Genomic DNA, 115,343 nt, shown 5'->3' with positions numbered 1-115,343 from the left:
GATACGTTGGGGAATCAGCGGGCTTTGGTGGACTACTTTAGCAGGAGTCTCGATTTGGTCTTTGGCTTCTTCTCCATTGGGATTAATCGTAGTCGGATCTGCAAGAGGAGGGGTCTTTCTTGTTCCCATCTTTAAGTATCAGGAATTGGGTTTGAAGAAGCTTCCTTAAAATACCAAGGATCAGCCTTTAGAAAAGTCTTTTTTAAACTTACAATATCCTTTCGAATTCTCTTGCCTCTAGTTCCTACCGAATCAATCTGACCAGAAAATGGCGTACGAGCATAAAAATATTCTAGATACGGACCAATTCTCCAAAGCGGATCTGGACTTCCTTGTAGAAAGGACCAGAGAAATGGAACGTTTAGTGGAACAGAACAAAGCGTTTGGGATCTTGGAAGGCAAACTCTTGGCCTCTTTATTCTTCGAGGCTTCCACTCGCACTAGACTTTCCTTCGAGGCCGCTATGGAAAGATTGGGGGGAAGGGTAATCTCCACAGTAGGATTCCAATTCTCTTCCATCTCTAAGGGCGAAACCTTGTACGACACTATGAAGATGATAGAAGCTTATGCTGATATCGCGGTGATCCGTCATCCTGTAGAAGGTTCTTCTCGTATTGCCGCCGGGGCAGTCAAGATCCCTGTTATCAATGCGGGTGATGGAGCAGGACAGCATCCTACCCAAGCTCTCCTCGATCTATACACGATCATTTCCGAAAAAGGAAAACTAGACGGTCTTACTCTTGCATTCATCGGTGATCTGAAGTATGGACGGACGATACACAGTTTGATCAATCTTCTTCGACATTATAAAGTGCATCTTTATCTGATTTCTCCTCCGGAACTTTCTCTTCCTGATTCCTATAAGAAAGGACTTTCAGGTTTTCCGATCACTTTCGAAGAATCTGATGATATTAAGAAAGTTTGGGAATGCGATATCGCTTACGTGACTCGTATCCAAGAAGAAAGATTTCCCGATCATAAAGAATATGAAAGATTAAAAGAATCTTTTAAGTTGAATAAGGAACTCATTCTTGCATCCAAGAAAGACACCACTGTATTGCATCCTCTTCCGAGAGTGAATGAGCTCTCTACAGATGTAGATGATCTACCGAATGCAGCCTACTTCCGTCAGGCGAAATACGGTGTGGTGAGTCGAATGACTTTGCTCTGTCTTTCTCTTGGAGTGAATTTCTAAACGGTTCTCAATGGAACGTAAGATCTGGACATACGAAGACGCTCGCAAGATCCTGCCTTATGTCAGATCGATTACCGAAGAATTTTATGAAGAGGTCGGTAAGGTCCATAAGGAATTAAAAGAAGGATTGTACCAAGAGAACGAGTTAGAAGCCAGAGAAGCAAAGGTCGAAGAGCTTCTAATGGATTGGTCTTCTAAGATCAGAGACTTGGGCATCGAGGTCAAAGGACTTTGGCTCGTGGATTTCGATAACGGCAAAGGTTATTATTGCTGGCACTTGGGAGAAGAGGATCTGCTCTTCGAACACGGTTATGACGAGGGCTTTTCCGGAAGAAAACCGATCCGGGACATAGACGACGAGGATTAAAAATAATTAATATGGCAAATATCAACGAAAATTATCTGAAATTGAAAGCGGGATACTTGTTTCCCGAGATCGCAAGAAGAGTAAAAGTTTACTCCGAGAAAAATCCTTCTGCAAAGATCATACGCTTGGGGATCGGAGACGTTACTCTTCCATTGGCTCCTTCTGTAGTGGAGGCTTTGGTTTCTTCTTCCAAAGAAATGGGAACTCTGGAGGGTTTTCATGGATATGGTCCGGAACAAGGATATTCCTTCCTTTTGAAAGCGATCGCAGAGAATGATTATGCTCCTTTGGGAGTAAAGCTGGATGAGTCAGAGATTTTCGTGTCCGATGGATCCAAATGCGATTGTGGAAATATCCAAGAGATCTTTTCCCAAGATGCTAAGATCGCGATCGGAGATCCGGTTTATCCAGTATACGTCGACACGAATGTAATGGCGGGAAGAACTGGAGAGGCTGGACCCGACGGAAGATATGCCAATCTGATCTATATGCCTTCCACCAAAGAGAATGGATTTCAACCTGATTTTCCAAAAGAAAGACCGGATCTGATTTATTTATGTTTTCCTAATAATCCAACAGGGACTGTTGCATCTAAAGAATCCTTAAAGGCTTGGGTGGATTACGCTAAGAAGAATAATAGTATTATCTTATTCGACTCCGCATACGAGGCATTTATCTCCGAGCCTGGTGTTCCACGTTCCATTTACGAGGTAGAAGGTGCAAGAGAGGTAGCGATCGAATTCAGATCCTTCTCCAAGACTGCCGGGTTTACCGGATTACGTTGTGCTTACATTGTGATACCTAAGGAATTGAAGGGAAAAACCAAAGACGGACAAGAAGTTTCCATCGGATCTCTCTGGAGCAGAAGACATACCACCAAGTTCAACGGTGTTTCCTATGTGACCCAGAAGGCGGCAGAAGCAATCTATTCTCCTCAAGGTAAAAAAGAGATCCGAGCAAGCATCGATGCTTATATGAGCAATGCAAAGGCGATCCGAGAAGGTTTGCAAAAGGCTGGTTACGATGTATTTGGCGGAGTGAACGCGCCTTATATCTGGCTCAAGACTCCGAATAATCTCAGCTCTTGGGATTTCTTTGACCAACTCTTGGACAAGGCCCAAGTGGTAGGAACTCCAGGTTCAGGTTTCGGACCTGCTGGGGAAGGATACTTTAGACTTTCCGCCTTCGGTAAGAAAGACGATGTGATTGAGGCAATCCGCAGGATCAGCGCTCTTTAAGATCAAAAGAGAAGGGGAGGCTGGCATTAGAGTCCGGTTTTCTCCTTCTCCCCAAAAAGGTTTCTCTAAGCATTTTTGCCTTAAAAAAAAGAGAAGATACAATTTCAAACCCTGCCGATAGTCTTCTAGTAGGAAAGGCCATGGGTTCGAGATATACACGCATTCTTCTTTTAGCGATCGCAGCAATTGCAGTATTCGGGACTTCGAATAAGGTTTCGGCGGTTTCTCCGGACCAGACCAACCTTGCGATCTTGATCGATGAAAACAAAATCAATCTGAAATTCATCAATATCTGCGTGAGCAATCTTGCTCCTCCTTTAGAGGAAGGCGCAGGACCTAAGCCACAAGCAGGAACTCCAACAGCTGCGGAAAATGCGCAAGCAGGTCAGAAACCCACCGGAACTGCTCCTGCAGGACAAGAAGAACTTTATAAAAAGCTAAATTCAATCGACAACTACCGTTCCTTTAAGAAGGCCAACCAAGCGGACTTCAACGGGAATATGTGGTACTTTCAAAGTAATTATAGCCTTTCTTACAAGAATCTAAAAGCCGCTCAGGGAGAGATGAAAGATATCTTCCAAGTGGTTCATGAAAATTATATCAGAACTGCAAGAGTATTGTTAGAAGCTGCTTCTCCTATGATTATACGCTCTAATGATAAGATCGCTCAGCATTTATTGAAGTTGGGTTTTAGAGACCTAAAATCCTCAGAAGACAATTTTACTACCGCTTATAATTCCTCTCCGTACCAGTTTAGAGTGAAGCTCGTACTCTTTGGAGAAGGGATCAAGATTGCGAGAAGAGCAAGAAGATTCGCGTTACTCGCGATGATCGCTGCCAAGACACCTAATGACGATAAACACGAATTCCAATTCGTGAACTTGGACGAGGTTCGTAACGCGGCAGAGAAGGAAAACATCTCCGACTACGATAGAATCCGAAACACTCTCATCGATTATATAGATAACGAACTACTCACTCCAAAGATTAGTCCTCCTGGAGAAGGGAAGGACAATCCTGTCGATCTGCTCGAAGTGCATGATGATAATTATAGTTTTATCACGAATGCTCGTGTTTCCTTTTTAGAAAAAAGTAATGAAGAGATCCGCATAGACGATATCAATCGCAAGGAATCCTTGCCTCCTGTTCCGGCCCAAACCGGCGGAGCAAGTAACTAAGTCGTATGGATCTCCCCACTCCTTCCGAAATTAATTCGTTGAGGATAGGAAACAGTAGAGGATTCTGGAAATGGGTCCTACTGTTTACAGGAGTGCTTCTGGCATTTATCGCTTGGGAAGGAATAGAATCTTCTCAGTCTTCTCAAAGTTTTAGAGAAAGAAAGAAATCTGTGGATTCCAAGGTCCGCATCCTGAGAGAGATCGGGCACTCCTTCTCTGCAACTGATCTAAAAAAAGATCTCCAAAAGATAGAGAATTATTCGGTAGAATTACATTCTGCATCCAAGGTGGGCAGTATCCAAGAGAAAACGGATGCTCTTTTGGTCTTAGAGAAGACTTTGCCGGAATCCTTAAAGCGCTGGTCCGAGTTTGCAGAAGGATCTTCCGACAGATTATTGCAACATGTGGCAAAGGAATCTCGATTTTTAAAGATGGAATCGGAAGATAGACATCCTCTTACTGCAAAGGAAGAAGAAAGAGCGAACGATTACTTTAGAATGGCAAGAGAAGAATGGCTGGCCGGAAGCAAATTCAGAAGAGACGGAAATCACCTTTACGCCTTGGTATTATATAAGAGATCTTTAAAATACTCCCTATCCAGTCTAAAAGTTTCCAAACTTCCTTATCCGGAAGAATACTCTCAAGCGGCAAGTAGATTGCTCGGCAAGTGATCTGAAATATTGTAGGAGTTCCTACAATATTGAGTGGTCGACGCCCCTCCCAAGTTCAAGTGGTGGAGGCTGGCCTTTGATTCTTCTGCTTAAAAGTCTCGAGATCTAGAAAAAAGTAGAGGAATTTTCACCGTTAGGCTTCAAAAGAAGTCATTCTGGGGGAAACTTCCTCCTCTCTTTTATGAGAATCGAAGTTTTATATAAATTCTTCCTATACACGCCTGCCAGTCATCTACCCGTTTGGGAAGAAGGAAGCGGATTATTGGGACTTCTTCCTAAGGAAAGAGTTCTAATGGAACTTGCCGACTTAAGCTCTGCAGAAAGAGAGTTTAGCAAGATCCCAGAAGATTTCCTGATCCGAGAAATTCCAGAGACTGTGCTCGGATACTTCCAGAAACAAAGAACCATTCCTGTTATTAGTTCCTCTGGAGAAAAATACGAAGACTGGGACAAACCTAGATTCTTAGCGGAACTTAGTAGATCCTCTTGGGTAGCAAAAGAAACCGAGAAGTCGGAACCTTCTCCTGAAAAGACAGAAGAAGATAAGGCAAAGCAAAGCCAATGGTTTATGGAAGTTCTTTTGCAGAACTTCCCAGATGGGCTTTTGGCCACGGATCTAGACGGACATACCGTGTTCTATAATGAAAGCTTCGAAAAAGAGATCCTAGTTCGCAAATGGTTCAGAGATAGTATTCTCCAGGCCGAAAAATTGCTGAAGGAAATGTCCAAAGACCTATTGGGCAATTATCTAAAGACCCATGAGCTCAGATTGGAAGAAGGAAGACTTTCGGTTCAAACATTCATTCCTGAATTGGATTCCTTAGTTCGAGTCTCTATACTGAAGCAAAAAGGAAAACCTCTTGGATACTTGTATCATTTCTCGCCTGCTTCTGCAAAATTAAATAGCCAGGATGGAGAAGGGATGGAGTTCCCATCCGTAACCGAGGCATTCAATCAAAAACTTCCTTTAGAAACAGTGTTGAAAGAAGTAGAAGGGAGTTATATCTATCATACTCTGAAGCGAAACCAGGAAAATGTCTCCCATGCCGCCCTGGATCTGGGAGTTCCCAGAACTACCTTGCAGAATAGAATTAAATTCTTGGACCTTACCAATAAGTTTAAACTGAACAAGGACCAACCAATCCCCAGAAAGAAGACCGGAAAACCTTCCCCACCTAAAAAACAGGCTCCCGTCCAAACCAAACCTGCGGTTATAGAAAAGCCGAAGGCTTCCCCCAAGAAAAAGCAAAGTAGTCCAAAGAAAAAATCTTCGTCTAAAAAAAGGACAAAGCAAAAATAATTCTAAATAATTGTATTGACAGAACGTATAATTTGGAAATAGTCCACCTTAAGAGCCGATCATTACTCTATCTTTGGAGTAGGTAACCCTTTAAAAATAAAAATGGTTATTACGGTCGCTTAAAAGAACCGGCATCCGGATCCCCAAAACCCGCTCTTAATCGAATAATAAGAATACTGGAAGTTCAACCCCTTCCAAATCCAATAACGGTATTCCATGGCCAATCCAAGACGAGACTCCAAGCCCAGAAACAACTACCAAAACGGTACGAACGACGTGCAAAACGATAATAACGAAGAAGAACCGAATTTACCGGAAGATGATCCGGAAACAGCGGAGATTCGCTCTCGTAAAAGGCGTCGAGGTTCCTACGAGGGACCAACCCCTGCTCCAATCGATCTAGTCGCTCTCAAGAAAACCTCCATAGCGGAACTCATAGAAGTAGCTAAGAACCTCGGAGTCGAAAACACTGGGGGACTTAAAAAACAAAACCTGATCTTCGCGATCTTACAAGCGCAAGCAGAGAGAGAAGGTCAAGTGCATGCTGCCGGGGTCATGGAAAGACTTCCGGATGGATACGGATTCTTACGTTCACCGGATTATAACTATGTTCCGGGACCGGATGATATCTATGTATCTCCTTCTCAGATCAAGTTGTTCGGGCTTCGCACAGGAGACACTGTAGAAGGTCAGATTCGTCCTCCTAAAGAATCGGAAAGATTCTTTGCGATGCTTCGGGTCGAGACAGTCAACGGATATACTCCAGACGTAGCCAGCAAACGCGCATTATTCGATAACCTGACTCCTCTCTATCCGAACGAGAGATTGAGAATGGAACATGATCCTTCTCAGTTAGATACAAGGATCGTGGATCTAATGTGTCCGATCGGAAAAGGGCAGAGAGCTTTGATCGTCGCTCCTCCTAGAACTGGTAAGACCATTCTAATGCAGAATGTGGCGAATGCGATCACTAGCAATCATCCTGAGGTCACTCTGATCGTTCTGCTCATCGATGAGCGTCCGGAAGAAGTAACCGATATGGCCCGCAATGTTCGAGGAGAAGTGGTTAGCTCTACCTTCGACGAACCAGCTACTCGCCACGTTCAAGTTGCTGAAATGGTGATCGAGAAGGCGAAACGTCTTGTGGAACACGGACGGGATGTGGTCATTCTACTCGACTCCATCACTCGTTTGGCCCGCGCTTATAACCAGGTCATTCCTACTTCCGGAAAGATACTCTCCGGTGGTGTGGACTCTAACGCACTTCACAAACCGAAACGATTCTTCGGAGCAGCTCGAAATATCGAAGAAGGCGGATCCTTAACGATTATCGCTACTGCTCTTGTAGACACCGGTTCCAAAATGGACGAGGTGATCTTCGAGGAGTTCAAAGGAACCGGTAATATGGAGATCCACTTGGATCGTAAGTTGTCCGACAAACGGATCTTCCCGGCGATAGACATCAATAAGTCAGGGACCAGAAAAGAGGAGCTCCTTCTTCCGAAAGAAACCCTCCAGAAGGTCTTTGTGCTCCGAAAAGTGCTTTCTCCCATGAGCATCACAGAAAGCATGGAATTATTACTTGAGAAGATGAGGCAGTCTAAGACTAACGAGGCCTTCTTAGGTAGTATGAACGCCCAGTAAGGCCGAGGAAAAGGGGAATTTATGAAAACAGACATCCATCCTAAATACGCTGACGCCAAAATTCGCTGCGCTTGCGGAGCAGTTTACGAGACTCGCACTACTGTAGGAGATATCCACGTAGAGATCTGCTCGAACTGCCATCCATACTTTACTGGAAAATCCAAAATTCTGGATACTACCGGTCGAGTAGACAAGTTCAAGAAAAAATACAAAATCTCCTAAGTTAGGAGATTGTATCATGGCGTCTCTCTCGCGAGAACCCATCACAGAAAGAGCCTTTGCTTACGGGGACGTAACGCAAAGGCTTTCCCATTTTCTGGGAGCGCGAGAGCCGGGCTCCTGCGAGCTACGCTTGCGCTTCGGTCGCTCCCGCGACTGCTTACGCACTCTGCGGATCCCTGACGCGGGTCGTTCAAAGAATTCCTTTCGAGCATACAAATAAAATGCTTTCAGGATTTATAAACTAGGTCTAATCTGAGGCAGAGCTATTTTAATACCCATGCAATTTTACAAATTACATCCCTCCTTAGGATTACTCCCTAAGAAAGAACTGGAGGTCTTCACATGGCTGTAATGGATTTCAATCGATACAAAGAGATCAATGACCAGAGATTGAATTACAGAGAAATGGAAGACGCAAGCGTAGTCTCCAATTATAGAAATGTTGGCTGCGGAGACGGGTATCGTATCTATCTCAAAATCGATGAGAATAGAATGGTAACGGATGCAAGCTATACTACCACCGGTTGTGGTTTTGGGATCGTGGCTCTTGCAATGGCCACAGAGATCGCCAAAGGAAAATCCATAGACGTTCTTAAGAACATTACTCCGGAAGATGTGGAGAAGCAATTCGAGTTCCCTGAGAGAAGAAAGAATTATCCAGAGTCAGCTGTGGCCGCTCTTCACCAAGCGATCCGAGACTTCGAGAATGGGGACGGAGTTCCTAAGGAAAGAAGGATCACCGCCTCTAAGGCAAAGGAGATACTTGCTGAAACAGGGAGTCTGAAAGGACAGGATCTATCTTCTATCATATTAGAAAAAGAAGATCTACATGGCGTGGATTTTTCTGGAGCAAATCTGAATAACGCATTTCTGACAAATTGCAACTTTGCGGGAGCTAATTTTGAAGGAGCTCGACTGCGTGGAGCCTTCTTGAATGGTGCCGATCTGACCGGTGCGAATTTCAAGGGAGCAGATCTGCGCTGGGCAAAACTTGCAGGTGCCAAGATAGAAGGCGCCGATTTCACCGATGCGGTTTATGATATCGGGACCAGAGTGGACCAAAGACAAATTCATATTTTCTCTTCCATGAAGAAGGAAGGAAAAGATATCTATATGGAGAAGCATGAAGCCGGGTGATAAAGCAAAACTAACCAAGAGAAGTTTTCTTTTAAAAGGTGTGATCGTACTAACCGGAGCCCAGGTGGAAATCCAGGAAATCAACGGAGACAAGGTCTCCGTTCTCTATAATGACAGAGAAGGTTATCCGCATACGATCGAAGATCTTACTCTGGCGGATCTCGCTCCTCTGGAGTAGAATAAAACGGCCCCCACCCATCTTCGGGAAGGGGGGAGTGGCCCGTGGGAAAGCTCCTGCCGCTATATCAGAAAAATGCAATTCCCGCAAGAGATAATTTTCTCCAAGGAATTTGTAGGAACTCCCATAATTCACAGTTACTTGACAGGGTGTCGATTAACAAAGATCTTCTACTCCTGCATTGGAAAAGCAGTATGAGGTTCCTTTCAGAAGGAAGTCGAGAAGAATGCTCTATATCAAATCTTACATAAAGATTCTCTTCTTCCTCAGTCCTTTCTTCCTGCAATGCGGGACCTATTCCACATTTACATATTCCCAATATGATCAGGTCCGAGCCACTCGACTCAATGCAGTCTCTTCGAAAGGATTAAGTCTAATCACCACGAGCTTTTTACGAAGCAACGACCTGTATGATAAATACTTAGAGTTGCCTAGAGTAGTGATCTATGATTTGGACAATCGATTGGTCGCGGAGAAGAGTAGGGATCTTTCTTATTACCTCGCAGAGCTATGCTACCATGTAGGAAATACTTTGGATACAGAAGATCCTATGTTTGCGAGAATGTTTGCTTCTTCTTTGGTTTATTCGTATACGTATTTATTCGATAAGAAAGCCATCCCCGGGCCTGATCCTTTCTCCATGCAGTTCCGATTTGCTCTGGAGACTTATAATCGATCCCTGGCTCAGCTTGTAAGATACGCCAAGAAAAATCGTAAACTCGCAAACCTGACTGATCTGAATCTTCCTCTAATGAGAGGAATTTTGACCATGATCGGAGCGGAGGTGGAGACCACCTGGACACCTAAAAATTTTTTAGAAGTAGAAGTCGCTTACGATTACAAGAACGAAGGCTTTTCGAATCAGATCGATAGATTCGGTATTGGCACTCCATTGATCATGATCCGAAAACATCCGGAAAGGGAATCTCCTGAAAGGAAAAAATACGAGTTCGTGGCGGGAGTGGGCCAAGCATATCCTGGAACCGCGTTTATAAGCTTAGAGGATTCTTATTTAGAAAATCGTAATCTACATCTGAAAGCGAAGATCCATTTGTTCGATCCGGTTCATAGGGACAGGATCCAATTTTCAGGTTTGGATCTTCCTATGGAAAGCGATACCACTACTCCGTTGGCTTATATGCTCTCCGGAGCCGAGAAGAGAGATGGCTTTTTTGCTAAATTTGACGGAGAGACTGCGTTGGATAGGAAGGGATTGTATCTGATCTATCCGTACAAGCGCGATAAGATCCCTGTCGTATTTGTGCATGGACTTGCTTCTTCTCCTTTTATTTGGTTTCCGATGATCAATGAGCTTTTGGGTGATCCAAGGATCAAAGAGAAGTATCAGTTTTGGGTTTATTGGTATCCTACTGGAAATCCGATTACTCTTTCTGCAGCAGATTTTCGGGATACATTGAATGATCTGAGAAGGGTATATGATCCTAAGGGAGTTGATTCTTCTTTCGATCGGATGGTTCTGGTCGGACATAGCATGGGTGGTCTTCTTTCTAAATTGATGGTAACTCGCACCAAGAAAGAAGATTGGATGCATGTCGCAAATATTCCTTTATCTCGTTACGATTCCTTGAGTCCTGAAACAAAGGAAGAGATCAAGCGTCTGTTTGATTTTAAACCTCTTCCGTTTGTGAAACGCGCCGTTTTTATTGCGACTCCTCATAGAGGTTCGAATTTGGCAGAAGGTTTTTTGGGATCGATTGCTAGGATACTATTTGTTTTGCCCAAAAGCGCGATTTCGAATATCGGAAAGGCGTATAAATTCCTGACATTAAACTCAGACAAAGATACAATCGTGCCCGAGACTTACGGTGTGGATGATCTTGTTCCTAACAGTCTTTTTACAAAAGTCACGGGCGACTTAAAGCCTGAAGTAGCATTTCATTCTATTATAGGGAACTCGAAGTTTAGAGATTTGGAATGGATCAATGACTCGATCGTTTCTTATGATAGCTCTCATTTGGAAGGAGCAAGATCCGAGTTATTGATAGATTCGGATCATTCTGTGCAGGATCACATGCCTACGATCTTGGAGATCAGAAGAGTCTTGCTGGAGCATATCGGCGCTTCCGAAAATTAGAAAAGTCCGGATCGGTTCTATTTTATTTTTAGTTTTCTCCGGATTTTGATTTTAGCTGTTTTTCATTCCTTTCCAAAGCCAGTCAAAGGATTCGGAAAGAGCTTGTTTCAAATCTCCTTCTAATAGCCAAAGATTCTTATTTCTGAATGCAGTTTGTATGGCTTCTGGAGGGTTGTGATGTTGCCAAAGCATAAGGCCTAAGAAATAAAAACGTAATATAAATTTTCTAGAGTCGACGATCGTAAGATCGTTTTCCTTGGTGAGCCACGCTCTTGCTAACTCGTCAATGCCCTCGGAAATCTTGAGTTTGAACTCGTATAGAAAATCCTGATCCACATTGCTTTCGAGGATCCCGGGGATGATCAGTCCAAGGAACATGAATACATGATTTGAGCTGAATTGATCTATAATGGTTTCTTTTAGTTTAGGAAGGGAATACTGATCTGCCACTAAGAGGCCGGAAAGTGCCTGAAAGAATGTATCGGTTTCCTGCAAATGAAGCGTAAGAAAGATCTCTTCTCTCGTTTTAAAGTAGAAGTAGATGACTCCTTTAGTGACCCCGGCAGCCTCTGCGATCTCTTGCGTGCTGGGCAAAGGATGCTTTTGTTTTAATAGAATATTCCGTAAAGCAGTCACTATGGACTGCTTACGGATCTCTTTTTCTTCAGGCTTTCTGGCTCTCTTTTTGTCCACGTAAGGAAACTATATGGAAGAAGACAGCATCCAGTCAACCGTCTCTTGTAGAGATTTTCTGATCGGCATAGGTTTCCATTGGAATTCCTTGGTGAGTCGATCCGAATTGTATTCCTGTCTTCTCTGCAGATAATCCTGGACTATTGCAGAATTGATCTGACGATCCAGTCCTGTAAGAGCATGCTTCAGAGCATCCAGGAAAGGCATAGCTCTTACCACAAAGGAAGGAAGTTCCTTGCCGGTGGTCTTTGCTTTCGGATGGATCTCTTTTACAAGTTTGCAAACTTGTGATACGGAAAGAGTCTCTCCGGTTGCGATATACCTTCCTTTAGCTTGCGGGTTCTCGTAAGCTTGCAGATGAGCCATGGCAACATCTCTTACATCCACATAAGAAAAAGTCATCTTAGGAGCGAATGGAAGTTGTCCTTTCAGAATGTCTTGTATTAGCTTCAGAGAAGAAGTCGGTTGAGCGAATTGAGGTCCTACGATCGTTCCTGGCAAGATGGTAACCAGATTTAATCCAAGCTTTTCGGCCAATTCCCAGGCTAATTTTTCGGAGAGGGTCTTGGAGATCGCATACGGCTCCTTTGCGCTATCATTCCAGGAGGACTCATTGAGAGGTGATTCTCCTTCTGCAATTGTCCCTACCGCCGCAATGCTGGAAGTATATACGATTTTTTTAATTCCTGCGTTACGCGCCTCTTCCATTATGTTTCTGGTGCCTTGTATATTGGGTTCCACGACTTCCTTTTGTGGATCCTTGGCAGTAAGGTTAAAAGCCGCGGCGACCTGGAACAATCCGTCCTGTCCTGCGAGAGCCTTTCTTAAGGATTCTCTGTCGCTTAGATCTGCAGAGACCAATTTGACTCCAAGCTTTTGCAGCGCCTTTGTCTTTCCGTTATCATTCGCATTCCGAACGGCTGCGGTGACATCGTAGCCTCTTTCCTTTAGGAGTTTTACGAGCGAATAGCCTAGATGCCCGTTCGCCCCTGTGACTAATACCTTCTTCATGAGTTTCTTCCTCTTGTTAATAATATACTATCTGACTGTAAATAAAATACCAATAGTCAATTATTTTTAATAGAAGAAAGCCGATTTCCTATAAATTTTTCAGATGGAGATGTCATATATGCCAAAAAGTCAGCAGGAGGGATGGTTATCAGACCTATGCTCAGATGCAAGATCAGAGGGGAAGATGTTAATCTGAAATGTTCTGAACGAAGAAAGGATCTCCAGAATTACGCATTTCTTTCCGAGCTCTACCCGCGAAGGATGGAGCCGTGGTTAAAAAATCGTGAATGCGATTTTTTAACCGGAGGCGAGAGCCTGACCCGAGCGAGTTATATCATGTTTTTTTAATGTATTGAGATGGAGATGCGAGGGGCGCGGCCTTGGATTTCTTTTTAATACTTGCCTCTTTGTTAAGCGACGCTTTCATGGAAGGATGCAAGATATATCAATCTATGATCTTACCATTTCTCAATTCATTAAAGTCCTCGGAAATTTAAAACGTTTCATTGAAAGGGGAGAGGCGCATGCGGAATCCAAAAAATTCGATATGGACGTTCTGCTGAATGCAAGGCTCGCGCCGGATCAATTTCATTTCATTCGACAAGTGCAGATTGCTTGCGATACTGCAAAGTTAGGAGTGTCGAGGCTGACCGGCAAACAGGCTCCGGTTCATGAGGATAAGGAAAAAACTCTGCCAGAAATCAAATCCAGGATTGATGATGTGGTCGGTTTTCTAAGGACTTTCTCGGAAGCGGATTGTAAAGAAGCGGCTGCGAAAACCATTTCTCTTCCTCGCTGGGAAGGAAAGCATCTGACAGGTGCAGAGTATACGATCCAACACATGGTTCCTAATTTCTATTTTCATATCACCACTGCTTACGATATTCTTCGTCATAATGGTGTGGATTTGGGCAAGAAGGATTATTTAGGAGATTTACCTTTAAGACAATAAGGTTTTTGTATATGCGGAAGTTTTAAAATACGAACTTCTGCATATTTCGTTTCTTATCTCTTGTTTGCGAATTCCTGGAATTTAGGAATCGCTATCATCATTGCTCTTTCCGTTTCCTCTAAGATATTCGCTCTCCATTGCGGAGAAGAAGGATAGAATAATTCCCGAAAAGATTTTTGTGAGTCTGTTTTCAGGTCTTCTGACGTGTAACCGTAATGGAAGGCTTGGTTTTCTTCCCTAACTCTTCGTAGGGATTCTAAGGAGCCGCTGATGGTTTGGCTATTGATGGTCCCGAATTCGATGACGAGAGAGACCACTGGGAGAGTAGAAGAAAGTCTCTTGGTAGTGCAGGCTGTGAGATTTCCGAAGATAGAGTAGGCTTCCTTCTTATCTCCGTGAAAATGGATTTCATCTTCCGGGAAAATAGTTTTTAGGATCTGCTTTTCGTTCTCTTCCATCTTGTTTGCAATCAAATGTAATTTTCCTCTTGCTCCAATTCCTGTGTGAAAATCTATAAAGAACAAGGAGCCGTAACCTTTTACTGTTTTGTCAATAAGATCAGCGATCAATGTATGATTGATTTCTAATGAATGCCCTCCAAAAAAGATACCTTCCGGAAATTCGTATTGGCCTTGCGCTACGGAAGAACTAAAACCGCTCATTCCATGTCTCGATATCTTTCCGAATACTTGCGCCTTGAATGCAGCTTTGGATCCTGCTCCGGCAGAGGACACTGGCTCTTTCGGGTTCAGGAAATCATTGATCTGGGAATACACTGGATTGTGTCCGGCTAATTCTTTTGGATTCGCATCGCAGTTTCGGTTCAGATCCACATTATGCTCGGATACTCTGCGGAATTTTTTGAATCCGTATGGATTCAAGGAATGCACGAACAAGAAACCTGTATCTTCGAGTGAAACCTGAGGAAGTAGTTCGGAGGCAATAAATCTTAATGCACTTGTGCCGGCAGGAGCTTCAGTTCCATGGATACCTGTCATTAGGATGATAAGACCCTTCTTCTTTTTTTGGGCGGGAATATAGAGTGAATCTATTGTGAGATCTTCGCCTTCTTTGTTTGGAACCGAGATTGCAGTTGTTTGGACTGATTTGTATTTCTTTTGAATGTCAGTGGATAGGTTACGAAATGCAGATCGACTGGATTCATAATCTTCTTGAAAATATGAAAGTCGAGAAGGTTCAATCTTCGCGTTCAGTCCGCTGTCGCTTTCCGGATTTCCGCAGTTGATCGTAAAAACTGCATTGAGTAAGTTAAGGCAAATCGCAAATCGAATGTATCTCATAACGTCCCTGAATTCTTTTTTCTATACAATGCCGGAGAGAGCCCTATGCTCTTTACAAATTGTGAATTGAATGTGGATTTAGAATTAAAACCTACGGAGAATCCTATTTCCAAGACGGATCGATCCGGATCTTGCACAAGTAATTTGCAGGCTTCTTTGACCCGATGAGTATTGATGAGCTCATAAAAATTCATCCGATGTACTTCATTCAAGTAGCGGGAAGTTTGATGTAGATTCAATCCAATCCCAGCAGCCAAGTCCGCGAGTCTCAATTCACTATCTCGATATACATGCTTTATTTCTAATAGATCTTTCAGCTTTTCTCCTGCGGATCGGATCTCTGCATCGAGTAGCGGAGTATTTTGGTATTTGGAATTTTCTATGACTTCGGTGATCTCTTGGAAGAACCCAGGATGTCTTTCTCTCACTACGAATAGAAGAATCACCATGACTCCGATGAGAGAGGTTCCGATCTCGAAGCCGAGTCGATTTTTTAGAAAGAAAGCGGATCCAATGAGTACATTCGCGAAGACCGGCAGTAGAAGTATAAACCATACCAATTTTAATTCATAGATCTCGTAAGACTTGCTGACTTTATGATACAGATAAAGACAGAGTAAGGAATAGAAGGAAACTTGCAGGCTTGCAACAAAGGTTGCCAGATGAATCAGATCAAAACGAAATTCCTTGGTTCCTGCAAGGATCTCTTTTCTTAATTCGTTCGGGCTTTGAGAGAAGAACAAAATCTCGAAGATCGCGAAAACTAGAACGATCAAAAAGTGATGCCAATACTTTCCAATAAACCCCTTTTTGAGAGGACTGTCGGCCGCATCTTCTGGTCCTTGCAAATACGAACCAATATAAGAATACAATAAAGGTCCGACTAAAACAATGCTCGTATGTAGGAACATAAATAGATAAGGAAATTCTAATAGATCTCCTTGCAGATACCAATGGTAGCGAACTAAAATTGTCCCGGTAAGTAAGAGGATGGTCACCAAGGTCCGATTTGCGGGAGCCTTTCGGGAGATTTCCAGAATGGAATAAAGAAAGGCGGTTCCAGCGCTAAATTCTAAAAAGCCAAGTAGAATCGAGTGAATCCAATCCATGTGATTTGCTTTCGGAAAATTTACTTCTCCTCCCTTCTTTGTAAATGGCAAATAGTTCCCACATCGGAAATTCGAGGATTTTTCACGTTGTAAAAGCCAGGGTTTTCTGGTAGTTGACATGGCGAGCCCACGAGCCGCTCCCCCCACCCACTAGAGGGCGGGGGCAGCGTTGCATGTAAATCCTCAGTGGTTTTACTTCACTTTGTTCAGCAACCCTATCGGGAATCTTACTCCCTACGGGTCGTTCGATTGGGCGGGGGCCGCGTCGCGTTTAAATCCTCAGTGGTTTTGCTTCACTTTGTTCAGCAACCCTGTCGGGAATCTCACTCCCTACGGGTCGTTCGATTGGGCGGGGGCCGCGTTGCATGTAAATCCGCCTGCGCTAGTCCGATCCGATAAGATTGCGCGTCCAAACCTATGGAGACGGTCGATTCTTCCGGCAGATTCCTTTAAAATGGGAATATGAATTTAGAAACCTACCCGCTCGCAGTCTTACAACTCCGCGGCAGCCATGAAGAAATGGGCCGCCAGTTCGGAGAGATCATGAATAGCATAGGCCAGTTTGAGCCGATCTTCGATTTTTATCCTGTGATGGCTCGAAACCTTCTTCTTGGAAGCTTGCCCAGAAAGAATCGCAATGCTCTTGCTAAGGGCGCCACTTCTTTGCTTGTGAATTGGATGGTAAATCGAATGAAGAAAAATCGTCCGAGCGAATTTTCTGCGAGGACCAAGGCCGCACTTTCTTCTGCGGGTCGTTCTCCTAAGATCGAGAAGGATCTATTTACTATGGATGCATTCCAAAACTCTGTTGGACTTTTGGGAATGCTCCAAGTTCTTCCTGAGCTTGCTCATATTTCTCCGCTCAAGAGTCCACAAATGGTACCTGCTTGTACGAGCGTAGCAGTTTGGGGAGATCAAAGTAAGGATGGAAAATTGTATCATGCTCGCAATTTCGATTTTCCAGGCGTGGAAGTTTGGGACAAGAGACCGATCATTGTTTTTTGCACTCCTGAGAAAGGATTACGTTATGGTTATATAGCTTGCAGAGGCGCGGATGTTCCGGGGATCACTGCTTTCAATGAAGCCGGTTTGACGATTGCATTTCATACTCGCTTTCATAAGAAGATCGGTTTTAGCGGACTCGGAGTGATCGATTTCGGGCATAAGATTATCTCAGAGGCAAGAAGTATTCAAGAAGCAGTGGAGATTGCTAAGAAGCACAAGATCAATTCTACTTGGGGAGCCATTCTTACCAATCATAAGGAGAAGGGACCGAAGGCCGCGATCCTTGAGACGAATTACGGGAATGTGGATGTGGTCTATCCGAATCTCGGCAAGGATCATATCGTAAATACGAATCATTACCAAAGCGAGAAGATGCAGGAAGGAGAACTGATGGCCGCTCCCGTTTTCTATCATCATTGCATCAGTCGTTACGATCGCGCAGAAGAATTATTGGCTTCTCAAAAACGAAAGGGAACAAGCATCGTAGATCTACAAGATATCTTGGATGATTCCATTGATTTCTCAAGTGGGGAAGTGAGGACAATGGGTTCTACGATTCGACAGATTACTTCCGTAAAGTCGGTGGTAATGAGCGTCGAGGCTCGCAAGATATTCATTTCTTTAGGAACTGCTCCTACCGGAAGCGGCCCTTATATAGAAGTTCCTATGGCTTGGGGAGAGCCTGGTTATAAGATCCTTGGTCTTTCCGACACAAAAGAAAAGAAGTCGAAGACTAAACTTTCTTCTTCTCATAAGAAGCCGAAAACAGATGTCGGCAAAGAAGAAAAGAAAGATCTCTCGATTCAATATTATAAAAAAGCGATGTTGATCAATGACGATCCTAACTTAGGAGGAGTAGAAGATATACTTTCCGAATTGGAGAAGGCTAGTCAAATTTCTCAGGCGGATCCTTCACTTTTATTCATGCAAGCGGTCTTGCATCTGGAAAGTGGAAGGTTCAAGGAAGCCTCTTATCTTTTGGAGCAAGCGGAGAATTTGGAATCTTCTTCTTTTAGAAAGCAGCAAAGTCAATTATGGCTTGCTCGGACCCAATCCGTCTTAGGAAGACCTAGAATTGCGGATCATTTCTATAACAAGATCCTGGATGCGAAACCTGAGTTTAGTAATGCAGTCTGGAAAAAGAAAGCAGCTGACGATAAGGGAAAGTATTCCGCTAAGAAGTTGAAACAAACTTCTCCGAATTTTCTGATCGTAGATGCGAACGAACTTTAGGCTAACGGGCCGATTCGACCGATTCTCTTTCGGCCCACATTCCTGAATCCTTGATGAGTTGGACCAGGCGCTCGTCCGCTTCTTCAGAGGGAACGTTTTTCAGAACGATTTCTTTTCCTCTATACAAGTGGACCTTGCCTGGGCCGGCTCCTACGTATCCGAAATCTGCATCCGCCATTTCTCCAGGACCGTTTACGATACATCCCATGACAGCGATCTTCACTCCCTTGAGGTGACCTGTCTTTTCCTTGATGCGGGCAGTCGTTGTTTGCAGATCGAATAAGGTTCTTCCACAAGAAGGACAGGAAATATATTCAGTTTTTGTAAGTCTAAGTCTGGTCGCTTGCAGTATATCGAATCCTAATTGCAGCACCGCTTCCGAATTCGAATCCACGATCTTGATACGAAGCATGTCTCCGATCCCGTCAGTCAACATTCCTCCGATCCCGATCGAAGACTCATAGAGTGCGGTTTCCATATCCGGATATTCAGCGCTCAAGAAGATTGGATAATCGAAATCGCTTAGGATCCTAGCAAGCTTTCTATAATCATGAAGTATATGAGGAGTTTTCAAGGAGAAGGCGACGGATTCTATTCCCGCTTCTTTGAATGCGTCCGGCAGACCCTTTAAACTTTCGATCTGATAGGCCTGCACATTTAACTCAGTGATTCCTTTTCCTTCTCGTTTATGCAAAAATTCTAATAGAGAATCCCTATTTTGAAAATGATGAAAAGGATCTAAGGTAACCTTAGGGAAGGGGATTAGATCTTCGAGCACATCTTCGAGGAGTAGCTCGTTTTGTTCTACGATCACTCCCATTGGAACCGAAGAAGATTTAGATGCATTCAAACATTCTTCTATTAAAAACGGATCACTCGGTAGTGGAACGGAAACAGTTTCTACTTCTAGGGATTTGGATCTTGCGAAACTTCTAAGAGAAGAAAGTTCGCTTGAGAATTGACCTTCTGTTTCAAACGGAATATAGGATTCGATCCGAACAGGCTGTGTTTCTCCTAAGGAAAGAGTGGAGATCTGGATCGGTCTGCTATAAAATCTTTGGTAAGAATAAGGATTTCTGAATTCGGAATATCCTTGGCTAGGTGCCTCGGGAAAGCGGATCTTGTTGAACTTATCCGCGAGCAATCTTGCGACAGGCACCTCATGGATTGGATCTTCTGTGAGAGAAACACGGATGGTATCTCCAAGGCCGTCTTCGAGCAAGGATCCTATTCCTATGGCGGACTTGATCCTTCCGTCTTTTCCATCTCCTGCTTCGGTTACTCCCAAGTGCAAAGGATAATCCATCTGCAGTTCTAAGAACCTACTGCAAAGAAGTCGATAGGCTTGCACCATCACCTGAGGATTGGATGCCTTCATACTTACGATAATATCTTTATAAGAAAGACTCTCTGCGATCCGAATAAACTCGATCGCGGATTCAACCATTCCTTGTGGTGTATCGCCAAAGCGATTCATGATCCGGTCGGATAGAGAGCCGTGATTGGTTCCTATCCTCATCGAGACTCCAAGCTCCTTGCAACGCAATACAAGTGGGCTAAATACTTCGGAGATCCTTTCTAATTCTTCTCTGTATTCTTGGTCGGTATAATCTCTAATCGCAAATTTCTTTTTGTCGGCGAAATTGCCCGGATTGATCCGGACCTTCTCCACCCATTCCACCGATTTCATCGCAACGCTCGGGGTAAAATGAATGTCTGCGACAAGAGGGACCTTGCTTCCCAGACGCTTTAACTCTTTTCTAATATTAGGGAGATTGTCCGCATCCGGTTGAGAAGGCACGGTCAATCGCACGATCTCACATCCTGCCTCTTCGAGTTCCAGAATCTGTCTCACCGAGTTTTCGGTATCCCTTGTATCCGCAGTGATCATGGATTGGATCCGGATTGGATTCTCTCCACCAATTCCCACATCGCCTACCTTAACCTCTCTGGTCTTGCGGCGTTTATAAGAAAAAGGAGAATGATTATAGCGGAAGTTCATGTAAGCTCTCTATTCCCATTTAGAGCCTCCCAGAGCCCCTGTCATTTAGGATTTTTGTAAAAATCATCCCCCAAGTCGGCAAAATTAGCAGTTATTTTGCCTTTGGATCTCCCATAAATTTGGGGAAGAGAGTGCAATCTAAGAAAGGAGATCCTGTTCTGGGGCACTTGGATCTCCTGGTTCCGTTTTGAATTCGGTTCTTGCCTTAGGCTGAAAATCGGGAAATGTATTTGCTCGGCATTTATGAGACCGGATTCGAAGATTTTTAGAGGTCTTAATAGAAAACTACTCAATTCAAGTATCTAACATTTGTAATTAGTCTTGGGAGCACTAAATATTATGAAAATAGAATATGGTGCTAATATTTCCATTTTAATAAAGTTTCTTTTTGTAGGATTAATCGTAGATCTTTTTCTTTCTATTATTATTGGAGTTTCTTTTTTGATTAGCGGGAGTATGAACGGGACTCAGGTAGAAGACCTTGTATATATTTCTCTGTTCTTTCCTGGTATATTAGTTTTATCCGCTTTACCTTCCGTTATTTTTAAAGTCAGAATCGAAGAAGGCAAAGTGATTCATTTGTTTTTATCTAAATTTATAGTGAGCAGTTATCCGATTTCCGAATTCCTTACCGCGAAACAGGGGGGAGTTGTTGCTTTGATCTTATACTTTAAAACGGGAAAGATTTCTGTCTTTGCGATACCGATAGAAGAAGCTAAGAGACTCGTTTCGGACCTATTCACATTGTCTGGAAAAGTTTGGTCTGAAAATTAAAGCTTATATATGATCTAATTATCTATTACTAATTTATATTATCTAACTATGATAATTTGAACATGTTTGGCAGATAGTTTGGAACTTAAATTTATTGTCCGCCTAACAGTCACTCAATCCCATTTTACTGTCGTTCATTCCTTTTTTAGATCCTTTGAATCAAAAGCATCGGAAATCCTCTTGTATGGTTTGTTAGTATTATGAGCTTTAACTCATATTCTAAAAATACAGTTCCTTAGCTATATATTCTAATAAAGAAGGATTGGATCTCATTGTGATACGTAAGAACTTTAAAATTTTGTTATATATTAGTTCTCTCTTCTTCGTTTTGACCAGTTGTTCTACGGATGGAGGCGGAATGAATCCGCTTTTTGCCCTCTTCGGTTCCAAGTCCGGGACCGGTGGAGGAGGCTCCTCCGGCGGCGGAGGTAACGGAGGCGGTGGTGGGGGAAGCGCCGGAGTCCCAAGTTGGGTTTCGGCTTCGGATGCAAGTTCAGCTAACCAAGTAGACGTACAATGGGAACCGATTTCAGGAGCACAATTTGATGTAATGAGGAAGTCTTCTATAGAATCCTCTTTCCAAAAGATCGCAACTACAACGGACACTATGTTTACGGATACTAGTTTGGATCCGGGCAAGACGTATCAGTATTCGATCCGTACGAGCGAAGGCACGAGTACCTTCGATACGGGTTGGAAAGCCTTCTCTACTGGATGCGCTACTCAGTTGAATCCTGCCGGACTTTCGGATTCTCAGTTCTCCAGATTGAAGTATGGGCTTGCAGGTACTTACTTTGCCGTAGCGAACCTAGGCAAATTTCTCTTAGTTGCGAACGGTGGAAGGGTCACTCTTTTGAACGAGAACAAGGATGTGATCGGGGTCTGGGCAAACGTGTTTCCAGTCGGAATAGTAACAGACAGTTCCGGAAATATATTCGCTACTTCTAATTTACAATTGGTTAAATTGAAACCGGATTGCAGCACTCAAACGATTGCAACCCTACCGGGCGATGCGGTTCCTACCGATCTCGTGATCGATTCTTCCGATAATCTGTACATAAGCGAGGCCAATACGAGCACTGGGACGGATCGGATCTTTAAATACGACACTTCCGGAAATCTTTTAACCACGTACGATATTCCGGGTGTTGGACATAGGCCGATGTCAATCGTGATCCAGAATTCGGACAACACTCTTCTTGTGGCGGATCAATCGAATTTCGATCTAGTGCAATACAGCTTTAACGCAGACCAATTGAATCTAGTCGTTTCTAAACCCATGCCTACGATCGGGACCGTGCTAGATCTGGATATTAGTGGAGGTCAGATCCTTCTCGTAGTTAAATCTAATAGTGGTTCGGATTTTGGTCCGAATATTACTCGATTTCATAGCGGTATCAATGGAGGATCCGTAACTTCTGCATTTAATCCGCAAGGTTTGAGTTTTAATACGGCTCAAGTACAGAATATAGCAGTGGATTCTCTGACGGGAGCGCTTTATATTTTAGAGGGGAGTGCAAGTACTGTATACTCTTGTCCTCCTACCATATTCATGAATTGCAGCCAAATTGCAGTCAGCTCCTTTCCAGTGAAAACGGTTCGCGATACAGATGGGAATTTCTATATCCTTCATGCGAGTCCGTTGAATTACATTTCTAAGTTGAATTCGAATGGGGCACATATCTCGACTTTTACCCTTCCGAAATACCAAGGCGCTTCGGTTACGGCTATAGATATGGAAATCGATCAGAATTTCCTGTATGTTTCCGCGAACAACAATTCTGGGGTTGCGCTAGCAAAGATCAAAACGGATTTCACTTCTTCATCCATTAATGCATTTAAGACGGATATTGGATTCGATCTTCCGAATATAGCGATCTCCGAAAATAAGATATACAACGATGTTCATACCTTCGGGGATACGAATGATTTTCTTTATATAGGATCCATGACACTCGATACCCAGGTAGTGCATAATTACTCAGATGCAACATATCAGAAGTCCTTTATAATGCAGATACTGGACCTGGAAACCGATTACGCAGGCAATCTGTATTCTTTGAATAATGGATTCAATGAGGACTCTTCTTCCTACACTGCGGTCTCTAAATTCGATCTGAATACATTAGGATGGGTGAATATAGCTGATTCGGCAGATCTTTCCACTGCGGCTATTTCTACGGATCGATCCGGCAATCTGTATACAGTAGATTTGAATTCTACGCATGACGGATGGAATATAGTGCAAAGAGGCTCCGATTTTACGGAGAAGAAAAGACTCTCGGTCGGACCGGATTTTACTGCATCTAGTTTGTATGTAAACGATGCAGGGGATCTTATGTTTATGACTACTCCGAATACCTTGCATAAATTTGCCTTTCCTGTCTCCTTCTTCTGGTTTAAGTAAGGATACATATTGGGATAATTTAATATTCGATACGATCTGTCGGCTCCTAGTTCTGTCTCTAAACGGGAGTTAGCGCGTCGGCAGTTTCGGATTTTTCCCAAAGCAAAAAAAATTCTAAACGACGAATTTGAGATCGGATATTGCAAAACCGATACTTTGGTTATAAGAAGGGCAGATGCCTTTCGAGAGAAGAAGTCGGTATGGAATTTCTAGAAGCTAAGGACCAAGTCGAAAATAAGACATACCGTATCCGACTCACCGTTGCGATCTATAGAAATAATATATTGTCTTATAAGAACGATATCGTAGTTCCCTCCGTATATTTTCGCAGAAATGAGGCCAGAGCGCATATCCGAAAAGAAGTCTCAGAACGCCTGGCTCATTCTTCCTTCTTTCGTTCTCCCCGTCCGGACTATGATCTGGTCCGATATTCCGAAGAGGCTACCTGCAATACATTCTTGCGTTATAGGATTATCAGCGGGAGCCCCAGCGAAGAAACTCTGCCGAAACGGGTTTAGGTTTTAGCGTAACTTAATTGTCTTGAATTCCGATCTAAGGGTGTAAAAACTTGACTCGAAATCGGGATTATGGCGGGACCAGAGAAAAAGGTCATAGAAAAAAATTCTCACGGCGAGTTTATACTAACTGCCTATGGAGAATTTCTAAGTTATTTTCATACTCATATCCAGCTTTTTAGTTCTTTGATCTCTGCAAAGAAGATCTCCGCAAAAGAACAAGAGGCTCTTAAATCTAAAATCCGTTCTTATATTGCAACGAACGTGCAAAAGACGGATCATTTCTTCGATCAACTTCCTCAATTTGCTCAATTCTTGGGAATGAGCTCTCAAGATCTTTCTTCTTACATGAACCGAAACTTTCTCGGCGCGTTGAATAAGGTGAAAACCAAGTTGATCGAGCAAGAATCGGTCTTAGAGCAAACTCCTCGTAAGAAAAAATACTCAAAGATCACAGATGAAATCCTCGAAGGACTCGGATTTACCTTCCCTCCCGGACATAGGTTTGAAGCGGAAGAAGGTATTATCTACTTGGTGGATACTGCGACCGGAGCCAAAAAAGAAGCTGCTGCCTTGGGAGAAGTCGCTCGAGAGACTGCAGCAGCAGTTGCTGCCGCAAGACCAGTTGCAGCGCCGGTACGTAAGGGACCGGAGACTCCGATCCTCTCCGAAATACTTGCTAAATACGGAGAATTATTCTCCGGTAAACCTCTCATCATGAAGGTAGAAGAATTAGAAGATGATGATTCTACCGTACAGGTGGGAGAAGATATCCTTTCGGATGTGGAAGATCTTCATTTCGACGGGGATTTAAATTTCGATTCTCCTTCCGTAAGTGAGCCTCCGGTAAGCATTCCATTTTCGAAATATATGGATCAGGTAAATAAGGTCCGCATTTTTCAGAAAGCCGGTCAATTGGATGAATACAAACGATGGGTCGCTTCCTTGCCTGTCGAAGAAAATGCTCTAGTGCAATTGCAAACTTCTCTCCTGAAAGAATCTAGAGGAGAAGTGGTCGAATGGAACGGAACCCTAGGACAACTCGGGACAAGGACCGGCCTCTCCGAATCCAGACTCAGAAAGGTCTTAGAGTTGGGAAGGGACTTCTTTAGGATTCGAAACCAACTGGAGAGTTCCTGGAACAAGGCTAAGACGGCTAGTCCTCAGGTTGCCGAACTCGTCAAGAAGGCTTGGCCTCATATTCTGAGAGTCATGGATGAATATCCGGATTTTACTTCCATCAAAGGAAAGATGGATCAATTGCTCTCCCGAATTCCGGACGCGAGCCAAAGAAAGATTCTCTCCGATCTATTTCTGAATCCTGTGCTCTCGATTCGTAGGAACTAGTTACCTTTCTCACTGCAAAGAGGCTTCTGCGGGGATTTATAAGCCGTTTATAGGCGATTCCCTTGGGAGTTCCCACAAAAAGATCGTTTTCAAAGTAAGCACTCGTAAATTTACTGGTCTAAGAATCGGACACACCGCATAAAATTCAGCCAAACAGTTGTGGGTGGGGCTTTCCCGTCCGTGGACCAAGGCCCGCGGGATGTGCCGGATTTCATTTCAACCCTAAAGAGGAACCTTTGCGGATGTTAAACCTTGACGAACAGTTGCGGATCCAAAAGTACTTGGAGGAGAACGGTCTCTACGACAGATCCTTCGAGCGCGATAACTGCGGTGTAGGCTTCGTCGCTTCTTATAAGGGCGAGTCCAACCATCGAGTCGTATCCATGGGTTTGAAGGCAGTTGCCTGCTTGACCCACCGTGGAGCCGTGGACGCCGATATGCAAACCGGAGACGGCGCGGGGATCATGATCCGTATCCCTAAGAAACTGTTCGCTAAATATATCGAAGACATGGGACACAGACGTCCCGAAGAGGATTCTATCGGAGTAGGAATGGTTTTCCTTCCGAGAGAAGATATCGATAAACAAGATGTTTGTCGAAGCCTCATCGAATCCGCTCTAATGCAATTCAACTTCAAGCTTTATGCTTGGAGATATGTTCCTGTAAATCCTGAGGTTCTTGGACCTAAGGCGAATGCTTCTCGTCCTCAGATCGAACAAGTTCTTATCGGTAAACCGGAAGGAATGTCCAACGAGGACTTCGAAACGAAATTATTCCTCATTCAAAAGAAAGTCATGAGAGATGCTCTCAAGCTTTCCATGAGCGAAGACTTCTATATTTGCTCCTTCTCTTCTGAAAGAATCACATTCAAAGGATTGTTCAACGGAAACCAGGTCTCTCAATTTTACGAAGATCTAAAAAGCGAAGAGATGGTATCTCCTTACTGTATCTTCCACCAAAGGTATTCCACCAACACATTCCCAAGTTGGGCATTAGCTCAGCCTTTCCGTGTTCTTGCTCATAACGGTGAGATCAATACTATCGTCGGGAACCGAATTTGGATGCTCGCGAGAGAAGAGGAATTGGAATGCGAGAAATGGGGAGAGTTCCAAAAGGAAATCCATCCTATCATTCGTCCTCATCTTTCCGACTCTGCAAGTTTGGATAATGCGATGGAAGCGATCGTACGTTCCGGTAAGGACGTACTTCATGCCAAAGCGATGCTTATTCCGAATGCATGGAGTAAGAACGTTCAGATGTCCGAGGGACTGAAAGCATTCTACGAATATAATAATACTCTAACAGAGCCTTGGGACGGACCGGCTGCTCTTGCTTTCGCAGAAGGCGATTGGGTCGGAGGAAGCTTGGATCGTAATGGTCTTCGTCCTGCCAGATATGTGGTTACCGAAGACGGACTCGTGGTCATGGGTTCCGAGACCGGACTCGTGCATATCGACGAAGAGATCATCACTAAGAAAGGCCGTTTAGGTCCGGGCGATATGCTCGCGATCAACCTGAAAGAAGGAAAGGTCTACTTCAACGAAGACATCAATGCTCTCTTCGAAAAGAAATACGATTATAAAGAATGGTCCAAAGAAAACGTAGAATACTTAGATCAGACGATCGACGATTCTATTGCTAAAACCGTAACTTATACTGGTGACGAGTTAAGAAGAAGACAGGTACTATTCGCATATTCTCCGTACAAGCAAAAGGCTGTGATCAAACCTCAGGCCCAACTTGGTAAAGAAGCAATCGGTTCCATGGGAGACGATACTCCTCTTTCTATCCTAATGCTTTCTCGTATCGGATTGTATACGTACTTCCGCCAGAGATTCGCGCAGGTTACCAATCCTCCGATCGATTATCTACGTGAGAAGGGAGTGACTTCTCTTTACACAAGACTCGTGAAGAAGCCCAATCTATTTGCTGATGAAAAACCTCAGAACTGTTTGGTACTTTCACATCCGTATCTTACGAACCTAGGCTTGCAAAGGATCCGGGACAAGGACGGAAAGCAATACAAGGTGCAGACATTGGATGCTACCTTCGAGGCTCATCACGAGGTTAGCGCTCAAAGAAATTATCTGGAGCTGGCATTGGATCAGTTGCTCGCGGACGCAGTCAAAGCTGCCGAATCCGGAGTGAATATCCTCATCCTTTCCGACAAGAAATTGAATAAGGAAAGAGCTCCAATTCCTATGGAATTGGCAGTGGCAGCAGTTCATAACCATTTGATCCGCAATAAGAAGAGAGCCGCTACTAATATTCTAGTAGAGACCGGATCTGCATTCGAGATCCATAATGTGGCTGTGCTTTTAGGCTACGGAGCTTCCGGAGTGAACAGCTATCTGATCTGGGACACTCTTCATGATCTATGGCAGAAGGGAGACTTTGACGCTGAAGATGGAACTCGTCCTTCTTTCGCTTCTCTTTGCTCAAACTATCGCTATGGAGTGGATGACGGACTTCTGAAAGTCATGTCCAAGATGGGAATTTCCATCATGTCTTCCTATGTAGGTGGGCAGGTATTCGAGGCGATTGGTCTTTCTAGGACTTTGATCTCCAAGTATTTCCCTGGAACTTATTCTAGGATCTCCGGGATCGGAATAGGCGGGATCGAGCAAAACATATTAAGAAATCATGATATGGCCTTCAATAAGGAGATCAATCCTGAGGATTTCATCTCCGAGAAGGACGATCAACCTCATAGATGGTCTCCTAAAGTCGTGAAGTTTATCCGCAAGGCTGCGGTGGACAACGATTACGAAGCATTCTTAGAGGCTTCTAAGATCATGGAAGAAAGCGATCCGATCAATATACGAGATCTATTCGATTTCGTAGAGCGTGCTTCTGTTCCGATCGAAGAAGTAGAAACTGTTTCCGAGATCCAAAAACGTTTCTTAACTCCTGGTATGAGCCATGGAGCTCTTTCTATCGAGGCGCATACAGACCTTGCGATCGCGATGAACCGTTTAGGCGCTAAGTCTTCTTCTGGAGAAGGCGGGGAGCATCCTTCTCGTTACGTAGTGGATGAGAAGGGAGACCTTGCAAATTCTTCCATCAAGCAGGTTGCTTCCGGAAGATTCGGTGTTACTTCCGAATATTTGAACTCTGCAAAAGAATTGGAGATCAAGATCGCGCAAGGAGCGAAACCGGGAGAAGGCGGACAGCTTCCTGGCAAGAAGAATAATGAGGAGATTGCGACAAACCGTCACACTCCTCAGGGGATCGATTTGATCTCTCCTCCTCCTCACCACGATATTTATTCTATCGAGGACTTGTCGCAGCTGATCTACGACTTGAAGCAAGCCAATCATACTGCACAAGTTTCCGTAAAACTGGTTTCTGAAGCAGGTGTAGGAACTATTGCTGCAGGTGTAGCGAAAGCGAACGCGGATGTGATCCTGATCTCAGGACATGTCGGTGGGACTGGGGCCGCTTCTTTGACTTCCATCAAACATGCGGGTTCTCCTTGGGAGCTTGGGCTTTCCGAGACGCATCAAGTTTTAGTAATGAACGGTCTAAGAGATCGAGTGGTTCTCCGTACTGACGGGGGAATTGTCTCCGGTAGGGACGTGATTATCGCGGCTTGCTTAGGCGCAGAAGAATACGGTATCGGTACTGCTTCTCTCGTAGCTCTGGGTTGTATCATGGCGAGAAAATGCCATTTGAATAACTGTCCTACCGGTATTGCTACTCAGGACATGAAGTTCAGAGCAAAATACAAAGGCTCTCCTGACCAAGTCGCCAATTTAATGACACTTCTTGCAATGGAAGTAAGAGAATACTTAGCTAAGCTAGGCTTCCGTTCTATGGACGAGATGATCGGAAGAACGGATCTTCTGAAACAGATCACTCGTTATGAGCAGGATCGTCTGGATTCCTTGGATTTGAATCCGATCCTAGTTCGTCTTCCTCTTCTTTACGATCCTAAGAAGAAGAAAGATCGATCTGTAAGAAGAGAGACTATCGGAGAAGTGCTGGATGATCGTATCATCAAGGACGCAGAGCCAGCACTCGAAGGAAAGACTTCCATGTCTCTTTCTTATTCTGTTAAGAATACGAACAGAACAGTAGGTGCTAAGATCTCCGGGATCATTGCTCGTAAATATGGTTCAAAAGGTCTTCCTGGAAAACTAGAGATTATTCTCGAAGGGACTGCGGGTCAGTCACTGGGCGCTTGGCTTGTGAAAGGAATGCAGATCACTCTGCATGGAGACGCGAACGACTATGTTGGTAAAGGACTCTGTGGAGGAACCATCGTAGTTCGTAAGCATCGCCGTTCCAAACTAAAGGCTTATGAGAATGTGATTATAGGAAACACTTGTCTCTACGGAGCGACTTCCGGAAAACTATTCAGCTCAGGAAGGGCTGGAGAAAGATTCGGAGTGAGAAACTCTGGAGCGGACGCAGTAGTCGGCGGAGCCGGAGACCATTTCTTGGAATACATGACCAGTGGGACGATCGTTTGTCTTGGCTCAGTCGGCAAGAACATGGGAGCCGGTATGACCGGAGGAAAAGCTTACTTCTTCCAAAAAGATTGGGAGCTAGAACCTTTGATCAACAAAGAATACGTGAAAATCGTGGATCTTGAAAATGAAGATTACGAAATCATAAAGTCTTTGATCACCGAGCATACCAAGTTGACCGGTTCCGAGCTTTCCGAAGAGATCTTGAAAGCTTGGGAAGACTCCAAAAAATATTTTGTGAAAGTAACTCCTAAATAAGATATATTTAAGAAAACTTCACGAAAGAAAAGGAGCAAGGTTTTTGTGTTCGGAAAATCCGGATGCAAAACGCCTTGCTCTCATTGTTTTAGGATGGTAGACTGACAATTAACGCCGGTTCAACGAAGGATACGCATTGTTACGATTGCATATAATTCTAGCGTTTGTGGCTACAGCCTTGCTTTTTGCCGTTGCCGATCGTCAGCAAAGACGAGATAGGGTAGAGGGAGACTTTTCCGACTCTTCTTCTTTTTTGAGTGTGATGGAAGGAGATTCTCAGGGTCAGACTCTTCCTCCAACTTTTAAATTCTCCTTCAATGATCTTAAGAACAAGGCTCGCAATCTTTCCAAACAAAGATACATTCCTCCTCGCGCATCCACCACGGATTTCCTAAAAGGTTTGCCCTGGAACCAATACAAGAATATCTTATTTCGCCCTGAAAGATCTGTTTGGAAGAAGGAGGGCAATCCTTTCCAACTCCAATTCTTGCATCCGGGACATTTGTACAATACCAACGTGCGGGTCTTTGAGGTAAGAGGCGATTTTGCGAGAGAGATTGTATACGATCCTTCTTCTTTCGATTTATCTAAACTAAAGGGAGTGGGAGAATTACCACCTAATCTAGGTTATTCGGGATTCAAGATCCATTTTCCGATCAATACACAGGAACATACGGACGAATTTGCAGTCTTCCAAGGTGCTAGCTATTATAGGATTATTTCCAAGAAGCAATGGTATGGCCTTTCTGCTAGGGGAATCGCGATCAATACTGGTATGCCTTACCCTGAGGATTTTCCGAGCTTTCGGGAATTTTATGTGGTCAAGCCGGATAAGACGGACTCTTCGATTACCGTTTATGCATTGTTAGATGGGAGCACCGCGACGGGCGCCTATGAATTTCAGATTACTCCGGGAAAAGTTTCCGCTGTTAGAGTGAATGCTGAGGTTACTCTGAGGACTAGGGTGGATCGCTTAGGCATTGCTCCTTTGACTAGTATGTATTGGTACAGCGAGACAAGAGGAATTCCAAAGGGTCAGGCTTATCCTGAATCTCATGATTCCGACGGACTTCTGGTGCATACAGGTAGAGGAGATTGGATATGGAGACCTTTGGATAATCCGAAGAGGAGCACAACGTATTCTTTTTCGGATGAGAACCCAAGAGGCTTCGGTCTGATCCAGAGAGATAGAGAATTCCAGAATTATCAGGATAGCGAGATGAGATACCAGCTCCGTCCGAGTGCTTGGGTGGAACCGGAGACTCCTTTCGGAAAAGGGAATGTGCAACTACTCGAAAATCCTACCTTCCGAGATTCGGATGATAATATGGGGGCCTATTGGATGCCGGATCCGATCCCTCCTCCCGGAACTCCATTCGATTTTTCTTATACAGTTCGCTGGCCGGATGTAGATCCTTTGCCCGAATCCCTTGCGAAAGTGGTGGCTACTCGAATCGGTGATTCCCAAGCGGATCCTGATCTGAAGACATTCTATGTGGATTTTAAAAATTCCACCTTAAGTTCCTTGGATCCTTTCGCATACATCCAGGCGAGAATAGATACCGGAGAAAACGCCGAACTCGCCGAATATTCCGTGCAGAAGATCGAGGAGACTGGTGTTTGGAGGCTTACTTTCGGAGTGTATCCGAAAAACAAGTTTAGGCCTACGGAATTAAAAGCGGCTCTCAGCAGGAACCAAGAAGTCATTTCTGAAATCTGGAATTTTACCCTTGAGCCGAATTAAAAAGAAAACAGATAAGGCGGATCCAGTAGGAGCTCCTGCAAGCAAGGAAGATCCTAAGGAATGGGATCGTTTAGAGCTTTATTTAAGGGGAATGGGACTGGAAGACAGTCTTGAGATCCGAGATATTCTTACGAACGTATTCGAAAAATATAAAGTAGAGAACTATTCTCTTTTTGAGATATTCAATCGAGAGATCTCTGCCAAATTAAATCGTGATCTCGAAACGAGTCTGCCTGCGATGGAGCCCGGTTCCATGGTTCCGAGGCCGATTGACTTTGGACCTCTTGCAGATTTGGCTTCTCCTTCTGCAGAAAAGCCTGAGCCGGTTGCTCTGGTATTGACCGCTCTATTTTGGGCTTCCGTTTATATTTCGCTAGCCTTCTGGTACTTCTCATGAGCACGGAAGGTTTTTCTTCCTCTCTTCCTGGTTCAGGAGCGATCTTAAAAGAAGCATTCGATTCCAGAAAATTCACGTATAGAAGATTGGGTTTCGTTGGAGTGCTCGGCCTTCTTTCTCTCTTTGGAGTTTATTTAGAATATCGTTTTCTTCTCATAAACGGTATTTCTCCTCTGGAATGGGCGACCCTTCTTCTATTTTGCATGCTTTTTCCTTTATTGGCTTTTGGTGCGACTACTGCTATCTTCGGGGCATTGCAAAGAATACGAGGAGGAGATCCTACAAGAATCTCCGGACTCATCGCAAATCAAAAAGTGGATCCTAAGCACCTTCCTCCTACTGCAGTTGTTATTCCGATCCATTGCGAGGACGTGGCAAGAGTGGTAGCAGGATTGGAAGCGATGATGAAATCTGCAGACTCAGTCGGTTTGCGGGAAAATTTGGACTTCTTCTTGTTATCAGATACGACTGAACCGGATATATGGCTGCAAGAAGAGAAGGCATTCTCCAAGCTCTCCAGAAAACCGGAGACCAAGGGAAGGGTATATTATAGAAAACGAAGGATCAACCTGAATAAGAAATCTGGAAACATTGCAGACTTCTGTAGAAGATGGGGAAGACGTTATCGATACATGATCGTATTGGATGCGGACAGTCTTCTAACCGGAGAATGCATGTTGAATTTGATCCGCTTGATGGAAGCGGTGCCTAACGCGGGGATTATTCAGACAGTTCCAAAGATCATTCGAGGAAAGAGTCTTTTTCAGAGACTGGCACAATTCGGGACCTGGCTCGGGAATCCGATTTTCGGAGCGGGATCTTATTATTGGCAGGTCTTCTCCGGTCCGTTTTGGGGGCATAATGCAATCGTGAGATTGAAACCTTTTATGGAGCATTGTGGTCTTCCAGGTTTACCGGGAGAAAGTGCCATAGGAGGAAAGATCCTATCTCACGATACGGTAGAGGCTGCCTTAATTAGAAAAGCAGGATATACCGTTTGGTTTGCTTACGATCTAGAAGGATCTTATGAAGAATGTCCCCCTAATGTTCTGGAGAGTTTAAAGAGAGACAATCGTTGGTGCCAGGGAAATCTACAGCATTTTTGGTTCTTGTTCGTTGGAGGGCTACGGATCTCTAGTCGGATCCATATTTTACTCGGGATCTTATCGTATGCGAGTTCTATTCTATGGGCTCTTATGCTCATTGCGACTAGCTTTACTGTGATGGCCGATACGGATTATTACCGCCTCGCCTCCATTCCTGAAGAATGGGTAAAGTTCCAGGAAAGCCTTTATCTTCCGGTCTTTTATGGTCTACAAGCTTACACGATTCTCATATTGTTCATGCCTAGAATATTATCTTTCTTTGATGGACTTTTCTTTAGGCGAAAAGAAAGCGGTATAGGATTCTTCGGATTTATTCTATCTTTTTTCGCAGAGTTCATTCAATCCGTGATCCTTGCACCGGCTTATATGGTCCAGTATACTCGATTCCTTTGGATGACTTTTTGGGATCGAAAGATAGAATGGGGTCCTCAGAATAGGGACCCTGCGATAGGAATCGACAAGATGGCTGCGGCAAGGGCACTTCTTCCTCAGGCATTTTATGGGACTGGCATCTCTGTTTGGCTATTCGTGTATTATCCAATTTTATTTTATTGGCTTCTTCCAATCACTGGAGGTTGGCTTCTTTCTTATTTTTGGTCTGTTTGGACCTCATCTCCTTCTCAAGGCAACGCATGGAAGAAGAAGGGATTTCTAATTACACCTGAAGAAACGCGTCCGGCTCCAATCCTTTCAGATACAGAGAGCCTTGAAAAAGAATATTCTAATTTTTTAATGGGAACCGAAAAAGGAAACGGTGTCTTTCTTTCCGTCGCGGATCCTCTCTTATTCAGATTTCATACCTCACGATTAAGAACTCGTAAGAGGGAATCTTCCGCGAGGATGAAGTATATGGACGGGTTAGCTCAGGCTTGGAAAGAAGAAGGTCCAAATGCTTTGGATCGAAAAGAGATGAGCCGTCTACTTTGGGACAAACGGACTTTAAGCGATCTTCATGTTTGGTTTTGGGAGGCAGATCTTGCCCAGGCTCACTCTTGGTGGAAGGAAAGGTTTTTGGAATACCAATCCAGGTTGAGAGAAGAGCAGGTCCATTCGTGGTTCCGTTAAGCAGGAAGCGCATGTGGGAACTATATTTTTGGGGTTGTGAAATTCAAGGATCTGTGATATAGGGACAGGGCGGCTCTCCCACTGGCGACCCACCTCCCCGCCCGAGGAGGGTGGGGGCCACACTTTTCTAAGCGATCTAAATTTTGCTTCACTTTGTTCAGCAACCCTACGGGAATCTCACTCCCTATGGGTCGTTCGATTGGGGGGCCAAGCTATTGGACCGCGATCTGCACTTTGCGTCGTTTCGTTCTTCTACCGAACTGCCTGGTAAACTTCCTCTCTTGCTCCTTTTGAGAATACAAATTGCCAAAGTTGGATTCGCCTGGATCGAAAGGCGCCTGCACAGCTTAGTAGATAGAATCTCCACATTCTATAGAATCTTTCTCCGTACTTCTTCTGGATCTTGGTCCAATTCGTTTCGAAATTATTGTACCAAGCCATCAGAGTCTTGTCGTAATCGGCGCCGAAATTGTGAAGGTCTTCCAACACGAACAAGTTCTCGCCTGCTTTAGTGACCTGCGCCGCAGAAGGAAGATGCGAATTCGGGAAAATATACTTTGAGATCCATGGATCGCACACCTTGTCAGAAGTATTCGAGCCAATCGTATGAAGGAGAACTAATCCTTTGTCTCTTAATGATTTAAAGATAGTCTCCATATATATTTTGTAATTCTTATATCCTACGTGCTCCATTTGACCGACGGAAACTACCGCGTCGAATTGATCGTTTACATCCCTATAATCTTTAAATTGATATTCGATATTTAATCCTTTGGATTTTTCGGAGGCGAGCTGCAGTTGCTCTTTTGATACGCTAATGCCGACAACTTCTGCTCCGTAATGTTTAGCGGCATGTCTCGCAAGACCTCCCCAACCGCATCCTATATCAAGGATTTTCATTCCGGGTTGTAAATCTAACTTTCTGCAAATCAAATCCATCTTATCTTCTTGAGCCTGGTCCAAGCTCTTAGCGCTTTTCCAGTAGCCACAAGAATAAACCATTTCTTTGTCTAGCATGAGCTCGAATAAATCGTTACCAAGATCATAATGTCTTTCTCCGATCACAAAGGCTCTTCTTTTAGATTGTTGGTTGATCACTATGGCTTGTAGATAGAGAAATATATTCCCCCAAGCTTTTGCAGCTTTCTCGATTCCATTGTTGAATAGCCGATGAACAGTCTCATCAAACCGCTCGCATTCGAACCAGCCATTCATATAGGCTTCTCCTAATCCGAGAGAGCCGTCGCTTAAGATCTTTCCGAAGACCCTTTCGTCCTTAACGTGAATGTCCCATTCGGAATTTCCTTCGAATTGCACGCCTGCTTTTGCAAATAGTTCCTCTACTTTGCCACGAACCTTATCCTTCCACATAATTCCCTCCGTTTGTCGAGAGCATTTGGTGAAATAAAATACACAGTTTTTGGAAGGATGAAAAGAAAAAAAAGTTTTATAGTATAACTAGACTTCATTCCAGTTACAGAGTGTCACACTGCCGTTAGTTGATGATTCGTTCATTATGTCAGGATATTGTATAAAAGAATTTCGTAATCTAAATGTATTCGAACGCTTAAGATATAAGCGTTTCTATAGAACTCAATATTTCTTGGATTGTGTTCTTTTCGAATCGAGGGTCTTGTTTAGGTTGGATCTCTCTCGCTTTTTGAGAAGAAGCATCCCAATGAAAAGAATACAGATCTTGATGAGAAATATAAGAAGATCTAAATTTCGAATCCAACTCTTTCACTAAATAAGGATACTCCGGAAAGTTACCTCTATCAGTATAAAGGATGGGTGTTCCTGCGAAATAGGCTTCGCTTAATATTCCATAGCCTGGCTTTGTCAGTACGAAATCGCAGGCTCGAAGCAGATCCGGATAATGGCATTTAGGAACGGAGATCACTCCCAGATTGTTTTTTCCGCTCCATTCCATTCCTCCGACTACAATCCTCTTTTTAGAAGGGTCCCAATTCTTCCAGTCGAGTTGGGATGCATCTATCCCGTAGGCTCCGAAAGAGAATAGATAATATTCTATTCCTTCTTCAAAGCCGTAATATCTGCGAGCCTCTTCTCGATTTAAATTCGGCTTACGCCCAAGTAGGCCGATCTCTTTTACCTTCTTTATAGAAGTCACCGGACAGGATAGGGGAAGCACTAGTCCTAAATCGCAATTTGAATATTCTTCTTTCAAGTCTTGCGCGAAGGATTGAAAAATCTTGTCCTCATACTCGGAGTAAATATAATCCCAAGTAAAGTTGCCCAAAAATAAGGAAGGTATATGCAAAGAAGATGATAAATAGAAGGGCAAAGAAGAAGAGTCCGACCAAATTAGATCCGGCTTTTGGGATTTGAGTGATTTTATTTGCCTATCTAAAAAAGAGTCTTTGTTCTTACGAAAGATTTCGATCTCTGCTTTTGTGGCATCGAGGTCCATTCCTAAAGAATCTCTTTGGATAATCCCCACATCAGATCTTTCAGACTCGAAGCTGACTCTATTCTTTATTTTTCCCCAGATCCCTTTATCATCTAAGGATCTCGCAAATTCCTCTCCTCTGGGAGAGATGATATGCACTGACCAATCTTCTCTTTGGAGAAGGATATTACTGATCGCTTCTAAAGATCTACTGATATGGCCGAAACCATGTCCGCTAATATATGCGGAAATCTTGATGTTTTGCATTAACGGTTTTGTCTATGTATTCGGCCGAAAATACATAATTGGAGTGCACAGGTTAAAGTCATCTTATAATATTACTAATTAAACTGATGTCTACTTTCCGTGTTGAATCGGCTTAAGAGCGAGAAACATCCTATCTAAGATCTCATCTAAAACTTTGTGTGCAGAAGCCTTATCAATTTTTAAGAAGTCTAGCTTGTCATTCTGCAGTAAGGAGCAAAAACCGTGGAGGCTTGTCCAAATAAACACAGACACCTTTATAGGATCTTCGCTGGCAAAGATCTCTTTCTCTTGCATGAGTTGTACCATAGTTACCAGCTCTTTAAAGGTTTCACGTGACTGCTCTTCATTTTGCATATTATTTTGAATGGAAGGATGTTTATAAGCGAACATCATTGCGTAGAAATCCGGATGATCCAAAGAAAAATCCAAATAAGCGTGACCCATCACTCTACAAGAAACCTCCATCTTTGGATTTTCGACGGATCTCCATCGAATCAAATATTCCAAAAACAATCGAAACCCTTCGTTAACTATTTCCTCTATTAATTCTTCTTTTGAAGCAAAATGCTTATAAGGAGCACCGTGAGAGACTCCGAGCTTTTTTGCGACTTCCCGTAAACTAAGGCTTTGTTCGCCTTTTTCTCGTATGATTTTAAGGGCGGCGCGAATGCAGGCCCTCTTCAAATCGCCGTGATGATACTGCTGTTTATTTTTCTTTTCTGGCATAAAAAAGTAGACAATGTCTACACCATTCAGGGACTCTTGTATTCGGAGAAGTAGACAATGTATACTTCATTTGATTTACAATGCAAACAATTAAATCGTTCCTAATTCCATTTCTCGTATCTCTTTGCATTTCTCTTCTTGCGAGCTGCAAGAAGAAAGAGTCGGAGAAGAGTCTAACCGCTCAATTTGTTAAGGTCATTGCGGTCGAATCTATAGCTCCCGAAAAAGGATATTCGGCTTTCGGTAAGATCATACCCGCCTTCGGAAGAACCAAGCATAAATTCTCTCCGGATGCATCGACCGAGTTTGATCTGAATGTGGATGTTCCTCCCGAGATATTATCTGCGGTGGCGTTACGATCGCAGGTAAAAGTCAAATTGCCTTTAACGAATTCTGCGCCTGTGCCGGGAACTATTCTCTCTAAGAGCGAAAATCACTTATTGGTAAGATTCAGATTTCAAGGGCGAAGCATTGACGAGTCAGGAGCCGAGGTCTTATTCCCCGCATATATCAAGAGTAGGTTCTTTGCACTTCCTATTAAGAGCATAATCGGTCCCGAAGGAAAGAATCCTTATGTATTCAAGATACATGATGGAAGGGCTATCAAATTAAAAATAGAACCGCAAGGGATTTATGAAAACAAGGCATTGGTCTCGGGCCCCTTACAAAAAGGGGACGAGATTGCTGTAGAGGGAATGGAAAATCTCGCGGATGGCGAAGTTGTGAGGGTATTGAAATGAAATTCTCGGAGCTTATTTTTAAATACAGAAAGATTACCTTATCATTGGTTTTCACTCTTGGTTTTCTCGGTCTCGCTTCTTGGATCACTATGCCGAGAGAAGAAGATCCTCGTTTGAGCGATTTCAGAGGGATTGTTACTGTTATCTATCCTGGTTCTACTGCTACCGAAATGCAGAGGCTTGTTGTAGAGCGGATGGAGGATGAACTTTCTGAAATAGAAGAGATTAAAGAAACTCAGGTCACTGTGCGTTCAGAATTCGCTCTACTGCGAATAGATCTAAGAGATTCCGTTACGGGAACCAAAGTGGATACTGCATGGAGAAAAGTAGAATCAGCGTTAGACGTAGCTTATTCAAGATTTCCATTAGGAACTCAAAAGCCCAAATTAGACAGGAATGTGAACCAGCAGGATGCGTTTGTTTTTGCAATTACCGGCTCGGATGATCCGCTTTTGCTTTTGGACTTTGCTGAGAAGTTAGAGGACGAGATTTCTTCTCTTCCTCTTGTCGCTAAAGTAAATATATTCGGAGATCCCGGAAAACAGATCAGCATTAATGTAGATGATTCCGTATTAGAAAAATACGGCCTGAATTATGAGCAGATCTTAAGAGCTCTAAGAGAAAGTAATCGTAATATACCTTCGGGATCAGTGAGAATTGACGCTCAAAGGGTAAACATTGAAACAAACTCTGGCTTCAAGAGTTTAGAAGAGATCAGACAATTTCCCATATTATTGAATTCTGGAAATGTTGTTTTGCTCGGAGAAATGGCCAAAGTGGTTCGTTCTCCTGATTTTCCGATCAAGGAGAAAATGTTTCTGAACGGAAAGCCAGGGATCGCGATCGGAGTCGTTCCAAAGGCGGAGATTAGTCTATTAGATTTTGGTAAACAAGTTCGTTCTAAAGTTGATTTGCAGAAAAAGAAAAATGCGAACTTTAAAATAGAAGAGATCAGTGTTCAGCCGGATTATGTAAAAAGTCGTTTGAACAATCTATCGGCAAATCTGTTCTTTGGAATTTTGATCGTGGCAGCGGTGTTAATCATCGGGATGGGATTTCGAATCGGCCTTCTTGTTGCCCTATTGGTTCCAGTCATATCTTTAATTTCTTTAGGATTGTACGGTGTTGGCGGCGGTGTCTTAAACCAAATGTCGATCTCTGCCTTCGTTATGGCTTTAGGTTTGTTGATAGACAATGTGATTGTAGTGGTAGAAGGGATTCAGGAGAAGCTGGACGAAGGGATCGATCTGGTCAAAGCTTCCATGGAAACGATTAACGAATTTATAATACCTCTCGCTTCTGCGACTGGAACGACGGTAGCTGCTTTTCTGCCGATGTTAGGAGCTTCCGGTACTGTGGCCGATTTTACTCGGAGCATTCCCTCCGTTGCTATCCTTTGCCTAGTAGTTAGTTACTTTTTTGCGATTTTCGTAACTCCTAACGTAGCGCAGGCTTTCTTGAAGAAAGGCTCGGCCAAGCAATGGAAATTTACGGAAAAGTTGGGAGACTGGGTCGCTTCCATCGTGATTAACAGGTCAAAGAGTCTTTTCCTTTTTGCAACAGTTGCTATAGCTATTGCGGGCATCGGGTTCGGACTTTTGCCTAAGAAATTCTTCCCTTATGCAGATAGAGACCAGCTGGTTGTGAGTGTCGAACTAGCCGAAGGAACGCATTTGGATGAGACGACTAAGATCGCTCTCAAGTTGGAAGAGAGAATTCGAGAATTGAAGGGTTTGAGATCGACGGCAACTTTTGTGGGAAGAAGTACACCTAGATTTTACTATAACTTGAATCGTTTGCCGAATTCACCTCATATCGCACAAATACTAATCACCGCTGACGATTTTTCTGCTGCTAGGAAAATGATTCCGTTAATAGAAAAGTTTGCGTCAGAGCTTTTCCCTTCAGTGAATATCGTAGTAAGAGAATTGCAACAAGGTCCCCCTGTAAACGCACCGATAGAGATACGTCTAGTCGGGAACAATGAGGAAGAGCTTATTCGAGGCTCCGAGAATGTTCTTTCGGTGGTCAAGAATTTAGAAGGAACTAGGAACGTTGTCCGCGATATAGGAATCGGCTCACCTAATATTCGTTTTTCGATTAATGATGCCTCTGCAGCTAGATTTGGATTAACTAGAAGAGAAGTTACCTCGGCACTATTGGGCAGGACCATTGGGCTCGATGCAGGAGAATATCGCTGGGAAAGAGAACCAATTCCGATACGACTTCGCTCAGAAGAAGGGGACGGGATTTCTCTAGAAAGGTTAAGAAAGGCCTATGTGGCTCAAACTCGAAATTCGAGTTTAGACGTTAGCCACCTTTCTTCGGAAGAACTCTTGTGGAAGCCGTCAGTATTTCATCATTACAATAGAAGGCTTTCCGTTTCCATTACTTCTGAATTATCGAATGGTGCCAGCTATACGAAGGTGATTTCTGAATTTAAGGAAAAACTGAAAGGTTTGAATTTACCTGAAGGTATAGAAGTTATCTTCGGAGGAGAGGCAAAAGCCTCGGGAGATGCAAATACAGCCATTCTCAAAGCCTTACCGCTTGCCTTGATCTTATTTTTAGGGTCTTTACTCTTTGAGTTCAATTCGTTTAAGGAAGTAGGAATCATCTTGGTTACGATTCCTTTATCTTTTATAGGAATTGTTCCGGGTCTTTTGTTTTCCGGAAATGCATTTGGATTCATGTCATTGATTGGATCATTAGCATTGGTGGGTATAGTCGTCAATAACGGTATTCTTATCATAGACTATATGAAGACCTCGATCTCTTCCGGCGCTTCTCCAGAAGAAGCAACTCGGTTGGCGATCCAAAGAAGGATTCGCCCGATTCTTCTTACAACAGCTACTACGATTGCAGGGATGCTTCCTTTAGCATTCTCGAATGCGACTCTATGGCCTCCATTCGCGTGGTCGATCGTCTCTGGGTTGATCGTATCTACGGCTCTTACTTTGTTTATCGTGCCTTCCTTGTATTTGATCGGTAAAAGGACTCGTGTGAACTTGATTGTGAAAGGAAAGACTCAGGGATTTCTAAGAACATCCTTGTTTCTTTCTATTTTTATAATTCTTCCTTCCTCCGTTTTCTCCCAAGAAAAAGGAACTAGCATGACTCTTCAGGAAGTCTTGGCTCAGTCAGGAAAGGCGGGTTTAGTTACTTCCTCAGAGGCTAGTAAGGAATCTTTGAACTATGATACTCAGACTTTATCAAGAGATGTCTATATGCCAAAGCTTAGAGCGTCCATGAATAGAGTTTTTCTAGATCAATCTTTGCCGGCTAGGGGAGTTACGCCGGGAGGAATCGGGGGTCTTGAGAAATCCTTTTACCAAGGATCCGTCGAGATCACTCAGAATCTATTCGATCCTTCTAATATGTTTTATTTAATTCCCGCAAAAGAAAGAGCTGTGGAAGCAGAGAAGAATCGGGTGATCCGCATCAGACAGGATGCGGAATGGGATGCAGCTTCTAAATTTCTAGATTCGCTTTCTGTAAGGATCAGAATAGAAACTGTTTCCAAAGTTGTTTCAGAATTGAGCGGAAGAAAATACGAGGTAGGTAGATTATACAGATTCGGCCAAGTGTTAGAAACGGATCTACTCAGAGTAGACCTTGCTTTGGATGATTCCAAACAGAAATTGCTCTACTTAAAAGGACAAAAAGAAGTCATCGATTTATCCTTAGGCCAAGCTGTCGGTTCTATGTTCCCGGTAGAACCTATCGAATTCAAATTGAACTTTGCGGATGAGCGAAGAGACTTCGAAACGATTCTTTCTGCGGTCAAGCTACAGAGAAAGGACTTACAAGCATTAAGAATCCAGATTGAAAGTATGGAGAAAGAGAAAGAGTCCATAAATAAGGAAGCACTTCCTAAGGTCTTTGCTAAGCTCGGTTATAATCACCAAGATAGCGGTCAATTTACAAAGGATGATTGGTATTCAGGTAGTGTTGGAGTATCTATCCAACCTTTCGAAGGAGGCACAAGAGCTTCGAGAGTTGATTCAGTATCCGCTAAAATTTCCGGCCTGCGCGAAAAGATGAAGGATCTGGAGAGGGGAATCGGAGTGCAGGTAAGAAAAGCCTTGAGCGATCTCTCTGTCAGACAAAAAGATTGGGACTCGAAAAAGGACGGGTATAGAAGAGCTTCCGAAAATGCAGAAAGACAAAGGAATCGCTTTTTAAATGGCAAGGCCACCTTCTTAGAAAAGTTAGAAGCCGACGTACTACGGAGAGAAAAAGAAGAAGAGACAAAGTTAGCCGAGTTAGAAAGAAACAGAAGCGTCTTTTACTTAAGGTATGTATTGGGGGAAAGCCTGATCGCTGAAGATTAAATCGAAAGATACAAACGTAGAGAGTTATATTCAACAGGCAGTATGCTTCTATAAAATAGGGAATAAAAAAAAGGCCCTGAAATAAAAAGCGAGATAAATCCCCAAAGGGAACTACGCTCTTTATTTCAGGGCTTGCAAGTTTAACTTTTGACTCTACTATGTTCAGCTAACCAGATCTGTGAATCCACCGCAAACTGCGGACGCAAAGGGCGTGAAATTTGTAGACCTTCCTCATATTTAGAAAATGGAAGGGGAACAAACGGAGTAATCATAAACTGAAATGCTTCTTTTAAATAGTTGAGCGGTGATCGATTGAAGCGAGGCTGAGCTGCGAATCGACGAGCTACAGTTTCAAATGTCTCAGGTTCTCGACCCGTTACTCGCAAGACGTGATCCGTTGGAGCTCCTACTTGAAAAGCTCCGCGACGAGCATCCTCAATGTAGTTCTTCATAACACTTACGACAGATATCGGATTGCCTTCAAGTCGAGCTGCTTTCAAAAAGATCTCCGGTGGCGTTGGTGCCAATCTAACCTTGCGTCCAAGAACCTTGCTGAGAGTTGCAGCCATATCTCGCCCGGACAATAGTTCAGGACCGGTAGGTCTATATACCTTTCCTGCATGGCGATTCGGATCCATTAAGGCTGCAGCTGCTACTCGTCCGATATCATCAACAGATGGCGGAGCGTTCAAGCCGCTGCCGAACGGCCAAGGAAAAATACCAAAGTATACCGCTGGAGCAAGTGCAGATAGATATGGTATATCTGCAAAGAAGCCAGGACTCACGATCGTAAGTCCAATATCCGGGATCATTTTGAAGATGCGATCTATCAACCAATGGTGGCGTGTTGAAAGAGAAGGGTGAGCAGGACTAGAAAGCCACTGAGTCATGAGCACTATGTGTTCAAGACGAGCTTCTCTCGCAGCCGTTGCAAACACTGTAGCTCCGTGAAGCATTGCTGGATCAACTGGCGGCAAATAATAAGCACGTTGCACGCCTTGAAGAGCGGATGCAACGGCTTCCGGATCACACATATCTGCTACCGCAATCTCTACGCCCTGGGCCCGAAGTAGGCGGGTTCGTCCATCCTCCTTCCGCACCATTGCTCGTACTGGATACCCGGCGTCTTGTAGTTCTTTAAGGACGATGGCTCCCGTTCTACCTGTTGCACCTGTTACTAAAATCTTTGGCTTACCCATATTATCTCCTCTCATTATTCTTAATACGTTTACTCAGGTTTTTTATCATCTAACAAGATTCCGAGAGGTAGAAGTGGGCCTATTGGAATATATTGTTCGTCGACGAGACTTTCAGTTGAAAATGGTAGACCTTCAATAATTCCTCTGGCTTCTTCTACTTCTTTGCAGTTCAGTATGAAAATAACTCCGCCTCCATCGGCTTGCATAAACCACTGCTGGATTTTACCTTCTAAGTATAACTTGACGGTTGCACGAATTTCTGCGGGCATAACTTTCATAATTTGCTCGGCATTAACACTCGGCTTTCTGGAAAGTATCGTTAAAATTCCGTTGGTTTTAGGCATTTTAAGATTCATAAATTATCTCCTTTTGGTGTAAGTTTACTGATTCGCATGATACTTTATAGGATTATGATCATAATCCTATAAAGTATAGAAATGCTTATAAATGAATCGCAGTTTTGTTCATATTAGATCTCGAGCCAGTTCATTAGGAAACGTTGATATTTAACTGGGGCGAATTCTTTATAAGTATATTTCACATAGTTTTGTTGCAGGTAAGGATCCTCTTTCATCAAGGTTTGTAATTCTTCTTGAGAAGAAGATTTAGCTAGGATCATACCTCCTACTCTTGGAACTTTCGGACCAGATAAGAGTAATAAACCCTTATTGTACTGAATTTGTAAGAATTCTCTGTGAGCAGGGGTGAGCTCAGCTATCTTTTCGATTGGGACAACATATTCGATTTCAATTAGAAAAAACTTCATAGGCTTAGACTTCTTTTATTGGATTATGATCATAATCCAATTGATGATAAAAAAATGATAATCAAGCAAGTGCAAATTTTGCTCGAATTTGGCGAAATCTGCAGACACTGCGCTTCTTAAGTTGCAGTTGTTTTTGATCAATTGGCTTTCTGTTTTCATCGAAGTTCTCGTATATCAATCAAGCTTTCTTTAATTTCATGAATTGATATTTATTAGATTATGATCAACATCCAAAGAATGTTAAAAAGAACTGAACCTGTCAAGTAAAAAGTTCTGGACAGAACTCAAAATCCCTTCCCTAACTTTTGGATCAGGTATAGTTCGCGCTATAATGACAGCACCGGCCATTGAAGACATAATGATAAAGAAGTTCTCCTCTTTCTCTGAGGCATTGTTCCCAGGCATGAAGGGTAAAATATCCTGACGAAATTTGATAATAGCTAAGACGCTTCGACTCTTAATACTAGATTCAGCTCGAGCAATTTCTGGAGCAAGAGCGGCGATTGGACAACCCGTATCTATTTTATCACAACGTTCCAGAGACAAATAGGCTTTCACCATGCCCCTCCAACCTTCTGGCGAATCAGACTTGGTAGCAGCTTTAAGAAAGGTATCAGTAAGTTCGCGAAAACTTTCTTCGACAGCTTCTACAATTAAATTGTTACGACTAGCAAAATGTTTATAGAAGCCGCCGTGTGTTAAGCCGGAAGCTTTCATCAAAGTAGGGATGGCTGGTCCTGCGAGACCTTTTCCTCGAATTTGACGAGATGCCATTTTTACAATTTTCTTGTGTGTTTTGGATTTATGATCTTCGTCGTATCTCATATTGATCAGGCTAGCTTGGTATTCTAAAAATTGTCAAGCCTATAGCAGAAAACATAATGTATTGTATTAACGATTCTGTCTGAGCACTTCGTACATTAATATCCCTGCGGACATGGCGAGATTTAAGCTATCCGCAACTCCTTTCATGGGAAGGGAAATATATTCGTCGCTTTGTGTTCTCGCATATTGGCTTAAACCATACTGCTCGCTTCCGAATACGAGTGCGACTTTTCCTTTCAGGTTTCCGTCCCAGTACAAAGACTTTGCCTCAGGAGTGACTGCAATGGTTCTATAGCCTGCCTCTTTGAGAAGAGGGTAGAGTTCCGAAATTTCTCCTTGTCGCACATCTAATGTGAATAGAGTTCCAGTAGAAGAGCGGATCACATTCGGATTAAATAAATCTAATCTAGGATCCGCCACGAAAACGGTTTGGAATCCGGCTCCTTCTGCCGTGCGAAGGATAGTGCCTAGATTTCCTGGTTTTTCTACTCCTTCGATGACAAGGATAGGCTCTCCGCTTAGATCTTGATTTTGAGTAAAGGAAAAATCAGGCATACTCGCAGTCGCAATTAAGCCGTCAGGCCTGTCTCTATACGAGATCTTCTCGAAGATCTGTTTAGGAACTAAGATTGTCTTTGCGTCAATAGAAGAGATGAGTTCTTCTTCGTTCTCCCCTAAATAGCAGGCAGGGCAGGTGAGAATGTATTCGAATTCAAGCTTTTCGGAAGCCTTGGCTCTTTGGATCTCGCGAAAGCCTTCTATAAAGAAAGTGTTCGATTTCTCTCGGTTCTTTTTTTCTTTTAAGCCGGAGATGTATTTTAGTTTCTCATTTGAGAAGCTTGTGATCTCTAAAGGCTTCTTCAAAGTTTCAACCTGTTAGAATAAAAGACACAATTCGATCCTGCGGGATGGGTCCTTCCGGTAGACTCGGCGATTGTGAGTTCTTCTGTGAGATACTTGCCCGGAGTTTTGATCCTTCCTTCTAATATTCTTCTGAGAGCGATCGGACTAAAACCGGTCGAATGACAGGTCAAAAATACGAATTCAGGTTTGGAATCGCAAAGCTTCATGAGAAGATCCATCATTTCTGGTAAGTCTTTCTCTATCTTAAAGACTTCTCCGCTGGCACCTCTTCCGAAAGTAGGAGGATCTAAGATGAAACCGCTGTATTTCTTATTTCGGCGGATTTCTCTATTCAGAAATTTTAATACATCCTCTACGATCCAGCGAACTTTCTTGTCCGCAAGACCGGAGACTTGTGCGTTCTCTCTGGCCCATTCGACCATTCCTTTGGAAGAATCCAAATGACAGGCATCCATTCCGCCGGCTAACACGGATAATGTGGAAAGTCCGGAATAAGCGAATAAGTTTAATACTTCTCCCTGTCCCGCTAACTGTGAGGAAACATTTCGTATTCTGTCCCAGTTTTCCAATTGTTCGGGAAAGATCCCTAAATGACCGAAGGGAGTGAATCGGATCTTGACGGTTAAAGGAGAGATTTGGATCAGAAACTCGTCTTCTGGATCCGGACGAGATGAATTATCCCTCCATTTCCAGTTACCACCGCCTTTATCACTTCTATAATATTCTCCATCCGCATCCTTCCAGAGGGAAGCTTGGGTAGGAGGCCAGGCAGCGACAGGAGATGGACGAATGACCTTATATGGTCCCACCTGCTCCAATTTCTTGAAATTCCCGGAATCAATCAGCTCGTATGTGTTTTTAGCCATTTTCAGTTTTTGTAGGAGCTCCTACAGGATTCACTCCTTTGTATATATGAACCTTGAAATATTTTCCTTCTGGAAATTCCTTTCTAGTAGGATGATCCGGCTCAGGACTTAATTTCTCCAGTTCTCTATACTTCCATCCTCGATACTCCAGGGTTTCTCGGCCAATCTTTTCAAATTCAGATTCACGGATTCTTCCCGAACAAGAAAGTAGAATGAGATCACCTCCCGGTTCCAAATGTGAAAGTGCCTTACTGATTAGACTCCTATACGCCTTTTTTCCTGCTGGAATCGAGCTTTGGTTGGGTGTAAGATTAGGAGGATCCAAAACGATCAGGGAGAATTTTCTTTCTTCCAAGAAGGACCAGTCACGAAAGAGATCGGCTCTAATCAGGCTATGCTTCCCATAGGTTTGGATCCGATTCTTTTCCTCGAAAGAAAGACCTATCTCAGAAGAAGAGATCCTAGAAGCGAATTCTTCTAGAGCTTCTTTTGCTCCATCCACGGAAAAAACAGATTTAGCTCCCGCTTCTTCCAAACAGAAAGAGGTAAGGCCAGTATGACTGAACAAGTGCAGGCATTCTTTATCTTTTACTAATTCTCTTTTTTCTAATAGATAAGAGCGAAGATTTCGAACATCCAAAAAGAATCCTCCCTTCTGTCCGGGAAGGGTTGTTTTCCATTTTACGGATTGCAAAAAGATCTCTTCGTCGTAAGGGGTCTCTCTTTTTCCCCGCAAGAAACGGATGGGACTTGCTTCTTCTGAGCCTATCCTTTGGGGAGAGATCCAGAGAATATGTTTCGGTAAGGGCTCTCCTTCTTCTTTTGCTTGGAAATAAAGAATGCGAACGACTAAACGGGAAAATTTTCTGAGAGACCTGGAATAGGTTTGAACCACCCAAGTATTTCCATAACGGTCCACGGTGACTCCAGGGAGTTTATCGTTCTCTCCATGGATCAATCTGTAAGCATTTGTTTTCTTTCTTAACGCTTTACGAAGTTTGAATGTGTTTCGAATTGTTTCCTTCAGGCGATCGAGAGAAAAATCTCCTTCCGTTTGTATGATCCGAATTCCGATCGGTCCATTGGAAGAATAGATCCCTGTTCCTAAGATCTCATTTTGTCCGGAGACGAGTCTCATCCAATCTCCTTCTTTAAATGCGGAGATCGCAGAAGACAAATTTCCGTTTAAGATCCATGGATGTCCGGATCTTAAAACGGATTCTGAAGTCTTATTGAGTTGATAACGACGAAAAGGTGCCCGTTGCAAAAAGAAACTTTTCTATCAGATGGAGGGGTCTAAAATAACGCAAAGCATTACATTAGGCTTTAATCGTTTTCGACCTTTGGTATTAAGCCGGAGCGAAAGAGGTCCTGGGTGAACCAAGTAAGCATAGGTACTCTATTAGGTCTCGAATATTTAGTGAACATAAGCGGAAACAGAAATAGCTGTATATATGAACTTACTTCAGCTGATCCAGTGATCTTTCCTAGCTCTTTGTGATTTCTATCGAAGATAGTTGCCTGATAGCTAGTTTCCTTGACACTCTGGTACGGAATCAATGTAAGCGTAAATATATCGAGATAAAGTAAGATTGAGCGAAGGGTTCCGGATTTATAGCTTGTGTCTGTTGAAATTTCTACAATGTATTCAAATCGCTCTTCTTTTGGAGGTTCTTCATTTAGATACACGTTGAAATCAACCAAACATTTGCAGGCTGCAATTTGATCTGGAAAAAGATTCTTCATTTTAACTTCTAACATTTGTCGAAGAGGGTCATTTTCTGGAAGACGAGAGCGAGTGGTTTTTTCTTTCTCCTCAGTCTTTTCTGATGGCTTAGAATTGCTACGAAGTATGAATGTAACCGGTTGCATGAGTTGCGTCGGTTCTTCCCACTTCGGTATCGATGCATCTCGAGAAAAAGAAACAAGGCATGAAAGATTAAAAAGAAAAGGGATTAGAGTAAAAAGGAGATTATTTTTATTCATGATACTTTACCATGATTCGATCTTTAATTTTGGTTAGGTCTGTTTCGGGTAAGATTTGTTTTAGTTTTTCGATGCAAAATGCTTTGTCGTCTTTTTCATTTTTCGTTACCAAGTTTCCATTTTTTCCTAGACTCAAAGTGCCAAAGTATGAAATTTCATTGTTAGTAATTTTGAAGGCTCGTTTAGTAAAAAATACCGGGTTGTAAATGCTGCAACCAGTGCCAAAACAGGTGCGCTCTGAGTAATTATCAATTCTATATTCGGCAGTATTTGCAAATAGGAAACCACAATCATCTATAAATTTTGTAATTCCCTTTTCTCCTTTTTTTGCTTCAAATACAATTGATCTTGTATTAGTAAAATTCGGTAATATTCCTTCTTTTACATCTAGGGAGAATGCAGGATTATAGGTCGCTAGAGTAGCAGTTTTAATTCGGAAAAAACCAATTCCATAGCTTGGAAGCTTCCGGGCGTTTTCTATGGATTCATTCTTTTCAGGAATTACCTGGCGAATATTGGGCGTACATTCGAGTAACGTTAGGCAAGTAGTTAGTATTAGTAAAATTAATCTCATTTCTATAAATTGAACGTGAATGGATTTTTATTCATTATGAGAGGTATAAGTAAATTCCGTAAAGCTAAAAAGAAATTCACGTATTCCGCCATGAAAAATATGTAATTGTTTCGATTGGTTAAATAAAATTCGCAGGCACCCTTTCGAGTGCCCGCTATCGGTCTTACTTCTTCTTAGCGTCGTCGTAACCGGTATCAGTTTGTCCGGTGTAGATCTGACGAGGTCTACCGATCTTCATGTCAGGAGACTCGATCATTTCTTTCCATTGAGCAATCCAACCTGGAAGACGTCCCATTGCGAACATCACAGTGAACATATTCACTGGAATTCCGAGAGCGCGATAGATAATACCGCTATAGAAGTCCACGTTCGGATAGAGTTTTCTTTCTACGAAGTAGGAATCCTTGAGCGCAGCTTCTTCGAGTTCTTTAGCAATATCTAATAGAGGATCGTTCACTCCGAGTCTGGAAAGAACTGCGTCGCAAGCCTTTTTGATGATCTTTGCTCTTGGGTCGAAGTTTTTATAAACTCTATGTCCGAAGCCGGAAAGACGGAATGCATCATTCTTGTCTTTTGCCTTTTCTACGATCTTTTTCACAGGAAGACCGGATGCCTTGATCTCTAATAGCATTTCTAATACTTCTTGGTTGGCTCCTCCGTGACGAGGTCCCCAAAGTGCGCAGATCCCTGCAGAGATCGCACCGTATAGGTTTGCAAGAGAAGATCCTACCAAACGAACTGTAGAAGTAGAGCAGTTTTGTTCGTGGTCTGCGTGAAGGATCAGAAGAAGGTTCAATGCCTTTACGATCTCAGGATCGATATAATATTCCTCACTTGGAACCGAGAACATCATGTTCAGGAAGTTACTGCAATAATCCAGATGGTTCATCGGATGCACTGTAGGCTGTCCGAGAGACTTCTTATAAGCAAAAGAAGCGATCGTAGGAAATTTTGCCAGAAGACGGATCATGGAAATATGTCTGTGTTCCGGATTTTCCGGATCGTAAGAATCTTGGTAATATGTGGAAAGAGATCCGATCATGGTGGACATGATTGCCATCGGGTGACCGTCTTTAGGAAATCCATTATAAAGACGTTTTAGGTCCTCGTGGATCAGAGTGTGCATGGTCAACTCTTTGTCCCAGTCTTGGAGTTCCTTGTCGGAAGGAAGATGACCGAAGATAAGAAGGTAAGCCACTTCGGTGAAGGTAGCTTTTTCTGCGAGTTGCTCGATCGGAATCCCTCTATATCTTAAAATTCCCAACTCTCCATCCAAAAAGGTAACCGCACTCGTACAAGCTCCGGTGTTTAAGTAACCGTTGTCTAAAGTGATGTATCCTGTTTGTTGTCTGAGTTTGGAGATGTCGATGGCCTTTTCGTTTTCGGTGCCGACGATGATGGGTAGTTCGAATTCTTTACCGTCGATTTTTAAGATTGCGGTGTTTGCCATTTCTTGCTCCTGATAATTTGGAATGGGTAAAATTTGAGAACAGTACGCTTAGACCGAGGAACATAAATCCGTTCCGGAATTTAAGTCTTAGTCCTTAGTACTATCCTATGGATCTGAAAATCTAGACAATCTAAAAAAAAAGATCTGAGAGCTTCGCCTAGCGGTTTTTGTACTGCCTCAAACTTTGGTAATTATAATAGTTCGACGTTACGATCCTGCAATAATCACGGGACTCTTTAGAAGGAAGTTCCTCCAGGAAATGATTAAAATCTCCATGGTAATGGTTCCTCTTCCATTTTCTAAGATTGCCCGGACCTCCGTTATAGGCGATGGATGCCCATTTCAGATCGTTTTCATTGGAAGAGAGAAGGTATTTTAAGAATTTAGCACCCATTTGTATAGAAATTTCCGGATCGAATAGGGAATAGGACTCGAGTCCCAATCCATGAGCGAGACCTTTTCCTGTTGCTCCCATGATCTGCATAAGCCCTCTCGCATTAGAAGAAGAGACCGCATTCTCCTTAAAGAAAGACTCTTGCCTCATCACCGCATAGATAATGTCCTCATCTATCCCAAAGGATTGAGAAGAATGAGATACTAGATCCCTATGAGGTCTCGGATAAATCCTGGACGCGAGTTTGGAGGGAAGAAGGATTACATCATCCGGGATCCTTCTTCTCTTCATTAGATTTCTGGTATGAAATACAGTAAGATACTGGTGACCTGTAACTTCTCCCAATGCTGCGAGAATTTCGTCCTTTTCCTCTTCGGAAGTTCCGCTTTGCTGTGCGAATTTTTCGACGAGAGAAGAAGCATAGGCCATTTCTCCGATCTCCAGATATTCTTTAGCATTTTGTAATAGACGATTTCCTCGGATTTTACTGTGAGCAGAGTCGATCCGAATGTCCAAGGAGAAAGAGTCCTGAAAATAGGCAAATTCCAGGTCTCTACCTATGATCTTGCTCGAATACTTAGGATCTCCGGAGGTAAGGGACAGATATTCAAAGAGGCTGTCCTTGTTTCGCAGAGGATTATCCGGCTGTGCAATTGTAGAGATCTCGGTTTGGAATTCCTCTCGGATCACTCTCGTATAATAAGAGCCTGGAATATAGCGATAATATGATTTTAGCCAAGAGACAAGTTCTTCCTGTCTTCCTTTGGATTTTAGATTTCGAAGATACCAATAGACCAATCTTCCTTTGACGGGAAGGTTGGGAATTCTTCTAAGAGCTTCTTTCCAATAGTTCTCTTCTAAGAAATGAGACTGATCTCCGATGAGAAGATCGATCAGCTCGTCCTGGCGGATCAGATTGTACGGATTCTTTTCTAAAGAAGAGAGAAGTCGATTGAAGTATTTGTCTCTTTCTCCTAGCTTTTTATAAGCTCTCGCGTACGCGTATTCTACGGCTTCGGAAGAAGGTAAATTCGATTTTTCTAATAGATCTAAGCCCAAGCGACCTAAGCTTTGGTTGGATAATTCCACGGACATCGCCGCAGTGAATTCCGGAAAATATTCCGCGAAATTTCTATGTTTGGAGAATAGAGAAGGCAGGCGTTCCGGATAAGTTTGCACAAGAGCTCTTGCAGCCGCCTTCCAACTCTCCGGTCTTTCAAATGTATGAGAAGTCAGGAATTGATGAGAAGAAAGAAAGGATTTCTTGTCTCCGTTGGATAAGAAAGGAAGAAACAATACCGCCTTGTCCAAGGAGATATGTTTATAGAAAGATTCTCCCTTCCAGGTTTCGAGATCGGTAAAAATATCCTTCTTCACATACGAAGGAACGTTCGCATCATCTGCGAGCGCATAGAGAATATCTTCTCCTTTTTGCACTTCTCCGAATTTATAGAGGGCCTTCGCATAGCGATAATAAGCCATGGCTCCGAAGTATTCTTTTTTATCCTTCTCCTGAAAACTCTCCGCGTATTCTTTTGCTTCTTTGAATTCGCCGGTTTCATAATAGAGTCTCAGGATTTCTACGATCACATTCTTAAAGACGGGATCATAGTCAGGAGGCATTTTTTTTAAGTATAAGATCAGATCATGAGCCCCCAGGCTTTTGCGTTTTACCATTTCCTCATATAATTTCCAAAACGTAACTTTGGTAACAGAGTTGAACGGAGGAAGTGGATTTCGGATCAGCTCGTGCAGATCATCCTTACTCACTCCTGCAACCATCTTTCCTTTGAGAAGAGAGACTAGATAGCGAAGACGGGAGTTTTGATCTCCGTCCGGATGAGTTTCGTGAAAGCGGATCAGTGCATACACTTCCGATTCTGTAGAAGGAGATTTTTCCCTGAAAATTCTCCTGATTTTTTCCAAACTATAAGACTTGATGAGGTATTTTAGATCGGTGTCCCCATAAAGACTGCCGACAACTAGAAAAGGGAGTAACCCCAGGATCGTTTTTTTCATGCGGTTCTTCTTCTCTCAATCCGCCTAAGGGCTGTAGCTCCAAAAAGGGTCTTTATGCAAATATCGGTATCAGAAACGGAATGGCCAGAAATTACTTTGCGACATCCGGATTGGGAGAAAAAAAAGGCTCCTTCCAAGTCCGGTTCGTCGGACGTCCTTCGGATCAAGACCAAGATCCTGGATCACTATAGCGGGAGCATTCTCACTCATCTTAAGCCGAACGATTGCTTTCGCTCCGATCTATTCGGGAAGCTTAGATTTCATTCTCCTCGGATCGATTGGATTAGAGAAGATGGAATTACGGAGAGAGAAGAGAAGCTTCTTCGTTTATTCTTTCAGGAACTTCTGGATGAACTAAGAGGGGACTTGGTTTGGGATCCTGAGCTATTCTTCTTATGCTCTGCGTTTTTATTATGCGAAGATCGGGTCCAAGATTATAAAGAACTTTTGGAATCCTTCGGATCCGATCTGAAAGAAGCAAAGCTTGGCAGAAGACTTCTCTATTTCCTGGATCTATTTCCAGAAGAAACATTTTCCTTAGAAGATCTAAGTCCTAAAGAAAGACTATCCTATCAGCACAAGAAGAACGGTCTCAGCCAAGAAGAACAGAATGAGTTGTATGACTTAGTGATCTCTTCCCAAGAACCGGATCTATTAGGATTAGCATTCTATTACTTCAAAGAGAAGAAGGAAGGGATCCGAAATTTCCGAGTCTTGGACGCGATGATCTCCAGAAGAATACGAGAGTTCGAGACTTCTGAGATTCGATCCTTCTTAGAACATTTCGATCCGATACATTCCATATCTGAAAGATTCTTTTTACTCAAGAAATGCGTTTCGAGAGATACACTTTCTTCTTGGGTTTTGGAAGAAAAGAAGAAGAATGGAAGAGAAGAACTTTCAGAGACTCTCAGAGATTCCATACAAGAAGGAACCGACGAATCTCTATTCGATAGATTTAATGTTTTGAAGTCGCAAGGAATGTCTTATACACTTAGGCCGTTTGAGCTTTTAGTATTGTGGAATTCCACTTTAGCAATCGAGTTGGATGCGGAAATGATCTCCATTCGAGCTAAGTCCTCCGGCTCCTATCTAGTGCAGAGAGCGATTGCTGTCCAAGAATTTAAGGACAAGAAATTTGACTCTTTTCAAGAGAGACTTCCTTTAACGGGAAGATTCCAATATACTCCTGAAATGGTGTATTTAAAAGCGATCGCACTTTTGGAAACCGGTAAGGTAGAGGACGGGGTCCAACTTATGGAGTCCTTGGTCTATAAATTCCCTCAATCTGATTTCTTGAGATTGGTTTTGGAGAGATATAAGAAGAAGAGCTAAGACCTTTTGGCATTGAGATAATTTTCTTGCCTAGAGAGAATCGATTTTCTAAAATCAGTCGTATAACATGGCAATCACCCAAGAGCAAATTCTAGAACTGCAGCGTCATCAGAAGATGATCCAGCAATTGGAAAAGATACTGCGTTTGTCCAAGAACGATGAGCAGAAGTACAGGGTGACCAGGGATCTGGACAAATATAAGAACCGAATGAGAGAGATCTCTCCGGAAGGAATTCCGGATAACTTGGAAAATGCCGCAGAACAGATCCGTATGTTCCGAGAAAATCCGGATGCAGCCGGACGGATCCTTGCAAAGTATCCGATCATGAAGATCTCTCCCAACTCCAACGATACCGAAGTGAACCAGATCGGTACTTGGATCAATGTTTTAGACAGAGAATATCTTCCTATCTTGAACGAGACCCATATACGTTTCGACTTCTCTCATGGAAATGAGAAGGACGGGGTCGTGAAACATATGGAGAATATCCGACGCAATATCAAGGTCTTGACCGAAACGATCGAAGAATACCAGGCTGCGGAAAAACAGGACTTCCGAGAACAGTTGAGCCGGATGAAGAACAAACAAACCCGTATCTTCATCGCTGAGGCTTTCGAGATGTTCCAAAAATTCAACGAGTTCTTGGTAAAGATCTTGGGAGAATTCAAGGCTGGAGGAGGGGTGATCATGAATCTAGAAGACAATATCACCTTCAATCCTCGTTTCGAGAAAGCGACAGAGCTGGAAGGAAAGTCCATCCCGGAAGCGTTAGAAGAATTTAGAGAATTTACCGGCGAAGTCCTGGATCGGATCAACGTTCCGAATATCAAGCACTGAGATCTAGGCCGGTTCTCAAAAACGAGGCCGGAACTAAAAAATTCCTTTTCCTATGCCCAGGGGGCGTTTTACTTAGTGTTTACACCGGATCAGACTGATCCGAGGATATAGGATTCAGAATTCATGGCACTTGTTAAGAACTCCTCCGAAGTTACAAACTCCACAATCGGCGAAAATTCCTACTTTAACGGGAAGTTTTTCATCAATGGATCCTTAAAGATTGACGGAAAGTTCGAAGGTAAATCTCTGCAAGCGGAGCAATTGTACATCGGAGCTTCCGGAAAGGTTCGCACCAATATCACTGCAGCCAGCGTCATTATAGAAGGAATCGTAATCGGAAATATCACAGCTCGAAACAGAGTGATGCTTCTTCCTACTTCCAGAATTTTAGGAGATATCCGCACTCCTGAGTTGATCATCCAAAACGGAGTGGTTCTCGAAGGACGTTGCATTATCTCCAGCGATCTGAAACATTCCAACAAGGATCATATCGAATTAGAATACGCGAAAGATTCTTTGACCTTAGAAAGACTCTTCGGAAAACAAACCACAGCTAAGGAAGCTTAATCTTCCAAAACGTCCAGGGCCTTGGTTCCGATCCTTATCACAGAAGGAGATCCCTGCGGGATTGGCCCTGAAATTGTAAATCTATCTCAGGAGAAGTTAGACTCTCACTCCCGAGAAAAAATCCTACTCTTAGTCAGCTCCAACTCTTTCGTTTCTTATCCAGGCTGGAAGGAAGTAGGAGATCCTACAAAAATCTCCGAGCCTGGTCTCTACGTTTGGAGAAAACACGCGCTCACTCCTATAGAAGAAGCCAGTTTGCAAATCGGAAAGCCTTCTGAGGTCTCCGGCAAAGCAGCGTTTGCATCTTTGGCAGAAGGAGTGGAACTCCAAAAGAAGTTAAATGGAAATCTGATCACTCTTCCTTTAAGCAAGGAATGGGTCCTGAAATCCGGAGTGAAAGGATTCAGAGGACATACTGAGTATTTGGCAGATCGATATTCCAGGCCGACTTACATGCTTATGGCGGGAAGGGAATTGAATGTGCTTCCTCTTACGACTCATGTGCCTTTGCAAAAGGTACCTTTCTACTTGAAAAAAATCCATCTTCCTAGTTTAATCTCTGCGATCCGTTCCGCTCCCATCCAAAAAGAAGAAAGGATCGCCTTCTTAGGATTGAATCCTCATGCGGGCGAAGGCGGAAAGGTAGGGGACGAGGAAAAAAAGATCCTCTCACCGATGATCTCAAAGATGAGAAAGGCAGGATTGAATGTATCGGATCCGTTATCTGCGGACGGGGCATTCAGCGAAACGTCTCGTCATAAATATTCTCTTTTCTTGGCATGTTATCATGACCAAGGACTGATCCCTTTCAAGATGTGGGAGGGAAAATACGGGGTAAATCTAACCTTAGGTTTGGATTTTATTCGGGTCTCCCCGGACCATGGAACTGCTTTCGATATTGCAGGGAGTGGAAAAGCGGATCCGGAGAGTTTTCTGCAATGTTTAGAATGGGTCTCAAAGGCTCTTTCTGCCGAGAATAGTTCTAGGAGTATCCATTGATGTTTCTCGCTCAGGCCGGTTCCAGCTTATTACAACAGATCGTATTTCCTATATTCCTGCTTTGGTTCGTGGGCCTGACCCTTGTATTGATACGTAACGATATCGAGATCATCTGGAAGATCGCGACCTTCTTTGTTTTCGTATTCTATTTCTTCCAATTCTTTCCGGAATTGAAAGAAGCTTACGAGAGATTATCCAAAGCTTATCCAGCAGAGATCCTGAGCTGGATTTACGGTTTGCCTAGAGCATTTTACTTTTTTCTGTTATTTATCTGGCCGATCACTGTGATCCGCATGTATTATACCGCTTCTCCTGCGGTGGCCAACATGACAGCGAGGACCTTGGTTGCAGCGACTTTGGTTTATTGGATCTTCTTCTTGGTCTATCATCAATTCTCCGCTCCGATTGATGAATTTATGAAAACAAAGTTTATCGACTATATTACGATGCCAAGCGCTGGTAAATAAATTCCGGATCAATTGAGTAAAGCCTCAATCTGCCGATCACAACGATTTCCGGATTCTCTTTACTAGAAAACGGCGCAGTTTTTTGAAAAATTCTGTGAACGTCGAACTCTTGTTTCGTTTATCTCGCGATTTAATATATTTTATATATTTTTCATAAGCATTTTCATCATCATAACAATTTTTACCTCGTTTCGTGATGAATTTTTGTTCGAGCCAATTTTTAAAATCGTTCGTAAGATTTTCAAACTGGGTCGATTTATCAATTAGCTCTCCTTGATTTAGAAATTGATTGCAATACTGAATTTGGTATTGGAGGCCGAGGCCGAATATATTGATGGGCGCCGACAGATGAATTATCTCGTCACGCCTCCAAATATCATCCTCCAAATAAGCCCCTTTATCATCTAATTCCTGAATTATTTTATCCATGTCGATCTGATTCAAGGAAAAGAAAAAACCTAAATACTTGTGATTTATGGATATGACTTGTAAAGCTTTGTCATACGTTACCTTTTCAAAATATCGTAAATTTTCCGGACTTTTCCAAAACCAACTGTAAACATTCATATTAGGGATACTGAACATATACGATAAAAGATCGGTTATACTGTTTCCGGACCAAAGGCTGGATATCGACGTGAATTTATATTTTATATTAGGATTTTCGCAATAAGTAATCGGCTGTTCGAATAGATGTTTTGTAGGAGAATAGTCTATGTCGATCGATAAGTATTTCGTTTCTTTTCCACACTGCGTGCATTTTGAATGAACGATTATCTGTTCGAAGTCGGTATCACCCTCGTACGGTCTCTTAAAATATTCGAATTGGATATTAAACCATTCGTTTTTACAGGAGCATTTTTTCTTTCTAGGATACCCGGATTGAATTAGGTCGTACCAATAATCTAAGCTGTCTAAAATTAGGTAATTTCTTTCTGTTCGAGTTGTAAGAAGTCCAACGCTCTCATCCTTTAAGAAACGAACTTGAAATTCACTTTCTCCGGATTTGGTTACTATATCCAGAAGGTTCTCGCTCTTAATCTGCATGTTCTATTTTTCCGTTAAGAATCTAAGATAGTAGTGAAATACTAATATGAATTTTCGGATTGAATTGCAACTATTCCAAAAGTTTTGCGAAGATTAGTAGTCTAATATTTTCTTTTGAAAACTAATTATAGATACGTTTTTACAAACGACATTACCGTCTTAGAACAATCGACTGAAACGTATAATTTCGACTAGGATACTAGGAATGGTGAAATCCATTTTGCAGGTTGGACTAAGAAATTAGAATTCTCCTTCATCCAATATTTTTCCGAGAGTCTGGATAAAAATATCTAAGGGTTGCGTGGAATGTGTTGCTCTGGCTGCGAGCATAGCTCCTCGCCAAGATTGTTCCAGAAAGGCTGCCCAAGTCCTTGCATTTTTCGAATCATAGATCTCGGACAGTGTGTCCGCTAAAATCGAACTCATTCCATTGTACAATTTGCGAAGTCCTTCGATAATCTGCTTATCATCGTTCAGGACATTCTGGCCTAGCATGTTTCCAAGGCAGGATATATTCTTTTTAAGAAGTTTCTTTTCACTATCTATTCTATTCTTAAACATTTGAAGAATGCGTTCTTTAGGAGAGAGCTCCTTATTATCAAGATACTTATGACATTCTGCAAGGGCGTCCTTACTATATAGTTCTAAAGCCTCGATAGCAAACTCAGATTTCCCTGGAAAATAATTATAAAAAGATCCTTTAGGAATCGAAGCAGCTTGGCAAATCTGAGCTACTCCCGCTCCAGTAAAACCCAACGAGCGTATCAGATTCGTTCCTACTTCCAAAATATGTTCTTTCTGGGCGATTACGTCGCTTTGTGAGATGCGCATGCCTTATAATATGACCGGTCGTCTATGAGTCAATCGCTATTCACTTGTATCTTGCATCCGGAATTTAATAAATTTCTTGATAATACGACCGGTCGTTTTAGTTCTGGTTGAAGAAGCCCTCTCTATTTTTATTCAAATAAGAGGCTGGAAGGGAGAAGTATGAATCTAATCAACTTAGTTACGTGTGCGCTGGGGATCTTGACCCCAATCCTTTTTTCAAGATTGCTATTGAAGGGAATTGGAGCCTTAGATGTCGATCAGGGAGTAAAACAAAAACTTAGAATTCGAATAGTGACTTTCATAACCGTTTGGGTCGCTTTAGTTTGGGGTTTAACGATTGCAGGTGTATTTAGCTATCAATCGGGTGATATTATTCCCAGATATCTGTTTGCGCTGACGATTCCGGTTTTAATCGGGGTTATGATGCTCAGAATGCCTAGATTTGTACGATTAATATCTGGCATACCGCTTGAGCTGCTCGTGGGTGTCCAAGTGTTTCGTCTCTTGGGATTTGTGTTCATTTTAGTGGCTCGTAATGGCGAGGGACCAAAGGATTTTGAACTTGCAGGCTATGGAGATATCTTGACCGGACTGACTGCTGCCTTGGCGGGAATTCTATTATTCATGAAGATACGGACAGCGCCGATCATGGCTTGGATTTTTACAATGGTTGGAATGCTCGATTTACTAAACGTAGCCCGAATTTTACTCGTTTTTGATCCGATCTGGAGTAATTCCACTCCCTCAAGTATAGCTGCGGGAAGATTTCCGATGATGTTAGTCCTTGGACTTGTGGCGCCGATCGCTTTGCTGCTCCATGTATACGCGATTCGAGGATTGATTTTATTTAACAAAAAAAGTTAATATAGTAATCCTTAGTATCAAAGACCGTAAAATTGGAGACGACTTTATATAACTTAAAGTTGGGACTCGGAAAAGTTCCCCGAATATCGGGGAACTTTTATGTTGTTATTTAGTAAGAGATGCTAAATTAAATCGAGCTCAGAAAAGTTTTTTGAACGGAGAAAAATAGATAGAGAACAAGCTTTTAAATTCTTCTTTCTCTTTCTCCAGGCCGAAGATCAAACTTTTGTTTTCTTCTTCATTGGGAATATGAAGGCTTCCAGAAAGTATATCCCAAAAGGCGAATGTAACTCCTAGATTCTTGTTCTGGAGTTGGATGTCTTTGCTGTGATGCACTTGGTGCTGCGCAGGACTTAAGAAAATATGACTGAGCCATTTGGGAAATCGAAGATCGATATGAGAATGTCTGAGATTCGCATAAAGATTGAATCCAAAGATTCCTGCATTTACCCCTAAAAATGAGATCATCTGGATCCCTTCAGGAAATAAAAATACTGTGATGCCGGTCACAATTCCTGAGAAGAATGCTCCTAGAGAATTTACTAATATTCCTTCTACCGGATGGACTCGATAGACTGTGAGTGGGTTTAGCACTTCTGCCGAATGATGAAATTTGTGAAACTCCCATAAGAAGGTTTTGTGTAATAGGAAATGAGCTAAAAATCTTCCGAAATCATTCGCCAACCAAAAAAGTAGAGAATAGATTACGATTACGGAATATCCTGTTGGAGAGGCGAGCTTGGAACTTCCGAACCAGTGGGCGAGGTTGCTACTTATGAAAGAAGAGACTGTCGCGCTCGAAAGTACAAAATATCCGAAATACAGTGAAAACAAGATCGTATTCACGAAATAGTATTTATAATCCAAAATGGAAGAAGGATGTAACCAGATCTTTTGAGAGAGATTTCTTCTGGCATATTCGGTAGAACGGAAATCTTTTCTTCTAATCTTTTGTAGAATTAAGAAGAAGCAAGTGATCAGAATCGAACTAAGTAGATACAACCAATAGATCTTAAAGGAAGGCACAAAAAAGCTTCGTACCGGATCGAGCAAATGAAGTAAGATCGCCAAGATTCCCTCATTTCCAAGAAAAAGTTATTTCAACAAGAGTCAAATCGAATCGACTTTAAAAGAATGAGAAATCTCAACGACGGGATTGAGAAGGTCTAGTTCAAAGGAGATTTTTGGAGAATATGATAGGAAGCGTTCCTTTCCTCGACGATATGTTCTTCGGTGAGGAAGCGGAATGCGCGACTCACTGATTCTGGAGTAGTTCCTAAGAGAGAAGCCAGTTGGTATTTTGTGACTGGTAGGGATACAAATCCTTGGTCGGCTCCTGATTCGATTAAAAAAGTAATGATTCTATCTTTTACGGATAGGAATAAATTCTCCATCATCTTCTTTCTGAAATAATTCAAATGCTCTACAGTAGCGTAAGAAAATAGAAAGAGTGCCTGATTGTTTCCCTTTAAGAATGAAATGAATTCTTTTTTAGGATAATAGATCAATTCACCATCTTTTAAAGCCTCGCAAAACCCAGGATAAATACAAGGTTCCTTGGGTTGAAAGATGGGATGAGTGGCGATCAGTTCTCCAGGTGAGAATACCTTAAGGATAGCTTCTTTTCCGTCCGTATTTAATGAAAATACTTTAAATATTCCTGATATGATTTCGAAAAATCCTGTATAGGGTCTTCCTTCCTCGAATACCAGTTCTCCTTTATGGAATTTTTTAGGGATCCCGATCGAACAAATTTCATTCTCGAATTCTCGACGGATCTCCGACCAAGGATCGACTATTGCAGTGTTCAGCATAAAAGTATCCGTATAATTTGAGTGTATCAAAATATTTTTCAGAATTTTTACATCAATATTGATCCATATCAAGGACAAATTTTTTGATAAATGTCAGACTTCTTTTGGCTTTTTGTAAGTAGGAAATATTTCGCCTGCTTAATTTTGCAAAGGGAAGAGGCAATGCTCACAAAGTTTCAGGCTAAATTATTTTTCCTCATAGGAACCTTTTTATTTTCCGCCATATTCTTATTCCTAACGTTCGATTCTTTAAGATATGTTTATTCGAATCCTTCTGCAAAGACTCTAAGTGATGAGGTGATTCGGGGTAAGGCTCTTTGGGAGAAGAATAACTGTATGGGTTGCCATACGATCTTGGGAGAAGGAGCGTATTACGCGCCTGAATTGACTAAGGTCTACGAAAGAAGAGGTCCGGAGTGGATACGAATATTTCTTAAAGACCCTCAAGCGATGTATCCAGGAGAGCGTAAGATGGTAAAATATGATTTTACCGAGGCGCAAATTGGTGATCTGATCGCCTTCTTAAAATGGAACGGGGAGCTTGACCTTAAAGGCTTTCCTCCTAAGCCAGAGTTCAAGCCTGAAACACAAACGGTAAGCGCAAATAACGTATCTATCTCTCAACCTGAAAAATTCAAACAGATCTGTGTAGCCTGTCATGCGGTTGGTGGTGCTGGTGGAAATGTCGGTCCGGCACTCGATACAGTGGGCAAGAAATTCGATATTGCCTATCTGGAGAATTGGCTTCGAGATCCGCAAAAGATAAAACCAGGGACAGCCATGCCTAAATTGCCTTTGAGCGAATCGGAGATCAAGGATCTGTCCGCCTATCTTTCCCAATTAAAATAGATATTATAAATACTAGATAAAGAGTGCGATCATGAAATATAAATCTCAAAAAATTGCCTATTGGTTCTTTGCAACCTGCATGTTGCTCTTGTCCTTGCAAATAGTTTACGGATTCATTATGGGTTTTGCCCGAATGGGATTCGACGGTTTGCATGACTGGATCCCATTCAATGCTGCTCGAGCAACTCATACGAATCTACTTGTAGTCTGGTTATTGACCGGATTCATGGGGGCTGCTCATTATATTATTCCGGACGAGTCAGAAAGCGAGATCTATTCCGTTCGATTGGCTTATATACAGTTGCTCTCTCTAATCGTAGTGGGAGTAGTCTCTATTATCGGGTTCCATTTTAACGTTTGGGAAGGCCGGAAATTCTTGGAAATCCCAAGACCTCTGGACTATTTGGTCGTCATAAACGTACTATTATTTCTTTTTAATATAGGAATGACGGTCTGGAAGGGTAAGAAGCATACGACCACTGGCCTAGTGCTATACTTCGGACTTTTCTCCGCTGCACTCTTGTATCTACCTGGGATGATTGAATTCAATAGCCAAACTGTGGATTCTTATTTCCGTTGGTGGGTCGTTCATCTTTGGGTCGAAGGTGTTTGGGAATTGATCATGGGAGGAATTCTTTCCTTTCTTTTGATTAAGTTGACCGGAGTGGATCGAGAAGTGATCGAGAAATGGTTGTATGTGATTGTAGGTTTAACTTTTCTCTCGGGTATTCTAGGCACAGGTCACCATTATTATTATATTGGAGTTCCTGAATATTGGAAATGGATTGGCGGCTTTTTCTCTATGTTAGAGCCTTTAGCCTTTCTTGCGATGGCGATGTTTGCAGTCTCTATGTATCGGAAAAGCGGAAGAAATCATCCAAATACGATCTCACTCTACTGGACGATTGGAAGTGCGATCATGTCCTTTGTGGGAGCAGGATTTTTAGGTTTTGCGCATACACTTCCTCAAGTGAATCTGTATACACATGGAACCTTAATCACTGCAATGCATGGGCACTTGGCTTTTTGGGGAGCCTATGCAATGATCGTTCTTGCTATCATCACATATTCGATGCCTTTATTAACCGGGCGCAAGCTATGGAATAACTCCATCGGACTCTTTGCATTCTGGGCTTCCAATATTGGAATGCTTGGTATGACGGGAGCATTTGCTGTTGCAGGGATTGCGCAAGTGTACTTAGAAAGAAAATTCGGATTGGATTTTCTAGTCGTACAGAAAGAGATACAAGTGCATTTTCTCGGACTTGTGCTTGCCGCTCTCGTTTTTACTTCTGGGATAGTTGCATTTATATGGAACTTTATAAAATTCGGAACTCCTACTGATGAGGCAGTAGGAGCGGAGGCAGCCTCCGGAGATATTTCTCTTTCGAGTAGATCTTGAAGAAGCTTGATAATGCATCCGAGCCGAAAGATACGGCAAATCTACCTTACTATAAAAGTACGGGGAATGAAATCGATGTGTTCGAGCATGCTCATCGGAATAAACTCCCTGTTCTATTGAAAGGACCTACAGGTTCGGGAAAGTCTCGCTTCGTAGAATTTATGGCTGCTCGGTTAGGACTTCCTTTGGTTTCGGTTTCTTGTCATGAAGAGACTTCTGCAGTGGATTTGCTGGGTAGGTTCTTGATCAAAGGTTCCGAAACAATATGGCAGGACGGTCCTTTGACTCGAAGTATAAGAATGGGTGCAATCCTGTATGTGGATGAAATTGCAGAGGCAAGACCAGACGTTCTTGTCGCTATTCATCCCTTAACTGATTATCGAAGAGAGATCTATCTAGATCGAAAGAATGAAAGTGTGTCCGCGCCTTCTTCTTTCATGCTGGTTGCTTCTTACAACCCTGGCTACCAAAGAGGATGGAAGGAATTGAAACCTTCGACTCGACAAAGATTTATTTCCATGCAATTCGATTATCCGAATTCGAAAGTCGAGGAAGAGATACTTTTCGCAGAGACAGGAGTCCTTTTGTCAATAGCAAGTCAATTGGTTAAGTTGGGGCAGAAGATCCGAAATCTTACAGAGTTAGGTTTGATCGAATCTTGCTCTACTCGTCTTTTGGTCGATGCAGCAAAATTGATTACGAGTGGTTTGCCTCCAAGGCTTGCCTGTGAAGTCGCGATCGTGCAGCCCCTTTCGGATGATAGAGATACAGTGCAAGCCCTCAAGGATATAGTTTCCTTGATGATATGAGATGGGCTGGGACGAATTCTTATTCAAGCATCTCTATAGATCCGCACTAGATCTATTCTCCGAAGAAAAAAGTTCTATATTAGAAAAAAGAAAAGTTTCTCTTTCTTCCATTAAGGATCGTCTCTCCATCTTGGCCAAATCTTTAACGGGAGAGAACATAGAGATCTTTTCTGCGGAGAGAGAAGGTGGCTTTCAGAATAGCGCATTCTTTCTTCCAAATCAATATTTTGCAGGCAATACGAAAGAAGATAATCTGAATTTTTATATATTCAGGATCCTTTATTTATCCGAGCAGAAGAATCTTGGTTTGAATTGGGGACCGGGCGAAGAAAGAAGTAGAAAGGAATCATTGCAGAAGGCTTTCAAATATTATCCTATCATAATGGAAAGTCTACAGAACTCGTATCTGGGCGCGCGTGCCTTATTGGATTCTGTGGTTGCAAACGAGATCGAGTTTAGAAGATCTAGCAAGGATAAGAAAGGCGAGGAGGAAGATCTTTCTTTCTTACATGGAATTTGGATGTCGCCTTCTATAGAAAGAGTAGAATCTCTTTCTTTGCATTCAAATACGGAAAAGCCTCATATAGAGGAGATTCGGACAGAGCTTTTGGGGATCGCGAGAGAAAAGATCCGCACCTTAGAAGTGGATCAAAAGTCTCAGCAGGATTATACGCTTCAGCATCAATTCGAGAAAGTAGATACTATCGAAGAATTCTCCGGAACTTGGAGAGATTTTGATGGAACAGATGAACTTTCGGAACAGAAGGAAGCTCTTCAAGAATTGGATCTGAGAGATACAGTACGCTCCGATGAACCTACACATTCCGTATTTCGGACTGAATTTCTATCTGGATTCGGGGCTTCTGAGAGTAATGAGATCCTTTCAGAAAAAGAGCCTATTCGATACGATGAATGGGATTTTGGAAAACGAAAATACAAGACTGGTTATTGTAGCGTATACCCTAAGAGATTGATAGCAAAGGATCCTCAATTTACCTCTCAGGTTTATACGGAACATTTTACCACATTGAATTTCATGCGTTCTAGATTGAATCGATTCGCCAATGAGAGAATGGCAATCAATCGCCAATCGGATGGGGAGGAGTTGGATATAGATGCGATCGTCGACTTTTATACGGATATTCAGTCGGGTTGCATTCCTTCAGAAAATATTTATATTTCTAAAAGAAAGAGATTGAGAGAAGTCTCCATTTTAATCTTAGCGGACACAAGTTTATCAACAGATTCTTATGTAGATAACCAAAGGATCTTAGATGTAGAAAAAGTTTCTTTGCTTTTGTTCGGACAAATATGTTCCGAATTCGGGGATAGATTTCAGATCGATTCATTCTCTTCGAGAACAAGGAATCATTGCGATTACTTTTCTATTAAGAGATTCGATGAGACTTGGGAAAAAACGAGAGATAGAATTGGACCCATGCAGTCGAACGGATATACTCGCATTGGACCAGCGATCCGACATGCGATTTCTCAGATCCAAAAAGAAACAAGCTCCAAGAGATATATCCTTCTTCTAACAGACGGAAAGCCGAATGATTACGATCGATACGAAGGAAGATACGGAATTGAGGATGTGAAGCAGGCAATCCGAGAATGCGAAAAATCGAATATAGGATTGTTTGCATTGGCGGTAGATAAGGAGTCCAAAAGGTATTTGCCGGCCATGCTAGGCCTGGGTTCTTATCGGATCCTTCCGAATCCATCCCATTTGCCCGAAGCACTGGCCGACTTTTACATTAAACTAATCCGATAAGCGAAGCCATTCAAACTTTGGGGCCTGGTTTTAGATCTGCCCTGGGATTTATTAAGATTTTCGTATATTGAATCAGAAAAAGAAGGAAGGCTCCGATCCAAAAAGCTGCAGAAACAAAATAGGCTTCTCTATATTTATTCCAGAGGGGAAAAAAGACTCTAGAAATTACGGCGAGATTTAGAAAGACGTAGCCAAGTACAGTAAGTTTAGATGCGCGTATTGGTCTTCCTGTGTGGCCTAGTGAAACCCTAGTGATCATTCCATAGGTAAAGACTCCGATTGCTCCAACTGTAAAGATATGAAACGCAGAAGAAACCGGAAAAGTTCCTAAATGAGATAGCCCGAGATAGAAAAAACCTATGCTTAACCAAAAATATCCAGTGTGTAGGATCCAAAGGATAGGGATTCGAAGAGATTTCCAAGGCTCCCAAAAATACCAACGGACAAGATTTATGATCGAGAAGGAAAAGCAAAAGTATCCCGCATAAGTTGAAAATTCGGGAGCAAAATATATTCCGAACTCTAGAACCAAGAAAGCGAGTCCACCATACTGAATCATCCTCTCTAACGTAAGGAACTTTCTGGGATTTGATCCGGCTACAGCGACAGAGGAGAAGAAAGGCAAAATCCTTCCTGCTATCAGTAGAAGGAATTGCAAGATCACAAAGATGGATAGATGTATGAAGTGCATACTCCAGTCATTAGAGATCGCTCCTAAAAAGGAAAATGCTACAAGAACATGAAGAAAAAATAATAAAGAATATAGGATACCAATAATTCGATTGTGTTCTTGTCCTTTCTTGAAGAAGGCGGGGAGAAGATAGAAAAGAACGAGGATATCGAAATAGAGATCAAAGGTTAATGCTGCGTAGGAGATTGCGGGAGATGACAAAAAGCAGAATCTTCCTAAGACCCAAAGTGCGAATAGAAAACAGAGTTCCTTCCCTTGGATCAGGATGCTTTTGGTCCAATTTTGTCCTGCAGTAAAAAGAAAGCCGACTAGGATTGCTCGAGAGAAGCCGAAGACCATTTCGTAGGAATGCATTTGAATTCCTCCCACTAAGAAAGGCGAAGAAATCACGGAGAACAAGATGAGGATCCATACGAGTATCGCGAATAATGCGTGGATAGCGGCTCCTAAGAAAAAAGGACGGAAAGCGATCGACCAAATGTCTGAGCTAAAGAAGGAAGAAAATCTCATTCTTTCATAGTAAACGAATATCGGGATTCGTCTTTGATCTGGATCAAAATACGGTAATTCTTTTGGCTTCCCTTTTTCTGAGGATAAGACAAAGGCCTGATGTAACCTTGTTGAAATTTTAACAGACTACTTTAGGATGACCTAACCTTATCTTCAGTTCAAAGAAAATGCCAAGGTTCATTCAAATAGGAAACATAAGTGCGAGGCTCAGCTTAGTCTTAGTATTCCTTTTGAATTTTTCATTCTTATCTTTTTTTCCGAATACGGAAATAGTAGGATCTCATCATTCTCTGAAAGACTCAATGGCTCAAAAAAAGCCTTTGAGTAAAAAATGGATCGTCTTTCCTTCGGAAGAAGAGGACGGGATTTCTTTTGCTTGGGAAAGCGATTCTACCGAATACGATCCTGAAACTAGCTTAACTGATTTTTTCTTAACTAAGAACGAGATCACTAACGGGTGTTTTCACTTTCACTTTTGCCTTTCCGAAAAGCTACTCAGTTTACTAATTGATCTTCCCCCACCTGCGCTAGCATAATTCACTAATTTATTTCTTCGTTCGAAAAGATTCGGCGGAGCTGGCCTAGCTTAAAATAAGGGTGCGTTTATGTACGCTTGCGTTATCATTCTTCGGAATCAATTCATTCTAACTTTTCTTTTCTTCAGTATTGCTTATGCAAGATTGTTTGCTGCAGATCTACCTGAAAGCGATCTTAAGGCAAATATTATAATAACAGAATCCGATCCCAAGGCTTCTCAAATTAAGGGCAAGCCCCTTACCTTGCAAGAGGCAGAGAGATTATTCTTACGAAACAATCTTTCCTTACTATCTTCTCGCCTGGAAGTGGAATCTAAAAAGGCAGCGATCATCCAAGCAGGACTTTGGGAAAACCCGACAGTCTATGTAGATCAAAATATTTATAACCAACAGACAAGACAATACTTCGATACCACGAAGAACGGCGAGACCATGATCCAAATCCAGCAGCTATTCTATATGGCTGGAAAGAGAGACAAACGGGTTCAACTGGCGAAATGGAATCGAAGCGTTGCCGAGCAAATGTTCTACGACACTCTTCGTTCGCTAAAGTTGGAACTAAGATCTAGCTTCTTCCAATTATACTATTCTAGAAATGCATTAGAGTTTTATGAAGAAAGTATTCCTCGTGTCAAGAATACGATCCGAGGCGCAGAGAACGTTTATAAGAACAGGCAAATTCTTCTTTCAGAACTTCTGAGATTGAAATCCATTCTTTTTCGGTTGGAGACGGATCGTTCCGAGTTGATCAAGAATATTTTAGAAAGGGAGAAGGTGCTAAAGATCCTATTGAACGAAGCGGACCTGCTCGATGTCGAGCTTGTTCCTGTACTTCCCGGAATTGAAGAGACTATCTTTTCTCCACTAGTGCTCGAGCCGGATCGCTTATTGAATGTTGCCTTAGAGCATCGGCCGGATCTAAAAGGCTTAGAACTTCTTGTGAATGCAGAAAGAGCGAATCTTTCTCTGCAAAAAGCAATGGCAGTCCCGGATCTATCCTTGGGTGGAAGTTACGACAGAGCAGGAAATTATATCAAAGACTATTATGGTGTCACTATCTCCATGCCGATTCCCGTTTTTAATCGGAACCAGGGAAATATCCGCGCCTCTGAAACCGCTCTTGCTTCTAAGAAGGCAGAGCTAGAAGAAAAACTATTATCAGTAAAGTCTGAGGTCCGTTCCGCTTTGGGAATAGCAAAGGAGAAGGATAGGCTTCTTCAAGAATATAAGGAATCCTTTACGAAAGATTATAAGAATCTCTCGGCTTTGATGATAGAGAACTACAAGAAGAAATACTTAACGATTTTGGAATTTGCCGATTTCTTTGAGTCTTACAGCGAGAGTACTTTAAAAATGATCCGTTTACAGTCGGATCGGATAGAGGCGGTAGAAGTTTTGAATTTTACGGTAGGTAAGACCGTTTTCGGTGAGCTTTGATAGAATGAATCGAATATTCGAATTTTATAAAATGAATTTGGAGGGAAGGCCTGCGCGTTGGGTCATCCTTTTACTTTTGGGTGCCTTACTTCTTTGGGCAAATTCTTGGTATTCCTCTTATAAACTGAGGCAGGCTTGGAAAGAGGAATCGGATCGAAGTCCCAGAGCAGAACAAGGAGGCGAAAAGATCACCTTCCCGAAGGATTCTCCTGGACTCGCAAGAATCTCAACCTTGGTCGTTGGAAAAGGAGATGCTGTCTTTTCAGTAGTTGCACCTGCAAGAGTGATCGCAAGCATCAAGACTTCCGTGAACACCGGTGAGAAAATCATTCTCTTCGATTCTGGAGAGACCACTCAACTTTACGCTGAATACAAGAGAAGTAGGGCGGTTACTTCTAAGGCTCTGAAAGATCTTGCCAGGGTCCGAGATATGTATGTGAACCAGGCAGCTACAGGAAGAGAAGTTACTGAGGCAGAATCTAATTATGCGATCGCAAAGGCGGAAAGTGCAGAGACGGAGTCAAAGTTAAGGACCATAGGATTCAATCCGAAGGAATTGGATTCCGTCTCCGGATCCACTCTTTGGTTGATCTGCGATGTGCCTGAGTCTAGATTGAGTGAGGTGCAGAAAGGAGAGGAAGTGAAGATCCAGTTTCTTTCCTTTCCTGGAAAGAATTTTTTAGGAAACGCAGAAGCAGTGGGTGAGGTTGTGGATCCTGCCTTGCGCGCTGTTAAGGTCCGTGTTACTTTAAGAAATCCGAATGAAAAAATATTGCCTGGTATGTATGCCAGAGTGGATTTCGGAGATCCTAGAACATCTGTGATCGCTGTCCCGAACCAAGCAATCATCACTGTAGATGAAAAGAATTACGTATTTGTTTCCGATGATAAGGGTGTCTTTACTCGTAGAAGGATCACTATAGGAACCTCCGGAGAAGAAAAGACGATCATCACCGATGGAATTTCTTCAGGAGAAGAGATTGTAACCGACGGGGCCATGCTCTTGAAAGGCTTGAGTTTCGGATTCTAATATGATCGAAAAACTTATATCCTTCTCCTTGAATCATCGAGCTCCGAGCATTATTCTCGCGATCGTTATTCTCTCCTTCGGCGCTTGGTCTTGGATGGAGATCAAGAAGGAAGCATATCCTGACGTGGGAGATACTCAGGTAAGTGTGATTGCTCTCTTTCCGGGCAAGGCAGCCTTGGAAGTAGAACGAAGAGTGACCCTTCCCTTAGAAAGAGAATTGAATTCGGTTCCTTATGTACTTACCAGAAGATCCAAAACGATTTTCGGACTGAGCGTACTCCAACTCGTGTTCGAAGAAGGAGTCAGTGATTTCACTGCAAGACAATTGGTCTTAGAAAGACTGAGAGATGTAGACATTCCGGACGAAGCGGAAATCTCTCTTGCTCCTTTGACAGGACCTGTCGGAGAGATCTTTCGTTATACATTAGAAGGCACAGAAGATTTTACTCCGATGGATCTTCGAACTCTACAAGATTGGGTTGTGATCCCCGCACTTCGACAAGTTCCCGGGGTAGCAGACATTATCAATTTCGGAGGATTGCAAAAGCAATATCATATCATCACGGATCCGGGGAGATTGTATCGATACGGTCTTACTCTTTCTGATGTCTTGGATGCAGTTCGATCCAACAATCGGAATACGGGAGGAAATATTCTCACGAGAGGGGACCAGGGATTCGTGGTCCGAGGACTAGGAGCCATTCAGAGTGTAGATGATATACAAAACATCGTAGTTACTGCTGTAAAAGGAACTCCTATCTACATTGGTAACCTTGCGTCCGTAGAAGAATATCCAAGAAGGCCCGACGGTATCTTTGAATACGTTATCCGACATCCGATTACTGGAGAGATCCGCTCGGGAACTTCCAGTGTGCAAGGGATAGTCGCGATGCGGAGAGGGGAAAATCCTTCCGAACTGATAGAAAGAGTGAAGGCAAGGATCAAGACCTTGAACCAAACTGGTCTTCCGAAAGGTGTTAAGATTGCTTCTACTTATGACAGAACAGAGCTAGTCCAATACACTGTAAGAACAGTTTATAGAACTCTCTTCGAAGGAGTGAGCATTGTTACACTCGTGCTTGTCTTTTTCTTAGGGAGTGTCCGCTCCGCATTAGTAGTAGCTTCTACCATTCCAGTTTCTCTGCTCTTCGGTTTTTCTATGATGAAGCTGACCGGTATACCTGCAAATCTTCTTTCCTTGGGGGCAATTGACTTTGGGATCATCGTGGATGGGGCCGTGGTCATGGTGGAGAATATTTTTAGGAAATATTCAGAAGCAAGGTCTCAGAAAAAAACGAAGATAGGATACTCGGAACTATTAAAGATCACTCATGATTCTTCGTTAGAAGTAGGAAGAGAGATCTTCTTTTCGATAGGGATTATCATCTTCGCATATCTACCTATCTTCACATTCCAAAGGGTAGAAGGAAGATTATTCTCTCCTATGGCGTTTACTCTTTCTTTTGCTATCTTTGGAAGTTTGCTTCTCACTTTAACTGTTATTCCCGTTCTCATGACTTTCATTTATAGGAGTAAGCTTGAGAAATACGATCCTAAGCCTTTAGAAAGTCAAAACTTTATTTTTGTAAAGATCCGAGAGTTCTACAATACACTTCTTGCGTCTCGTTTGCGTTCCGCTCGCAAGACTGTTACATATTCCATTGTTGGCGTTATTCTAATATTAGGATTTAGTTATTATAAGATAGGAACAGAATTCTTACCCGAGCTCGATGAAGGTGCCATTAATATCAGAGGTTTTTTCCCGGTAGGAATGCATTTGAAAAGCGGGGAACAATATCTAGGAACTGTAAAAGAGATCTTATTAAAGAACGAGCAAGTTTCCGAAGTACTGATTCAATTGGGAAGAAATGATGAGGGAACGGATCCTTACGGGCCGAATCGAATGGAGATACTCGTCGGGTTGAAGGATTACGAACTTTGGAGGGAGAAAATATCGAAAGCAGAACTCTTAAAGCGTATCAAGGATTCTCTTTCCATAAATTTGCCTGGAGTTCATTTCTTATTTTCTCAACCGATCATAGACAACGTGACCGAATCAGTTACAGGCAGCGTGTCCGATCTCGCTATTTTTGTGAACGGTGAGGACCTTCTTCTTTTAAGAGGTTATGCGGAGAAGATTTTGGACATAGTGAAATCTATTCCCGGCGCCACAGAATCCGGAATAGAACAGGAAAGAGATCAGGCTCAGCTTACCATAGAGATAGATCGAAAAAGATCCGCGCGATTCGGTATCAATGCAAAAGATATCTTGGATACGATCGAAGCTGCAATTGGCGGCACGGAAGTGGGAGAATTATATGAAGGTAATAAACGCTTCGATATTCTAGTAAGATATACTACTGATTTTAGATCTTCTCTAGAAAGAGTGAAAAATCTTTTAGTGGCTTCTCCTTCTGGAGGAAGGATCCCATTATCCGAACTTGCCTCGGTAGAATTAAAAGACGGACCTACAATCATCCAAAGACAGGACGGTAAGAGACAAATCTCGATTCGGACCAATATAAGGGGAAGAGACCAGGGAGGCTTTGTAAAAGAGGCAAAAGAAAAAGTAGAAGCGAATACTCAGATTCCTGAGGGAATTAGCATCGGATGGGGAGGACAATTCGAGAACTTATCCAGAGCGGGAAAGAGATTGAGGATCGTGATCCCAGCCACGTTATTCTTCATCTATTGCTTTTTGTTTATGATCTTTCGAGATGGAAAATATGCCGTCCTTGCTATGTCAGGAATTCCAATCTCTATGACGGGCGGTATTATTGCGCTACTTCTAAGAGGGATGAATTTTTCAGTCTCTGCTGGTGTAGGCTTTGTATCCTTGTTCGGAATCTCAACTATGACAGGAGTGCTATTCGTTTCCAGAATGATCCATCTATTGAAAGACAAGGATCATCCTGATCCGGAAAGATCCGTATTGCAAGCAGCAGCTCTACAGTTTCGCCCTAGGCTTATGACAGTATTACTTGCCTTGCTCGGACTCATTCCAGCAGCAACTGCCTCCGGAATCGGTTCCGATGTGCAAAGACCTCTCGCCACAGTGATCGTAGGAGGTCTTACTTTGGAATTGTTTACTCTAATCTATTTGCCTTGTATCTTCTATCTTAGTATTAAAGGAAAGAAGATCTAACGTGCAAGAGAGGTAAGATGGATTTAGAATTATGTTCTAAAAGATTGGCTCAAGGAGAAGGGTGAGCGGTCAATCTATCAATTAAGGAAGTTCCGAATAAGAGATCTCTGTGAATTCTCCCCAGAAATCTTGGTCTCTTTCGAAAGGGTTAAAGTAAGCAGAATCAGAAAGGATTAAACGCCCATCGATTGAAGTTTGTTTTGTAACAGTTTCTTCCACCTCGGTCTGTTTTTCTGAGGAGTTATCATTCTTGCTTAACATGCAATATCAGACGTGTCGATCCGAAATTTCCGTCAAAAATTTTGATTATAGCTCTGATTTTTTAGAAAGAAATTTATTCCTTGAGAGGTGTCAAAACAAGAGTTTGAAATTTTTTTCCAAACTCTTGTTTTATATAAAAGCAAATCTTGATGGCTATTGGATCAGGGAGAATCCAAAAAGTCCTCGATCAATGAGGCGCTTAATTCGGGATAACGACTCGCTTTGGGAGAAGACAATATCTCGCCCAAGTATTCGCCATGTCCTCCTGGTAAGATGATCAATCTGGATTTCGGGATCAAGTGAGTAATTTCCACCGCGTGTTCCGGTCTCGTAATATCTTGGTCTCCCAGGATTACCAAGGTGGACGCTTTGACTGAACGAACATCTTTGTCGCTTACGTCTTTAAAGTTAGCCATTCGATCTATATCCTTTTCAAACATGTTCCTTAATTTCTGAGGATCCGGATTTACTTTTAAGAATGCTTCCTTAAGAGGCTCAGGCATATCGGAGAAAGAAGGCTTTTTAAAGATAGACCAAAATTGCAAAGGACTCCCTGATCTTTTGGTAATAGAAGAACCGAACACAAGCTTACGGACTAACTCAGGATGGCGGATAGCAACCTCCAAGGCCACACTTGCTCCATTACTAAAGCCGAATATATCCGCTTTCTCTATTTTCAGATATTTTAAGAGAGACACTACATCTTCTGCAGAAGTCTCAAAGCGGACCGGCTTGTTCCTGTCGCTCGTTCGACCGTGAGCTTGTTCTTCTAAAGCGACCACTTTCCTATGCATTGCGAATATAGGAAGGATCTTACCGTAGCTGACCTCAATTGTGGAGCCTCCTCCGTTTAGAAGTACTAAAGGGATTCCATCGTTCTTGCCATGGACTTCATAATAAAGTTGGATTCCATTGATCTGCGCATATCCGGATTCTTTAGGATTTGAATGAAAGGATGGAACATTCTCTCTTAAGGTGAATGGACTGCCGCTCATGCAGGAAACCAAAGAGCAAACTAAGATTGTTATAACTAAATAGAGAGATGTTTTCATACGAGTTTTCCTTCTTCTTGTTTCTTTAAGAATTCAATGATCTTGTTCAAATGATCCATTGTGCCTTGCCTTCTGGATGCGACTCCTTCGTCTCCAGGAGTTCCGTCTAAGAATGCTACTTGTTCTGAGAATACGAGCTTGGTTTGTTTCGGGCCGATCTCTTCGATCTCAATTGTGGCAATGGAACTGGAGTAGATCCTCTGGTTCATATGCATATCGTAATCGAATACGATCCTTTCTTTCGGGCGAATATCGTGAAAATGCGCAGTATAAAGAGTTTCCAAAGTGCCGCCAAAATTTCCGTGAAGGATCTCCTTTCCCCCGACCTTAAAATCCAATTCTCTATGAATGAGCACCCAATCTTTAGGGCCAATAAACCAATGGGACTTTGCTTCTGAACTGGCCCAGGCTAAAAACACAAGCTCCGGACTATGATTATAAACTTTTTCAATCTGAAAAGATTCATGTGCGATCTTCGTTTTTGTCATCTGATCATTTCCTCTCTTTCTCCAGCCGGTTCAAATACTCATCCAACTGATCCAAATTCTTTTCCCAAAATTTTCTTCTTTGAGAAAGCCAGCTTTCCATCATCTTAAAGGAGCGAGGTTCAACCTGACAGGAACGTACCCTTCCTACCTTTTGGGTCTTGATAAGACCACTTTCTTCTAAGATCTGAATATGCTGCACTACAGCAGCCATACTCATATTCAGTGGACTTGCAAGCTCACTTACCGAGGCCTTCTTCTTGCTCAATTGCTCTACTATATTTCTACGAGTAGGGTCTGAAAGAGCGTAGAAGATCCGATCTAAAGAAGATGAATAGTTAAGCATTTGCTTTAGTATTGAGCCATATTAAAAATAGTCAAGCGTTTGCTTAACTATTTGTCGAAATATTTTTTCCTCTTATCCTATGATAATGACAGGAAGCGGACTTAGGTTTATTCTAAGATACAATGATTATTAGATAAGAGAGGTCTGTTTATGGAGTTACTACCTTTAGTGGGAAGGATCTTATTCGCGGCAATTTTCGTCTTGGCAGGTCCAGGTCATTTTACCTCGGAGAGAATTTCTCATGCTTCCGATCTAGGAGTTCCCCTTGCTTCGATACTTGTCCCATTGTCCGGGGTGATCGCGTTTGTGGGAGGTCTTAGTGTGATCTTGGGTTATAAGGCAAAGTTTGGTGCGCTTCTGCTTATATTGTTCTTAGTGCCTGTTACTTTTATGATGCACCAGTTTTGGGGAATTTCGGATCCTCTACAAGCGCAGATCCAGAAGGTAATGTTCATTAAGAATATTTCTCTTTTGGGAGGAGCAATATTGATCGCATACTTCGGCTCAGGTCCCTATAGCGCCGAGTAAAATTAGGGAAGGACTGTGACAGAAATAGAAACAAATTTGAAGAAGGAAACTTTTTTATCCTTAGCCTCCGGAAGAGATAAATCTTTACAAGGGAATGCGCTTCTGGTAGAAACTTCTCGAACCCAATTTAATAGAGTTAGGAGAGAAGGATGATCTTAGCAGCCAGGATTTTAGCCGCAATAGTCGGCCTGCTTCATGTTTGGATTTTTATAATGGAGAGCATTCTATGGATGCGACCAGCTATCTATCGCCGTTTCGGAGTTTCTGATAGCAAATCAGCGGAAGCAATGAAAGCGGTTTTTCTAAACCAAGGTTTTTATAATTTGTTTCTCGCTATAGGAGCGCTATACGGTGCAGCCTTCTATGATATTCATGTTTGCTATGCACCTGCGATCATGGCATTCGCTTGTCTTTCCGTATTCGGAGCGGGAACAGTGCTTTTCGTTTCTAAACCGAGTATGGCAAGAGCTGCGATTATCCAAGGGCTTCCTCCTTTGGTCGCATTGATCCTGATCGCTCTGTCTATGTCCGGCCAGTAATCGTAAATAAGAAGGATCGTTTTCGAAAGGCTTTGCCTTAGAACGATCCTTCTTCCCTTTCTTATATCCATTGATCACGATGAATCAATGGATCCTCCAAAAGTAGTGACTAAATCTAAGGAACTTGTAGAATTAGTCTATGATCCGATTTCTTTTCATTCTACTTCTATCCTTTAGTCTAGTTTACTCATCTACAGACGAATTAAGAGCAGAAGGGAAACCTTCTCTCGATCTTACAAAAACTGCAGTCTTAGTTATGGATTATCAGAACGCGATCGTAAATGGCGGATACGTGAAAAATCCGGATGCATTCTTGGGAAAGGCGTCTCAGATATTGGGCCTTGCAAGAAAGACAGGAGTCCCAGTAATCTATATCGTTGTTGGTTTTCGTCCAGGTTTTCCGGAAGTAAGCCCGAATAATATGATGTTCGGTGCGATCAAGAAGAATGGAGGACTCGGAAAAGATCCTAAGATGATGGAGATCCATTCAGCAGTCACTCCTCAAGCGGATGATATTATCGTCACCAAACATAGGGTAGGTGCCTTTCTCGGCACGGATCTCGATATGATTTTAAGAGCGAGAGGGATCGACACTTTAGTAATGATGGGAATCGCCACAAGCGGAGTCGTTCTCTCTACTCTGCGTTATGCGTCAGATGCAGACTATAGAAACGTAGTGATCAAGGATCTTTGTTCTGACAGAGATCCTCAAGTGCACCAGGTTTTAACGGAGAAAGTTTTTCCGAGACAGGCGGACGTGATTACTTCGGATGATCTTATCGAAATACTTGTAGGGGTTCCTAAGTAGTATATTCGATCCGCCTTTTATTTTTCTTTGTTCTTCTCTTTCAATCTGAACCAATTGATCCATTCATTCTTGGAAGAATATTTCAATCCTGTGATCGATTTCAATGCGGACAAGATTAGCTTTCTGTTTCTCTGAACCTTTTCATCTTCCAATAAGGAGATGAGAACAGGAATGCTTTCTTTATCCTTCTTGGCTGCTAATTGAGAAACAGCGACTTGATGTAAGTTGATATTGTTGCTAAGCGCATATTTTTCTAAGATCTTTCTGGATTCAGTTCCGGAAATGGAAGCAATGGCAGATAACGTAATTGGTGCAAGATCCGGAAAATCTTCTGTCTTTTTGTCTAATAGAGCCAAGGACTTAGGAGAAGCGATCATCCCCAAGCTTTCGGACGCAATCTTCGAAAGTTTTTGGTCTTTAGACGCGCAAGCTTCTTCGATATAAGGAAGTGCTTCCTCGGAACCGATTGCTCCTAAGGCCCAGACCGCGCCATATTTCGCTTCACCCGGATCTTCCTTTAATACTTTTGCAAGTACGGGAATGCTCTTCTTATCTCCTAAATATCCGAGTGCTTGTGCGACTATTTCTCGATCCGGAACACTCTCATCGAATAGAATTTTTTCCATCTTCTCTCTTGCAGGAAGATACTTGGTCCTTCCTAATACATGAGAAGCCGGCCCCTTAGAAATCCCAAGACCTTTCGTAAGGATCTCCATTAAATGCCTTGGGGTAGAAGGATCTGGGACTCCGATCAAGACATCTGCTGCTCGGTATCGGATCTCTCTATTCGAATTTTCTAAAATGGGGAGCATGAGAGATATGGATCTAGGATCCTTGATGTCTACTAAGGCGATTGTTGAATTCTCTCTTCCTTTTTCGAAATCGCCCTGCAATGCCTTCGCTAAAAGAGGCACAGATTTTTTACTTCCGATCTTTCCTAAGGCTAAATACGCTGCTGCAAGAGTAGGGCCGGGCTCGGAAGAATTTGCCAAACCGATCAAGTAATCTTCCGATTCTTTTATATTCAATTTTCCTAAAGCCATCGCGAAAGTTTTGGCTTTTTCCGGATCCTTATTTGCTTTTGCAGCGGCAAGAATTGCTCCTCCGGATTGTCTGGCATTGATCCTGACCAGAGTATCAACCGCCAAAAGCCTGAGAGTCGAGCTTTCTTCGCCAAGAAGAGAGGTGACTTGGTTGCCTGCACTTGGATCTTCCATGCGAGAGATCGATTCCAAGACGGTTTCGATATCGATCTCGGATTTAGAATGAAGCAATCGGATGATTTCAGGAAGAGAGACTTTGTCCTTCCAAATTCCCAGAGCGAGAACCGCGGGAGCCTTGCTTAAGGGATCTTTTTTAGAGTGTAGGATCTCGCGAGCGACCGGGATGAACTTTCTCTCGTTTCTTTTGGCAAGCTCTAGTAGGGCCAAGGATCTCAATCTAGTGTTCTCACTTTTTAGATCCGACTCGAGTTGTTCTGTACTCGGGGGCTCCTCTTCCTGTATTTCAGGCAAAAGATCCGGTTTGGGAGGGCCCATGCATCCGGATCCGAATAGCAGAGCTAATAGGAGAATGTATTTAATAGAAATATAATGTTTACTTTGCTTCATGATTATATATGTTAAGGAACGGAAGAAGAAATCTGCTGTAGTTGCTGCAATTCTTTCTGCCAAACCGAAATATCGCTGTTTGCCTGAGGGATCTGAGAAGAATCCATTCTTCCTTGTTGAATCGCATACTGGACCAATTGTATCCGCGATTCTAACTCTGCAATCTTATACCCGAAATATGCTTTTTGTTCTTCTGGAGAAATATTCGGATCGTTCGGGCGATTCGCTAAGGAACCAGGTTGTGCGTACTTTCCTGCATTTCTGAAAAGTGCAAATTTTGCTTCTGCAGAAGTCACCTTATCCAATCTTTCTCTAGCCTTCTTCTCATCTTCTTGGCTAAGAGGAGGTTTGAATTCTCTGGGAATATATATATTGCGAGGATATTTTACGGCAAAGTCTGCCCATTCATCCTTGATCTTCTCTCTTTCTTCTTTGGTTTTCTTTTCTTTGAATGCTGCCGGCCAGAGGCGTTTGGCCTGGCCTTCCAGATCCGGATCTTCTTGGAAAGGATGAGGTGCATCCGGAAATTCTAAATTGCTCGTCCCGTATTTTCTATTCACTACTTCAGAAGCTTCTTCTTCTAAACTAGGGGACTTGGATTCCTTCTCTGGCCAAAGAAGAATAGAAAAACATAATATAATAAGAAGGCCTACGACGAACCAGGGCCAGTAGCGGCGAATTGATTGCATAAGAATTTATTTAGTTCAAGACTAGGAGAAGAATTCTCCGATTTTGAGTAGAGCCCGAGTCTTGCGACTCGGGCAAAATTACCTTCGAAATTTTTATACGAAAATTCCGATGACCCAGGAGATGAACTGTCCGAACAGAGTGTCTGTTAGGAATTTTTTCAAATCGATTGGGTTGCGATTCAAAGAATCATAGTACCAAGCAGTGTATTCACTTACTTGTGGAATAGAGTATCCGTATTTGGAGTTGATCGCTTTGATCAATTCGTTTGCGAATACTGAATGTCCGTACATATTAGGATGCACTCCATCTAATCCGAAAATACCAGGCTGACCTGGGAGAGGCCAGTTTGCTTTCGCATAACCTGGGCTGTATCCGGAAGGACTTTGGATCAATCTTCCGTTCTCTTTCAGATCGTCAAAAAGAACTTTTAAGTCTGCCAAAGCAAAACCCATCGCTACAGCTTGCGCTTTCACTTCATTGTTCAAGCCAGTTAAGAAAGTAGTAATAGTTGCTATTTCAGTCTTATCTAATACTTGAGAAGGATCGGAAACGGAAGAACGGAAGAATGCCTTAAGTCCGGAATAGTTTGCTCTTCCTTGCGGATCGGTATAGTTTTCCAAGAAAGCGATAGAAGTTACATTCGGAACTGTGAATAGAACTCCTCCTTTGATGGATCCGATCGCTGCCAATTTGGACATGGTGGAACGGATATCGTTTAAGAATCTTGTTTGATCCAAGCAATCGGTAGAAGTGCTTAGTGCAGTACAAAGTACATGGTTTGCTGCAACTGTTCCAAACAAGAAGCTAGGTTTAACAGCTTGCATGACTTGCAGCTGGGTTCCTGAGTTTCTTAGACCGAATTGGTGGAATTTATCAGGAGTCTCGCAATCAGGAACTTGCACCCAACGATATGTATACCAATACCAAGTTGCCCAGTACCATTCTTTGGCCCAAGTAGTTGCGTTAATATTGGAACACTGTCCTGAAGTTTGTAATACGGTGGTATAGTCCGCACCTGTGATTCCTGCATGTGTAGGAAGACTTACAGTTGCTCCGTTACCGCCTATCACGGAAGATGCGATGCAGAACACTCCACAATTTCCGTTTAATACGTCTTCGAAGTTTAGGTAAGGCCCTTTCAGCACATTATAGGAAACACCAGAGCCTGCTTGCTTAGAAACTAAAACAGGATAAGCCCAGTTCTGAGTTTTTTCCTCTACAGTTGCTCCATAGAAACCTTGGCTGAGTGAATCTCCGATCACTCCAGGTTTTGCGAACATTTGCGCTTGGCTTTGCGCGGCCAGCGACGATGCGGATACAATTAAGAAAATCCCGCCCAGGACTTTCCAAAAGTTTCGATTGTTCATTTTAAAATGTTACTCCACTCTCTCTATTGAAGGAGATCGTTTTTATTCTCTTCGAGCCACAATTTAGAAGCGAGTATTGCTAAGTCAATTTTCAATTGAAAAAGTAAATTTTCTTTATTGAACATTCGTAATATTACATTGAAAGAATCTGTGCTGAACAATGTTCGTAATGAAGTTTCTCTATCATTGTTTGATATATAATTATACTTTTATAATATACTAACATGACTTTTTGTCCCTCTGGTAATTATTTTGCATAGTAAGGTTTTTTACTTCGTGAATTCTTTGTGAGAAACCAAAGGATCGATGCTGTTTGCCATAGAAAGCGTGCGTAAAATTTCAGGATCGTAGCAAGATCTTACAAGCGCGCTGTTCCGGTATATGCTATTCTTTAGAACATGATACAAACAAAGTATGACATATTGGATGATGCGTTGAAGGAATTACTTCCTTATTCTACCGAGCTGAAGAATGGATTAACAAGCCATGCTACCATGGTTGCAGAGGCTCTCTGTGCATTGGGCAAACAAGAAGAAGTAATTCCTTGGATACAAAACTATATGAGGGGAATGGAACAAAAGCCTCCTGCCTTCGAAACGATTACGAATGGAAATTGGAAAGAAGCCTTGGGCAAGACCGATCGCAATACGGACTGGGCGCTTTTCTTTGAACGGGAACTAGAGCATTCTTCTTGGCAGAAAGTCTTGGGCCTTTGGGTGGATCGACTTTCCCCAGGATTTTGTGGGGACGCAACTCATGGGATCATTCGGGTAGGGCATGCAGTTCGTAGCCTTTCTCAATCGCAGACTAAGATTAGGCTTCTCGAACTCGCGGAAGCGTTAGGAAGATGGGCCTGCACCTACCAGGTGCTGCCTGATCAGAGAACTACGGATCTTCTCAGAGAAAGGCCAGAGAAGGCGATCGATAATATTCTTATCGTTCCAAAAGAATTAAGAAAATATAATGGAACCATAGTCTCCGCTTTGGAGGATTTGGATCATGATCCTAATTTTGGATCCGTTATCAGTATGGTGGATCTGAGTGGAGATATTGGATTAACGATCTCCGAGATGACTTCTGCCTTCGCAAAAGTATTCTTGGAGAATGCTCATGATACTCTTGGTGCGATCGTTTTTACTCATGGAGTGACGAGCCTTGTAGCATTTCGTCATCTTCTTCCTTATTTAGATGAAGAAAGTAAGAGAAAGACCTTGGAATACGCCTGGCAATCTTCTTGTTCTCTCTATGCAAGTTTTGGTAATCCAATTGCATTTGATACAAAGACAAAGAATCCATTAGATCCGGAGGCCTTAATCGATATAGCAATACGGAACGGAGACGAGCATGCGATCAAATTAACAGAAGCCTGCCTTCTTGAAAACAAGGTACGGCCGAATCCGATGTATCTTTTTGCTTCTGAAAAAGCTTGTCATTTGCTAAAGGCATAGCTAGGTCTCGATATGTTGGATTATCTGCAAAAGGAACTTCTTCCTAAACTTGGATTTGCGTTAATGTTCGCAGGGATTTTAAGGATCATTTCTTCTTTTCAATCCGATTGGGGAATTTTGAGCCAGAAGGATCTTTATGGGATCATCGATATTTCCTTATTTCTGGGCACGGTCGGTTTTTATTTTAAGATGAGGCCTTCCTTCCTTAGTCTTGGATTCTTGGGATCTATGCTTTCACTTTTGTCGACTGCAATCCTTGCGAGTAGGCTCTGGATCGATTACCAAACGAATCCTTATTTCATTTCTGCAGGAGCATTGTTAATCGGTTATATCTTGATGACTGCAAGCGCTTGGAGATGGAAACGGATCTTCTTTCTCCCGTTCCTATTCTTTTTGGTCTCAATGATCCTGGGAGCAATCGGGAACTTCGTATCTGCAGTTCGGTTCTTTTATCTATTGTCCGGAGTAAGTTTCGGAATCGGAGCATTCTTAACCGGACACTTCTCCCAATATCAAATTTCTTTCCTGTATAAAAAGGTTTAGAAGAAATAGAATTTAGTCTTGGAGTTCAAGAATAGAGAAGGAGCAAAGCCATACGTCTTCTTGAAGGAATTTGTAAAATGAGCAGAGTCATAAAATCCCGCGCTTAACGCTGCTTCTGTCAGATTTTCTCCGTTTGAAATTGCTAAAGAAGCAGCCTTTAGTCTCTGCCATGTTTTGAATTCACTGAGAGAAATTCCGGAAGCTTCCTTGAATAGATGCTCTAGTCTGGAGGAAGAAAGTCCCGCTAGATTTGCGAGTTCTTCTATGTTTAAATTTTCAGAGAGATTTTCGGAGATCTTATCCACGACTGCAGAGATTCTCGCATCCATTTTGATCGGTCCAAAATTTGCCGGGATCAACTGATCTACTTCTGCCAATAGCTTTCTCTGACGATCTGTATCTGAGTTTGTTTCTTCTAAAAGATTCGAGATCTTTCGGAAAGGATCTTCTAAGACCTTTGGTTCGATCTGGATCCCAGGACCTTTCGAATCAGACAAGATCTTCTGAACATCCTGGGTCTCTATGCTCATTGCAGAGATCAGATGATTCTTCGCGTCTATCTTGATCTGAAGTCCTTGGGGAACCAAAGCACATGTACAGTTTTGCCAGTTTCCATTTGGCTCGGCTGCGATCCGAAAATTTTCAGAGTTTAAGCTACAGATCAGATAGGCAGAACGTTCTGAATGAAAGGAAAGTTGTTCCAATTTTCCAATCAGAAGGGATCTAGAGTTCCAAACGAAGATTTTCAATGGAGGACCAAACGTTTCCAGGTATAAGTCTGCAATTTTTTGATCTTCCAAGAAGCAAATCAAGAAGAATCAATGCATTTCTAACGCGAATCTCTTTCGAATTCGACTTGCCCGAACTCTTGCGATCTTTAGTTTACTGTAAGTGATCTTATTTTATTATCTTTCTTCAATCCTAGGACTTTTGGCGGGGAATATGTTCAATTATACCGCCATCATTCTTTCACAAAGTATTTCTTCTTCTGATGAATTCTCCGGTTGGGTTTTCTTTTGCGTATGCATTCCTCTTCTTTTCTTGAGTTTTACTGCGGGAAGACTCTTAGATAAGTACTCTCGAAAATGGGTCTTAGTAGGAGCTCAACTCACGATGGGGACTGGTTCCGCATTTGCGGCGGTTTGTCTTCATTTCGGTTGGATCGCAGAAGGAAGGCCGTATCTTCTTCTGGTATCTTCTCTTCTGTCCGGAATCGGATTGACCTTTGTTATGCCAGGAAGGTTTGCAATCCTAGGAGATATATTAGATCATTCTAAACTAGGAAAGCATAGTGTTTGGCTGAATACTTTCGTGCTTTTCGGATACGGTTTAGCGCCTCTCGTTTCCGGTTCCCTGAAAGAGTTCTTCTCTTTCAAGATCGTATTCGTAGGGATCGCTTCTGCGTATTTATTGAGTGTGCTCTTTCTATCTTTTCTCCCAATCGCTGCTCGAGAAAGAGCGACGAATTCTACTCAACCAGGATTTTCTGATCTTGTTCAATACTTACGTAAGTCTGAATTGGTATCTCAGTTTTTGATCCTAATGGGCGCAGTGGTCTTGTTAGTCGGACCGGTGCAAGTGCTTCTTCCTAGATATACAAAGCATGTGCTGGGTTTAGGAGAGGCGGGCAGGGGAGCCTTGCTTGCATCCTTAGGGGTGGGCCTCGTGCTTGGGGGAATGTTCACCTTCCTTTTACATGGAGTTCGTAAGAGAGGGCATATACTCTTCGGTTCTGCTTTGGCGAGCTGTCTCTTATTCTCTTTGATCCCTTTTCTTTCTTCGAGCCTTGTCTGGACTACAATCGTATTCTTTGTATTTGGAACCTTAACAGGAATTATCATCACTCTGATTCCTGCAGGAATCCAATTGCATACAGAGAATCATATTAGAGGAAGGGTGCTTTCTCTTTATAGTTTGGTATTCCTATTTGTGCCCGCGATTACAGGAATTCTTTCCGGCTTTTTCTCGGATAGGATTGGGATCTCGCCTACATTTGTTTGGGCAGGCTTCTTAGAAATGGGCGCTCTTATCTATATGAGTTGGAGAATGGACCAAGTGCGGAATCATTAGAGAAATAGGTTGCCAAATCGCCCAGGGATCAGGAATTTACATATTATGTTTCAAGGCGTTTTTACGGCCATTATTACCCCCTTCCGAAACGGAAAAATCGATTACGATTCCTATTTTTCCCTTCTGGATAAGCAGATCCAAGCACGGGTAAGCGGAGTGGTGCCTTGCGGTACTACCGGCGAATCTCCCACTCTTTCCCACGAAGAACATGCGGAACTTATCCGCGAAACCGTGAAACATGTAAAGAAGCGTATCTTGGTTGTGGCGGGAACTGGTTCGAATTCTACTCGCGAAGCTGTAGAATTGACCGAGGCCGCTTGCAAGGACGGAGTCGACGGGATCTTACAAGTCAATCCGTATTATAACAAGCCTACTCAAGAAGGACTTTATCTTCATTTTAAAGAAGTCGCGGATCATTCATCCGTGCCTGTGATGTTGTACAATATTCCCGGCAGAACTTCGGTAAATTTATTGCCTGAGACAGTACTTCGTCTTTCCGAACATCCTAAGATCCGTTCTATGAAAGAAGCAACAGGAGATCTGGGCCAGATGGCAAAGCTTATCTCCTTGGTTGGAGACAAGATGACTGTTCTTTCCGGCGACGATAACCTTACTCTTCCGCTTCTTGCTGTGGGAGGAAAAGGTGTGGTCTCCGTGATCTCTAATATCTTTCCTGAAAGTCTCGTAAAACTTGTAGAGTCTTTTCAGAAGGGCGATCTTGCCACTGCGCAAAAGATACATTACGATTTTCTGGATTTCTTCTCTCTTGCTTTCTTGGAAACGAATCCTATTCCGATTAAGGCAGTCATGAATTGGAACGGTTACTCTTCTGCAGAGATACGTTTACCTATGACCACTCTGACTCCTGGACCGGGGGCGGATAAATTGAAAAAAACTGTATCCGATCTGATCGCAAAAGGTTATAAATAAGGATATCGTTTTGTCTCGTAAGAATCGCGTAGCAGTTATCGGGGCCTCCGGAAGAATGGGGAAGGCGATCATTCAGGTCCTTTCCCAGTCCAAACTTTCTGAACTTTCCGCGAGTGTTGTCAGCAAAGGCTCCGTGTATCTAGGTTTGGATTCCGGTTTGCATTCCGGGCTCAAGCAAAATGAAATATTATTCTCTGACGATATAGCTAAGGCAATCTCCGAATCGGATGCAGTGATTGATTTTTCGATCCGAGAGATCCTTCCAGAAGTATTAGAATATTGTAAAGCTTCTAAAAAGCCTGTCGTTGTGGGAACTACCGGTCTTGTAGATTCTCATAAGGAATTATTAAAAGAAACTTCCAAGACGATTCCTATCGTGTATTCTCCGAATATGTCCATAGGAGTGAACCTTCTATTCAAGCTGACCGAAATCGCTGCCAAGGTGATGGGAGATTTAGCAGATATAGAGATCTTAGACATTCATCATCGTCATAAAAAGGACGCACCTTCCGGGACTGCGGAGAAGTTAAAAAGCATTCTTCTGGAAACACTCGGTCGTAGTGAGTCCAATATCGTACACGGAAGACAAGGAATCCTTCCTGAAAGAGATCCAAAGGAAATCGCGGTCCATACTTTTAGAGCGGGAGAAGTGATCGGAGATCATACTGTCTACTTCTTCACACCGGAAGAAAGAGTAGAGATCACTCATAAGGCTCAGGACAGAAAGACATTCGCAGTCGGTTCCGTAAAAGCGGCCGAGTTTTTGATCGGAAAGCAAAAGGGTCTCTACGATATGTTCTCCGTGTTGGGATTGTAGGAACTGTCCATGGGTTTTTTTAAGAATATTACCCTGTTTCAAAGCGATAAATTCGGGATCAATGTGATCCTGGATATACTGATCGTAAGCTTTCTCATTTATCAGTTTTATTCTACCATTCGCAGAACAAGAGGAGTACAGCTTCTTCTTGGGATCGGGCTCATTTGGGTTCTTGGAATCTTTGCCCAGTATCTGGAATTCGAGCTCTTGGACTGGATCATAGACAATATCCGTCCTGCATTGGTGTTTGCCATCATCGTTTTATTGCAGCCAGAGCTTCGTAAGATTACAGGAGACATGGCTCGACTGAGACTGTTTAGACCCTTCTTATTAAAAACTGCGACTGATCTGGACGAAATCGTAGAAGCGGCAAAGATCATGGCCCGCAATAAGACAGGTTCACTCATTGCTATCGTAAGAGAGCATAGTTTGAAAGATATCGCCGAGCAGGCAGTGCAACTGGATGCAATCCTTTCTACGAGTCTTCTTCTTACCATATTCAAAAAGAATACTGCGCTTCATGACGGTGCTGTCATCATAGAACAAAACAGGATCGCCTGTGCCGGTGCCTTCTTGCCAATGGCTACGAACTTGGACGATGCCAGAATGGGTGCGAGACACCGTGCTGCCCTTGGTATTGCAGAAGAATCGGACGCAGTCATCGTGGTCACTTCCGAAGAAACGGGAGAAATTTCCGTATGCCACGACGGAGAAATGATCCATCCGGTCAAACCGATCGAGCTCAAGAATCTATTGAACACTATTCTGCAAGAGAAGAAGGCGGGGCCTTCTACTGAAAAAAGATCGGAACTAGAAGAAAAGGAGGAGCCGAATGTTTAAGCTTCTCCTGAATAACTGGCAGGCAAAGCTGGGATCTATTCTTCTCGCTACATTATTTTATATTAATTTACAGAATTCTAAAATTCTTGTGAGGGAAACCAATATCAAGATAGAATATCCCAAGCTTACCGGTGGAATGAGTATCGCAAAGGGTTCGGATACTACTTTTCCGGTAAAAGTAGAAGGGGTAAGAGATTATGTAAACTTCTACACTCCTTCCTTAAAGGCATACGTGAATCCTGCAGAACTCCGTCCCGGGGAAAATATGGTGAGTGTGGCACGTATCGGAGGAATCCCTGCCGGACTTCGAGTCACTCGGTTGAGAGATAAGGTCAAGATCATAGTAGAATCCAACGTGAGTCGAACCTTGGTCTTAGACACTAAGTTTCAGGGAGATCCTCCTAAGGAATATCTGAAGTCTTCTCATTTTGTTTCTCCTGCAAGCCTGGTAGTTGTAGGAAATCCAACTCAGTTGGAGAAGCTTGGACATCTTTCTCTTCCTCCAATTCCTCTAAAGGACAAAACGAAAACATTTACTCAAAAATTTAAGGTGCCCGATCTTCCCGCAGGTTTGCGATATAGAGATAACCAAAAAGAAGTCTCGGTTACCGTGAATATCATCGCAGATTCTTCTACACCTGGAGAAAGCATCGTACTCGGAGTTCCTGTTCGCTGTCAGAACCTGGACAAGAATTTAGAGGCCGAATTTTCAGAGCAAGAGATCTCAGTAAAACTGCAATCCAAGACTCCATTGAGAAGCATTCAGATCATCAAGGGATTATCTGCAAGCGTAGTCTGTTCTCATAAATATGATTCTAAAACCCGCAAGATACTTCCTGATGGAAAGCCTGTGCTTGCTAAGGTGAGACTGACCAAGTCTCCTACTTTGAAGTCGGTGGACATACAAAGCTATTTCCCAGACAGAATCTCTATCCTGTATCGGATCCGACCTGATCTGGACCAAACAGGAGACGGTAGTGAGGATGGAAGTGACGGAAGCAGCGATCCGAATTCCGAAGAGCCACTACCTGAACCAGAGGAAGAATGAAGATCAGCGTAGGGAATGATATCGTAGAAAATTCCAGAATCAAAGATCTTCTAGACAAGCACGGAGAGAGATTTTTGAAGAGAGTATATTCCGAGACTGAGATCGCATACTGTTCCGGAAGAAAGGATCCAGTCCCTCATCTCAGCGGCAGATTTTGCGTGAAAGAAGCCTTTATCAAGGCCATTGAAGCCGGTGATCATGTGATCCTGGACATGAGGGAAATCGAACTTTTCGGAAAGGATTTCGGAAAAAAAGAATTGGTACTTCACGGAAAATCCAAAGAATTGTTCCTCGAGAAAGGCTATAGCGGAGTTTCCGTTTCTATCAGTCACGCGGAGAATTATTCTACCGCGATAGTTGTTCTCTATAAGGAGTGACCATGGTTACCGAATCTTTTAAGGAAACTCTGAAGCTTTACAACGAAGGCCTGCAGCTTTATAAGACCAGAAAGTTCAAAGAGGCTTGGGAATTATTCAAGAAGGCAGTGGAAATCACTCCAAACGACGGACCTTCTAAAAAATATATAGGACGCTGCGAAGCGTTCATCGCGAATCCTCCTCCCGAAGACTGGGACGGTGTGTTCGAGATGAAAACAAAATAACCCGCAAATCATGTCAAAAAAAGCAACAACCGCCCCAAAACAACAGCGCACCATCACCGAATACGGAACCATTTCGACAATCCTAGGCAGAGAGACCTCTTTCTCCGGGATTCTGAATTTCAGAAAACCTCTGGAGATCTCCGGCGAATTCGAGGGAGAGATAGAATCCGAAGGATTCCTATTAGTGAGCGAAGGAGCGAGAGTTCGGGCCAATATCAAGGCTGGAACCGTGATCGTAGGCGGTGAGATTACAGGGAATGTGATCGCCACCCAACGTTTGGAAATGCTTCCGAGCGGTAAGGTGAACGGCAATATCAAGACCGCTAAATTACAAATCGCAGACGGGGTAATCTTCGAAGGGAACTGCGAGATGATCCTTCCTAATAAGGATTGACCCTCCGGTCCAAACTGGAAAATTGGTATCTGCCAGCCCGAAACGACCTATGAACGGTGGAAAAGCGGGAAAAATCGCATTAGCTATCTTTCTAGGAGCCTTGGCCGGAGCCGTAGTCGGGGTCATTATCGACCGCATTTTTGGGGTCAATTTCCTCTCCGTCTATCTCTTACAAGAACCGGTTCGGCTGGAACTTTACGTAATTAAAGTCGAAGCACAAGTTACCCCTGCGAGTCTTATTGGTCTCGTGGCGACATTGTTCTTCGTACTAAAAAAGGGGTAAACACTCATGTCAGTAATTTCCATGAAGAATCTTCTGGAAACCGGAGTTCACTTCGGTCACCAGACAAGAAAATGGAATCCGAAAATGGCTCCCTACGTCTTTACGGCGAGAAACGGGATCCATATCATTGATCTTCAAAAGACCGTTCAGAAAGCTAAAGAAGCGTATGACGCGTTAAAGAAGATCACCGGCGAAGGAAAAAAAGTACTCTTCGTAGGAACTAAGAAGCAAGCTAGAGGCGCTATCGAAAGAGAAGCTCTTCGTTGCAATATGTTCTTCATCAATAACCGCTGGCCGGGCGGACTCTTAACGAATTGGAACACGGTGAAAAAATCCATTGCTCGTTTGAAAAAACTAGAGGGAATGGAAACCGACAACACTTTCGAAAAAGAAGTAAAAACTAAGAAAGAAGTTCTTTCTCTTCGCAGAGAGTTGGATAAACTCCGCAAGACCTTAGGCGGGATCAAGGACATGAACAGCCTTCCCGAAATCCTTTTCGTGATCGATCCTAAGAAAGAAGAGATCGCTGTAAAAGAAGCTCGCAAACTAGGATTGAAAATCTTCGCAGTTGTGGATACTAACTGTGATCCTGAGTTGATCGATTATCCGATCCCAGGTAACGACGACGCGATCCGTGCAATTTCCCTCTTCCTCGAGACCATGTCTAACGCGGTGATCGAAGGAACTGGTGGAGTGGTAGAACAGCCTCGCTTCAGCGAAGATCTGGATTCAGAAGCTCTCGCTTTGGAATACCAAGGTGAGTATGACGAAAGCGGTAAGTTCATCATGGACGAGGATCCTGTTAACGCTAAGAAAGAAGATCCTGCGGCGGCTCCTGCAGCTCCCGCTACGGAAACTCCTGCACCAGCAGCTATTGAGATCGATAAGGCCGAATAAGGAGAAGTATCATGTCTGCATCTACTACTGACCTTATTAAGGAATTAAGAGACCGCACCGGTGCGGGATTGATGGATTGTAAAAAAGCTCTTCAAGAGAACAATAACGATCTAGACAAATCTTCAGATTGGTTGCGTGAGAAAGGGATCGCTAAAGCTTCTAAAAAAGCGGGACGCGTGACTAAAGAAGGAAGAAATATTTCCTATATCCACGGAGACGGAAAGATCGGAGTTTTGCTCGAGCTCAATTCTGAAACCGACTTCGTATCTCGTAACGAGGCTTTCGAAGCTTTAGGAAAAGAAATTTGCTTACAAATTGCGGCAATGTCTCCGCTTTATGTGAGTGAAGATCAAGTTCCTGCAGAAGATATCGAGCGCGAAACTAAGGTTCTCGAAGCTCAATTGAAAGAAGAAGGTAAAAAACCAGAGCAGATCGAAAAGATCATCCCTGGAAAGATCAAAAAGTATTACTCTGAAGTATGCCTTTTGAACCAAGCCTTCATCAAGGACAATACCAAGACGGTTGACGATCTGGTGAAAGAAGCAATTTCGAAATTCGGCGAGAATATCACCGTAGCTCGTTTTGCTCGTTTCCAGGTAGGCGGCGCGTAAACCTTGTCTCAGGAAACTTCTAAGTACAAGCGTATCTTAATTAAACTCTCCGGCGAGGCTCTTGCCGGAGAGGGCGAGTTTGGGATTGATAGCAATAAGGCCCATTCTCTCGCCGAAGAAATCAAAGAAGTTCATTCTCTTGGTGTAGAGATCGCTTTGGTAGTTGGTGGTGGAAACCTGATCCGAGGCGCTAGTCTCGCTAAGGTGGGAATGGACCAAGCAACCGCAGATTATATGGGAATGCTTGCGACCATTCAAAACGCTTTGGCCCTCCAAGACGCATGTGAGAAGAAGGGACTGTACACAAGAGTCCAATCTGCGATCGATATTCATTCGATTGCTGAAAGTTATATTCGCCGAAGAGCTGTCCGTCACTTGGAAAAGAAACGGATCGTAATCTTTGCCGGTGGAATCGGAAATCCATATTTTACCACGGATACGGCTGCGAGTCTTCGCGCAGTAGAAGTTGGATGCGAGGTCATTCTAAAAGCCACCAAGGTGGACGGGGTCTATGACGCAGATCCTAAGAAAGAACCGAACGCAAAACGTTATACTCATATCTCCTTCATGGAATCCATCAAACGTAGACTAAAGGTCATGGATTCTACTGCTCTTAGCCTCTGCATGGAAAACAATATGTCGATAATCGTATTTGACATTTTTAAGCGGGGCAATTTAAAAGATTTGGTCGTCGGGAATAAAAAGATCGGCACCTTGATTTCGAATTCGGAGGATATACGGATCGATGGCGAATGAAGAAGTAATAAACGCGATGAAAGCCAAGATGGACAAGACCGTGGAACTTCTTCGAAAAGATTTCGGGAGTGTCCGGACCGGAAGAGCAAATCCTGCACTTATCGAAGATCTAAGAGTAGAGTACTACGGAACTCCAACTCCGATCAATCAATTGGGAAATATTTCCGTACCAGAACCTAGACTTCTCGTGGTTTCTCCTTATGATAAGGGAACGATGAAGGATATTGAGAAAGCCATCCAAGCCTCCGGTTTAGGATTGCAGCCGACCAATGATGGAGTAGTGATCCGTATCGTGATCCCGGAACTCACCGGAGAGAGACGAAAAGAACTCGCTAAAGTGGTTAAGTCTAAATCCGAAGAGAAGAAGGTCGCAGTCCGCAATATCCGCAGAGACGCGCTCGAAGATCTAAAGAAGCATTCCGAAGGGATCTCTCAAGATGAATTGAAGACTCTTCAGGACCAAGTGCAAAAGATCACGGATTCTTATATCGATAAAATCGCCGCCGTAACCGCAGAAAAAGAGAAAGAAATCACTACGGTTTAAGGTGATTTCTTCCAAACAAAAAATGCCCCGGCATATTGCCGTCATTATGGACGGGAACGGAAGATGGGCAACATCCAAAGGTTTATCCAGATCAGAAGGACATAGGGCCGGAGCGGATTCCATCGATCGATTGATGGAGGTCAGTTTGGCCTTAGGTCTGGAATCGATCTCGCTCTACGCTTTCTCCACTGAAAATTGGAAACGTCCAGTTACAGAAATTCGTTCCATCTTTCATCTTCTTGTAGAATTTATAGATTCCAGGTTAGAGGGGATCTATAAGAAAGGGATCCGCATATTACATTCCGGTTCTAGAAAAAGACTCAGCTCTAAAGTATTATCAAAGATAGACTCTGCAATAGAGATCACTAAGAAGAATCGAAAACTGACTGTGAATTTTTGCTTAAACTATGGCTCTCAAGAAGAGCTATTGACCGCATTTTCCAAATTGAGTGAAGACAGAAAGAAAAAAGGGATCTCCGTTCAAAAACCGATCTCTACTAAAGAACTAGAAAAATATTTGTATACGTACCCCCTTCCACCGGTAGATTTATTGATCAGAACCGCAGGGGAGAGGAGATTATCCAATTTCCTTCTTTGGCAATCCGCTTACGCGGAGCTTTTCTTTACGGAAACTCTTTGGCCGGACTTCGGCGAAAAAGATCTGAAAGAAGCTTTGGATTGGTTTGGAAGAAGGACCCGAAAATTCGGAGGTTTAGAGAATGGGTGAAACAACAAAGAGAATCCTTTCCGCGGCAGTATTAGTTGCCGGTTACCTGTTCATGATCTTTTACCGGGATTTTTATTATCTCCAGACATTGATCCTACTTGCGATCGCCGGTGTGATCGGTCTCACTGAATTCTACAGATTGGCTGATAGAGGACAGGACGGAAGGCCCTTCAAAGGAACCGGGATATTTTTCTTTCTTCTCATATTATTACTTTATTATTTTAGATTTGTCGCTTCTCAGAATAAGTTCGAACAGCCTCTTTTATTCCAACAATACTTAAAGGTATTTGTGCCTTCTTTCGATGCGGTGACTCTCGCATTTGTCCTTTTATTTATCGCAAGTTTCGTTCTTCAGATCTTAAGAAGACCTTTGGATGGAGCGATCTTCTCCGTTAGTTCTACAGTGTTGGGAGTGGTGTATGCCTCTCTTCCTCTCGGACATTTGCTTTTACTTTTGGGAATGAACGAAGGAATCTATTATGTGTTTTTAGTTTCTGTAGCTACATTCCTTACGGATGTAGGAGGATATTTCGGAGGACGTTGGTTCGGAAGAAATCCTGCGGGCCTTGCCATTTCTCCTAAGAAAACTTGGGAAGGATATGTTTCCGGGATCATCGTTGCGATCGCTTCCGTTTTCCTTTTGAACTTTCTATGGGAAAGAAGCACCGGAGTGAGACCTCTTGTAGGAGGAGCAGAAGTATTCTTAGTCACTTTGATCCTATCCATAGTCGGAGTGATCGGCGATCTATTAGAATCCGCAATGAAGAGAGATGCCAAAGTCAAGGACTCTGGGAATTTGATTCCGGGTCATGGCGGTGTCTTGGATAGAGCGGATGCGCTTCTTCTCACTGTTCCTATTCTTTATTTTTATCTTCAGATCAAGGCGGCGCTGGGATTTCCAGTCTAACGTAGAGTATGAAACGAGGCGTCTGCATTTTAGGTGCCTCCGGATCGGTCGGAGAGTCCACTCTTAAAATACTCCGCCTTTTTCCGGAAGAATTCCGACTTAGATCTTTCAGTGTTCATTCCAATCTAGAGAAAGCAAAAGAGATCGCAAAGGAATTCCAACCGGCTTATCTTTGCGTGAGTTCCGACTCGGTAGACAAAGCAATTCTCGGAAATAAGATAGGAGCCACTGAGGTTCTCTATGGGACCGAAGCTCTTTCCGAGATCGTTGCAGATGCGGAAACGGAAACTGTAGTCACTGCTGTAGTCGGTGCGAGTGGAATCAGGCCTACAGTCGCTGCGATTCATGCCGGAAAGAAGATCGGAATTGCAAACAAGGAAACCCTGGTAAGCTGCGGGCCCTATATCCAATCTCTATTAGAAAAATCGAATGCATATCTGGTTCCCGTTGATTCGGAGCATAACGCTTTATTCCAACTACTCGAAAATACGAAGAAGGAATCTTTGGAGAGGATCATTCTGACCGCTTCCGGTGGACCATTTCGTAAACTTCCGATCTCCGATCTCCCAAAAGTTACGATTGAACAGGCTTTGAAACATCCTACCTGGAATATGGGTCCAAAGATCACAGTGGATTCTGCAGGAATGATCAATAAGGGATTAGAAGTTATAGAAGCGCATTTTCTTTTCGGCTTCTCCTATGATCAGATCGGGGTGGTGATCCATCCTCAAAGTGTTGCTCACGGAATCGTGGAGACTAAAGACGGAGCGAGTTTCGTATACGCGTCTTATCCAGATATGATCTTTCCTGTGGCGCATTCATTATATTATCCTAAAATTGTTCCGAAAAGTCTGAAACCTCATCCTGCTACTTCTTGGGGAAATTTGGAATTCTTGGAACCGGAGTTGGAAAGATATCCGGGTTTAAGTCTCGCCTACGAGGCGGGCAGGGCCGGTGGAACGGCTCCTTCTATCTTTAATGCGGCGAACGAGATCGCAGTGGAATTATTCTTAAAAGGTAAGATCTTATTTACCGAAATCCCTTCCGTGATCAGGACAGCATTGGACAAGATTCCTTACTCTGTTCCGAAAGATCTGGAAGGTTATGAAGAAGCGGATCGAAAGGCCAGAGAGGCGGCTTTAAGTTTCTCAAAAGATAAGGTTGTGCATTTATGTTAGCGGAAGCGTTCGGAATCGTTTTCATGTTGGCTCTTTGTATTTTCATCCATGAGCTTGGTCACTTGGTCATGGGATGGCTTGTGGGAGTTAAGGCCCGCGTCTTCTCCATCGGTTATGGAAGAGGGATCTGGAAGAAGAAGATTGGAGAGACCACATTTCAGGTAACTGGAATCCCTTTAGGAGGCTATGTTCTTTTTAAAGGAGACGAATACGGCAACGAATTGAAAGGAGAGAAGGGAGAATTTCTTTCTACTCCTCCTTTAAAGAGAATGATCCCTGTTATAGGCGGTCCACTCTTCAATTTGATACTTGGCTTTATTATAATATTCGGATTGTACTCTTTGGGTTTTTCTCCCAAGGGAACAAAGATTTATCTCGAGCCGGCTTATAACGAGTTTTCTCCTTCATACAAGGCAGGACTTAGGAGCGGAGACAAGATCGTATCCGTAAATGGGACCAAGACCGAAACCAAATACGAACTTCTTTCCGAGCTAGGACTTTCTCAAGGAAGAGAAGCCGACCTGAAAGTGGAACGGGACGGAAAAGAATTCGATCTTCACGTTACCGATCCTGCATTGGATATCGACTTCGCCGGAGAAAGATGGGTAGAAACGAGCTTCAGCATGGGAAGTAGGCTCACTCATTGGTTCCGTTCTAAGATCTCCGCTTTGGATCCGAAAGGAGAGGCTGCGGATTATAACAAACAAAGACTGGGCCAACTCGCCGTTGATGGAAGACTGAGTCCGAGAGAACTCGCGATGAAAGAAGCTGCCATCAAGAGAGAAGCGCAGCAATCTCGTGCACTCGATTATTTGAATGATGGAGATCGGATCCTGGCTGTGAATGGGATCGAGATCCATTCGGTTCCTGAATTACAAAGCACTCTCGGAAAATTCCAAGACCAGAAAGTGAAACTTCTTCTGGAAAGAAAGACCTATCCTCTATTGAACCCTTGGACCAGAGAAAAGGCGGAAACAGAAATGACTGTGCTTCCTGCCTTTGTGGTAGAGCTAAAGAATTTAAGAGATAGAAAATATCCTAGCATTCCGATCCGCACTTGGAGTTTGCAAAGTCATGATCCGGAGATCAAACTCAAACTCATGGGTTTGAAGATGGACGGAAAATCTTTTGCCGATGTAGAAGAATTTAGAAAAGGAATAGAGGCGAAGATAGGAGAGCAAGTTCATCTAGAAGTCCAAGGACAAAGTTGGGATGCGACTATCGGATATAGAAAGATTGGGCTCCTCGGTTTTATCGCTCAGATGCATGTGAATGAGGAAAGTATGGATCGTAAGCTTTCTACAGGAGAGGCTTTTTTGCAATCCGGCAAGGATGTGGGAACTCTGATCATGCAACAGTTCCGGGGACTTGCTTCCATTTTCTCCGGTTTGCTGAGTGTGAAGGACAGCGTTTCAGGTCCGGTGGGACTCGCTAAGGCTTCTTCTCATTTCTTGAAAGAAGGTTTCTATTCTTATTTCCAATTCATAGCATATATTTCGATCGCATTAATGTTTATGAATTTACTTCCGATTCCGGTAGCCGACGGTGGACATATCGTTTTCTTCACGTATGAGGCGATTGCCGGAAGGCCTTTACCTAGGGCAGTGCAGGAGCAGATCCTCATGTTCGGATTCGTGTTCCTTCTTTCTCTAGCCCTTTACGTGACTTATTACGATTTCTTACGATAATCGAGAGTCATGAGAGCATCAAAATATCTAGTACCCACGGAAAAAGAAAATCCCGCGGACGCGCAAGTAGCGTCCCATCGCCTGATGATTCGGGCTGGCTTGGTCCGAAGATCCGGATCCGGTTTTTATTTTTATCTTCCATTGGGACTGAAAGTCCTGAAGAAGGTTGAGAATATAGTACGTGAGGAAATGGATGCAACCGGAGCCTTGGAATTCGAGCTCCCCATCCTAACCCCAGCTGAATTTTGGGAGACTTCCGGAAGATGGAATGTGATGGGCGCAGAAATGTTCCGTGTCAAGGATCGTCATGACCAATGGTATTCTCTTGGGCCGACCCATGAGGAATCTTTTTCCTATTTAGTAAAACCTCTACTGAAATCCTATAAGGATCTACCGATCAATGTGTATCAGATACACACTAAGTTCCGAGATGAGATCCGTCCTAGATTCGGAGTGATCCGTTCTAGAGAGTTTATTATGAAAGATGCATATTCTTTCCATCTGGATGAGGCTTCCTTGGATGCTACCTATCAAGAGATGAGAGGGGCTTACAGAAAGATATTCCAACGCTGTGGATTGAAGACGATCCCGGTCCAAGCGGATTCTGGTAGTATGGGTGGTTCTGCTTCCGAAGAGTTTATGGTGGTTTCTCCTATCGGAGAAGAGACTCTTCTTCTTTGTGGGAACTGCGGCTATAATTCCAATAGTGAAAAGACTCCGTTTATTTTGAGTTCGAGCTATTCTCCGCAAGGTCCTAAGGAGAAGAAGGAAGTTCCTACTCCTAACAAAAAATCCATCCAAGAAGTTTCTGAACTTTTGGGAGTTCGTCCTGAAGACACGATTAAGGCAGTCGCTGTCAAAAATGAAAAGGAATCCTTGATCATATTCCTGCGTGGCGATTTGGAATTAAACGAACATAAACTGAAATCATACCTAAAATGGACGGATCTGGAAATGATCCCTGAGCCGGAGCTGAAGAGCAAAGGTCTCGTGCCAGGGTTCATCGGACCTTCGGATGTGAATTCCGGATTTAAACTTTTGTTAGATTCTTCTATCAAGAAAGACGGAGCCTATGTGGTTGGTGCCGGTAAGGAAGATGCCCATATCCAGGGCTATGTTCCTTCTTCCGAGATCAAGATGGAGTATATGGTTGCCGATGTTGCTCTTGCGAGAGAGGGAGATCCTTGTCCTACCTGTGGCACTTCTTTAAAAGCGGAGAAGGGTATAGAAGTAGGTCATATCTTCAAGCTTGGAGACAAATATACAAAGGCATTCCAGATCCAAGTCTTGGACCAACAAGGAAAGGCTAGAACCCTGACCATGGGTTGCTACGGAATCGGTCTGAATCGTACAATGGCGACAGTGATCGAACAATGCAATGACGACAAAGGAATTTATTGGCCGATTAGCATCGCTCCTTTTGAGATCTCTCTTGTTACCTTAGCAAAAGGCGCAGAACAGGAAGAAAAAGCATTAGAATTTTATGAAAATCTAAAGAATGAAGGATTTGAGGTCTTCTGGGATGATAGAGATCTTGGACCTGGATTCAAATTCAAGGATTCCGAGCTCATCGGTTTCCCGATACGCATCACGGTAGGAAAGAAATTCTTCGAGTCCGGAGAGATCTCGATCTATGACCGCAAACGTGATAAGGACGAAACATTCAACTTCATCGGGTTCGATGACCTGAACACTAGAGTTGAAAACCTTCGTCAGGAATTATACCAAGAGCTACTCTAAGAGTAAGCCTCTAAAAAAGGAACCTGTATGGCTAAAGAGCGCAGCTTCACAGAAAAAGAAGGATATTTCGGGGACTTCGGGGGAAGATACGCTCCTGAGATCCTGACGGAAGCCTTGATCGAATTAGAAGGGACCTATCTCAAACTCCGCAAAGATAAGAAATTCTTAAAGGAGTTGGAATTCTACAGAAAGAATTATATAGGAAGACCTTCTCCCATTACCTTTGCAGAAAGATTAACCAAGGCTTGGGGCGGAGCTAGAATCTGGCTCAAGAGAGAAGACTTAAATCATACGGGCGCTCATAAGATCAATAATACGATCGGCCAGGCTTTGATCGCAAAGGCGATGGGCAAGCGTAGGATCATCGCAGAAACCGGAGCGGGGCAGCATGGAGTCGCGACTGCGACTGTGGGAGCAATGTTCCAATTCGAGACTGCAATCTTTATGGGTGAAGAAGATCTTCGTCGCCAAAAATTGAATGCAATCCGTATGGAGATGCTCGGAGCTAAAGTCATCGGAGTTTCTTCCGGAACTGCTACCTTGAAAGATGCTACCTCCGAAGCGATGAGAGACTGGGCATTAAACGTTTCTAATACACATTATATCGTGGGTTCCGTGATCGGACCTCATCCATTTCCGACCATTGTGAGAGACTTTCAGAAAGTGATCGGGGATGAATCCAAGAAGCAATTCAAGAAGGCGAACGACAAATTGCCTGATGCGGTGGTTGCCTGCGTAGGCGGCGGTTCCAACGCAATGGGAATGTTTTACGGATTTCTAAAAGATAAAAAAGTAAAATTATACGGAGTAGAAGCCGGAGGAAGAGGATCTTCTCCCGGAGAACATTCCGCCACCATGCTTTTCGGCAAAACAGGTTTCTTGCATGGAACTAAGACCTTGGTCATCCAAGACGAAGGCGGACAAGTAGTTCCTGCTCACTCCGTTTCAGCTGGATTGGATTATCCTGGAGTGGGACCGGAGCATGCTTTCTTGCATTCTTCCGGAAGAGTCAAATACGAGACCGTTTCCGACCAAGGAGCCTTGGATGCATTTATGGAAGTCTGTAGAGTCGAAGGTATTATTCCCGCACTTGAGACTGCTCATGCGTTCCGATTTGCCAAGGATCTTGCAAAAGAACTAGGCAAGAAGAAGGACATACTGATCTGTCTTTCCGGAAGAGGAGACAAGGACGTTGCTGAAGTAGCAAGACTCGTAGGACTATTTCAAGGAGGGGAAATTTGAGCGCGATCCGTAGCGTTTTTTCCGAAACGAAAAGTTCTTTTATCCCCTATATCTCGTTAGGTGATCCTACGTACGATGCTTGTGTGGATTGGGCGGACGCTCTAATCCGTGGAGGCGCTGATATTCTGGAGCTTGGGATCCCTTTCTCCGATCCGGTAGCAGATGGTCCGGTGATCCAAAAGGCGTTCAAGAGAGCTCTGGCAAATCCTTTCTCCATGGAAAAGGTTCTAGAAACAACGGCGAAAATCCACGCTCTTCACCCTCATATTCCCCTAGTATATCTAACGTATTTTAATCCGATCTATTCCTACGGTTTTGAAAATTTCGCGGCAGAAGCGAAGATCTCCGGAATAGAAGGTATGATCATTCCTGATCTTCCTTATGATACCCCGGAGACGGAGAATCTATTTCATTCTCTGCAAAAAAGAGGGATCGATCTGATCCATCTGGTAACTCCTGCGACTGCTCCTGCCCGAATGAAAGGGATAAGAGACTTTGCTTCCGGTTTTATCTACTATGTGACTTCTTACGGAGTAACTGGAGAAAGAACTGCTCTTTCCAACGGTTTGGAAGAAAGGATCCGAATGACCAAGTCTCTCTTTTCCTTGCCTGTAAGCGCAGGCTTTGGGATTTCCAGTCCGGATCAGGCGAAAGAAATTTCCGAATATGCGGACGGGATCATTATAGGTTCTGCCGTGCAGAGGATCATAGAAGAGAACGGTTCTAATCCTAGTCTTTGCAGAAAAAAATTGGAAGAATACGCTCTTTCGATCTCCAAATCATTGAGAGGAAATCGATAAGCTCTAAATCTACTCGATATTTTCTTTCCTAAATCCGGGAAGAAAATTGACGAAAGCATCCTGGGGGAGAGAATCCTCCCAGTTCAGGATCGGAGGAGAGAATGAGCGAATCCAAATCAGCCCAGAAATTTACCCTATTGGATATTATTTTTGGAGTTACCACAATCCTAGGAATTCTGGGACATTTTTTCTACGCTTTCTTTTCAGGTGCGGATTATTCTTTCGAGATCCTTCTTGTAGGCGCGCTCTTACTCTTCGCTTCCGCTTATTTCTTCTATAAAACCGCTACCAAGTTTGCCAAAAACGCGCAGATGGTCGGAAGCCTTTGGTTGGCATTCGTAGTAGCATTCGTTTGGTTCGACCTATACGTTGCATTCACACCGGTTTCCGAATTAGAAGAGAACTCCATTTCTTGGAGATTCAATGTTCTTAGAAACCAAACTGACGCCAGAGTAGAAAAGGAATCCGATAAAGGAAATCTGGAACAGATCCAACTTAAGCCTCCTGCTAAGGCGAGAAGGGACATCAATATCATCGGGATCACAACAAAAACTCTCGACCAGCTTGGTGGAGTGTGGCCTCTTCCTTGGAAATATTACGCAAAGATTATAGATAAATTCGCTACTTCTACCAACCACCTCATGTTCGACGTGTTCTTCTTAGATTACAAACCAGGGCAAACGGATGAGATGGCAAAGGCTCTCGCCAACAACCCTAGGGTAATGTTCGACTATCCTATGGAAACGAGCCTAGAGTCTAAGAGCACTATCTTGAATTTGGACAAGAGAACCGAGATACTTCGCAAATTCAGATTAGAGAATGTTAAGGACGAAGGATTCGGATATTCTTGGCTGAAATTTCCTCAGGCTCCCATTGAGCCGATCGGAGAAAAATCCTCCGGATTAGGTTTTGCGAATATTAAAAAAGATGAAACTGGCTTGAACCGAAAAATGCCGATCGTAGCCAAATTGATCGGTTCCGGTTCCGATAGAGAAGATGAATACTATCCTTCCATCGACCTAGTCATCGCTTGTAATTATTTTGGCGTGGACATCAAAAAAGACGTAGAAGTCGTCATGGGGAAATATGTTAAGATCAAGAATATTCCCCAAAAACAGATCAGTTATATAGACCGCAAATCTCTTAAGATGGTCACCGAAGACATCATGGCAAAACCGAACTCTACTAGAGAAGTGGTTATTCCGATTGATGAATACGGCCAAATGGAGATTAACTTCCCGGGAGGATTATATTCTTATAATACTACCGAGTTCTTCGAAGTTTCAGAAGGCTGGGATAACGACACTGCGACTCAAGTGAACAATAATATCTTTTTGGTTGCGATGTTCTACGCTACAGGTCGCGGGGCCGCAAAGGATACTCACTTGTCTCCTTTCGGAGATATGTCCGGGATCGAACACCACGCTCATGCGATCAATACCATCCTAAATCAGGATTTCCTTTGGGACATGCCTTTGGGTGGGAACTTCCTGATCTTCCTAGCTATGGCGTTGATTGTGGGACTGATTCTGCCAAGAATGAAGACTTCTTGGGGATTCTTGTTCGTGATCGTTCTTGCTCTTCTTTATAGCGTAGTAACGATGTTCGGCTTCTCCGAATTGAACGAGGTGCATGTATTCCCTTCAGTAATTATAGAACAGTTCTTTATCTTTGTAGGGATCATCGTTTATAAGATCTTAACGGAAGAAGAGAACGTAAAATATATCCGAACTACATTCTCCAAATTCGTTTCTAAAGACGTTGTGGACGAGCTTCTCAAAAATCCGGAAAACCTGAACTTGGGTGGTTCTAAAAAAGACATCACCATCTTCTTCTCGGATATTCGCGGATTTACCACCATGTCCGAAAAAATGGGTCCGGAAGAACTCGTTCAATTCCTGAATCAGTACCTCTCGGAAATGACTGAGATAATCATCGAGTTTAAGGGAACGATTGATAAATACATGGGCGATGCGATCATGGCATTCTGGGGGGCTCCGGTTCCCCTAGAGGACCACGCTTATTATGCTTGTGCTGCTTCCCTTGCTCAGATGAGAAGGCTCGCAGTCTTGAAAGAAGAGTGGAGGAGTCTGGATCTTCCTGTGATGGATATCGGGATCGGATTGAATTCCGGCCCGGCAGTCGTCGGAAATATGGGAAGTTCTCACCGGATGGACTATACTTGTATGGGAGATACCATTAACCTGGGATCTCGTCTGGAAGGATCCAACAAGGAATATGCCACGAATATTATTATTTCGGAATATACATACGAAAAGGTCAAAGATCGCGTAATTGCCAGAGAATTGGATCTTGTAAAGGTAAAGGGTAAAACCAAGCCTGTTCGGATCTATGAACTGATCGACTTAGTAAACGAAGAAGATTTGAAACATCTAAGGAGACCGTTGCAGGCAACAGAGCAAATCTAATGACCGTTAAAGACGGAATACATGCAACAGGAAGATTCGTTATTGAACGGGATCCGCTTACCGGCGGATCTCAGAAAATTGCCACTCGAGGAACTGCCTAAACTCTGTTCCGAGATCCGAAATTATATCATCGATACTCTCTCCGGGATCGGTGGTCATTTCGCGAGCAATCTAGGAGTGGTGGAATTAACCGTAGCCTTGCATTATGTGTTCGAGACTCCAACGGATCGCCTGATCTGGGATGTAGGACACCAAACCTATCCTCATAAGATCCTTACAGGAAGAAAAGAAAAGCTCTCCACAGTCAGAAAGTTCAAAGGACTTTCTGGCTTTCCTAAAAGAGAAGAATCCATTTACGACCTATACAATACTGGGCACGCGGGAACTTCTATTTCTCAAGCCTTGGGAGAAGCGGTCGCTAGAGATCTCACCGGAAATCATTACAATATAGTTGCTATCATCGGGGACGCGTCCATTGCCACAGGAATGGCCTTGGAGGCAATGAACCACGCAGGACATTTGAAGAAGAATCTTTTGGTGATCCTAAACGATAATTTCATGTCCATTTCCAAGAACGTGGGATCTATCTCGAATTATTTGAATAATATTATCAGTTCCCACTTCTATCTCAACTGGAAGCGTATATTTTACACTTTCTTAAAATGGCTTCCTATCGTGGGTCCAGCCATGGAGAGCTTCTTCAAGAGAGTGGAGAAGGGCTTCAAGGATGTGTTCACTCCTGGCGGTCTTTTCGAGGATCTCGGGTTTAGCTATATCGGGCCGGAAGATGGCCATGATGTGATCCGACTTGTAAGGATGCTTCGGAATATCAAAACCATGAAAGGGCCTGTATTATTCCATACAATCACCCAGAAGGGAAAAGGTTACACTCCTGCAGAGAAGGATCCGATCAAGTATCACGGGGTCACTCCATTTAGAAAAGAAGACGGTGCCATGGATTCGGGAGATTCTTCTAAGATCTCTTATTCTAAGATCGTGGGTAAGGTACTCTCCGATCTGACCGAAAAAAATCCTAGAATCGCAGCAATCACTCCAGCAATGATAGAAGGTTCCGGACTCGGGGAGTATGTTTCTAAATTTCCAAATCACGTATATGATGTGGGGATCGCGGAACAGCATTCTGTGGCATTTGCCGGAGCGATGACAAACGGGAATGTGATCCCGTATCTATGTATTTATTCTACCTTTTTGACAAGGGGAATGGACCAATTAGTGGAAGATGTTTCGCTCATGAACCTTCCTGTCCGTTTCGTTATCGATCGTGCTGGATGCGTAGGACCAGACGGAGAAACCCACCAAGGCCTTTTCGATCTAAGTTATCTTCTTTCCTTGCCGAATATGGATGTTTTCGTTCCTTCTTCCGGGCAGGACCTGGTGGATTCTCTCAGATATATGGAGCATTACGATAAGTCTCCGATTGCGATTCGCTTTCCTAAGGCATCTGTGGAGCTTTCCGGTCTGGATTTTAATTCAAATAAGGACTTAAAACCTGGGACGTTTAGAGTTTTGCAGAAAGGAACGGATATCGCGCTTCTTTCTATCGGTTCTATGCTCGAAGAAGCCAAGAAGACTGCCTCTATTCTGGAACAGGAAGGATATTCCGTAAGCCTAATCGATCTAGTTTGGCTTCGTCCTCTCGGAAAAGAAGCGTTAGACGAGGAGCTCTCTCAGGTTCGGTATTTCGCCATTCTGGACGAGAGTTATATCGATGGAGGAGCTTCCGGATACTTGCTGAATCGGATCTCTCCCGAGTATCTGAATCGCTTTATTAAGACATTCGCTTTTCCTCCCGAGACGATCCATCATGGGGAAAGAAAGGAAATCTTTACGGAATACGGATTGGATGCGAGAAGCATCGCCAAGTCCCTCTCAGAAATTGTAAAGAAGGAAGTCCTACACGGAAAACGGAATTAAGCTCTTTCAGGAGGCGTCCGAAAATAAAAATAAAAAACGGGTAGATAATTGGAAAACCTGACGCCTGAAGATAAACTCGAAGCAGCTAAATTTTTCTATAGAACCGGCGACCTTGATCGCGCCGAATTTTTACTGAAGTCTTCTTTGGAAGATTCCGAGAGTCACGAAACGTATTTTTTTCTGGGACTAATCGAAAATCAGAAAAGCAATTGGAAGAAGGGACTGTACTACTTCTACAGATCCGTCGAAGTGAATCCTGAATACGGAAACCCTTGTAATGAGATCGGTATTCTTCTTCTTCGTATGGGAAGAGAAAGAGAATCCGTTTTCTGGCTAAAAAAATCTCTCCGCTGCACCTTGAATGATGCACCTCATATTTCCCTTTTCAATCTGGCTACTCTATATAAGATCTGGAATCGTCCCGAGCGTTCCCTTCAGTATCTTCATAAGGCTATCGTAATGAAGCCGGATTTTGAAGAGGCGAAACGCTTGAGAGAAGAGCTGAACTCGGCGATCTAAGAATCGCTTTTTCTAAATTATCTCGAGTGAAGCAGAATCTTAATATTACAATTCGCCCCGCCAAACAGGATGATGTGCAAGGGGCTGTTCCCTTGATATTTAGTTCCGGTCCGGACGCCTGGAGTTATGTGTTTAACGAAGGAAAACTGACTCCTTATGACTTTCTGGTCCGTTCCTTTCAGGGCACTAAAAATACGATCAGCTACAAGAATCATTTTGTAGCTGAGAAGAATGGTGAGATCGTCGGGACTATAGTAGTCTATACTTCGGATCGTTTCTTTCTTTTAAATGCCGGAACTGCGGGCAATATTTTCAGGATCTATGGTCTTCGCGCACCTCGAGTAGCGATACGGGGTTTGAGTATGGAATCCATGATCCAACCTCCAAAATCCGGCCGTTTATATCTGGGTCATATTGCAGTTCCTGTGAACCAAAGAAAACAAGGGGTTGGCGAGGCTTTGATGAGACATGCCGTTGCGCAATTCCCGGATCATAGCAAGATCTCTTTGGACGTTTCGCAAGTGAATCCAAGTGCAATCAGTTTATATAATAAACTTGGATTTAAGATTGTGGAATCTAGAAACTTCCCGGGGCCAAAAGGCCTCGTTCCGGATCATCATTATATGGAAGCAGATCGCTCTTCCTTTTAATTCCAATTCCATTCTATAAAATGGAACGACAAAATCCTTAAGATACATTAGTCTGCTGCCCTGATTTGAAAGATTGGGGTGGAAGAATGGAATTTGCTCCTGAAATGTTGGAGTATGCTACTCGTATCGTCTCCTTGGGTTTGAAAGGTTTCACCGAAGGAACGGTTCAGGAAAGAAGGGACGGCTACTCCGCAATAGGGGATCTGCTCGGACCCGGTCCCGAAATGAAAGAAATTCGAGATGCCTTGGTTACTTCTTTAGATGGAAGTATATTAATAAAAAATTATATTCCTAAAGCGGAGATCCGATCCCATATCCTTTACTTTCACGGAGGAGGCTGGGTCGTAGGAAGGATCCGCGATTTCGATCCGTTTGCAAGGAAACTTGCCGAGGGGACATCTAGCATTGTGTCTCTGGTGGATTATAGATTAGCACCGGAACATCCTTATCCGATTCCTTTAGAAGACGCCTACGCTTCTTTAGAATGGGCAGACAAATTTAAGAATGAGGAACTCGGCAAGGATCTTCCGTTGGTAGTCGTCGGAGACAGTGCTGGAGGAAATATAGCTGCAGTCACTGTCTTAAGGGCAAGAGATAGAAAGGGACCTAAAATAGATCTGCAGGTGCTTATCTATCCTGTGACAGAAACATTATGCGATACCGAAACATATAAAGAGTTCGAGTTCGGTCCTGGCTTAACTAAGAAGGATATGGAATGGTTTATCTCCAATTATCTTCCCGATCCGAAAAATAGAAAGGAATGGACAGCATCTCCGTTGCTTTCCTCCAATTGGAAGGATCTCCCACCTGCAATCGTATTTACTGCAGGGATAGATCCTCTGCGCGCAGATGGGGAACTATATTCTAAAAAATTAACGGAAGCTGGGCATCCGGTTATTTTTAAGAATTTTGAGGGGTATACTCACGGATTCTTCACTAAGGTCAACCTTCTCAAGGCGCCTGAAGAAGGAATACGTATCATATCACAGGAAATCGAGAAGTTGCATTTTCTTTCCTCTAAAACTGCATAAAAGGGAATATATTATAATTTACTTATGAAAAGCGCAAGATTAGTCGAGTTCGGAGCACCTTTGCAATTTGAGGAAAAGTCGGATCCTATCCCGAAAGGAACTGAAGTTTTGTTGGAAGTCATGGCATGTGGAGTTTGTCATTCTGATCTCCATCTCAGAGACGGTTATTATCAAATGGGAAAAGGAGAAAAACTCTTCGTGAAGGACAGGGGAGTGAAACTTCCTCTTACCCCCGGCCATGAGGTTGTAGGAAGAGTATTGCAAGTCGGACCGGATGCTAAAGATATTTCTTTGGGAGAAGTCAAACTCGTCTATCCTTGGATCGGCTGCGGTGACTGTGAGGAATGTGAAGATGGCACACCTCAACTTTGTTCTGCGCCTAAATCGCTTGGGATCTACCAAGACGGCGGGTACTCGGATCGGATCTTAGTTCCTCATCCTAAATGGCTTTTGGACACGCATGGACTTGCGCCTGAATATGCTTGTTCTTATGCCTGCGCCGGTCTGACAGCTTATGGAGCTTTGAAGAAGAGTCTTCCTCTGAGCAAGAAAGATTATCTGTTGATCATAGGAGCTGGGGGACTCGGAATGTTTGCGGCTCAGATCCTTCCTTTAATGACAGATGCTCAAGTGATCTTTGCGGATTTGGATGAAGGACGTTTGGCTAAGATCAGAGAGCTTGGTTTTCAAACTGTAAATTCTTCGGAAGGAGATGTCTCGGATGCAGTCCGAAAATTCAGCGGACCTAAGGGAGTGAGTTCTGTAATCGACTTTGTGAATAATTCGGCCACTTCTTCTTTGGCGTTTTCTCTTTTGAAGAAGAATGGAAGGATGATCTCCGTAGGACTTTTTGGAGGAGAATTAAAGATCCCGACTCCCATTCTTTCTTTAAGAAGTTTGACTGTGAGAGGAAGTTATACCGGCTCTCCTTCGGAACTAGCGGAGCTTCTTAAGATAGTATCTGAGAAGAAATTGCTTCCTATTCCGGTTCAAGTTAAATCTATGAAGGAAGCGGACTCGATATTAAACGATCTTTCTTCCGGAAAGGTTTTAGGGAGAGTCGTCTTATCAGATCTCCGGATTTGAAAGTTTGCCCTGGAATTCTTCAGGAAGAGAGACTTCGGGACCTTCTTTTGTTTCAGGAATTAGGATCTCTTTTTGGCCTATTTTGAGTTTGAGCCCTTCGTCAGACTCTAAGATATAGTCTCCTAAAACGGTGGAAACATTACGAGCGATCTTGTATTTTAGAAAAACTTGATCTTTCTTTCTCGCGAACAATTCGCTGTCCCTATCTGCTGCAATTTCAAGAGAAGAAAGAGCCAATTCTTCTCCGGAATCTGCCAAGAAAAAGAGCTCTCCATCCTTTTCCCAGACTCGGATCAAATTCAAGGCATACCCAAAGAGTTCCAAGTATCCTTCTTCTGAAAATTGTCCGTACTCGTTGTCTATATAGATGCCGTCTTTGGCGTCTTTTAAGTTCTTTCGAAAGTATTCCAGAATGTCCTTTTGCTCGATATGAGAGCCTCTGAAGACCCAATCTCCGTTAGGCGTAACTTTGATCTCGCTGTTCAGTCGTCTGGCCATTACTCTTCTTCCCGGTCTCGGAAACGAAACGCAGTTCCCTCGACTACCTTTGCATCTCTTGCGATTTCAGAAGTATTTGTAGTATAGCCTTGCGCAGTTCCAGTCTGAAAAATAGTAGGCGGAACCGGCACGATGACTGCATTCGTCAGATACATTCCGTCCATTCCTCTTTCATAAAGTTCTTTTTTGATCTTTTCCAAATAGAACTTTGTGATCTTTCCGTCCCCGAAATTCCTAACGATGACTTTTCCGTATGTCTTATAACTTCTTTTTCGAGGGGCTTGTTTTAGGATTTCGACCTCTTCCCAGCCTTTTCGGTGTGAGAGGAGTATTCCCGGTTTTGGCGCTCCATCTGCGACAAATTCCACAGAGAAACAGGAAGAAAAACAGAAAAGGAGTAAAACCGGCCAAATATTCGAAAGCGGAATGATCATTCGATTACCGGATTTCGGAAACTCTAAAATGCGGGGCATCCCCCCTATTCCAGTAGGGGAGATCGGCCGGACAAGCGGTTTTTTGCAGAGCCAAAAGAAGGCTTTCCATTCCGGGATTTTTTTTATATACTCTCTCCGAACCCTCGGTAAATTATCGCAGAATTCGGAAGCCTGTTTAAGCTGGTTCACCAGGCCTTCAAAACACTCGTATGGAAGACATAGATCTAAAAAAACGCGCGAGGGAAAATGTCCTGAAAATCGGATATTGCACCTTGGACGAGCTGGAAGAGAAGGTGAAAGCGTTTCGGGTTATGAACCAAAATGCTGCCAAGAAAAGATATTTAATTACTCGCGAACCTATTCTGGATAGCTCCGGAAAGGTGCTGGTCCCGAAAGCTGCGGAAATCGATATTTCGACTGCAAAGCTTCTACGCAGACATTTTAAACCTACGAGTGAATTTAAGACCTTTCAACCTGACGAAGGTATCGTTATTATTTCGGACATGACTTCTGCAGAAGGCGTTTCCTTTACCATGGATATTGTGACCCAAATCATGAACTTGGGTGGAGGCGCTTACGAGGGCTTCATCGATCGAGTGGATAGTTTTGGAGATTTCATAAATCTTTTGAAGAAGTCTTTATTCCCGAGATTGATCATCATAGGTTATATTCCTTCGGAGAAGATCCAGGGAGAACTCTTGAATTTTGTAAGAGTGAAGAGAGTTGATAATTATCTGAGAGCGATGGAATTAACTCACACCGCATTCAAACCCCAAGCTTATTTTCCTAAGATCCGTCAGATAGAAATTTCCCAAGAAGATCCTAAGTCTTGGGGTCGTTTCGTGGTGGAGATAGTAAGGGAATATACAAGACCTTATTTGTTGGAAGAAGTTTAAGGCGGCCCCCGCCCAATCGAACGACCCGTAGGGAGAGAGATTCCCGTTAGGGTTGCTAAACGAAGTGAAGCAAAATCAAGTGCGATTTAGAAGTAGGGCGGCCCCCGCCCTCATCGGGTGGTGGAGGTGGGTCCCCCGTGGGACAGCGCGAATCTCCTAATATCACAATTCATCCGATCTTACAACGCAAAATTTTACTAGTTCCCACGATGTAGGAACTGATTTGCATTCTACGTAGGAACTCTTTATCGATCTCTTCTCTCTATATCTAACCAGGTGAAATTCGAATTCAAAAAGTAATTCGTAAACATCGCGACCGAGATCGCTACCAAATCGCAAAGAAGTCTGAACTCGAAGCGAGGTTCGAGATCCATCCTTGGTAGAGCCTTATAGAACAGAAGTTCAAAGATCCCTAATTGAACAAAAATGCCTAACGCGCTTACTCCCGAAAAGATGACAAAACCACGTATTGCATCCCAGCGTTTGTATCTATTTTCATAAAATGTAAAGTAGTTGTTCAATATAAAATTACTTACGATCGATAATTCGATCCCGAAGAATACGGAAGAAGGGAATACCGGCAGAAGTCCGAAGCCTGTGTCTAAGTCTTTAACTCCTAAGCTTTCGAACAGAATGAATCCGAATAGATTCACTGCGACCCCACTCAAGCCGACTAAAGAATATAAAAGAAAAGTGGATGAAACCCATTTGCCAAAGCGAAGATCTAAGACTGTGACCAAGAAGCTTCTTGCAATCGAGTTGTTTATTTTGGTTTCTCCATGCATCCGATTCCTAAAATGAAAAGGAACTTCTCCGATCTTTATATCATTGTCCATCCTTCCTAATATTTCGAGCAGTATCTTAAAGCCTCTCGGATTAATCCTGTCCCCTGTTCTAAAAAAGATTTCTCTTTTAAGAGCAAAGAACCCGCTCATCGGATCGGTGATATTTATCGGAAGAATGAACTTAGTGAATTTATTTGCAGTTACGCTTAAGAATTTTCTAAGAGAAGACCAAGTCCCTGTAGAACCACCGTTTGCGTAGCGTGTTCCTACAGCTACATCATAGCCTTCTTCTAATTTTTGGATCATTTGTGGAAGGATGGCCTCATCATGCTGAAGATCCGCATCCATAACTAGAAAATATTCTCCCTCTGCACTGCTCATTCCGGATACGATCGCGGAGGAAAGTCCTTTCTCAGTCATTCTTCTCATGATTTTAATCCTGGGATTGGATTCGTTCATTTTTTCGACGAAGGCCCAAGTCTGATCGGGACTATTATCATCTATTACAATAACTTCATATTCTATATCTTTAAATATTTTTACTATACTTGAAACGCATTTTTCTATGTTTTCCGCTTCATTGAAGGTCGGAAGTAACACGGATATTTTTGGTCGCATTCATTTTTCCTGTTTGTTTTGCGAAGATCATGGTGTTAGTCCGGATCAAAAAACAGCGGAACTGGTTTTGGATGAATCTTCCGCAGCTTGTTTACAAAGTTGAAACTGATATAAATACAGACTGCTTCTTCTCTTGTTTTTATTTGGATTCAGGGAAACTGCGAATTCTTCCAAAGGAGAAGATTTAAAATTCGCCTTTAGGATCCAAGGTGGATCCGGATCAATTCCGCCAAGAACGTAATCCTTTCTTACGACGAGCGCCGCAGAACAGGATTTATAAGGATCGAAATCCTTGATATTCGGCTGTAGATTCTCATCCAGAGTTTCCACAAGCTCGTATTTTTCGAGAGGTGCTCTGAATGCATACGAAACGGGAAGGTGAGGGATTGAATCCTTATATACGTAAAGCTCTTTGATTTCGGTATGCGAATTCAAATATCTCACTAATTCTATCGTATTGTTCTGAATCGTGAAGAAGCTTAGTAATCCAAGAAGTAGAAAATTCACGAGAAAGAATAGAAACCTACGAGTAGAGATTCTCTTCTTCTCCTTTCCCCACCAATAGGCGCATAGAGGTGCTAATACTATAAGCATGAGTGGAAGTATCGGTAATAAGAATCTTTCTTCTTTATGCGGGATTAAGGAGTGAACGATTAAGAAAAATGCACAGAATATGAGAGCTGGGATTAACTTTGTATAAGCAGTTTTCCAAGGAAAGCCTTCATACTTCCCGATCAAAAATGGAAAGAGACTGGCTCCTAAGATAGTGGGGATATACGCGTACCAGGGAGAGGTTCCGTACTCCGCAGAATGATGCATATTATACGAAATATAAGATCGTAAGGAGGAATGAAAGGAATCTCTAAAGATCAGATCAGGGATTCCTGTAAGTAGAACCAATGTAATTGAGTATACCGCGAATATATAAACGTCCTTAAGTTTTTTCTCATGAATAGATTTATATGCAACTAAGGAGAAGAGTGCGATCGCACATATTCCTGCCTGAAATCTGAACAAAGAAGCGATCGAGAGCAAGGCTAAGGACCAGCCTAACTGTTTGTAATCTCCCGATCTCCAATATACGGAAGCACAGAAAACGGATCCTAGAATGAATGGGGCAGACATAGATTCAATCAGAGATCTTGTAGAGACGAAAGGCATTAGAAAATGCAGGGAGAGTAAGAAGGTCCCTACAAGCGGGATCCAGATTGAATAGTTCTTGGGTTCTTCGTTAGTTTCCGAATGAAGATACTTTAAGTATCTATATCCGATCCATATCGTAATGGAAGAAAGAATTCCCAAGCAAGCGAATACGAACTGGATCTGATTCAATGGATCATCGAACCCGACAAGATACGCTGTCCTGGCAAAGGCTCTAATGATCGCATCCGGTATTAGGGACCTGATCTCTGGGACAGCTTGCACGTTATCCACTAATCCTAAGGATTCCGATTGAGCGGGTACAGAAAAGAATAAGATATAATAATCGTCGAGAGCGAGATAACCGCTATTGAATATGGAGGTCGCGATCCGAACTGCAATTCCCAAACAGAGAAGAATGAGAAACCATCTTCTTTCGTTCTTTAAATTCAGCATGCTCGTAACATTCCCAGAATTTCATTTCAAGAATAAAGCAAATTGATTACGGAATCGTGAATCAATGTATTATAATAATTTCATATATGTTTCATGTTTTTATTCTGTAATACTGTTGTTTTGCTTTTTACTTGC

At 42.9% G+C, this 115,343-nt stretch carries 105 protein-coding genes (1 of these 105 only partly in view); 70 read left to right on the top strand and 35 right to left on the bottom strand.

Annotated features, from left to right (window positions below):
* From EHO59_RS14040 to EHO59_RS13985, 12 genes are all read left to right on the top strand, one after another.
* Positions 1–169, top strand: partial view of a hypothetical protein gene (locus EHO59_RS14040; protein ID WP_135589055.1) — the 3' end only. Its footprint begins 563 nt before the window's first position; 169 of the gene's 732 nt are visible here — the last part of the coding sequence; its start codon lies beyond the left edge, outside the window; it ends in the stop codon at positions 167–169.
* A 99-nt stretch (positions 170–268) separates the two neighbouring features.
* The gene (pyrB, locus tag EHO59_RS14035) at positions 269–1,195 is read left to right on the top strand and encodes an aspartate carbamoyltransferase (protein WP_135589054.1); all 927 of its coding nucleotides are present in this window, start codon (positions 269–271) and stop codon (positions 1,193–1,195) included.
* Positions 1,196–1,205: 10 nt separating this feature from the next.
* Positions 1,206–1,562 (top strand): DUF2203 domain-containing protein, encoded by a 357-nt coding sequence (locus EHO59_RS14030; RefSeq protein WP_135589053.1) that lies wholly within the window; start codon positions 1,206–1,208, stop codon positions 1,560–1,562.
* Positions 1,563–1,573: 11 nt separating this feature from the next.
* Complete coding sequence (locus EHO59_RS14025; RefSeq protein WP_135589052.1) at positions 1,574–2,800, top strand: LL-diaminopimelate aminotransferase; 1,227 nt, start codon at positions 1,574–1,576, stop codon at positions 2,798–2,800.
* A 140-nt stretch (positions 2,801–2,940) separates the two neighbouring features.
* Positions 2,941–3,978 carry an adhesin OmpL37 family surface protein gene (locus tag EHO59_RS14020; protein WP_135589051.1) on the top strand — a complete coding sequence of 346 codons (1,038 nt, stop codon included), beginning with the start codon at positions 2,941–2,943 and terminating at the stop codon, positions 3,976–3,978.
* Positions 3,979–3,983: 5 nt separating this feature from the next.
* Positions 3,984–4,649 (top strand): PROCN domain protein, encoded by a 666-nt coding sequence (locus EHO59_RS14015; RefSeq protein ID WP_135589050.1) that lies wholly within the window; start codon positions 3,984–3,986, stop codon positions 4,647–4,649.
* A 181-nt stretch (positions 4,650–4,830) separates the two neighbouring features.
* Positions 4,831–5,949, top strand: a complete 1,119-nt coding sequence (locus EHO59_RS14010) for a PAS domain-containing protein (protein WP_135589049.1) — start codon at positions 4,831–4,833, stop codon at positions 5,947–5,949.
* A 216-nt stretch (positions 5,950–6,165) separates the two neighbouring features.
* Entirely contained in the window at positions 6,166–7,593 is a 1,428-nt protein-coding gene (rho, locus tag EHO59_RS14005) for a transcription termination factor Rho (protein WP_135589048.1), read from the top strand.
* Between the two features lie 21 nt (positions 7,594–7,614).
* Complete coding sequence (gene rpmE, locus EHO59_RS14000) at positions 7,615–7,815, top strand: 50S ribosomal protein L31 (protein ID WP_008592280.1); 201 nt, start codon at positions 7,615–7,617, stop codon at positions 7,813–7,815.
* A gap of 342 nt (positions 7,816–8,157) precedes the next feature.
* The gene (locus EHO59_RS13995) at positions 8,158–8,952 is read left to right on the top strand and encodes a pentapeptide repeat-containing protein (protein ID WP_135589047.1); all 795 of its coding nucleotides are present in this window, start codon (positions 8,158–8,160) and stop codon (positions 8,950–8,952) included.
* A complete protein-coding gene (locus tag EHO59_RS13990; RefSeq protein WP_135589046.1) occupies positions 8,939–9,130 on the top strand; it encodes a hypothetical protein in 192 nt (63 codons plus the stop codon). Before EHO59_RS13995 ends, EHO59_RS13990 begins: the two co-directional genes overlap by 14 nt.
* A gap of 247 nt (positions 9,131–9,377) precedes the next feature.
* Positions 9,378–11,225: an esterase/lipase family protein gene (locus EHO59_RS13985; RefSeq protein ID WP_425460241.1), complete on the top strand. Its 1,848-nt coding sequence runs from the start codon at positions 9,378–9,380 to the stop codon at positions 11,223–11,225.
* Positions 11,226–11,276: 51 nt separating this feature from the next.
* Here the strand turns inward: EHO59_RS13985 and EHO59_RS13980 are convergent, their stop codons facing one another.
* Both EHO59_RS13980 and EHO59_RS13975 read right to left on the bottom strand, forming a co-directional pair.
* Positions 11,277–11,918: a TetR/AcrR family transcriptional regulator gene (locus EHO59_RS13980; protein ID WP_135589044.1), complete on the bottom strand. Its 642-nt coding sequence runs from the start codon at positions 11,916–11,918 to the stop codon at positions 11,277–11,279.
* Between the two features lie 9 nt (positions 11,919–11,927).
* Positions 11,928–12,929 carry an NAD-dependent epimerase/dehydratase family protein gene (locus EHO59_RS13975; RefSeq protein WP_135589043.1) on the bottom strand — a complete coding sequence of 334 codons (1,002 nt, stop codon included), beginning with the start codon at positions 12,927–12,929 and terminating at the stop codon, positions 11,928–11,930.
* 433 nt (positions 12,930–13,362) lie between these two features.
* On the opposite strand from EHO59_RS13975, the gene EHO59_RS13970 reads away from it, so the two are divergent.
* Positions 13,363–13,881: a DUF1993 domain-containing protein gene (locus EHO59_RS13970; protein ID WP_135589042.1), complete on the top strand. Its 519-nt coding sequence runs from the start codon at positions 13,363–13,365 to the stop codon at positions 13,879–13,881.
* A 53-nt stretch (positions 13,882–13,934) separates the two neighbouring features.
* On the opposite strand, the gene EHO59_RS13965 is transcribed toward EHO59_RS13970, so the two are convergent.
* Together EHO59_RS13965 and EHO59_RS13960 are read right to left on the bottom strand one after the other, a co-directional pair.
* Entirely contained in the window at positions 13,935–15,182 is a 1,248-nt protein-coding gene (locus tag EHO59_RS13965) for a M14 family metallopeptidase (RefSeq protein ID WP_135589041.1), read from the bottom strand.
* Complete coding sequence (locus EHO59_RS13960) at positions 15,179–16,342, bottom strand: AraC family transcriptional regulator (protein WP_342776331.1); 1,164 nt, start codon at positions 16,340–16,342, stop codon at positions 15,179–15,181. The genes EHO59_RS13965 and EHO59_RS13960 overlap by 4 nt, the downstream gene beginning before the upstream one ends.
* A 411-nt stretch (positions 16,343–16,753) precedes the next feature.
* On the opposite strand from EHO59_RS13960, the gene EHO59_RS13955 reads away from it, so the two are divergent.
* A complete protein-coding gene (locus tag EHO59_RS13955; RefSeq protein ID WP_246052915.1) occupies positions 16,754–18,529 on the top strand; it encodes a C45 family autoproteolytic acyltransferase/hydrolase in 1,776 nt (591 codons plus the stop codon).
* 1 nt (position 18,530) lies between these two features.
* On the opposite strand, the gene ispG is transcribed toward EHO59_RS13955, so the two are convergent.
* On the bottom strand, positions 18,531–20,531 hold the full coding sequence (gene ispG / locus EHO59_RS13950; RefSeq protein ID WP_135589040.1) for a (E)-4-hydroxy-3-methylbut-2-enyl-diphosphate synthase: 2,001 nt from the start codon (positions 20,529–20,531) through the stop codon (positions 18,531–18,533).
* A 339-nt stretch (positions 20,532–20,870) separates the two neighbouring features.
* Here ispG and EHO59_RS13945 point away from each other — a divergent pair, with 339 nt between their 5' ends.
* The 8 genes from EHO59_RS13945 (at position 20,871) to mdoH (ending at position 34,616) form a co-directional block, all read left to right on the top strand.
* Positions 20,871–21,305, top strand: a complete 435-nt coding sequence (locus EHO59_RS13945; RefSeq protein WP_135589039.1) for a hypothetical protein — start codon at positions 20,871–20,873, stop codon at positions 21,303–21,305.
* A gap of 358 nt (positions 21,306–21,663) precedes the next feature.
* On the top strand, positions 21,664–23,712 hold the full coding sequence (locus tag EHO59_RS13940) for an NHL repeat-containing protein (RefSeq protein ID WP_135589038.1): 2,049 nt from the start codon (positions 21,664–21,666) through the stop codon (positions 23,710–23,712).
* 200 nt (positions 23,713–23,912) lie between these two features.
* The gene (locus EHO59_RS13935) at positions 23,913–24,230 is read left to right on the top strand and encodes a hypothetical protein (RefSeq protein ID WP_135589037.1); all 318 of its coding nucleotides are present in this window, start codon (positions 23,913–23,915) and stop codon (positions 24,228–24,230) included.
* 69 nt (positions 24,231–24,299) lie between these two features.
* A complete protein-coding gene (locus tag EHO59_RS13930; RefSeq protein WP_135589036.1) occupies positions 24,300–25,574 on the top strand; it encodes a hypothetical protein in 1,275 nt (424 codons plus the stop codon).
* A gap of 242 nt (positions 25,575–25,816) precedes the next feature.
* Positions 25,817–30,304 (top strand): glutamate synthase large subunit, encoded by a 4,488-nt coding sequence (gene gltB / locus EHO59_RS13925; RefSeq protein WP_135589035.1) that lies wholly within the window; start codon positions 25,817–25,819, stop codon positions 30,302–30,304.
* Positions 30,305–30,449: 145 nt separating this feature from the next.
* Positions 30,450–32,048, top strand: coding sequence for an OpgD/OpgG family glucan biosynthesis protein (locus EHO59_RS13920; RefSeq protein ID WP_246052912.1), 1,599 nt, complete (start codon positions 30,450–30,452; stop codon positions 32,046–32,048).
* The gene (locus EHO59_RS13915; protein WP_135589033.1) at positions 32,035–32,445 is read left to right on the top strand and encodes a hypothetical protein; all 411 of its coding nucleotides are present in this window, start codon (positions 32,035–32,037) and stop codon (positions 32,443–32,445) included. Before EHO59_RS13920 ends, EHO59_RS13915 begins: the two co-directional genes overlap by 14 nt.
* Positions 32,442–34,616 carry a glucans biosynthesis glucosyltransferase MdoH gene (gene mdoH, locus EHO59_RS13910; RefSeq protein ID WP_135589032.1) on the top strand — a complete coding sequence of 725 codons (2,175 nt, stop codon included), beginning with the start codon at positions 32,442–32,444 and terminating at the stop codon, positions 34,614–34,616. The genes EHO59_RS13915 and mdoH overlap by 4 nt, the downstream gene beginning before the upstream one ends.
* Before the next feature lie 252 nt (positions 34,617–34,868).
* Here mdoH and cfa read toward each other — a convergent pair whose 3' ends face one another.
* The 3 genes from cfa to EHO59_RS13895 all read right to left on the bottom strand — a co-directional run bounded on the left by cfa (position 34,869) and on the right by EHO59_RS13895 (position 38,019).
* Positions 34,869–35,987, bottom strand: coding sequence for a cyclopropane fatty acyl phospholipid synthase (cfa, locus tag EHO59_RS13905; RefSeq protein ID WP_135589031.1), 1,119 nt, complete (start codon positions 35,985–35,987; stop codon positions 34,869–34,871).
* Positions 35,988–36,183: 196 nt separating this feature from the next.
* Positions 36,184–37,293, bottom strand: a complete 1,110-nt coding sequence (locus tag EHO59_RS13900; RefSeq protein WP_135589030.1) for a glycosyl transferase — start codon at positions 37,291–37,293, stop codon at positions 36,184–36,186.
* A gap of 90 nt (positions 37,294–37,383) precedes the next feature.
* Positions 37,384–38,019, bottom strand: a complete 636-nt coding sequence (locus EHO59_RS13895) for a TetR/AcrR family transcriptional regulator (protein WP_135589029.1) — start codon at positions 38,017–38,019, stop codon at positions 37,384–37,386.
* 80 nt (positions 38,020–38,099) lie between these two features.
* On the opposite strand from EHO59_RS13895, the gene EHO59_RS13890 reads away from it, so the two are divergent.
* Both EHO59_RS13890 and EHO59_RS13885 read left to right on the top strand, forming a co-directional pair.
* Complete coding sequence (locus EHO59_RS13890) at positions 38,100–38,759, top strand: efflux RND transporter periplasmic adaptor subunit (protein ID WP_135589028.1); 660 nt, start codon at positions 38,100–38,102, stop codon at positions 38,757–38,759.
* Positions 38,756–43,093: an efflux RND transporter permease subunit gene (locus tag EHO59_RS13885; RefSeq protein WP_135589027.1), complete on the top strand. Its 4,338-nt coding sequence runs from the start codon at positions 38,756–38,758 to the stop codon at positions 43,091–43,093. Before EHO59_RS13890 ends, EHO59_RS13885 begins: the two co-directional genes overlap by 4 nt.
* A gap of 140 nt (positions 43,094–43,233) precedes the next feature.
* Here the strand turns inward: EHO59_RS13885 and EHO59_RS13880 are convergent, their stop codons facing one another.
* The 11 genes from EHO59_RS13880 to EHO59_RS13830 all read right to left on the bottom strand — a co-directional run bounded on the left by EHO59_RS13880 (position 43,234) and on the right by EHO59_RS13830 (position 54,036).
* Positions 43,234–44,292 (bottom strand): NmrA family NAD(P)-binding protein, encoded by a 1,059-nt coding sequence (locus tag EHO59_RS13880; RefSeq protein ID WP_135589026.1) that lies wholly within the window; start codon positions 44,290–44,292, stop codon positions 43,234–43,236.
* Between the two features lie 29 nt (positions 44,293–44,321).
* Positions 44,322–44,648, bottom strand: a complete 327-nt coding sequence (locus EHO59_RS13875) for a hypothetical protein (protein ID WP_210413080.1) — start codon at positions 44,646–44,648, stop codon at positions 44,322–44,324.
* A 113-nt stretch (positions 44,649–44,761) separates the two neighbouring features.
* Positions 44,762–45,058: a YciI family protein gene (locus EHO59_RS13870; protein ID WP_135589025.1), complete on the bottom strand. Its 297-nt coding sequence runs from the start codon at positions 45,056–45,058 to the stop codon at positions 44,762–44,764.
* A gap of 240 nt (positions 45,059–45,298) precedes the next feature.
* A complete protein-coding gene (locus EHO59_RS13865) occupies positions 45,299–45,883 on the bottom strand; it encodes a TetR/AcrR family transcriptional regulator (RefSeq protein ID WP_135589024.1) in 585 nt (194 codons plus the stop codon).
* A 66-nt stretch (positions 45,884–45,949) separates the two neighbouring features.
* Positions 45,950–46,747, bottom strand: a complete 798-nt coding sequence (locus tag EHO59_RS13860) for a TrmH family RNA methyltransferase (RefSeq protein ID WP_135589023.1) — start codon at positions 46,745–46,747, stop codon at positions 45,950–45,952.
* Complete coding sequence (locus EHO59_RS13855) at positions 46,744–47,613, bottom strand: class I SAM-dependent methyltransferase (RefSeq protein WP_210413079.1); 870 nt, start codon at positions 47,611–47,613, stop codon at positions 46,744–46,746. Before EHO59_RS13855 ends, EHO59_RS13860 begins: the two co-directional genes overlap by 4 nt.
* Positions 47,606–48,880, bottom strand: coding sequence for a class I SAM-dependent rRNA methyltransferase (locus tag EHO59_RS13850; RefSeq protein ID WP_135589021.1), 1,275 nt, complete (start codon positions 48,878–48,880; stop codon positions 47,606–47,608). Before EHO59_RS13850 ends, EHO59_RS13855 begins: the two co-directional genes overlap by 8 nt.
* Positions 48,881–48,939: 59 nt before the next feature.
* A complete protein-coding gene (locus EHO59_RS13845) occupies positions 48,940–49,599 on the bottom strand; it encodes a hypothetical protein (protein ID WP_135589020.1) in 660 nt (219 codons plus the stop codon).
* The gene (locus tag EHO59_RS13840) at positions 49,592–50,173 is read right to left on the bottom strand and encodes a hypothetical protein (RefSeq protein ID WP_135589019.1); all 582 of its coding nucleotides are present in this window, start codon (positions 50,171–50,173) and stop codon (positions 49,592–49,594) included. The genes EHO59_RS13845 and EHO59_RS13840 overlap by 8 nt, the downstream gene beginning before the upstream one ends.
* Positions 50,174–50,336: 163 nt before the next feature.
* Complete coding sequence (locus tag EHO59_RS13835) at positions 50,337–51,623, bottom strand: citrate synthase (protein ID WP_135589018.1); 1,287 nt, start codon at positions 51,621–51,623, stop codon at positions 50,337–50,339.
* A gap of 157 nt (positions 51,624–51,780) precedes the next feature.
* A complete protein-coding gene (locus EHO59_RS13830) occupies positions 51,781–54,036 on the bottom strand; it encodes a transglycosylase SLT domain-containing protein (RefSeq protein WP_135589017.1) in 2,256 nt (751 codons plus the stop codon).
* A gap of 54 nt (positions 54,037–54,090) precedes the next feature.
* Here EHO59_RS13830 and EHO59_RS13825 point away from each other — a divergent pair, with 54 nt between their 5' ends.
* The 5 genes from EHO59_RS13825 to EHO59_RS13805 all read left to right on the top strand — a co-directional run bounded on the left by EHO59_RS13825 (position 54,091) and on the right by EHO59_RS13805 (position 58,242).
* Positions 54,091–55,371, top strand: a complete 1,281-nt coding sequence (locus EHO59_RS13825) for a hypothetical protein (RefSeq protein ID WP_135589016.1) — start codon at positions 54,091–54,093, stop codon at positions 55,369–55,371.
* A 67-nt stretch (positions 55,372–55,438) separates the two neighbouring features.
* A complete protein-coding gene (locus EHO59_RS13820) occupies positions 55,439–56,209 on the top strand; it encodes a hypothetical protein (protein WP_135589015.1) in 771 nt (256 codons plus the stop codon).
* Positions 56,210–56,332: 123 nt separating this feature from the next.
* A complete protein-coding gene (locus EHO59_RS13815) occupies positions 56,333–56,776 on the top strand; it encodes a bactofilin family protein (RefSeq protein ID WP_135589014.1) in 444 nt (147 codons plus the stop codon).
* 21 nt (positions 56,777–56,797) lie between these two features.
* A complete protein-coding gene (locus EHO59_RS13810) occupies positions 56,798–57,775 on the top strand; it encodes a PdxA family dehydrogenase (protein ID WP_135589013.1) in 978 nt (325 codons plus the stop codon).
* The gene (locus tag EHO59_RS13805) at positions 57,775–58,242 is read left to right on the top strand and encodes a hypothetical protein (RefSeq protein ID WP_135589012.1); all 468 of its coding nucleotides are present in this window, start codon (positions 57,775–57,777) and stop codon (positions 58,240–58,242) included. Before EHO59_RS13810 ends, EHO59_RS13805 begins: the two co-directional genes overlap by 1 nt.
* Before the next feature lie 1,287 nt (positions 58,243–59,529).
* Here EHO59_RS13805 and EHO59_RS13800 read toward each other — a convergent pair.
* Positions 59,530–60,120 (bottom strand): TetR/AcrR family transcriptional regulator, encoded by a 591-nt coding sequence (locus EHO59_RS13800; protein WP_135589011.1) that lies wholly within the window; start codon positions 60,118–60,120, stop codon positions 59,530–59,532.
* 159 nt (positions 60,121–60,279) lie between these two features.
* Here EHO59_RS13800 and EHO59_RS13795 point away from each other — a divergent pair, with 159 nt between their 5' ends.
* A complete protein-coding gene (locus tag EHO59_RS13795; RefSeq protein ID WP_135589010.1) occupies positions 60,280–60,984 on the top strand; it encodes a hypothetical protein in 705 nt (234 codons plus the stop codon).
* A 138-nt stretch (positions 60,985–61,122) separates the two neighbouring features.
* Here the strand turns inward: EHO59_RS13795 and EHO59_RS13790 are convergent, their stop codons facing one another.
* Positions 61,123–62,010 carry a sterol desaturase family protein gene (locus tag EHO59_RS13790; protein WP_246052910.1) on the bottom strand — a complete coding sequence of 296 codons (888 nt, stop codon included), beginning with the start codon at positions 62,008–62,010 and terminating at the stop codon, positions 61,123–61,125.
* A gap of 140 nt (positions 62,011–62,150) precedes the next feature.
* Complete coding sequence (locus EHO59_RS13785) at positions 62,151–62,798, bottom strand: Crp/Fnr family transcriptional regulator (protein WP_135589008.1); 648 nt, start codon at positions 62,796–62,798, stop codon at positions 62,151–62,153.
* Between the two features lie 162 nt (positions 62,799–62,960).
* On the opposite strand from EHO59_RS13785, the gene EHO59_RS13780 reads away from it, so the two are divergent.
* The 4 genes from EHO59_RS13780 to EHO59_RS13765 are packed head-to-tail and all read left to right on the top strand — an operon-like array spanning position 62,961 to position 67,632.
* Complete coding sequence (locus EHO59_RS13780) at positions 62,961–63,647, top strand: c-type cytochrome (protein ID WP_135589007.1); 687 nt, start codon at positions 62,961–62,963, stop codon at positions 63,645–63,647.
* A gap of 31 nt (positions 63,648–63,678) precedes the next feature.
* A complete protein-coding gene (locus tag EHO59_RS13775; RefSeq protein WP_135589006.1) occupies positions 63,679–65,049 on the top strand; it encodes a cbb3-type cytochrome c oxidase subunit I in 1,371 nt (456 codons plus the stop codon).
* Positions 65,046–65,858: a CbbQ/NirQ/NorQ/GpvN family protein gene (locus tag EHO59_RS13770; protein WP_135589005.1), complete on the top strand. Its 813-nt coding sequence runs from the start codon at positions 65,046–65,048 to the stop codon at positions 65,856–65,858. The genes EHO59_RS13775 and EHO59_RS13770 overlap by 4 nt, the downstream gene beginning before the upstream one ends.
* Before the next feature lies 1 nt (position 65,859).
* Positions 65,860–67,632 carry a nitric oxide reductase activation protein NorD gene (locus tag EHO59_RS13765; protein ID WP_135589004.1) on the top strand — a complete coding sequence of 591 codons (1,773 nt, stop codon included), beginning with the start codon at positions 65,860–65,862 and terminating at the stop codon, positions 67,630–67,632.
* A gap of 10 nt (positions 67,633–67,642) precedes the next feature.
* On the opposite strand, the gene EHO59_RS13760 is transcribed toward EHO59_RS13765, so the two are convergent.
* Positions 67,643–68,833: an NnrS family protein gene (locus EHO59_RS13760; protein WP_135589003.1), complete on the bottom strand. Its 1,191-nt coding sequence runs from the start codon at positions 68,831–68,833 to the stop codon at positions 67,643–67,645.
* 302 nt (positions 68,834–69,135) lie between these two features.
* On the opposite strand from EHO59_RS13760, the gene EHO59_RS13755 reads away from it, so the two are divergent.
* The 4 genes from EHO59_RS13755 to EHO59_RS13740 all read left to right on the top strand — a co-directional run bounded on the left by EHO59_RS13755 (position 69,136) and on the right by EHO59_RS13740 (position 74,981).
* On the top strand, positions 69,136–69,369 hold the full coding sequence (locus EHO59_RS13755) for a hypothetical protein (RefSeq protein WP_135589002.1): 234 nt from the start codon (positions 69,136–69,138) through the stop codon (positions 69,367–69,369).
* A 69-nt stretch (positions 69,370–69,438) separates the two neighbouring features.
* Positions 69,439–70,806, top strand: coding sequence for a TolC family protein (locus EHO59_RS13750; protein WP_135589001.1), 1,368 nt, complete (start codon positions 69,439–69,441; stop codon positions 70,804–70,806).
* 4 nt (positions 70,807–70,810) lie between these two features.
* Entirely contained in the window at positions 70,811–71,836 is a 1,026-nt protein-coding gene (locus EHO59_RS13745; RefSeq protein ID WP_135589000.1) for an efflux RND transporter periplasmic adaptor subunit, read from the top strand.
* A 1-nt stretch (position 71,837) separates the two neighbouring features.
* Entirely contained in the window at positions 71,838–74,981 is a 3,144-nt protein-coding gene (locus tag EHO59_RS13740) for an efflux RND transporter permease subunit (RefSeq protein WP_135588999.1), read from the top strand.
* Positions 74,982–75,062: 81 nt separating this feature from the next.
* Here EHO59_RS13740 and EHO59_RS13735 read toward each other — a convergent pair whose 3' ends face one another.
* The 4 genes from EHO59_RS13735 to EHO59_RS13720 all read right to left on the bottom strand — a co-directional run bounded on the left by EHO59_RS13735 (position 75,063) and on the right by EHO59_RS13720 (position 77,125).
* On the bottom strand, positions 75,063–75,242 hold the full coding sequence (locus tag EHO59_RS13735; RefSeq protein ID WP_135588998.1) for a hypothetical protein: 180 nt from the start codon (positions 75,240–75,242) through the stop codon (positions 75,063–75,065).
* Between the two features lie 161 nt (positions 75,243–75,403).
* Entirely contained in the window at positions 75,404–76,294 is an 891-nt protein-coding gene (locus EHO59_RS13730; RefSeq protein WP_135588997.1) for an alpha/beta fold hydrolase, read from the bottom strand.
* On the bottom strand, positions 76,291–76,782 hold the full coding sequence (locus tag EHO59_RS13725) for an SRPBCC domain-containing protein (protein WP_135588996.1): 492 nt from the start codon (positions 76,780–76,782) through the stop codon (positions 76,291–76,293). Before EHO59_RS13725 ends, EHO59_RS13730 begins: the two co-directional genes overlap by 4 nt.
* Positions 76,783–76,786: 4 nt before the next feature.
* Positions 76,787–77,125: an ArsR/SmtB family transcription factor gene (locus EHO59_RS13720; RefSeq protein WP_135588995.1), complete on the bottom strand. Its 339-nt coding sequence runs from the start codon at positions 77,123–77,125 to the stop codon at positions 76,787–76,789.
* A 150-nt stretch (positions 77,126–77,275) separates the two neighbouring features.
* Here EHO59_RS13720 and EHO59_RS13715 point away from each other — a divergent pair, with 150 nt between their 5' ends.
* The 3 genes from EHO59_RS13715 (at position 77,276) to EHO59_RS13705 (ending at position 79,000) form a co-directional block, all read left to right on the top strand.
* Positions 77,276–77,653 carry a DoxX family protein gene (locus tag EHO59_RS13715; RefSeq protein ID WP_135588994.1) on the top strand — a complete coding sequence of 126 codons (378 nt, stop codon included), beginning with the start codon at positions 77,276–77,278 and terminating at the stop codon, positions 77,651–77,653.
* A 149-nt stretch (positions 77,654–77,802) separates the two neighbouring features.
* Entirely contained in the window at positions 77,803–78,192 is a 390-nt protein-coding gene (locus EHO59_RS13710) for a DUF1304 domain-containing protein (RefSeq protein WP_135588993.1), read from the top strand.
* 139 nt (positions 78,193–78,331) lie between these two features.
* On the top strand, positions 78,332–79,000 hold the full coding sequence (locus EHO59_RS13705; protein ID WP_135588992.1) for a cysteine hydrolase family protein: 669 nt from the start codon (positions 78,332–78,334) through the stop codon (positions 78,998–79,000).
* A 17-nt stretch (positions 79,001–79,017) separates the two neighbouring features.
* Here the strand turns inward: EHO59_RS13705 and EHO59_RS13700 are convergent, their stop codons facing one another.
* The 3 genes from EHO59_RS13700 to EHO59_RS13690 all read right to left on the bottom strand — a co-directional run bounded on the left by EHO59_RS13700 (position 79,018) and on the right by EHO59_RS13690 (position 82,667).
* Positions 79,018–80,673 (bottom strand): HEAT repeat domain-containing protein, encoded by a 1,656-nt coding sequence (locus EHO59_RS13700; RefSeq protein WP_342776329.1) that lies wholly within the window; start codon positions 80,671–80,673, stop codon positions 79,018–79,020.
* Positions 80,622–81,299, bottom strand: a complete 678-nt coding sequence (locus EHO59_RS13695) for a hypothetical protein (RefSeq protein WP_135588991.1) — start codon at positions 81,297–81,299, stop codon at positions 80,622–80,624. The genes EHO59_RS13700 and EHO59_RS13695 overlap by 52 nt, the downstream gene beginning before the upstream one ends.
* Positions 81,300–81,392: 93 nt before the next feature.
* A complete protein-coding gene (locus EHO59_RS13690) occupies positions 81,393–82,667 on the bottom strand; it encodes a hypothetical protein (protein WP_135588989.1) in 1,275 nt (424 codons plus the stop codon).
* Positions 82,668–83,065: 398 nt separating this feature from the next.
* Between EHO59_RS13690 and EHO59_RS13685 the strand changes: the two genes are divergently transcribed.
* Positions 83,066–84,115, top strand: coding sequence for a questin oxidase family protein (locus EHO59_RS13685; RefSeq protein WP_135588987.1), 1,050 nt, complete (start codon positions 83,066–83,068; stop codon positions 84,113–84,115).
* Positions 84,116–84,127: 12 nt separating this feature from the next.
* Positions 84,128–84,658 (top strand): hypothetical protein, encoded by a 531-nt coding sequence (locus EHO59_RS13680; protein ID WP_135588985.1) that lies wholly within the window; start codon positions 84,128–84,130, stop codon positions 84,656–84,658.
* Here the strand turns inward: EHO59_RS13680 and EHO59_RS13675 are convergent.
* Positions 84,655–85,407, bottom strand: a complete 753-nt coding sequence (locus EHO59_RS13675; RefSeq protein ID WP_135588983.1) for a helix-turn-helix domain-containing protein — start codon at positions 85,405–85,407, stop codon at positions 84,655–84,657. The two genes, EHO59_RS13680 and EHO59_RS13675, sit on opposite strands and share 4 nt — an antisense overlap.
* Positions 85,408–85,549: 142 nt before the next feature.
* Between EHO59_RS13675 and EHO59_RS13670 the strand changes: the two genes are divergently transcribed.
* The 26 genes from EHO59_RS13670 (at position 85,550) to EHO59_RS13545 (ending at position 110,381) form a co-directional block, all read left to right on the top strand.
* Positions 85,550–86,728, top strand: coding sequence for an MFS transporter (locus tag EHO59_RS13670; protein WP_135588981.1), 1,179 nt, complete (start codon positions 85,550–85,552; stop codon positions 86,726–86,728).
* A gap of 45 nt (positions 86,729–86,773) precedes the next feature.
* Positions 86,774–87,658: a 4-hydroxy-tetrahydrodipicolinate synthase gene (dapA, locus tag EHO59_RS13665; protein ID WP_135588979.1), complete on the top strand. Its 885-nt coding sequence runs from the start codon at positions 86,774–86,776 to the stop codon at positions 87,656–87,658.
* 10 nt (positions 87,659–87,668) lie between these two features.
* Positions 87,669–88,475: a 4-hydroxy-tetrahydrodipicolinate reductase gene (gene dapB, locus EHO59_RS13660; protein ID WP_135588977.1), complete on the top strand. Its 807-nt coding sequence runs from the start codon at positions 87,669–87,671 to the stop codon at positions 88,473–88,475.
* Between the two features lie 9 nt (positions 88,476–88,484).
* Entirely contained in the window at positions 88,485–89,315 is an 831-nt protein-coding gene (cdaA, locus tag EHO59_RS13655; protein ID WP_135588975.1) for a diadenylate cyclase CdaA, read from the top strand.
* The gene (locus tag EHO59_RS13650) at positions 89,308–90,363 is read left to right on the top strand and encodes a CdaR family protein (RefSeq protein WP_135588973.1); all 1,056 of its coding nucleotides are present in this window, start codon (positions 89,308–89,310) and stop codon (positions 90,361–90,363) included. Before cdaA ends, EHO59_RS13650 begins: the two co-directional genes overlap by 8 nt.
* The gene (gene acpS / locus EHO59_RS13645) at positions 90,360–90,740 is read left to right on the top strand and encodes a holo-ACP synthase (RefSeq protein ID WP_135588971.1); all 381 of its coding nucleotides are present in this window, start codon (positions 90,360–90,362) and stop codon (positions 90,738–90,740) included. The genes EHO59_RS13650 and acpS overlap by 4 nt, the downstream gene beginning before the upstream one ends.
* Positions 90,741–90,742: 2 nt before the next feature.
* Entirely contained in the window at positions 90,743–90,964 is a 222-nt protein-coding gene (locus EHO59_RS13640) for a tetratricopeptide repeat protein (RefSeq protein WP_135588969.1), read from the top strand.
* A gap of 10 nt (positions 90,965–90,974) precedes the next feature.
* The gene (locus tag EHO59_RS13635) at positions 90,975–91,358 is read left to right on the top strand and encodes a bactofilin family protein (protein WP_135588967.1); all 384 of its coding nucleotides are present in this window, start codon (positions 90,975–90,977) and stop codon (positions 91,356–91,358) included.
* A 22-nt stretch (positions 91,359–91,380) separates the two neighbouring features.
* Positions 91,381–91,641, top strand: a complete 261-nt coding sequence (locus EHO59_RS13630; RefSeq protein WP_210410062.1) for a hypothetical protein — start codon at positions 91,381–91,383, stop codon at positions 91,639–91,641.
* Between the two features lie 6 nt (positions 91,642–91,647).
* Positions 91,648–92,538, top strand: a complete 891-nt coding sequence (gene rpsB / locus EHO59_RS13625) for a 30S ribosomal protein S2 (RefSeq protein WP_135588963.1) — start codon at positions 91,648–91,650, stop codon at positions 92,536–92,538.
* 11 nt (positions 92,539–92,549) lie between these two features.
* Positions 92,550–93,149, top strand: a complete 600-nt coding sequence (gene tsf, locus EHO59_RS13620) for a translation elongation factor Ts (protein ID WP_135588961.1) — start codon at positions 92,550–92,552, stop codon at positions 93,147–93,149.
* 3 nt (positions 93,150–93,152) lie between these two features.
* The gene (pyrH, locus tag EHO59_RS13615) at positions 93,153–93,905 is read left to right on the top strand and encodes a UMP kinase (RefSeq protein WP_135588959.1); all 753 of its coding nucleotides are present in this window, start codon (positions 93,153–93,155) and stop codon (positions 93,903–93,905) included.
* The gene (gene frr, locus EHO59_RS13610) at positions 93,895–94,449 is read left to right on the top strand and encodes a ribosome recycling factor (protein ID WP_135588958.1); all 555 of its coding nucleotides are present in this window, start codon (positions 93,895–93,897) and stop codon (positions 94,447–94,449) included. The genes pyrH and frr overlap by 11 nt, the downstream gene beginning before the upstream one ends.
* A gap of 22 nt (positions 94,450–94,471) precedes the next feature.
* Positions 94,472–95,176, top strand: coding sequence for an isoprenyl transferase (locus tag EHO59_RS13605; RefSeq protein ID WP_167882115.1), 705 nt, complete (start codon positions 94,472–94,474; stop codon positions 95,174–95,176).
* Positions 95,169–96,083: a phosphatidate cytidylyltransferase gene (locus tag EHO59_RS13600; protein ID WP_135588954.1), complete on the top strand. Its 915-nt coding sequence runs from the start codon at positions 95,169–95,171 to the stop codon at positions 96,081–96,083. Before EHO59_RS13605 ends, EHO59_RS13600 begins: the two co-directional genes overlap by 8 nt.
* A gap of 8 nt (positions 96,084–96,091) precedes the next feature.
* Positions 96,092–97,261 carry a 1-deoxy-D-xylulose-5-phosphate reductoisomerase gene (gene dxr / locus EHO59_RS13595; protein ID WP_135588952.1) on the top strand — a complete coding sequence of 390 codons (1,170 nt, stop codon included), beginning with the start codon at positions 96,092–96,094 and terminating at the stop codon, positions 97,259–97,261.
* Complete coding sequence (locus EHO59_RS13590) at positions 97,255–98,949, top strand: site-2 protease family protein (RefSeq protein WP_135588950.1); 1,695 nt, start codon at positions 97,255–97,257, stop codon at positions 98,947–98,949. Before dxr ends, EHO59_RS13590 begins: the two co-directional genes overlap by 7 nt.
* A 9-nt stretch (positions 98,950–98,958) precedes the next feature.
* Positions 98,959–100,689, top strand: a complete 1,731-nt coding sequence (locus EHO59_RS13585; protein ID WP_135588948.1) for a proline--tRNA ligase — start codon at positions 98,959–98,961, stop codon at positions 100,687–100,689.
* A 27-nt stretch (positions 100,690–100,716) separates the two neighbouring features.
* Positions 100,717–101,931, top strand: coding sequence for a tryptophan synthase subunit beta (trpB, locus tag EHO59_RS13580; RefSeq protein WP_135588946.1), 1,215 nt, complete (start codon positions 100,717–100,719; stop codon positions 101,929–101,931).
* On the top strand, positions 101,928–102,731 hold the full coding sequence (gene trpA, locus EHO59_RS13575) for a tryptophan synthase subunit alpha (RefSeq protein ID WP_135588944.1): 804 nt from the start codon (positions 101,928–101,930) through the stop codon (positions 102,729–102,731). The genes trpB and trpA overlap by 4 nt, the downstream gene beginning before the upstream one ends.
* A 101-nt stretch (positions 102,732–102,832) precedes the next feature.
* Positions 102,833–105,160: an adenylate/guanylate cyclase domain-containing protein gene (locus EHO59_RS13570; RefSeq protein WP_135588942.1), complete on the top strand. Its 2,328-nt coding sequence runs from the start codon at positions 102,833–102,835 to the stop codon at positions 105,158–105,160.
* Positions 105,161–105,181: 21 nt separating this feature from the next.
* Positions 105,182–107,095: a 1-deoxy-D-xylulose-5-phosphate synthase gene (gene dxs, locus EHO59_RS13565; RefSeq protein ID WP_135588940.1), complete on the top strand. Its 1,914-nt coding sequence runs from the start codon at positions 105,182–105,184 to the stop codon at positions 107,093–107,095.
* 48 nt (positions 107,096–107,143) lie between these two features.
* A complete protein-coding gene (locus tag EHO59_RS13560) occupies positions 107,144–107,614 on the top strand; it encodes a tetratricopeptide repeat protein (protein ID WP_135588938.1) in 471 nt (156 codons plus the stop codon).
* Between the two features lie 26 nt (positions 107,615–107,640).
* Positions 107,641–108,264, top strand: coding sequence for a GNAT family N-acetyltransferase (locus tag EHO59_RS13555; RefSeq protein WP_135588936.1), 624 nt, complete (start codon positions 107,641–107,643; stop codon positions 108,262–108,264).
* A gap of 86 nt (positions 108,265–108,350) precedes the next feature.
* The gene (locus EHO59_RS13550) at positions 108,351–109,295 is read left to right on the top strand and encodes an alpha/beta hydrolase (RefSeq protein ID WP_135588934.1); all 945 of its coding nucleotides are present in this window, start codon (positions 108,351–108,353) and stop codon (positions 109,293–109,295) included.
* 24 nt (positions 109,296–109,319) lie between these two features.
* The gene (locus tag EHO59_RS13545; RefSeq protein WP_135588932.1) at positions 109,320–110,381 is read left to right on the top strand and encodes an alcohol dehydrogenase; all 1,062 of its coding nucleotides are present in this window, start codon (positions 109,320–109,322) and stop codon (positions 110,379–110,381) included.
* On the opposite strand, the gene EHO59_RS13540 is transcribed toward EHO59_RS13545, so the two are convergent.
* Both EHO59_RS13540 and EHO59_RS13535 read right to left on the bottom strand, forming a co-directional pair.
* Positions 110,364–110,879 (bottom strand): hypothetical protein, encoded by a 516-nt coding sequence (locus EHO59_RS13540; protein WP_135588930.1) that lies wholly within the window; start codon positions 110,877–110,879, stop codon positions 110,364–110,366. The two genes, EHO59_RS13545 and EHO59_RS13540, sit on opposite strands and share 18 nt — an antisense overlap.
* Positions 110,879–111,313 carry a hypothetical protein gene (locus EHO59_RS13535; RefSeq protein WP_135588928.1) on the bottom strand — a complete coding sequence of 145 codons (435 nt, stop codon included), beginning with the start codon at positions 111,311–111,313 and terminating at the stop codon, positions 110,879–110,881. Before EHO59_RS13535 ends, EHO59_RS13540 begins: the two co-directional genes overlap by 1 nt.
* A gap of 209 nt (positions 111,314–111,522) precedes the next feature.
* On the opposite strand from EHO59_RS13535, the gene EHO59_RS13530 reads away from it, so the two are divergent.
* Positions 111,523–112,209 carry a hypothetical protein gene (locus EHO59_RS13530; RefSeq protein ID WP_135588925.1) on the top strand — a complete coding sequence of 229 codons (687 nt, stop codon included), beginning with the start codon at positions 111,523–111,525 and terminating at the stop codon, positions 112,207–112,209.
* Between the two features lie 245 nt (positions 112,210–112,454).
* On the opposite strand, the gene EHO59_RS13525 is transcribed toward EHO59_RS13530, so the two are convergent.
* Together EHO59_RS13525 and EHO59_RS13520 are read right to left on the bottom strand one after the other, a co-directional pair.
* The gene (locus tag EHO59_RS13525; protein WP_135588923.1) at positions 112,455–113,612 is read right to left on the bottom strand and encodes a glycosyltransferase; all 1,158 of its coding nucleotides are present in this window, start codon (positions 113,610–113,612) and stop codon (positions 112,455–112,457) included.
* A gap of 45 nt (positions 113,613–113,657) precedes the next feature.
* On the bottom strand, positions 113,658–115,208 hold the full coding sequence (locus tag EHO59_RS13520; protein WP_135588921.1) for a glycosyltransferase family protein: 1,551 nt from the start codon (positions 115,206–115,208) through the stop codon (positions 113,658–113,660).
* Between the last annotated feature and the right edge of the window lie 135 nt (positions 115,209–115,343).

The sequence above is a fragment of the Leptospira semungkisensis genome (assembly GCF_004770055.1).
GTDB classification, from domain to species: Bacteria; Spirochaetota; Leptospiria; order Leptospirales; family Leptospiraceae; genus Leptospira_B; species Leptospira_B semungkisensis.
This window is presented reverse-complemented; position numbering and strand designations above follow the sequence as displayed.

Excerpts from the sequence above, each read along its gene's own strand:
- EHO59_RS13755 (WP_135589002.1), top strand. The coding sequence starts at position 69,136 with ATGGCTCAAAAAAAGCCTTTGAGTAAAAAATGGATCGTCTTTCCTTCG.
- EHO59_RS13845 (WP_135589020.1), bottom strand. The coding sequence starts at position 49,599 with ATGAATAAAAATAATCTCCTTTTTACTCTAATCCCTTTTCTTTTTAAT.
- EHO59_RS13530 (WP_135588925.1), top strand. The coding sequence starts at position 111,523 with ATGGAAGACATAGATCTAAAAAAACGCGCGAGGGAAAATGTCCTGAAA.
- EHO59_RS13800 (WP_135589011.1), bottom strand. The coding sequence starts at position 60,120 with ATGCGCATCTCACAAAGCGACGTAATCGCCCAGAAAGAACATATTTTG.
- EHO59_RS14010 (WP_135589049.1), top strand. The coding sequence starts at position 4,831 with ATGAGAATCGAAGTTTTATATAAATTCTTCCTATACACGCCTGCCAGT.
- EHO59_RS13775 (WP_135589006.1), top strand. The coding sequence starts at position 63,679 with ATGAAATATAAATCTCAAAAAATTGCCTATTGGTTCTTTGCAACCTGC.
- rpmE (WP_008592280.1), top strand. The coding sequence starts at position 7,615 with ATGAAAACAGACATCCATCCTAAATACGCTGACGCCAAAATTCGCTGC.
- EHO59_RS13585 (WP_135588948.1), top strand. The coding sequence starts at position 98,959 with ATGAGAGCATCAAAATATCTAGTACCCACGGAAAAAGAAAATCCCGCG.
- EHO59_RS13605 (WP_167882115.1), top strand. The coding sequence starts at position 94,472 with ATGCCCCGGCATATTGCCGTCATTATGGACGGGAACGGAAGATGGGCA.
- rpsB (WP_135588963.1), top strand. The coding sequence starts at position 91,648 with ATGTCAGTAATTTCCATGAAGAATCTTCTGGAAACCGGAGTTCACTTC.
- EHO59_RS14015 (WP_135589050.1), top strand. The coding sequence starts at position 3,984 with ATGGATCTCCCCACTCCTTCCGAAATTAATTCGTTGAGGATAGGAAAC.
- EHO59_RS13550 (WP_135588934.1), top strand. The coding sequence starts at position 108,351 with ATGGAATTTGCTCCTGAAATGTTGGAGTATGCTACTCGTATCGTCTCC.
- EHO59_RS13865 (WP_135589024.1), bottom strand. The coding sequence starts at position 45,883 with ATGAGATACGACGAAGATCATAAATCCAAAACACACAAGAAAATTGTA.
- EHO59_RS13880 (WP_135589026.1), bottom strand. The coding sequence starts at position 44,292 with ATGGGTAAGCCAAAGATTTTAGTAACAGGTGCAACAGGTAGAACGGGA.
- EHO59_RS13635 (WP_135588967.1), top strand. The coding sequence starts at position 90,975 with ATGTCAAAAAAAGCAACAACCGCCCCAAAACAACAGCGCACCATCACC.
- EHO59_RS13795 (WP_135589010.1), top strand. The coding sequence starts at position 60,280 with ATGAATCTAATCAACTTAGTTACGTGTGCGCTGGGGATCTTGACCCCA.
- EHO59_RS13965 (WP_135589041.1), bottom strand. The coding sequence starts at position 15,182 with ATGAGATACATTCGATTTGCGATTTGCCTTAACTTACTCAATGCAGTT.
- EHO59_RS13945 (WP_135589039.1), top strand. The coding sequence starts at position 20,871 with ATGAAAATAGAATATGGTGCTAATATTTCCATTTTAATAAAGTTTCTT.
- EHO59_RS13935 (WP_135589037.1), top strand. The coding sequence starts at position 23,913 with ATGGAATTTCTAGAAGCTAAGGACCAAGTCGAAAATAAGACATACCGT.
- rho (WP_135589048.1), top strand. The coding sequence starts at position 6,166 with ATGGCCAATCCAAGACGAGACTCCAAGCCCAGAAACAACTACCAAAAC.
- mdoH (WP_135589032.1), top strand. The coding sequence starts at position 32,442 with ATGAGCACGGAAGGTTTTTCTTCCTCTCTTCCTGGTTCAGGAGCGATC.
- EHO59_RS13540 (WP_135588930.1), bottom strand. The coding sequence starts at position 110,879 with ATGGCCAGACGACTGAACAGCGAGATCAAAGTTACGCCTAACGGAGAT.
- EHO59_RS13825 (WP_135589016.1), top strand. The coding sequence starts at position 54,091 with ATGCAAATATCGGTATCAGAAACGGAATGGCCAGAAATTACTTTGCGA.
- EHO59_RS13570 (WP_135588942.1), top strand. The coding sequence starts at position 102,833 with ATGAGCGAATCCAAATCAGCCCAGAAATTTACCCTATTGGATATTATT.
- EHO59_RS13695 (WP_135588991.1), bottom strand. The coding sequence starts at position 81,299 with ATGCAATCAATTCGCCGCTACTGGCCCTGGTTCGTCGTAGGCCTTCTT.
- pyrB (WP_135589054.1), top strand. The coding sequence starts at position 269 with ATGGCGTACGAGCATAAAAATATTCTAGATACGGACCAATTCTCCAAA.
- dxr (WP_135588952.1), top strand. The coding sequence starts at position 96,092 with ATGAAACGAGGCGTCTGCATTTTAGGTGCCTCCGGATCGGTCGGAGAG.
- EHO59_RS13835 (WP_135589018.1), bottom strand. The coding sequence starts at position 51,623 with ATGGCAAACACCGCAATCTTAAAAATCGACGGTAAAGAATTCGAACTA.
- EHO59_RS13975 (WP_135589043.1), bottom strand. The coding sequence starts at position 12,929 with ATGAAGAAGGTATTAGTCACAGGGGCGAACGGGCATCTAGGCTATTCG.
- trpB (WP_135588946.1), top strand. The coding sequence starts at position 100,717 with ATGGCTAAAGAGCGCAGCTTCACAGAAAAAGAAGGATATTTCGGGGAC.
- cfa (WP_135589031.1), bottom strand. The coding sequence starts at position 35,987 with ATGTGGAAGGATAAGGTTCGTGGCAAAGTAGAGGAACTATTTGCAAAA.
- EHO59_RS13940 (WP_135589038.1), top strand. The coding sequence starts at position 21,664 with ATGAATCCGCTTTTTGCCCTCTTCGGTTCCAAGTCCGGGACCGGTGGA.
- EHO59_RS13805 (WP_135589012.1), top strand. The coding sequence starts at position 57,775 with ATGTTTCTCGCTCAGGCCGGTTCCAGCTTATTACAACAGATCGTATTT.
- EHO59_RS13640 (WP_135588969.1), top strand. The coding sequence starts at position 90,743 with ATGGTTACCGAATCTTTTAAGGAAACTCTGAAGCTTTACAACGAAGGC.
- EHO59_RS13855 (WP_210413079.1), bottom strand. The coding sequence starts at position 47,613 with ATGGCTAAAAACACATACGAGCTGATTGATTCCGGGAATTTCAAGAAA.
- EHO59_RS13725 (WP_135588996.1), bottom strand. The coding sequence starts at position 76,782 with ATGACAAAAACGAAGATCGCACATGAATCTTTTCAGATTGAAAAAGTT.
- EHO59_RS13710 (WP_135588993.1), top strand. The coding sequence starts at position 77,803 with ATGATCTTAGCAGCCAGGATTTTAGCCGCAATAGTCGGCCTGCTTCAT.
- EHO59_RS13525 (WP_135588923.1), bottom strand. The coding sequence starts at position 113,612 with ATGCGACCAAAAATATCCGTGTTACTTCCGACCTTCAATGAAGCGGAA.
- EHO59_RS13730 (WP_135588997.1), bottom strand. The coding sequence starts at position 76,294 with ATGAAAACATCTCTCTATTTAGTTATAACAATCTTAGTTTGCTCTTTG.
- EHO59_RS13680 (WP_135588985.1), top strand. The coding sequence starts at position 84,128 with ATGTTGGATTATCTGCAAAAGGAACTTCTTCCTAAACTTGGATTTGCG.
- EHO59_RS13750 (WP_135589001.1), top strand. The coding sequence starts at position 69,439 with ATGTACGCTTGCGTTATCATTCTTCGGAATCAATTCATTCTAACTTTT.
- EHO59_RS13995 (WP_135589047.1), top strand. The coding sequence starts at position 8,158 with ATGGCTGTAATGGATTTCAATCGATACAAAGAGATCAATGACCAGAGA.
- EHO59_RS13885 (WP_135589027.1), top strand. The coding sequence starts at position 38,756 with ATGAAATTCTCGGAGCTTATTTTTAAATACAGAAAGATTACCTTATCA.
- EHO59_RS13520 (WP_135588921.1), bottom strand. The coding sequence starts at position 115,208 with ATGCTGAATTTAAAGAACGAAAGAAGATGGTTTCTCATTCTTCTCTGT.
- EHO59_RS13590 (WP_135588950.1), top strand. The coding sequence starts at position 97,255 with ATGTTAGCGGAAGCGTTCGGAATCGTTTTCATGTTGGCTCTTTGTATT.
- EHO59_RS14025 (WP_135589052.1), top strand. The coding sequence starts at position 1,574 with ATGGCAAATATCAACGAAAATTATCTGAAATTGAAAGCGGGATACTTG.
- dapA (WP_135588979.1), top strand. The coding sequence starts at position 86,774 with ATGTTTCAAGGCGTTTTTACGGCCATTATTACCCCCTTCCGAAACGGA.
- EHO59_RS13870 (WP_135589025.1), bottom strand. The coding sequence starts at position 45,058 with ATGAAGTTTTTTCTAATTGAAATCGAATATGTTGTCCCAATCGAAAAG.
- EHO59_RS13815 (WP_135589014.1), top strand. The coding sequence starts at position 56,333 with ATGGCACTTGTTAAGAACTCCTCCGAAGTTACAAACTCCACAATCGGC.
- cdaA (WP_135588975.1), top strand. The coding sequence starts at position 88,485 with ATGGGTTTTTTTAAGAATATTACCCTGTTTCAAAGCGATAAATTCGGG.
- tsf (WP_135588961.1), top strand. The coding sequence starts at position 92,550 with ATGTCTGCATCTACTACTGACCTTATTAAGGAATTAAGAGACCGCACC.
- EHO59_RS13890 (WP_135589028.1), top strand. The coding sequence starts at position 38,100 with ATGCAAACAATTAAATCGTTCCTAATTCCATTTCTCGTATCTCTTTGC.
- acpS (WP_135588971.1), top strand. The coding sequence starts at position 90,360 with ATGAAGATCAGCGTAGGGAATGATATCGTAGAAAATTCCAGAATCAAA.
- EHO59_RS14020 (WP_135589051.1), top strand. The coding sequence starts at position 2,941 with ATGGGTTCGAGATATACACGCATTCTTCTTTTAGCGATCGCAGCAATT.
- EHO59_RS13740 (WP_135588999.1), top strand. The coding sequence starts at position 71,838 with ATGATCGAAAAACTTATATCCTTCTCCTTGAATCATCGAGCTCCGAGC.
- EHO59_RS13685 (WP_135588987.1), top strand. The coding sequence starts at position 83,066 with ATGATACAAACAAAGTATGACATATTGGATGATGCGTTGAAGGAATTA.
- EHO59_RS13745 (WP_135589000.1), top strand. The coding sequence starts at position 70,811 with ATGAATCGAATATTCGAATTTTATAAAATGAATTTGGAGGGAAGGCCT.
- EHO59_RS13840 (WP_135589019.1), bottom strand. The coding sequence starts at position 50,173 with ATGAGATTAATTTTACTAATACTAACTACTTGCCTAACGTTACTCGAA.
- EHO59_RS13830 (WP_135589017.1), bottom strand. The coding sequence starts at position 54,036 with ATGAAAAAAACGATCCTGGGGTTACTCCCTTTTCTAGTTGTCGGCAGT.
- EHO59_RS13650 (WP_135588973.1), top strand. The coding sequence starts at position 89,308 with ATGTTTAAGCTTCTCCTGAATAACTGGCAGGCAAAGCTGGGATCTATT.
- EHO59_RS13735 (WP_135588998.1), bottom strand. The coding sequence starts at position 75,242 with ATGTTAAGCAAGAATGATAACTCCTCAGAAAAACAGACCGAGGTGGAA.
- EHO59_RS13600 (WP_135588954.1), top strand. The coding sequence starts at position 95,169 with ATGGGTGAAACAACAAAGAGAATCCTTTCCGCGGCAGTATTAGTTGCC.
- EHO59_RS13765 (WP_135589004.1), top strand. The coding sequence starts at position 65,860 with ATGGGCTGGGACGAATTCTTATTCAAGCATCTCTATAGATCCGCACTA.
- EHO59_RS13900 (WP_135589030.1), bottom strand. The coding sequence starts at position 37,293 with ATGCAAAACATCAAGATTTCCGCATATATTAGCGGACATGGTTTCGGC.
- EHO59_RS13705 (WP_135588992.1), top strand. The coding sequence starts at position 78,332 with ATGATCCGATTTCTTTTCATTCTACTTCTATCCTTTAGTCTAGTTTAC.
- EHO59_RS13690 (WP_135588989.1), bottom strand. The coding sequence starts at position 82,667 with ATGAACAATCGAAACTTTTGGAAAGTCCTGGGCGGGATTTTCTTAATT.
- EHO59_RS13535 (WP_135588928.1), bottom strand. The coding sequence starts at position 111,313 with ATGATCATTCCGCTTTCGAATATTTGGCCGGTTTTACTCCTTTTCTGT.
- EHO59_RS13715 (WP_135588994.1), top strand. The coding sequence starts at position 77,276 with ATGGAGTTACTACCTTTAGTGGGAAGGATCTTATTCGCGGCAATTTTC.
- EHO59_RS13780 (WP_135589007.1), top strand. The coding sequence starts at position 62,961 with ATGCTCACAAAGTTTCAGGCTAAATTATTTTTCCTCATAGGAACCTTT.
- EHO59_RS13720 (WP_135588995.1), bottom strand. The coding sequence starts at position 77,125 with ATGCTTAACTATTCATCTTCTTTAGATCGGATCTTCTACGCTCTTTCA.
- EHO59_RS13545 (WP_135588932.1), top strand. The coding sequence starts at position 109,320 with ATGAAAAGCGCAAGATTAGTCGAGTTCGGAGCACCTTTGCAATTTGAG.
- EHO59_RS14030 (WP_135589053.1), top strand. The coding sequence starts at position 1,206 with ATGGAACGTAAGATCTGGACATACGAAGACGCTCGCAAGATCCTGCCT.
- EHO59_RS13955 (WP_246052915.1), top strand. The coding sequence starts at position 16,754 with ATGAATTTAGAAACCTACCCGCTCGCAGTCTTACAACTCCGCGGCAGC.
- EHO59_RS13895 (WP_135589029.1), bottom strand. The coding sequence starts at position 38,019 with ATGCCAGAAAAGAAAAATAAACAGCAGTATCATCACGGCGATTTGAAG.
- EHO59_RS13820 (WP_135589015.1), top strand. The coding sequence starts at position 55,439 with ATGGCAATCACCCAAGAGCAAATTCTAGAACTGCAGCGTCATCAGAAG.
- ispG (WP_135589040.1), bottom strand. The coding sequence starts at position 20,531 with ATGAACTTCCGCTATAATCATTCTCCTTTTTCTTATAAACGCCGCAAG.
- EHO59_RS13875 (WP_210413080.1), bottom strand. The coding sequence starts at position 44,648 with ATGAATCTTAAAATGCCTAAAACCAACGGAATTTTAACGATACTTTCC.
- dxs (WP_135588940.1), top strand. The coding sequence starts at position 105,182 with ATGCAACAGGAAGATTCGTTATTGAACGGGATCCGCTTACCGGCGGAT.
- frr (WP_135588958.1), top strand. The coding sequence starts at position 93,895 with ATGGCGAATGAAGAAGTAATAAACGCGATGAAAGCCAAGATGGACAAG.
- EHO59_RS13760 (WP_135589003.1), bottom strand. The coding sequence starts at position 68,833 with ATGAGATTTTCTTCCTTCTTTAGCTCAGACATTTGGTCGATCGCTTTC.
- EHO59_RS13970 (WP_135589042.1), top strand. The coding sequence starts at position 13,363 with ATGCAAGATATATCAATCTATGATCTTACCATTTCTCAATTCATTAAA.
- EHO59_RS13930 (WP_135589036.1), top strand. The coding sequence starts at position 24,300 with ATGGCGGGACCAGAGAAAAAGGTCATAGAAAAAAATTCTCACGGCGAG.
- EHO59_RS13990 (WP_135589046.1), top strand. The coding sequence starts at position 8,939 with ATGAAGCCGGGTGATAAAGCAAAACTAACCAAGAGAAGTTTTCTTTTA.
- gltB (WP_135589035.1), top strand. The coding sequence starts at position 25,817 with ATGTTAAACCTTGACGAACAGTTGCGGATCCAAAAGTACTTGGAGGAG.
- EHO59_RS13785 (WP_135589008.1), bottom strand. The coding sequence starts at position 62,798 with ATGCTGAACACTGCAATAGTCGATCCTTGGTCGGAGATCCGTCGAGAA.